This is a genomic window from Parafannyhessea sp. LCP19S3_B1 (assembly GCF_052121955.1).
Lineage (GTDB): Bacteria > Actinomycetota > Coriobacteriia > Coriobacteriales > Atopobiaceae > Parafannyhessea.
In genome coordinates this window covers 1-115,343 of sequence record NZ_JBQKDH010000006.1, presented here as the reverse complement: position 1 = coordinate 115,343, position 115,343 = coordinate 1, and the positions used below count along the sequence as shown (strand labels likewise).

The following is a 115,343-nucleotide window of genomic DNA, read 5'->3' as shown; positions in this document are numbered from 1 at the left end:
CACAACGACTTGGGCATGGCGACGGCGCTGGCGCTCGCCGGCGTGAAGAACGGTGCGACGCAGATCGAGTGCACGATTAACGGTCTTGGCGAGCGCGCAGGCAACACCGCCCTCGAAGAGGTCGTCATGGCCATAAAGATGCACGGCGACGAGCTCGACGCGCACACCGGCATCGTCACGCAGGAGCTCACGAGGGCGAGCCACCTCGTAAGCCGCATCACCGGCATGAACGTGCAGGCAAACAAGGCCATCGTCGGCTCCAACGCCTTCGCGCACTCCTCCGGGATCCATCAGGATGGCGTGCTGAAGGCGCGCGACACCTACGAGATTCTCGACCCCGCGGACGTTGGCGCGGCCGGTTCGGAAATCATCCTGAGCGCGCGCAGCGGTCACGCGGCATTGAAGCACCGTCTGGCGGAGCTGGGCTACACGTTCCCGGACGACGAGTTCGACGAGATCTATCAGCGCTTCCTGGAGATTGCGGACCAGAAGAAGGAAGTGTACGACGAGGACCTCGAGTCCATGGTGCAGGAGCGTCAGCGTGACGCATCCGCCATCTACACCCTCGATGCGCTCCAGGTCTCCTGCGGTGACCCGCTGGTCCCGACGGCAACGGCGACCATCAGCGACGAGTCGGGCGAGAAGCACGTGGTGTGCGCGACCGGCACCGGTCCCGTGGATGCCGCATACAAGGCGGTCGACCAGGTTGTCAGCGTCCACGGTGACCTGCAGGAGTTCTCTGTCAAGGCCGTCACGCGCGGCATCGACGCGCTGGGGGAGGTGACCGTACGCATCCAGGCCGAAGACGGTCGAGTATTCACCGGGCGAGGCTCTGACAACGACATCGTCGTATCTTCCGCGAAGGCATACGTTAACGCAATCAACCGCATGATTCAGACGCAGCGCTCGAACGAAGGAAAGTAGTATGAGGCGAATCTCTGGCGCACAGGGCATTGTCGAGACCCTCGTCTCCGAGGGCGTCGACACCGTGTTTGGCTATCCGGGCGGGACCGTGCTCGAGCTCTTCGACGCTCTCTACGACGCCACGGACAAGATCAGGGTCATCGAGCCGACGCACGAGCAGCATGGCTGTCATTCGGCGGACGGCTACGCTCGCGCGACCGGAAAGACGGGCGTCGTGATCGCAACCTCTGGTCCGGGTGCAACAAACCTCGTGACGGGCATCGCCACGGCGTACCTGGACTCCGTACCGCTGGTGGCCATCACGGGCAATGTCTCGAACCAGATGATCGGGACGGACGCGTTCCAGGAGCTCGACATCACGGGCGTCACGCTGCCTATCACGAAGCACAACTACTTCGTGCGCGATGCGAGCCGCCTGCAGGAGGTGCTGCGCGAGGCGTTCCGGCTTGCGAACTCCGGCAGGCGGGGACCCGTCCTCGTGGACATTCCCGCCGACGTCCAGCGCACGATGATTGACTGGCAGGATGCGGAGCCGCTTCCCGCCGTAGAGCCTCCCCGTGCGTCCAGAGATGAGCTTGAGGCTGCTGCCACAGCTATAAACAGGTCTCGCAGACCGTTCGTGTACTTTGGCGGCGGAGCCGTCTGGAGCGGCGTGTCGCAAGAGATCGTCGACTTCGCAAAGAAGATCGGAGCTCCCATAGGGTGCTCGCTCATGGGCGTCTCGGGTGTCCCGACGGACGCACCCGGCTTCCTGGGCATGGAGGGCATGCACGGGCACTTTGCCAGTACGAGGGCGATGTACGAGTGCGACTGCCTGATCGCTCTGGGGGCCCGCTTCAACGACAGGTCTACGGGCGACCGTACGAAGTTCGCTCCGAGTGGCAAGGTCGTGCACGTGGACGTCGACTCGTCCGAGTTCTCGAAGAGCCTGGAGGACCAGGTAGAGGTCAAGAGCGACGTGCGTGCCTTCCTGGAGGACGTGGCCGAGCTCATAGAGCCCAATACCCACGAGGAGTGGGTGCGTCACGTGCGAGAGCTTCGTGCACAGGAGCGCGGCTACGCGGACTACCGAGAAGGGCTGACCCCAAAGAACGTGATGGAGGCCATAGATGCGGCGCGTTCCGAGGACATGGCGGTCGTGACCGACGTTGGTCAGCACCAGATGTGGGCGGCGCAGTATCTGCGCTTCGCGAAGCCGAGGACGTTCATCACCTCTGGCGGTCTGGGCACCATGGGCTTTGGCCTCGGGGCGGCGAACGGGGTTGCGCTTGCGACTGGTAGGCCCTCCATCCTGGTGACTGGCGACGGGTCCTTCGCCATGGACATGGCGGAGATGATCACAGCGGCGGACAACCACATACCCGTGTGCATCGTGCTATTGAATAACGGTGTGCTCGGCATGGTCCGTCAGATGCAGTCGCTCTTCAAGGAGCAGCGCTATTCCATGACCACCTTGAGGCATGGCGGCGCCGACTTCTGCGCCATTGCGCGTGGGATGGGGGCCGAGGCGACGAGGGTCCAGACGATCGAGGAGCTCTCCGAGGCCCTGGATCGGGCACTTCTCGCCCAGGGCGACCCGACGACGGCAGGGCCGAAGCTCATTGAGGTGCCGATAGACAAGGACGAGTTCGTTACGCCCGTTTTGCGGATTGGGGCGTCCATGGACGAGCTGATCGTGAACATGGACGACGTTCGCGCCAGGATGGGGAGGTAGGCGGATGACCACGTACAACATCGCCATCATGGTCAGGAACGAGTACGGCGTCCTCAATCGCGTTACCAGCATGTTCAGGCGCAGGCAGTTCAACATCCTGAGCCTGACGGTCTCCGAGACCGAGACGGAGCGGCTGAGCCGCATTACGGTGCAGTACGAGGGCGAGGAGCGCTCGAAGCGCCAACTGGTGGCACAGCTTGCCAAGCTGCCCGACGTCATCTCGTGGAAGGAGTTCGACCCGGAGGACTCCATCAGCTGCGAGCTGCTGCTCATCAAGATGGCGAACCGCAACGAGACGAGATCGCAGGTGCTTGACGCTGCGGATGCGTTCAGGGCGAAGATCGTGGACTACACCCGCGACTCCATCGTCTTCAGGATTGCCGGGGGAAGCAGGCGCATCGACAACTTCATCGACCTGATGCGCGACTTCGAGATTCTCGAGGTGTGTCGCACGGGGGTCGTGAGCCTGGAGCGCGGCCCGAGCGTGATGAGGGACGTGGCAAACGTCTAGGCGCGATTTGAAGGAAATGTGCCGCACATCGCGAGCGTGTTAACAAAGGGAGACCCAGACTCCCCATGGGAGCCTCTGTCACATAGAGTTTCCGTACCGTCCATCAAGCGAAAGGAAAGAACAGATGGCATTCAGGATGTTCCACGAGCAGGACTGCGACGTCAGCAAGCTCGACGGCAAGAAGGTCGCAATCATTGGCTACGGCTCTCAGGGTCACGCGCACGCGCTGAACCTGAAGGATTCCGGCGTGGACGTGAAGGTTGGTCTGCGCCCCGGTTCCAAGTCCAAGGCGAAGGCCGAGAAGCAGGGCCTCGAGGTCGTCTCCAACGCCGAGGCCGCCAAGTGGGCCGACATCATCATGATCCTGATCAACGACGAGTATCAGGCCAAGATGTACAAGGAGGACATCGAGCCGAACCTCGCACCGGGCAAGACCATCGCCTTCGCGCACGGCTTCAACATCCACTACGGCTGCATCACCGTCCGCCCGGACTGCAACGTGATCATGGTCGCTCCCAAGGCTCCCGGTCACACCGTCCGCTCCACCTATCTCGAGGGCAAGGGCACCCCGTGCCTGGTCTGCGCCCACCAGGACGCCACCGGCGACGCGTTCGACCTCGCCCTGGCCTACGGTGCCGCCATCGGCGGAGCCCGCGCTGCGCTTCTCGAGACCGATTTCAGGACCGAGACCGAGACTGACCTCTTTGGCGAGCAGAACGTCCTCTGCGGCGGCGTGACCGACCTGATGGAGGCTGGCTTCAACACGCTGGTCGAGGCGGGCTACGATCCTCGCAACGCCTACTTCGAGTGCATCCACGAGATGAAGCTGATCGTCGACCTCATCTACGAGAGCGGCTTCGCCGGCATGCGCTCCTCCATCTCCAACACCGCTGAGTACGGCGACTACACCGCCGGCCCGCACGTGATCACCGAGGCCGCCAAGGAGGGCATGCGCTACAACCTGAAGCGCATCCAGAACGGCGAGTTCGCCAAGGAGTTCCTGCTTGACATGTCCGAGGAGAGCCACCAGGTCCACTTCAAGGCGATGCGTCGTCAGCAGGCCGAGACCCTGATGGAGGAGACCGGCAAGAAGATTCGCGCACTGTATGCGTGGAACGACGAGGACAAGCTCCTGAACAACTAGGGATTTCCCGACGGTCGGATCGACTGCGAGAAAAGCGTGGGGACGCGGCTTGGGCATCTGTCCTGGGCCGCGTCTTTTTAGGCATCTACCTGCCGAAATGCTACCTGCTTGATTGCAATGCAACCACTTTGTTACGAGCGCACGGCATCTATGGAGTAGCGTGCCGTGGTGTGCAAATATAGGGACTCACGGTTCGTAACGATTCAGACGTTTGGAGGAGGATGTCCGATGACAGAGGCAAGATCTAACGCTCGCGGACGCATGAACTTCTCCGCTGAAATCCTAGCTATTATTTAGTTGCAGCCTCTTTTACAAAGGGGTTGCAACGCATGTGGGTCTTCGCCAGGGGCGGGGACTCTTTTTTTAGACATCAGACAAGGCTCGAGGAAGCGATACGACAGGACGAAAAGGGAAGGGGACCGATGGAACTGCAGCTGACAGGGGCTCAGATTCTGCTGGAATGCCTCAAGGAGCAGGGAGTGGACACCGTCTTTGGGTATCCTGGCGGCACGATCCTGGACGTGTACGACGCTCTGTACCAGACGAGCGGCATCAACCACTATCTTGTGAGCCACGAGCAGGGCGCCGCTCACGCCGCGGACGGCTACGCGCGCTCCACGGGGCGCGTTGGCGTGTGCTTTGCGACGTCCGGCCCTGGCGCCACGAACCTGACGACCGGCATCGCGACCGCAATGGCGGACAGCTCTCCTGTGGTTGCCATCAGCTGCAACGTCACCTCCCAGCTTCTGGGCAAGAACTCGTTCCAGGAGGTCGACAGCACCGCGGTCATGAAGCCGATCACGAAATGGACGCACCAGGTGTCCGACGTGAGCGAGCTCGCCTCCGTCGTGCGCGCGGCGTTCTTGGTGGCGCGTTCCGGCAGGCCGGGTCCCGTTTTCCTGGACATCACGAAGGACGTCACCCAGACGTTTACCTCGTACGCGCCCGTCCACCTCTCCGAGCACCTCTCGCACCTTGCCCCCGGTCTTCTGCCCGACGAGCTTCGCGCCTCGCTCGAGCCACCCGCGGTCGACGCGGCGGACGTAGACGAGGTCGTTCAGATGGTGCTGGAGTCGAAGCGCCCGATGATCATCTGCGGCGGCGGTGTGGTGCGCAGCAGGGCCAACGGCGAACTCAACCGCTTTGCGAACCAGATCGATGCGCCCGTTGCCATCACGGTCATGGGCGGTGGCGGCTTCAGGGGACGCGATCCCCTGACCACGGGCATGATCGGCATGCATGGCTCCCAGGCCTCGAACATGGCCGTCGACAACTGCGACCTGCTGCTGGCGCTTGGCTGCAGGTTCTCGGATCGCATCGCCCTCAAGCCTGACACGTTTGCCTCGAAGGCGAAGATCGTCCAGATCGACATCGACCCGTCCGAGATCGGCAAGAACGTCCACTGCGAGAAGGGCATCCAGGGCGACGTGCGCCAGGTGCTCCAGCTGCTGCTCAAGCGACTCGAGTCCGCGGGGCAGCTCGACCACTCCGAGTGGAAGGAGTTCGTGTTCTCGTACCCCACCGAGACGGTGTACGACGAGGAGGAGGGCCACCTCACCCCGAAGCAGGTGGACGACGTAGTCGCGCGCCTGTGCCCGCAGGACACCATCGTCACGACGGATGTCGGCCAGCACCAGATGTGGGCGATCCAGCACTTCCACTACGACTATCCGGGCCAGCTGCTCACGTCGGGCGGCTTTGGCACCATGGGCTTTGGCCTGGGCGCCGCCATCGGCGCGCAGGTGGGCAACCCCACGAAGCGCGTCATCCACGTCACGGGCGACGGCTCGTTCCGCATGAACTGCATCGAGCTCGCGACCGAGGAGCACTACAAGCTGCCCATCATCACCATCATCTACGACAACGAGGTCCTGGGCATGGTGCATCAGTGGCAGACGCTCATCTACAACGGCCACTACTCCCAGACGAACCTTGACAGGCCGCCCTCGTGGCCGGACCTGGCACGCGCCTACGGCCTGGACGGCAGGCGCGTCTCGACCGTCGCGGACTTCGAGGCGGCGCTGCGCGAGGCGCTCGACTGCGGTCACGGCTACGTGATCGACGTGGTGCTCGACCGCGACGAGATGGTGCGCCCCATGGTCCCCGGCGGACAGCACATCACGAACTTCCTCGCGGTCTAGCAGGCTGCGACGCGCAGGAAATCCAAAGTTCAAACCCAAGAAAGGAACCTCAGGATGCTCTCACTGGACAAGGTGTACAACGCCGCATACGCGCTACGCGGGGTCGCGCGAAAGACCGACCTCATCGCGGCACCCAACCTGGTCGAAGGGATGGACCTGCACCTGAAGACGGAGAACCTGCAGGTCACCGGTTCGTTCAAGATTCGCGGTGCGTACTACAAGATCAATCGCCTCAGCAAGGACGAGCTGTCCCGCGGCATCATCGCGTGCAGCGCGGGCAACCATGCGCAAGGCGTCGCGCTTGCGGCGACGCGCCTGGGTGTCAAGAGCGTCGTGTGCATGCCGGACGGCGCCCCCATCATGAAGGTGGAGAACACGCGCAGGCTTGGGGCGGAGGTGCGCCTGGTCAAGGGCACGTACGACGACGCCCACGACGAGGCCGTCCGCCTGCAGGAGGAGACGGGAGCCACGTTCATCCACCCGTACGACGACGAGGACGTGATCGCGGGCCAGGGCACCATCGGACTCGAGATCCTTGACCAGCTCGATGGCGTGGACGCCGTCGTCGTTCCCGTCGGTGGCGGCGGACTCATCTCCGGCGTCGCGCTCGCCATCAAGAGCCTACGCCCGCAGTGCAAGGTCTACGGCGTCCAGGCAGAGGGTGCCTCCGCGTTCGCGGATGCGTTCCACCAGGACAAGTGGGCCGCCTCCGACTCCGCCGTCACGTTCGCCGATGGCATCCAGGTCAAGGTTCCCGGCACCCTGAACTTCGAGATGGTCGAGAAGTACGTCGACGACATCGTGACCGTCTCGGACGACGAGATCGCCGCCGCGATCCTTGCGCTCATGGAGCGCCAGAAGCTCGTCGCGGAGGGCGCGGGGGCCACGCCGGTCGCGGCCTGCATGTTCGGCCACCTGCCCGTCGAGGGCAAGCGCGTCGTCTGCGTTATAAGCGGCGGCAACATCGACGTGAACATCCTGTCCCGCGTCATCAACCGCGGCCTTGCCATGAGCGGCCGCAAGGTCACGCTCTCGCTGAAGCTCACGGACAAGCCGGGCCAGCTTGAGCAGGTCAGCCACATCATCGCGGAGCTCGGCGCGAACGTCGTCTCCGTCGACTACGACCTGACCGACCCCGACCTGCCCATCTCGAGCTGCATCCTGCGCGTGGGCATGGAGACCCGTGACAACGACCAGATAGAGGAGATCCGTCAGCATCTGCAGGACGCGGGCTTCTCGCTTGCGAACTAGTTCAAATAGAAATGACACGCGCCCTCGGTGGGCGAGAAGAACGAGGAGGAACCAATGGAGGGAACCCCGGATCGCAAGCACTTTGCGAGCGACGAGATCAAGTTTGGCGCGCGTAACGCAGCACATCGCTCGCTGTTCCACGCGCTTGGCTGGACCGAGGAGGAGATGCACCGTCCCATCGTGGGCATCGTGAGCTCCCAGAACGAGATCGTCCCCGGCCACATGAACATCGACAAGATCGTCGAGGCCGTCAAGATGGGCGTCGCCATGGCCGGCGGCATGCCCGTCGTGTTCCCCGCGATCGCCGTGTGCGATGGCATCGCCATGGGCCACACCGGCATGAAGTACAGCCTCGTCACGCGCGACCTCATCGCGGACTCCACGGAGTGCATGGCGCTCGCGCACGGCTTCGACGCGCTCGTGATGGTCCCGAACTGCGACAAGAACGTCCCCGGCCTGCTGATGGCCGCGGCTCGCGTGAACGTGCCCACCGTGTTCGCGTCTGGTGGCCCCATGCTCGCCGGCCACGTCCATGGCTGCAAGACGAGCCTGTCGTCTATGTTCGAGGCGCAGGGCAGCTACTCCGCCGGCAAGATGAGCGAGGAGGACCTGGAGGACTACGCGCGCAAGGTGTGTCCGACGTGCGGCTCGTGCTCCGGCATGTACACCGCGAACTCCATGAACTGCCTGACGGAGGTCATCGGCATGGGTCTCTCCGGCAACGGCACCATCCCCGCCGTGTACTCCGCGCGCCTGGAGCTCGCGAAGCACGCGGGCATGGCCGTCATGGAGATGCTGCGTCGCGACATCCGCCCGCGCGACATCATGACGAGGGAGGCGTTCGCGAACGCACTCACCGTCGACATGGCGCTCGGCTGCTCCACCAACACGATGCTCCACCTGCCCGCCATCGCGCACGAGTGCGGCATCGAGCTCAACCTCGACAACGCGAACGAGATGTCGGCCCGCACGCCGAACATCTGCCACCTCGCACCCGCAGGTCGCACGTACATGGAGGACCTGAACGAGGCGGGCGGCATCTACGCCGTCATGAACGAGCTCTCCAAGAAGGGCCTGCTCAACCTCGACTGCATGACGGTCACCGGCAAGACCGTGGGCGAGAACATCGCGAACCACCCCGTGCTCGACCACGACGTCATTCGTCCGGTGGACGACCCGTACTCCGCAACCGGTGGCATCGCGGTCCTGCGTGGAAACCTCGCGCCGGACGGATCGGTCGTCAAGCGTGCGGCCGTCGCGCCGAACATGCTCGTCCATGAGGGCCCGGCCCGCGTGTTCGAGAGCGAGGAGGCGGCGCAGCAGGCCATCGACGAGGGCAAGATCGTCGCGGGCGACGTCGTGGTCATCCGCTACGAGGGCCCGAAGGGCGGTCCCGGCATGCGCGAGATGCTGAACCCCACCTCTGCGATCATGGGACGCGGCCTCGGCGAGTCCGTCGCGCTCATCACGGACGGCCGCTTCTCCGGTGCGACGCGAGGCGCCTGCGTGGGCCATGTCTCCCCGGAGGCGGCAAGCGGTGGCCCGATCGGCATCGTCGAGGAGGGCGATACCATCCTGATCGACATCCCGAACAACCGCATCGAGCTGAAGATCGACGACGCGGAGTACGAGCGTCGCATGGCGGCGTTTGTGCCCAAGTCGAAGGAGCTCCACGGCTACCTCAAGCGCTATGCCGCGCTCGTGGGCTCTGGCGCAAACGGCGCCGTCCTCTCGGCGGGGGAGTAGCATGGCCGCTTGGGACGAGGAGGCGACGTTCAGGAGGCTCCGCCTAGGCCTGCTTTCGCTTGCGGTCTTCCGGGGCGTGCTCGAGGATGACGTGACGGCCGCGCTCGCGCGCTGCATCGAGCTGGGCGACCGGCTCGAGGAGGACCCCGCGCGCCCGGGTCTGGAGCACGAGTACGCCGACGCGTACGCACGGCTTGTGGCGGCGCTGCTCGAGGCGGGCGACGCCGACCTCGCCACGCACGTGCGCACCGTGGTCCTCGACGACGAGAACGCCTACCTCAGGCGCCTTGGCGCTGGCGGAGGCGTCGCGCCTGAGCTCGAGGACGCCGCCGCGAGCGAGCTCAAGACGCTTGGCATGATGGCGAACCTCACGTCGGATGTCCTTCTCGCCCCGGTGGGCGAGAAGGACCTTCGCGCGCTGCTGCCGCGCTTTGCCAACTCCAGGATCGACCTTCCCGCGGCCTACGCGGAGAGGGCGGCGAGCATCGGTCGCACGGGCTGGGGCATGTACGCCCGCTACCACGTGTTTCGCGTGGACGGGGGCCAGATCGTTCCCGTGCGCTACCCAGACCCGCAGCGCCTGGAGGACCTCGTGGACTACGAGCGCCAGCGCAACGCCATCCTGGAGAACACCCGCGCGCTGCTGCGCGGGCTTCCCGCCGCTAACATCCTGCTCACGGGGGATGCCGGTACGGGCAAGAGCTCCACGGTCAAGGCCGTGGCGAACGCACTCGCGCCGGAGGGGCTGCGCATCCTGGAGGTCCGCAAGGAGCAGCTGCGCGACATCCCCGCGATTCTGGACCAGCTCACGCAGAACCCGCTGAAGTTCGTCATCTTCATCGACGACCTGTCGTTCTCGGCGGACGACGACAACTTCGCGGCCCTTAAGGCGATTCTTGAGGGCTCCGTGTCCGCGAAGTCCGACAACGTTGTGATCTATGCGACGAGCAACCGACGTCACCTGGTGCGCGAGCGCTTCAGCGACCGCGACGGCGACGACGTGCACCAGCGCGACACGATCCAGGAGATCGTCTCGCTATCCGACCGCTTTGGCATCCACCTTACGTTCTACAAGCCCGACAAGGGCGTCTACCTCGACATCGTCCACAAGCTCGCCGCGGACAGGGGCATCTCCATGGACGAGGGCAAGCTCGACCTCGCCGCGGAGCGCTTCGCCACCAGGCGCGGCGGCCGCTCCGCCCGCGGCGCGCGGCAGTTCGTGGACTCGCTTCTTGCGACGCCCGACACGCTCAACTAGGAAGGAGCAACCATGGCACGTCCCATGACGATGGCAGAGAAGATCCTCGCCGACCACGCAGGCCTCGACGAGGTCGTCCCCGGCCAGCTCATCGAGTGCGACCTCGACGGCGTGCTCGCGAACGACATCACGGCCCCGATCGCCATCAAGACGGTGCGCGAGATTGGCGCAGGCGTCTTCGACCCGACGAAGATCTTCCTCGTACCCGACCACTACAGCCCTAACAAGGACATCAAGAGTGCGGAGCAGACGAAGGTCACGCGCGACTTCGCCCACGAGATGGGCATCACCCACTACTTCGAGCAGGGCTGCATGGGCATAGAGCACGCGCTTCTCCCCGAGAAGGGCATCGTCGGACCCGGCGACCTCATCATCGGCGCGGACTCCCACACCTGCACGTACGGTGGCATCGGTGCGTTCAGCACGGGCGTGGGCTCCACGGACGCCGGCGTCGGCATGGCAACCGGCCGCGCGTGGTTCAAGGTGCCCGAGACCATCCGCATCCAGGTGGACGGCGAGCTGCCGGCAGGCGCCTCCGCGAAGGACATCATCCTGTACGTGATCGGCAAGATCGGCGTGGACGGCGCTCTGTACTGCGCCATGGAGTTTGCCGGATCCACCATCAGGAACCTCTCCGTCGAGGGTCGCCTCACCATCGCGAACATGGCGATCGAGGCCGGCGGCAAGGCGGGTCTCTTCGAGGTGGATGACGTCGCGCGTGCCTGGCTGGATGGCCGCTGCGAGCGCCCGTACAAGGAGTACCACTCTGACCCCGACTGCACGTACAAGCAGGTCGTGAAGATCGACGCCGCAGACGTCGTCCCCCAGGTCTCCTGGCCGCACCTGCCCAGCAACACGCACCCGGTCGCGGAGAGCTGCGACATCAAGATCGACCAGGCCGTCATCGGCAGCTGCACCAACGGCCGCATCGAGGACATGCGCGCTGCCGCCGACGTCCTGCGCGGGCGCACCGTGGACCCGAACGTGCGCTGCATCGTGATTCCGGCGACGCAGGGCGTCTGGCTGCAGTGCGTGCACGAGGGCCTCATGGACGTGTTCATCGACGCGCACTGCGTCGTGTCCACCCCTACGTGCGGCCCGTGCCTTGGCGGCTACATGGGCATCCTCGCCGCGGGCGAGCGCTGCGTGAGCTCGACGAACCGCAACTTCGTCGGCCGCATGGGCGACCCCACGTCCGAGGTGTACCTGGCAAGCCCCGCCGTGTGCGCCGCGTCCGCCGTCGCCGGGCACATCGCGCTGCCGTCCGACCTCGACCAAGCCTAAGGGAGATAGCATCATGAAGTTCAAGGGAACCGCATTTCGCTACGGGCGCGACGTCGACACGGACGTGATCATCCCCGCCCGCTACCTCAACACCTCCGACCCCGCTGAGCTCGCGAAGCACTGCCTGGAGGACCTCGACCCAACGTTCGTGAACAGGGTCAAGAAGGGCGACATCATAGTCGCGGACGAGAACTTTGGCTGTGGCTCTTCTCGCGAGCACGCGCCCGTGGCCATCAAGGCGGCCGGCGTGAGCGTGGTCATCGCGAAGAGCTTCGCGCGCATCTTCTATCGCAACGCCATCAACATCGGCCTGCCCATCATGGAGTGTCCGGAGGCCGCGGACGCGATCTCTGACGGCGACGTGGTGTACGTGGACGCGGACACCGGCGTCGTGAGGGACGAGACCACGGGCGCCACGTTCCAGGCGCAGCCGTTCCCGCCGTTCATCCAGGAGATCATCAACGAGGGCGGCCTGGTGGCGCGCACGAAGCGCCAGATGGCCGAGAAGAACGCGTAGACGGGGCGGGTTGGCCCCTCGGGAAGTAATCGACGGCGTGCCGCACGAGCGCGCCGAAGGAGGTTGTCATGGCGTCGAAGACGTACAGGATATGCACGCTCCCGGGCGACGGGATCGGCCCGGAGATCATCGCGGAGGCGGAGCGGCTGCTCGAGGCGGTCGGCACCGCCTACGACGTGGAGTTTGCGTGCGAGGACCAGCTCATAGGCGGCGCCGCGATCGATGCGACCCGCGAGGCCGGCGAGGACGTAAGCGCGCTTCCGCCCGCGACGCTCGCCGCGGCACAGGCAGCGGACGCGGTGCTGCTTGCGGCCGTCGGCGGCCCGAAGTGGAACGACACCCGTCCCGGCGCCGTCCGTCCGGAGCAGGGCCTGCTTGCCATCCGCAAGAACCTTGGCCTGTACCTCAACCTGCGCCCCGTTCGCGTGTACGAGGCGCTGCGTGACGCGTCGCCGCTGCGCGAGGACAGGCTCGACGGCGTCGACCTGCTCATCGTGCGCGAGCTGACGGGCGGCCTGTACTTTGGCGAGCACCGTCGCGAGCACGGCGTCGAGGGCGCGGGCGTCGCCGGTGCGGCCGGCGACAAGGCCGTCGACACCATGGAGTACTCCGAGTACGAGATAGAGCGCGTCATCCGCTGGGCGTACGAGGCGGCCGGCCGCCGTGACGGCATCGTGACCTCCGTGGACAAGGCGAACGTGCTCGAGACCTCCCGCCTGTGGCGCGAGGTGAACCACCGCCTGAACGAGGAGTACCCGGACGTCGAGGGCGAGGACATGCTCGTGGACAACTGCGCCATGCAGCTGGTCGCGAACCCGTCCCAGTTCGACGTACTCGTGACGGAGAACACGTTTGGCGACATCCTCTCGGACGAGGCGTCCATGCTGACGGGCTCGCTCGGCATGCTCGCGTCCGCCTCGCTCGGCACGGGCACCGCCCTGTACGAGCCGAGTCACGGCTCCGCGCCCGACATCGCGGGCAAGGGCATCGCGAACCCCATCGCGCAGATTCTCTCCGTCGAGCTGATGCTGCGCTACAGCTTCCAGATGGACGACGCGGCGGACGACGTCGCCGGTGCGGTGGAGGACGTGCTGGACGCCGGCTGGCGCACGGCCGACCTTGCGGACGACGACACTCCGGAGGACAAGCGCCTGAACACCTCGCAGATGGGCGACAAGATCATCGCGGCGTTCCAGGCACGGGCCCAGGCAAGGGCATAGCGCGACGTAGCAGACACCCACATACAGAAGGACGCGCCCGCACCCAAGCCGACCGGCAGGGTGCGGGCACGTCTGCCTAGCGCGACGAGCGGGCGAGGCGCAGGACCGACTTGGCGCCGCGCCTAGGCTGCGAGCCCCATGATGACGGACGCGAACGCGATGACCACGCCCACGATGGACTCGCCGCCAAGCACGCCGGACGCGACGACGAGGCCGTTCTGCTCATGCTCCGCAGAGAGTCGCTCGAGCTCCGCATCGTCTGCCCCCGTGGTGGTCGCGGCGTTCTTGCGGCGCCAGGCGGCATCGTAGGCGAGCTTCGCGAGCGCGCCCAGAAACGCGGTGAGGGACATGTAGAACGGCAGGTAAACGCCGAGTCCCACCATCATGGCGGGCAGCTTTGCCCAATAGAGCGCGATGCCGGCCGCAAGCCCTATCACGAAGGCGGGCACGCTGGGAATGCCAGATATCATGGTTGCGACGACGGACGCCTGCGCCGCGATGAACGCCTTGCCCGGGCCGAACGCACCCGGTCCGTACGCCGCCACGAGCGCGCACATGACGGCGGCCGCCACGACGGCGCCCACGATGCCGCCGAGGGCCTGGCCAAGCCACTGCGCGCGCGGGTCGGTCCCCAGAAGGTGGCCGGCGCGGAAGTCGTTCATCACGTCCCCGGCGAGTCCGCATGCCACGGCGACCATGCCCGCGACGAAGAACAGCCTGACCTGGCTGTGCTCGCCAAGAGCCGCCACGGCCAGAAGTACGATGAGGCCGAAGATCTCCATGGGGTCGATGCCGGTCTGGCCGCACGACTGAGCGCTCATGATGGTGGTGACGAAGGTGAGCACCACCACGACGACGGAAGCCAGGGGAGAAAGGCCAAGCCCCAGGCACGCGAGGACGGCCACGGCCGCGGTGGCCACGCCGAAGATCCCGGCGTCCGTGCGGAGGTTGCCCGACACCAGCGACTGGGGGTCGTTCTTCTCGCCCGGCGCGTCTTGGCGGGCCTGGCGCACGAACGTGCCCACCTGCGGCAGGATGTCCTTGACGACGGTGGCGATGCCCGAGCCCATCATGAGGCCCATGCCGAGGCTGCTCACGATGCCCTGGGCGCTCGTCACGTTCCACAGGCCAAGGGCGCTGCCCGCGCCTATCAGTCCGAAGTTGGCGAACACGGCACCGCCGAACCAGAACGCCAGCGGCACGAAGCCCACGAGGAAGCCCACGGATAGCATCATGGGCGAGTTGTAGATGCCGAAGCTGACGCCGGGGATGGGCAGCTGGGCCAGCATGGTGGGGACCACGCCCAGGGCGTCGCGCAGCACGCTGTACGCGCCGGCGAGCCCCATGGACCAGAACAGCCTGGCGCCGGTGCTGCCGCCGGCCTCCGTCGCGCGCAGCGTCTCGGCCGCGGCGGTGCCAGTGGGGAACTCGAGCTCGTCCTCCACGATGAAGTGACGGTGTATGAGCGCGGTGCACACGAGTCCCAGCACGGTGCCGCACAGCGCCACCAGAAACATCTGCACCCAGCCCATCTGGTTGGCAAGGCCCAGCATCCATGCGCCGGGCAGCGTGAACGCGAGGCCGCCCGCGACCATGGCGCCGGCGGACATGATGGTGTGGGTGACGTTGGCCTCGTTCAGGCTGGCGTTGCCCAGAAGCCTGAGGAAGAAGAGCGAGATGACCGCCGCGAACACGATGGGCCAGGGCAGTGCCCCCAGCTTGAGGGCCGTGTACGCGGACGACGCCGTGATGATGACGCAGCCTATGGTGCCAATGATCGCTCCGCGCGGCGTGAGCTGCCCGCGCCACGGGGCGCGGCCGTTACCGTTGTCCATATGTGAGCTCCTTTGCGTATATCCGCTTCCCCTTGACGTGGAATGCGTCGGGAAGTCGGGTTACCGGACCGTCTGCCGTGCCGGACATGCAGGGCAAACGGTTAGAGTATACAGGTGGCGGGCGTGATGCGAAACCCTCGGGGACGCATGCCGCTCCCGCGCGGTCGGCTCGCTGCGTCCGCGCAAGACAGGTGCGAGCATGCGGAAGGCGGGGCGATGCAGGTGGGCGAGAAGGACGGGCCGTGCGGGTCGCTTGCGGTGGACGTGGGCAACACCAGCACGCGGCTGGGGCTGTTTGCGCCCGACGCCGCGCGCGACGCGGAGCCCGTGGGCACGTTCGAGGTCACGACCCCGGAGCGCCTGACCGCGGACGAGGCGCGCCTGCTGGCGGAGCGCGCGCTCGAGGTGCTGGGGCGCGACGCCGGTGCGGCTGCCGCGGCCACGGGGCGCGTGGGCGCCATACTCTCGTGCGTGGTGCCCTCGCTCACGGAGCCGTGGACGCGCGGCCTTGCCGTCGCGTGCGGCGCACGGCCGCTCGTGGTCGGGCCGGGACTCAAGACGGGCATCCGCATGGACTACCACGACCCGTCCGAGGTGGGGCCGGACCGCATCGCGGACGCCATCGCGGCGCGCGAGTCGCTGGGCAGCCCTGCCATCGCGGTCGACCTGGGGACCACGGTCAACCTGGAGGTGGTGGACGCCAGCGGCGCGTTTGTCGGCGGCGTCATCGCGCCGGGACTGGCGCTTGGCATGCGTGCGCTTGCGGGCGCGGCGGCGCGACTGCCCCAGATAGAGCTGAAGGTCCCCACCCGCGTGATCGGCAAGTCCACGCGCGAGGCCATGCTTTCCGGCGTGGTGCTGGGCGAGGCCATCCGCATAGACGGGCTCGTCCGCGGCATCGAGCGTGAGCTCGGCAGCGAGGCGCCCGTCGTGATGTGCGGCGACGGCGCTCAGGTGATCGCGGGGCTGCTCCAGCATCCCGCGACCGTGGACCCCACGCTCACGCTGCGGGGCCTGCACCTGCTCTACCTCGCAAACGCGCGCCAGCAGAAGACGGGCCCCAGGGCCACCAAGACACGACGCTAGGGGAGAAGAGCCATATGTCAGAGTGGAAGATCGACCAGAACATCAAGGCTGCGTTCTTCGACGCGGACGGGACCATGATCTCGTTCGCGACGCATCGCGTGCCGGAGTCCACCCTCGTGGCGCTGCGGGAGCTGCGCCAGAACGGCGTGAAGTGCTTCCTGTGCACCGGGCGCGCCCCGTACACCGTCGAGGAGGTGCCGCTTGACAGCCTCGAGGCGTTCATCCTGTTCAACGGGCAGTTCATCCTCAACCGCGACGGCATCCTGTACCAGGAGACGATGGACAAGGCGGACATCGCCACGATCGTGGGGCAGGTGCAGGACGGCATGTACCAGTGCCTGTTCATGACGGCAGAGCGCATGTTCGTGAGCGGCCACGACGACCTGGTGCGCAGCATCGAGGCGAAGGTGGGCCTCACCTACGAGGAGGACGACCCGGCCCTTGCGCTGGACGCGGACATCTACCAGCTGAACGTCTTTCTTGAGCCCGGTCAGACCGACGTGGTGAAGCGGGCGTGCAACTCCATCAAGATGACCCGGTGGACCCGCGAGTTCGTGGACGTGTTCCCGCGCGGCGGCGGAAAGGACCGTGCCGTGCGCAAGGTGCTCGAGCTCTACGGCATCGCTCCGGAGGAGGCCATCGCCTTTGGCGACGGCGGAAACGACCTCGGCATGTTCGGCGTGTGCGGCACCTCCGTCGCCATGGGCAACGGCAACCCCGAGGTGAGGGAGCAAGCGGACTTCGTTACCGACGACGTCGACCGCGACGGCATCTACAACGCGTGCGTGCGGCTGGGCCTTATCGGCTGCTAGCCGGACGGCTCGCGGCGGAGCCCTCCACGGCGTGCCCGCTCGCAAGCTCGAAGTGGCACTCCGCGATGCCCAGGTCGACCTTGCTGAAGAAGCCGCCCGTCGACTGCGCACTCACGCGGGTGCGGTCGCGGTTCAGCGTGAAGATGAAGTGCTGCTGGTTCAGGGCCGTGGGTGCGAGCGCCGCCGCCTGCATGCCATGCTGGAACCAGTCCGGCATCACGAGGCCGTGGGTGTTGCTGAGCTCGCCTATGCCCTTCGACCTGCGGGGACGTCCGTCGTCCACGCCAATGCCCAGCGCGACCACCAGCACGAGCCGCTCTCCCGCGCCAACGTCGCAGCGGGTCCTCTTGCGGCTGAACGTGCCGCCCACCCAGCAGCTGCCAAGGCCAAGTCGCCGCGCAAGGAGCACGATCTTCTCGCCAAAGTAGCCGCACAGCTCGTCCAGGTCCGGACCCTTTGGCCCCACCAGCGCAAGGTAGTTGCAGGCGTTCTGGAACTTGCCGTAGTGGGCGAGCATGGTCGCAAAGGCCTCGGGCTCGTCCCAGGCCAGCTGCATGTGCAGGCCGGAGGCAGCGTTTGCCGAGGCGACGGCCTGCTCGAGCGTGGCTCGGGCGTCCGTAGGCACCGCCTCGCCCGTGAAGCGCCTGACGGAGTGGCGGTGCTCGATTGCCCAGATGTCGTCCCGTGCCTGGTCCATGTGCTCCCTATCCCTCTTCTGGCGGCGTGGTCGCGCCGCTATGACACCGTGATCTCAGAGATGGTGGTGTCCTCGTACTTCGATCCCGGCGTCGCCGCCTCTATCGTGAACGTAATGGAGTTGCCGTCGACGGGCTCGGGCAGCTCGAAGCGGGTGATTGAGCCAAACTCGTTGTCGGGGAGGTCGGCGTCCATGACCTTCTTGCCGTCCACGGAGACGCCCAGCTTGGTGGCGCGCGGGTTCTTGTAGTACAGACTCTCGGACTTCTGGTAGCCGTTCGCGATGGAGAACGCCGAGAAGGTCTGGCGCCCGTTGCCGGAAAGCGTCACCGACTCCCCGATGCCAAGGCCGCTCGCACCCTCCGCCCAGCCGGTCGTGACGTTGCCGTCAATCAGATTCTGGGCACCGTAGTCCGCGTACTGGTCCGTCGGCAGCGTCGAGGACGCGCTGGCACGGGTGATGCCCTTGAAGCCCGCGTGCTCCTCGCTGGAGCTGGAGTCTGCGTCGTCCTCGTCGGAGCCGCCCAGCGCGATCTTCTTCGTGTCGCCGGAGTTCGACGAGTCGTCGGTCCTCACGATGGAGGGCTCCCTGTGGTTTGCGCTGAGCATCGGCATCACGCCCAGAATCACGCCCGTCACGGCCACCGCGCAGAGCGCGAGCACGCCAAGCGCGATGAGGGCGACCTTGCGTCCGCCGCGCTCCGGGTCCGGGCGAAGCGAGCCCGCCTTCGGGCGAGCCGGCGTCTGCGGCACCTCCCTGGGCGCGACGGCTCCGCCGGCCATTGCCTGCCCAGGCTCCGCCCGTCGCTCGCCCTGGGCGGCCTGGGTGGGATCAGCGCTCGCAGCCTGCCTTGGCTCCCAGGAGGCGTGCGCGGGAGGCATGGGCTGCGTCAGGTCCTGCGCCTTGTCCGGGGACTCGCCGGCGACCAGCCCCTTCGGGTCCGCCATGGCACAGAGGTCTGCTCCGCACTGCGGGCAGAAGCGCGTTCCCGGCTTGATTTTGGCGCCGCAGTTAGTGCAGAACATCTTGCCTCCTCGTCTTGGCCTGGTTCAAATGTAGCGCAAGACAGGTGCAGGCAACGGCCAGAATGCTACATGACGTGCGTCGAGAACACGGGGTCGTCCACCCAATCCACCACGTCGTTCGCACCACAGAGCGTTTCGTCCGCGTGTGCCCTCAGCGTTGCGGGCACGTCGATCAGGCGCTGGTTGGATGAGCCGCGGAAGCGCAGGGAGATGTCGTACAGACCCTGCACGAACGGACCGTCTACCAGCACGTCTAGGCACGCAAGCACGCGGTCCATGTCCGGCGAGGCGTGGTCTCCGTCTCCCGTCAGCTGCTCCCAGACGCGCCCGGAGTACATCCAGATGTCCTTTTCGGGCAGCTCCTTCCGCACGCGTTCGAGGAAGGGCGCAAGCGCGGCGACGTTCTCCGGCTCCGTGGGCTCGCCGCCCAGCACGGAGAGGCCATTCACGTACGAGGGACGCAGGCTCTCCAGCACCTTGTCCTCCACCTCGCGGTCAAAGGGCTTTCCAGCCGAGAAGGACCAGGCCTCCGCGTTGAAGCAGCCCTTGCAGTGTAGGCGGCAGCCGGACACGAAGACCGTGGTGCGCACTCCGATGCCGTTGGCGATGTCGCAGTACTTGATGTTGGCGTAGTTCATCGGGTGGATCCTTTGGAAGTGGTTTTAGTGAACTGAGCGTTGTGGAATGAGACCGTGAATATACACCGTATCGGTTTCCCGGTCATAGGAGTAGACCAAATAGAATGGCTCGATATTGCAGACACGCGCTTCATCGCCATATTTGCTTGCAAGAAATTTGGATTTTATGCGTATGCCGCTATCGGGAAAGGATTCTATCATGGATAGAACTGACTCCAGGCGCTTTTTGAGGCGGTGGGAATAGACCGTCTCGGCGTCATCGAGGAACGCGTGGGAAAACAGCACCCTAGCCATGGGCAGCCATTCGTTCGTCGAGGGCTTTGAGGAAGGCGTCGGTACCCTCGATGTAATCTCCCCGGTCGAAACAATCATCCGAAGCCCTTATGCAGGCTCGCATACGCTCCGAAAGAGCGGCCTCTTCGGCGGCCTCGCGCAGGCGTTCCTCAAAGAGGTCTTCGCTCATGAACACGAAGGCGGCGTTTCCGTTTTCCGTGATGTGGACGACGTTTTTGCGGGCGATATCCTTTATTTCGCGCTGGCGTGTTTTGAGGGCGGCAGACGAGTAAATTGCAGCCATGGAGACTCCTTTGCCAGAAAAATTAGGTACTATATATAGTACCTAATTAAGTACATGATATTAAGCACGAATCTCTCTGCATGAGGATTCGTCCGCTTGTATCTGGCTTATCAAGAAGGGTCCACCTCCTCGTGGATGGCGGTTCGCGAAGCGAGCGAGCGCAACGCGCGAGCGCCGAACATGTCCACGAGGGGGTGGACCCCATTTCATCGCTTACAGGTGAAGCACGCGGTCCCTGATCTCCTGTGTGCGGCCCTGGTTCCAGTACTGGGTGCCGATGTAGCCGCAGGTGCGACGTGCGACGTTCATCTTGGACTGGTCGCGGTTGCCGCAGTTGGGGCACTCCCACACGAGCTTGCCGTCGTCTTCCACGATTCTGATCTCGCCGTCGTAGCCGCAGACCTGGCAGTAGTCGCTCTTGGTGTTGAGCTCGGCGTACATGATGTTGTCGTAGATGAACTGCATGACCTTCACGACCGCCTCGAGGTTGTCCTGCATGTTCGGGACCTCGACGTAGCTGATGGCGCCGCCGGGGGAGAGACGCTGGAACTTGGACTCGAAGGCGAGCTTGCTGAAGGCGTCGATGTGCTCGGTCACGTGCACGTGGTAGGAGTTCGTGATGTAGCCCTTGTCCGTGATGCCGGGGATGACGCCGAAGCGGCGCTGGAGGCACTTCGCGAACTTGTAGGTGGTGGACTCGAGGGGCGTGCCGTACAGGGAGTAGTCGATGTTCTCGGCGGCCTTCCACTCCGCGCACCTGTCGTTCATGTGCTGCATGATGGCAAGGCCGAGCTCCTCGCCCTCGGGGTCGGTGTGGCTGTGGCCCGTGAGCGCCTTCACGCACTCGTACAGCCCGGCGTAGCCAAGGCTGATGGTGGAGTAGCCGCCGTAGAGCAGGGAGTCGATCTTCTCGCCCTTATCGAGGCGCGCGAGCGCGCCGTACTGCCACAGGATCGGCGCGGCGTCGGAAAGCGTGCCGCACAGGCGGTCGTGGCGGCAGCGCAGGGCCTTGTGGCACAGGTCGAGCCGCTCGTCGAAGATCTTCCAGAACTTGTCGACGTCACGGTCGGCGGACAGCGCGACGTCCGGCAGGTTGATGGTGACGACGCCCTGGTTGAAGCGGCCGTAGTACTTCGGCTTGCCCGGCTCGTAGTTCTTGGCGCGGGCCACGTTGTCGTAGCCGTTGCCAGAGCGGTCCGGGGTGAGGAAGGAGCGGCAGCCCATGCAGGTGTACACGTCGCCGTTGCCCTCGGTCTCGCCCTTGGACAGCTTGTACTCGCGCATCTTCTTCTCGGAGATGTAGTCGGGCACCATGCGCTTTGCCGTGCACTTCGCCGCGAGCTTCGTGAGGTAGAAGTACTCGTCGCCCTCGTGGACGTTGTCCTCCTCCAGCACGTAGATGAGCTTGGGGAACGCAGGGGTGATCCAGACGCCGGCCTCGTTCTTCACGCCCTGGTAGCGCTGCTTCAGCATCTCCTCGATGCAGAGGGCGAGGTCGTGCTTCTCCTGCGGGTTCTGGGCCTCGTTGAGGTACATGAACACGGTGATGAACGGCGCCTGGCCGTTGGTGGTCATGAGGGTGACGACCTGGTACTGGATGGTCTGGACGCCGCGTGCGATCTCGTCGTGCAGGCGCTTCTCGACGATCTGGTCGATCTTTTCGGTGCCGGGGTGCGCGTCGATGGCCTCCATCTCGGCGTAGACCTGGCGACGGATCTTCTTGCGCGACACGTCGACGAACTTGGCGAGGTGGTAGAGCGAGATGGACTGGCCACCGTACTGGCAGGACGCCACCTGGGCGATGATCTGCGTCGCGATGTTGCACGCGGTGCTGAAGCTGTGGGGCTTCTCGATCATGGTGCCGGAGATGACGGTGCCGTTCTGCAGCATGTCGTCGAGGTTCACGAGGTCGCAGTTGTGCATGTGCTGCGCGAAGTAGTCCGCGTCGTGGAAGTGGATGATGCCCTCCTCGTGGGCCTTCACCACGTCCTCGGGGAGCAGCTCGCGCATCGCGAGGTCCTTGGAAACCTCGCCGGCCATATAGTCGCGCTGGACGGACACGACGGTGGGGTTCTTGTTGGAGTTCTCCTGCTTGACCTCCTCGTTGTTCGCCTCGATGAGGCTGAGGATCTTGTCGTCCGTCGTGTTCTTCTGGCGCTTCTGGTTCTGCACGTAGCGGTAGATGATGTACTTGCGGGCGACGGTGAAGCGGTCGAGGGCCATGAGCTGGTCCTCGACGAGGTCCTGGACCTCCTCGACGGTCACGGTGTGGCCTGCGTCCGCGCACTCGTCCTGCACGTTGTAGGACGCGAACTTGACCTCGCGGTCCGAGAGCTGCTCGTCGGCAGGGGCCTCGGCGTTCGCGGCCTTGATGGCGTTCACGATCTTCTGAACGTCAAACTCGACCTCGGAACCGTTCCTCTTGATGATCTTCATGCCGTCGCCTCTCGATCTTGTGTGTTCAACGGTGCGCCCATGCGCACCTTATTGTTGTAAACGGGCAGCTTGGAGCCAAAAAATGCGCGCCACACGACGCGCCGTCCACTGGCCGTTGCTGCTGCGTTTGGTGTGCAGAACTACTATGCCACAATTGGTGGTGGTGCGTTTGTGTTGAAAACACCAGATATGGTTTCCTATTGTGTCAATCATGCCGAAAGTCATGATGAAAACCCAAGTCGCTGCAGGTCAAAAAATTGCGCGATTCAACACGCATTGCGAAACTGCTTAAAAGAAATTTGTTTGATTCATTTTGCGGAACGCGGACAATCTCCACTTGACACGGATTTCCGGCCGTCGGCGGGGCCCATTTGGGGCAATTGTCATCACAATACAACTATATATGGTGTAGTGATTTCCACAAGGTAATAGATGATGTGTTGCAGACGTTTCGGCGCGTGCAAGACGCGCGTGCCTGACGCGTGCTAGGCTGGCCGTATCCTACCCGGGCGCGGCGCCCGGGCGTCGCATGCGAGAGGACGTGAACGCTATGGCACAGGCGGAGGGCACCTACGACGAGGCGCTGGTTCGCGCGGAGTACGCGGACCTCACGCGCGAGCTCATCGCGCGCGGGCTTGAGGTGAGCACGATGGAGAGCGCCACGAGCGGCCAGATAGCGTCGCTCATAACGGATACGGAGGGCGCGTCGGCCGTGCTGAGGGGCGCGTACGTCACGTACTGCAACGACGCGAAGGTCAAGTGCGGCGTGCCGGCCGAGGTCATCCGCGAGCACACCGTCTACTCCACCCAGACGGCCGAGGCCATGGCGCAGGCGTGCCGCAGGTCGTACGCCGCGAACATCGGCATCGGCGTGACGGGCACCATGGGAAACGTCGACCCCGCGAACCCTGCGGCCTCGACCCCCGGCGAGGTCTACTTCGCCATCTGCCTGGGCACGGGCAAGGACGCCCAGGGCGAGAGGAACCACAGCTACCACGTGCACCTCGCTCCGCAGCCGTCGCGGCTCATGTACAAGCTCGCGGTTGCGAAGGAGGTCCGGGACAGGCTGGTGGTCCTTCTCGCCGAGGCGGGGGTGTAGCCGCCGGGGGCTTAGTCCAGCTCGCGCTTGCCGGTGCAGAGCTGCCAGTACTCGCCGCGCTGGGCCAGCAACTCCTCGTGCGTGCCGCGCTCCACGATGCGGCCGTGCTCCAGCACCATGATGGCGTTCGCGTTGCGTACGGTGGAGAGCCGGTGCGCGATTACGAACACGGTGCGCCCGCGCATGAGGGCATCCATGCCGCGCTCGATGAGGGCTTCGGTGCGCGTGTCGATGGAGGACGTCGCCTCGTCCAGAATGAGGACGGGCGGGTCTGATACCGCGGCGCGCGCGATGGCTATGAGCTGGCGCTGTCCCTGCGAGAGGTTGGCGCCGTCGGACGTGATCCTGGTGTCGTAGCCGTTGGGGAGCCTCTGTATGAACGAGTCCGCGTTTGCGATGCGCGCGGCGTGGCGCACCTCGTCGTCCGTGGCGTCGAGCTTGCCGAAGCGGATGTTGTCCGCGACGGTGCCGCTGAACAGGTGCGTGTCCTGCAGCACGATGCCCAGGGTGGAGCGCAGGTCGTCCTTGCGGATGTCCCTCACGTCGATGCCGTCGTAGGTGATGGAGCCGGAGCGCACGTCGTAGAAGCGGTTTATGAGGTTGGTGATCGTGGTCTTGCCCGCGCCCGTGGACCCCACGAACGCGATCTTCTGGCCGGGCTTCGCGTAGAGCGAAAGGTGCGAGAGCACCGTCTGACCGTCCTCGTAGCCAAAGGTGACGTCGTCCAGGCGCACGTCGCCCGCAAGGGGCACGGCCCCGCCGCCCGGGAGCACCCAGCGCCATCCGGCCGCGCCGGCCGCCATGCGACGGGGGAGGTCCTTCTCGCCCGGCGCGCCCTTGTCAGCGAGTTCCGCGTCGTGTGCGTGCTGCACCACGACCTTGCCCCCGTCCACCTCGGGCGGAAGCCCCATCACGGCAAACACGCGCTCCGCGCCGGCAAGCGCCGTGAGCACGAAGTTGCCGAGCTGCGTGAGCTGGTTGAGGGGCATGGTGGCCTGGCGCACGAACACCAGGTACGAGGCGAGGCTGCCCACGTCGGTCTGGCCGGCGATCGCCATCATCGCGCCGAGCACGGCGACGGCGGCGTAGTTGACGTAGCCGATCACGACGGTGCTGGGCACCATGGTGAGGGCGTAGGCCTGCGCGCTGGTCCCCGTTCGGCGCAGGTCCTGGTTGAGGCGGCGGAAGCCGGCGAGGTTCGCGCCCTCGTGGTTGAAGACCTTCACGACCTTCTGGCCGGACATCATCTCTTCCACGTAGCCGTCAAGCGCGCCGAGCGTGGTCTGCTGCGCGGCGAAGTAGCGCTTGGAGCGCCTGCCCGAGAAGCGCGTGTACAGCACCACGACCGCGTCGCACGCGAGCGTCACGAGGGTGAGCCGCCAGTTGAGCACCAGCAGCAGCACCAGGGTGCCCACCGTCTGCACCGCCGCCTGCATCATGTTGGCGAAGCTGTTGTTGAGCGCCTCGCTTATGGTGTCGACGTCGTTGGTGAAGTAGCTCATCACGTCGCCGTTGCGCGTGCGGTCGAAGAACGACACCGGCAGGCGCATGATGTGGCCAAACAGGTCGCGGCGGATGTCGAACACGATGTGCTGCGCCGCGTGCACCATGACCTGCGTGTACGCGAGCGCCGCCGCCACGGCCACCGTGTAGATGGCCGCCGTCGCCGCGACGTCCGCCGTGAAGCCCGCCACGTCGCCGGCGGCGATGCGGTTCACGACCGGCTTGATCATGTACGTTCCCGCGAGGTTGCCCGCGCCCGCGACCGTCACCAGCACGGCCACGGCGAGCATGTGGAACTTCGCATGTCCCATGTAGCCCACGAACGTCCTCATGGTGCGGCGCATGTCCTTGGGCCGCGCGCCGCCCGATGCCTTACTCTGCGCCATCGCCATCATCCCCCGTGGTGTTCTGCGAGTAATAGAGTTCCTGGTAGATGGGGTCGCTCGCAAGCAGCTGCGCATGCGTCCCCGTTGCGTGCACGCGGCCGTCGTCCAGGATCACGATCTGGTCCGCGTCCATGACGGAGCTCACGCGCTGCGCGATGATCACCTTCGTCACGCCGTGCAGGCGTGCGAGCCCCGCGCGTATGCGGGCGTCCGTCGCGGTATCCACGGCGCTGGTGGAGTCGTCGAACACCATCACCTTGGGGTGCGCCAGCAGCGTGCGTGCGATGCACAGGCGCTGCTTCTGCCCGCCAGATACGTTGCCGCCGCCGTGACCAAGGTCGGCGTCGAGCCCGCCTATGCGGTCCAGGAACTCGTCCACGCACGCGACGTGGCATGCCTGAAGTATCTCCTGGTCAGACGCCTTGGGGTTGCCCCAGCGCAGGTTGTCGCGTACGGTGCCCGAGAAGAGCACGTTCTTCTGGAGCACCATCCCCACGCCCGCGCGCAGGGCGTGCACGTCGTAGTCGCGCACGTCGCGCCCGCCCACGTAGACGGCGCCCTCCGTCGCGTCGTACAGGCGCGGCAGCAGCTGTACCAGCGACGACTTTCCCGATCCCGTGCCGCCGAGGATGCCGACGGTGGAGCCTGGCTCGAAGCGAAGCGACACGTGCTCCAGCACGTTCCTGCGCGCGGAGGCGCTGTACTTGAACGAGACGTCGCGCAGCTCCACGGAGCCGTCCGCCACCTCCTTCGCGCCCGTGGGGTTTGGGTCCATGGCCGGCTTTTCCCGCAGAACCTCGCACACGCGCCCCACGCTCGTGATCGCACGCGCAAGCAGCAGGAACACGCTCGATATCATGTTGAGCGAGTTCATGATCAGCAGCACGTAGCTCATGAAGCCGGTCAGGGTGCCCACGCCGATCTCGCCAGATGCGACCATCTGTCCGCCAAACCACAGCAGGCCCACGTTCGCCACGGCCATGGCCGCCTGGAACACGGGCATGTTCAGGACGGCGCCGCCAAACGTGTGCGTCGCGGTGTCCGCGAGCGATGCGTTCACGTCCTCGAAGCGCTCCGCCACGTGGCCCTCGCGCACGTACGCCTTGATGGCGCGTATGGCCACCAGGTCCTCCTGCAGCGTCTCGTTCAGGCGGTCCATCACGCCCTGCAGCACCGCGTACTGCGGCGCCACGTGGTGCACGATGAGCCCCAGCGCAACCGCAAGAAACGGCAGTATCACGAAGAACACCACCGCGAGCCGCGCGCTCATGGCGCATGCCAGCAGCAGGCCGGCCACCAGCATCACGGGGCTGCGCAGAAGCGGCCTCACGCCCATCACGAACGCGTTCTGGATGACGGTGATGTCGGTGGTCAGGCGCGTTACCAGCGAGGAAGACTCGAACTCGTCCAGGTTCGAGAACGCGTACCCCTGCAGGTGGGCGTACTCCGCCTCGCGCAGGTTGGCGCCAAAGCCCATGGCGGCCTTGGCCGAGAAGTGCGAGTACCCAAGGCCGCAGACGCCTGCCAGAAGCGCCACCGCCACCATCCGACGGCCCGTCGCAAGCACGAGCGCCAGGCTGCCCGACGCGATCCCCACGTCCACGATGCGCGCCATCAGGAAGGGGATCGCGAGCTCCGCGATGGTCTCGCCCACGATCAGGAGCGTCGCTGCCAGCATGTCAAGCCGGTATCCGTGCAGGTAGCGCGCCACATAGCGAAGGTCCTCCATCACAGCGCCTCCTTGTCGGGGGCGGTGCCGCAGTTCGCGCGCCGCAGGTTCGCGTGGATGCGGCCTAGGTAGTCCTGCAACCGGGCCACCTCCTCGGGCGAGAAGCCCGCGAGCATGGTCGCGCCCTCCTCGTCGCAGCACCGGTCCCACTCGGCCAGGGCAGCCCTGCCCTCCCCGGTGACCTCCGCAAGCCTGGTGCGACGGTCTTCTCCCCGCGTCATGCGCACGAAGCCGCTCTGGCTGAGCGAGGCGAGCATGCGGCTGACGGCCGCGGGGTCAAGCTCGAAGTACTCCGCGAGCGCCCGCTGGCTGCACGGGCCGTTCACGCGCAGGTATCCCAGGATCTTGGGCTGGCCCGGCCCCAGGCCGATCTTGGCCATTCGCGGCCGCAGGTAGTTTGTCTGCGCGTGTAGCGCGCGATAGAGCATCATGTGCGTGTCGCTGAGGGAGCGTCCCTCTGACGGCGCGTCGGTCTGTTGCTGCATAGTGCGTCTCCTTGACATGTCAACCTTTAGTCGGCAGCTAGCCTACTCTCATCGGTTGACGTGTCAAGGTTGATATGTCAAATAAATGCGAGCTCCATGTGCGGGCGCCGTGGAAGGTGGGGACGGCACTCCCGCGCGCCGCGCTCCGCTACTGCGCCACGGGCGGAAACATGGCCGCAAACAGCGCGAGCCCGGTCCTCGTGCCAAAGAACGGAGCCGGTCCCGTGGGCGCGGGCCTGCCGTCGCGCACGGCCTCGGACGTGTTCACCAGCCAGTCCGCCTCCAGGATCACCTGGTGCACCGCGCCGTCCACCGGCTCGTACGTGTGGTGGTGCGACACGACCCACGCAATGCACTCCACGGTCTCCTGGGGCTCGTCCGTTCCTGCGAAGAACTCCCTCACGAGCGGCGCGGATTCCTTCTCTTGCAGCTTGCCGGGCGCAGAACCGTACTTCTTGCGGCACAGTGGGCACGCGATGTCGTGCACCACGGCCGTCAGCTCTATCACGTGCAAGGTCCCCGCGTCGAGCCCCTCGCCCTCCGCGATGGCCTTTGCCAGGCCAAACACGTGCAGCAGGTGGTCAACGTCGTGCAGGTTTCCCGCCGAGAAGTCCACCATCTTGGCTATTGCCTCTCCCGTGAGCATGCGTCCTCCTTGCTTGTGGCGTCCGGTCGCGCCTTTGTGCGCCGGCCCGACGCGCCTTGCGTCCTTTCCCGCCAGTATGATGGCTTCGCCGCGCGCCCGCACGCGCGCGTAACCGTTGCGACACCTCGCCATTGCGCCGCGGTCGGCACCGCGGTGCTACCATGTCCTGCGCAGACGCACCCGCGCAAGAGGGAGGTTCGCCATGGCCCGGGGTTCGGAACACGCGCACACGCTGCTTGGGGTGACGGGGGAGCATGGGCCCTCCGCCCGGCTGTTCGTGCACGACGAGGCACCGGCACGGCCGGAAGGCCTTCCCCTGGTGCTGGTGCACGGCGCGGGTGTCGATTCCAGCTTTTACGACGGTCTCGCCACGTGCATGCCGGCGCGGCGCACCGTCCGCTATGACCGCCGCGGCTGTGGCCAAAGCACGGACGCGCTGGACGGCGACTGGTCGCTCGACGCGCAGGCGCGCGACCTGGCATCCGTGATCCGCGCGGCGGGCGGCAGGGCAGACGTCGTCGCGCACAGCCTCGGCGCCGTTGTGGCGCTCCGGCTCCTCGAGCGCGAGCTGCGGCTCTTCCGCAGACTGGTGGCCCTGGAGCCTCCCATCTTCAGCGGCCTGGACCCAGACGACGAGGTCTTCGGCAACATCGGTCGCGCCCGCAAGGCACTTGCAAGGCATCGCTCCAGCACGGCGCTCTACCTCACCACCCAGCGGGAGTCCATCGGCGAGGCCGTCGTGCCGTACTCCGCGCGCGAGCTCGAGCATCGCGAGCGCAACCTGCAGACGAGCTTCTCCCGCGAGACCTGGGCGTTCGACTACGTGCCGGATTGCGATGCCATCCGCGGCTCCGGCGTGCCCGTCCTCTTGTGCATCGGCCGCCAGAGCGATGGCACCTACCACGCGCGCAACCTGGACTTCCTGTGCCAGGGCCTTGGCGCGACGCCCGCCGTCATGCCCGGCGGCCACAACGGAGTGCGCGACTACCCCGGCGAGGTTGCCGCCGCGATTCAGGACTGGCTTCGATAGCCGCCACGCGTCCCGCATCGCCGAATGCGCCACCGCGCGCCGGGCGAGAAGAGCGCGCATGCCTTGGCCGTTTGCCATCCGCTCTCAGTTTTTATTTGCACGCTGGAGGCTCGTGCGCGATCCTGGTGCAGATTGGCGCAAGGGATGGGGGCAGAATGCTAGAGCCGGGCCTTTACGAGCAAACTATCAGCAGGGAACTGAAAGAGGAGCTCGAGTCAGAGAAGGACGAGCTCGTCTCCGACCTTCGCAAGATCGACGAGGCGGAAGCGCCAAAAATTCTTGCCGAGTACGTGGCCGAGGTCGCCGAGGCTGCCCTTGCAAGGATCAGCGAGTCTGGTAAGGATTCTCTCGAGAACCAGATTCAACTTGCAAACAAGATGATCGGCGCCTTGGATTCGTCAGGCGATCTCGTGGGCGATTCCCATCAGCTGCTCTCCCTTGTCCCAAAGGCGGTGCATGAGATTCGCGGGAGGAGCGAACGCGACATTCTTCGGCCGGAGACTCCAATGGCGCAGAGCTCCCTCTTCACCGGGGCTAGGCACGAGCCATCGATGGGATCCGAGCTCAAGAAGGAGATCGTCTCTGCGGATCGGATCGATATGCTGGTCTCGTTCATCAAGTGGCCGGGACTTCGCATCATTCTGCCAGAGCTGAGGCTGTTCTCCGAAAAAGGCGGCAAGCTCAGGGTCATCACGACGTCATATATAGGTGCGACCGATGTGAAGGCTATCGACGAGCTTAGCGAGCTGCCCGATGCTGAGGTGAAGGTCTCATACGATACTAGGGGCACTCGCCTACACGCGAAGGCATATGTGTTCTATCGCAAGACGGGCTTTACGACTGCTTACGTGGGTTCGTCCAATCTTTCTAACCCAGCCATTACGAGCGGGCTCGAGTGGAACGTGAAGGTCGCACAGCGAGAGCTGCCTGACACGATGGCGAAGATACGTGCGACGTTCGAGTCATATTGGGAGTCAAACGATTTCGAGTCTTACGATAGGAGTCAGCACGATCGCTTCGTAGAGGCCGTAAAGCGAGAGCGTGGGGAGAAAACCTCTAGTGACCTTGTGTACTTCTTCGATCTGAGGCCGTATCCGTTCCAGCGCGAGATCCTCGATCGGCTTCGTGCAGAGCGCGAGGTTGGTGACCACTGGCGAAACCTTGTTATCGCCGCGACTGGCACGGGAAAGACGGTAATATCGGCGTTTGACTATAGGGGGTTCTGCGCTCGCTACAACGACGGCAAACGGGCGCGCATGCTGTTCGTGGCTCATCGCGAGGAGATCCTCAAGCAGGCTCTCGCGACCTACCGAAGTGTTCTTCGTGACGCGAACTTCGGGGACCTCCTTGTTGGATCCTACGTACCGGGGAACCTAGACCATCTTTTCGCATCGGTGCAGTCTATTAACTCAAGGGGGCTAACGGGGTCGCTTGATCCGTCCTACTACGATTACATTGTGGTGGACGAGTTTCATCATGCTCCCGCGCCATCGTACCAGCGTCTACTGGAGCACTTCTCGCCAATGGTGCTGCTGGGCCTCACGGGCACCCCAGAGCGAATGGACGGCAAGAGCGTTCTGCCGTGGTTTGACAACAGGATTGCCGCCGAGATCAGGTTGCCAGAGGCCATCGATCGGAAGTTGCTCTGCCCGTTCCAGTACTTTGGCGTTACGGACGAGGTCGACCTGAGTCGACTGAAGTGGTCGCGCGGCGGCTACGAGACCTCTCAGCTCGAGGACGTGTATGTGTACCAGGAGCATCAGGCGAAGCAACGTGCTGAGCATATAATCCGGTCGCTGGATAGGTATGTGACAGACATCGAGTCCGTGCGAGGCATCGGATTCTGCGTCTCGGTCAAGCACGCCGACTTCATGGCAAGTCAGTTCAACGACCATGGGATAAAGTCCGTCTCTGTAACGGGGCAGACGCCAGAGGACAGGCGTAACGCGGCGAAGCGGCAACTCGCGGCAGGTGATATCAAGTTTGTCTTCACGGTGGACGTCTACAACGAGGGAGTTGATATCCCCGAGGTCAATACGGTGCTGTTCCTCCGCCCGACGGAATCTCTCACGGTTTTCCTGCAGCAACTCGGGCGAGGCCTCAGACTCTCTGAGGGCAAGGATTGCCTTACGGTCTTGGACTTCATTGGACAGCAGAACAAGCACTACGATTTCGAGTCCAAGTTCTCCGCCCTGCTTTCGAATACGCACAAGCCGATGAGTAGGGAGATCAAAGAGGGCTTCTCGTCTGTGCCAAAGGGATGCTACATACATCTTGAGAAGGTTGCGGCGGAGTACGTCCTGAAGCACGTAAGCCAATCCTATGGTGTGAAGTCTGGCCTTGTGAGCCGAATCTCTACCTTCACTGAGGATACGGGGCTCGATCTCACGCTTTCCAGCTTTCTTGCGTCAACGGGCGTCGACCCCAAGATGCTATTCGGCAAGTACTGCTTCTCACGCCTGTGTGTGGAGGCGGGCGTGAGAGATGACTTTCGCGATCCGGACGAGGAGCTGTTAACAAAGGCCTTGGCGCGCATCTGCTCCATCGACTCTCGTCGTTGGATTGCATTCCTGCTGCGAGCGCTGCCGCTGATTGCCGATGGAAAGAGCAACTTTAACGATCTGGAGATGAGCTGGCTGAGAATGCTCCAGGTCACGCTTCTGCCGAATGCGACCGAGTCCGAGCTCCGAGATGAGACGATTGGGCATCTGAGGGGACTCCTGAGAAACGAGACCATGTTTGCGGAGATCACCGAGCTCCTGCGCTTCAACCTCGATCACATCGATTTCATCGACGAGCCGGTGAACCCTGGCTTTGACTGTCCCCTTGATCTCCACTGCCAATACTCACGCGACCAGATATTCGTCGGCTTTGATTATCTGAACCCGGGCGTCGTGAGGCAGGGTGTCAAATGGTTGCCCGAAAAACGCTGCGACGTCCTTATCAATACGTTGAACAAAGCGGAGAGGGATTACTCTCCGTCGACCATGTACGAGGACTATTCGATCAGCGAGAGTCTCTTCCACTGGCAGAGCCAAAGCACGACGAGTGATTCAAGCAAGACGGGACAGCGCTATATACATCATGGGGAGTGTGGATCGAAGGTCCTTCTCTTCGTGAGGGAGTATAAGAAGGATGCTGCGGGTACGGCACCGTTCACGTTCCTAGGGATGGTTGACTACGTCTCGCACGAAGGCTCGAAGCCGATGAACATCGTCTGGCATCTCGAGAGGCCCATGCCAACGAAGTTCCTGAGGAAGACGAACAGGCTCGCAAGTTAGGCGTATTTGCTAGGAGACCAGGCGTTCGGCGACTTTGAAGTGTCTGAAGTGCATGTCGAGGAGCTCGTCATCCGGTGCTGCTTTGCCAGTGGGCATTATAAGCCGCATGTCTGCAAGGTCTTGGTACGGGGAACGGCGCAGGCGATCGGAGATTCGGAGGATATGGGTCTCTGGTTCGATGGATAGGAGGTTGTCGTCGTAGAGGCGGTGTATGTTGGCACGTAGAAGAATGCCATTGTTCACGACCTGTGAACGCGGGCCTCGGTATCGATCGATATGTGCCGCCTGCAGTGCCTCTGGCACATCTACGTGCGTGACAGGGCAGACTCCGCGATAAGCCTCGAACAACTGCTTGCGGAACCTCTCTTGCTGTTGTCTCGCCACCGTGTTGACAATCTTCCGAACGCGCTCGTCTCTCTCGGCGGATATCTGCGCCTTGAGGTCCTTAAGCTCCTCCTTCTCCTTGGGGCTCAGATCGGCTTCCGTGATGAGATAGAACGTATGGGCGGCTTCCGTCTGAGCATTCACGGGTCCATGTATCGTAAACGAGTCGGTCTCGGCATTGAACTGCTCGACGAAGGCGAGTCCCAACACGTTGTATCCAGAGTCACTGCGGACCATGACGCCAACGGGTACGCCGTCTTCCAAATTGTTCATGAGGAATTTCGTCGACTGGTCCGTCTCCCTTTTGCCAGGAGCGGCGCGGTGGGCTTTGTAGTCCAGAATCCATGTCCCATCAGGGCGAGCAATGACATTTTTATCGTCGTAATACGCTTGACCTTCTGAGTGGACCGACAGCGCGTACTTACGCTTACCTGCCCCGCCAGATGGCAGGGAGTCGTAGTTGGGAGAGTGAATGCCTCGCTGTGATGCAAGCTTTATATCGAGGCCACGTGCCATTTCCTCGCTCCCGCGCGGAAGACGAGGGATCTGGCGCCCCTCGTAATCGATGAACCTCCGGTAAGCCAGAAGGAACTCTGGAGGGACGAGACCTCTCGCACGTTCGAGCGAAAGGGCGTTCACGTCGCAGTCATATATGAGGGGCTCATCTATCATGCGAACAGAGTACTACACCTGCGACCAAGGGGGCGGGCTCTTCTCGCCCGGGCGAGGCGCTTGGGATGCGGTGATGAGGGCATAATCTTTCCTGGACGGCGCGGGTGCGCCGGGCTGGGAGGCTTGTGCTATGTCGGACGTGCGATTTGGGACTGAGGCTGCGGGCGGCTTTGGCGGGGCAGGCGACCTTGGCGGGGCGGACGGCTCTGCCAGGGCGGTTGACGCAATCGAGGCGATACTGGCGAGGCCTCGCGACGAGGTGCTCGCGCAGTGTCGGCGCTATGTGGTGGGGCAGGAGGACGTGCTCCGCGAGGTGGTCGGGCTGACGTACTCGTGCCTGCAGCGCATGGAGATGCGCGCCCGCGGCGTGGACGACCTGGACCTGCCCCGCGCGTGCGCGTTCATGCTTTCGGGCAGCACGGCGAGCGGCAAGAGCTTCGTGATGAAGGTGGTCGCGAAGGTCATGGGGCTTGAGCTGGTGAGCATAGACTGCTCTGGCATCACGGGCGCCGGATGGGTTGGCGACTCCGTGAGCAGCGAGCTGAGGCGCGTGGCCGGCGTGATGGAGAAGGACGACGGCCGCCCGGTGCTCGCGTTCTGGGACGAGGCCGACAAGCTGGTTCGCAAGACGCGCGAGGGCGGCCGGAGCTTTGACAGCCAGGGGAACTTCCTGAAGCTTTTGGACGGCGGGACGCTGGAGCTGGCGCCGGAGGCCCAGGGCCAGCGCGAGGTGACCCTGGACGCGGGGCGCGTGCTGAACGTGTTTGCCGGCGCGTTCATGGGGATCGAGGGCATCGTGCGGAAGCGCCTGCTGAGCGGCGGGCTCGAGCTTGCGGGCGCGGGCTCTGTGGCGCCGGGGCTTCTGACCACGGACCAGCTGCGGGCGCGCATGAACCTGCAGGACCTGGTGAGCTGGGGGTTCATGCCGGAGTTTGTGGGACGCTTTGGCGCGGTGGTGTGCGTGCCGGCGCTGACGTGCGCAAACCTGCGGCAGATCGTGAAGGGTTCCGAGCGGAGCCTGGAGCGTCGCGTGAGCAACCTGCTGGGCGCCGGCCGCGCGTTCAGGATCTCTGACGCGGCTGCGGACGCAATCGCCCGCGAGGCGCACGAGAGCGGCTTGGGCGCGCGCAGGATCGACCAGGTGGCAAACCACTTTGAGGCGGAGGCGACCGTGCGCCTGCACGCGGACGAATCCGTGAACGTGGCGACGCTGGACGTGGACGCGGACGGCGGCCTGCGCCTTGCGTTTGGCTTTGACGAGGACGTGGCGGAGGGCGCGGACGGCACGCTGGGCGCGGGCGATGCCGCCGGCACGGCGGGTGCGGGCGAGAAGGGCAACCCCGTGGACGGCGACGTGGCCGTGGAGGCCGGCGCAAGCAGGTTCGAGCCGAACGAGCGGCTGATTGCGGCCGTGGACGGCGCGATGGCCGGCGCGCGCTGGGCGGACGCGGCCGCGACGGCGGAGGGGCGCGAGCTTCTGGCCAGGCGCCTGGCGCACTACCAGCGCTGGCGCGTGCGCGACGCAAGGTCCGTGGACGCGGCGGAGCTGCTGCTAGAGGCGGTGAGCGGCTACCTTGCCGTGAACCGCGACCCGGACATGAGGCAGACGCTGGGCTACGTGTGCGCACTGCTGCGCTTTGCGGACATTGGCATGCGCGACGGCTGGACGTACCTGGACACGCTGTTCTTTGGGCGCGTGGAGGTATGCGGGCTGCGCGGCCTTGAGGAGCGTGCGAGCTTTGACCCCGCGTACTGCAGCTGCGACGCGGTGCGTGCGCTGAGCTGCTACAGGCGCTACCTTGCGTTTCCGGATGCGGTGCGCAGGGAGGCCGTGGGCCTGGCGCAGGCGCGCGCCACGGACGCCGCGACGTCTGCGCGGGAGGCGGCGTGGCTGCGCGCGGACGTGAACGGCGTGGCGGACGCTGTGGACAAGGAAGCCCCCGCGGGCATGACGCTCATGTTCTAGCCGGGGCGCGCGGCTGTGCCGTTGACGTGGGGGTTTGCTGCCAAGGCGGTACGTCCTTCTCGCCCGTGCGTATGCTATACAGAGATTGGATATCGCGGACGGGAGGCATGCGGTGAACCTGAGGCAGCTGGAGTACTTTGTGGCCGTGGCGGAGGAGCGCAAGATCACCACGGCGGCGAAGCGCCTGAACATCACGCAGCCCCCGCTGAGCTACGAGGTGTCCGCGCTGGAGAAGGAGCTGGGCGTCAAGCTGTTTGTGCGCAGGCCGCGCGGCGTGGACCTGACGGACGCGGGGCGCGTGCTGTACGCCCGCGCGACCACGATCCTGGGGCTGACGGAATCCGCGGCGCGCGAGGTGGCGGACGTGGGCCTGGGGCGCGAGGGGACGCTCGCCATAGGGATCATCAGCTCTTCGGGCGGGCAGGTGCCGAACTCCCAGATGCGGGCCCTGGCGGACGACTACCCGCGCGTGAGCCTGGTGCTGAACGAGGGCAACACGTATGAGGTGCTCGAGATGCTGCGCCGTCGCGTGGTTGAGCTGGGCGTGGTGCGCACGCCATTTGCGGAGCAGGGGCTGGAGTGCCGCTACGCCGACCCCGAGCCGATGGTGGCCGTGATCCCGCGCGGGATGTCGTGCGGCGAGCGCGCGGACGTGGTGGACCTGGAGGAGCTCTCCGCCGCTCCGCTCGTGATCTATCGCAGGTTCGAGAAGATCCTGGAGCGCCTGTTTGCGCAGGCGGGGCTGCCGGAGTTCGTGGCGTGCGTGAACGACGACGCCCGCACCACGTGCGCGTGGGCGTGCAAGGGGCTGGGCGTGGGCCTGGTGCCGGAGTCGTTTCTGGAGCTGATGAACCTTGAGGGCGCCACGGTGAAGCGCGTGGACGAGGACTCTTTGGTGACACGGATGGCCGTGGTGTGGCCTAAGGGAAGGGGCCTGTCGCCCTTGGCGGAGCGCTTCGTGGGCATGTTCGAGGCGGCGTACGCGCCGGCGGCCGACGCCGCGGGCGATGCCGCCGAGGCCGACGCGGGCGCAGCGGCCGACGGCAGCGCCGTGGATGGGTAACGCATGGGCCCGGCCTCGCGGATGCGAGAGCCGGGCCCGGTAAGAGGGGGACCGCCCAACCCGGAGTCGTAGGGGGTCGAGCGGGTGGTGCCTGATGTTGGGGGGAGCTAGTCTAACTTGGCGCCGCAGTGCGAGCAGAACGCCGCGTCGGCGTCGACCTCGGCGCCGCAGCTCGGGCAGGCCTTGGTATGCGCGGAAGTGGCCTGGTTTTCCGAGGAGGCCTCCGAGACCTCGCTCCTGACCTTCTCGGCCGCCGCCGCGTCGCCCTCCTCCATGCCCTCGCGCACGCTCTTGACCGTCTGGCCAAGGGCGGAGCCGAGCTTCGGCAGGTTCTTGGGCCCAAAGATGACGAGCGTTACAAGCAGGATGACAAGAAGCTCGGGTGCGCCCATTCCAAGGATCATGATGTGCCTCCCATGTTTGGGTAACTGTTGTGCGAACTCCACTGTAGGCGCCCGAAGCCATAAGTAAAAATACAGGTATTCTTGCGAGTCATACAACAAATGTATGGATGGCTGTGCGACATTCGCGTCGCGGCGCCTTGCTATAGTGGTCGCATGTAGGCACAACCGCGACGGCAGGGTGGTTACATGGCAGACGACTTCTTCGACGACCAGGACCCGTTCTTCCTGGCAAGCGACCGACTCGACGCGGGGGAGAGCCCCCGGAGCGTGTATCTGTGGGCGAAGGCCAGCCGCGCGAAGGTGCGCGACAAGGTGGCTCGCGAGCAGTGGGACGAGGTGCTCCGCTACATCGCGGAGGAATACCCCGATGCCAACCTGCGATAGCGGCCATGCGTGCGCGGCCGCGCACGAGCTCCCGCGGCTGTTCGACGTTCACCAGCACGTGCTGCCCCCGGCGTACCTGGAGGCACTCGCCCGCGCGGGCATCGATCCCGCGCGCGAGGACGGCTTTCCCACGCCTTCGTGGGACGAGAAGGACGCGCGCGCCTTCGCTGCGGGCGCAAACATTGGCTTCTCGCTCTTCTCGATATCGTCGCCCCACGTCAACTGGGGTGACGATGCCGCTTCCGCAGGGCTTTGCCGCGCCCTGAACGACTACATGTCCGGTCTGTGCGCGGACCACGCCGCATGCCGCGGCTTTGCGGCGGTGCTGCCACTGCCCGATGTCGCGGCGTCCATCCGGGAGGCGCGCCGCGCGCTTGCACTGCCTGGCGCGCTTGGCGTGAAGGTTCCCACAAACGCATGCGGCACCTACCTTGGGGATCCCGCCCTCGACCCGCTCATGGCGTACCTGGACTCGCTGCATGCCGTCGTGACGATCCATCCCACCAAGCCCGCGGCCGTGCCGGCGGGGCAGTTCGCGGCACGCCATGCGCCCCTGTTCGAGTTTCTGGCGGACACCACGCGCGCCGTGCTCAACCTGGTGACCGAGGGCACGCTCGACCGCTATCCCAACGTGCGGTGGGTCGTTCCGCACTGTGGCGCGTTTGTGCCAGAGGTGGCGCATCGCATGGACGGCATCTCGCGCGTGCTCGTGCCGGCGGGCATGATGTCCAACGTGGACGTCCTTGGCGCCGTGCGCAGCCTGTACTTCGACCTTGCGGGCGATGCGGAACCCGTCATGCTCGACGCGCTGCTCAAGGTGGCGGACCCCACCCACCTGCTGTACGGGAGCGACTGGCCGTACACTCCGGCGCCACTTGCGCTGCGCAAGGCGGAGGCACTGTTCTGTGGTCCGCACGCAAGGTCCATCGAGGGTGCGGCGTGGCAGAACGCGGCAAGCCTTTACGGGTTTACGCAGGTATCGCTTTAAACTAGGTGTTCAATTTATCGTTTGGCGACAAAAACCAACCGTTTGCCCGTTTCTGCATTGCATACATTTCGTTAACCGCATGTTACCGCTTGAAATATCTGGCCACCTACCGGCTTCCAGAGGGCCATCATGGGCGCCGTACCGCAAGGGAGGTGCGCATACGGCGCACCCGGTATAGGAGATTCGAACATGGGCGTCAGCACGCTAGCAGAGGTAATCATTATTATCTAGCCGCGAGTCGGTGTAGCCGACCCGCGGTCATGCGGGCGGCTGGCGTCTTTCTGCGGGGCCGCTTGGAAACCACCAAGTGGCCCCGCTTTTTGTTTGAACCTCGGAGGGAGCTTCACATGAACGGAATGCTGGTAATACTGGTTGCAGCCGTGGCGCTCGTCTGCGGCTACGTCGTCTACGGTCGATGGCTGGCCAAGAGCTGGGGCGTCGATCCCCAGGCCATTACGCCCGCCCGCCGCATGGAGGATGGCCGGGACTTCTCGCCCGCCACGCGCTTCTCCGTGTTCGCGCACCAGTTCAGCTCGATCTGCGGCGCGGGCCCCGTCACGGGCACCATCGTCGCGATGATGTTCGGCTGGCTGCCGGTCCTGCTGTGGGTCCTCGTCGGCGGCATCTTCTTTGGTGCCGTGCATGACTTCGGCGCGCTGTACGCCTCCGTCAAGAACAACGGCAAGTCGCTGGGCCAGCTCATCGAGAAGTACATCGGCAAGACGGGTCGCCGCCTCTTCCTGCTGTTCAGCTGGCTGTTCTGCACCATCGTGATCGCCGCGTTCACCTCCATGGTCGCGGGCACCTTCAAGTTCACCCCCGCCGCCTCCGGCGCTGTCGACTTCACCAAGTCCTACGCCTCCGGCTGCGCCGGCACCATCTCCATCCTGTTCACCTTCGTCGCCATCGCCTTCGGCTGGCTGCGCAAGCGCTTCGACCTCAAGGGCTGGCAGGAGTTCGCCGTTGCCGTCGCGTCCATCGTCATCATGTTCGCCGTCGGCATGCAGTTCCCCCTGTACCTTGACATCAACGGCTGGATCGCCATCGTGATGGTCTACCTCGTCTTTGCGAGCGCCATGCCCATCCAGACCCTCAAGCAGCCGCGTGACTACCTCACTACCATCATGATGGTCACCATGATCGTCTGCGCCGTGTTCGGCATCTTCGCGCTGGCCGTCCAGGGCAAGGCAACCATGACCGCCCCCATGGTCGCGAGCAGCGCCACCATGGCAAAGCTCGCCGCCGGCGGCAGCTACCTGTTCCCGCTCATGTTCGTCTCCGTCGCCTGCGGCGCCCTCTCCGGCTTCCACAGCCTCGTCTCCTCCGGCACCTCCTCCAAGCAGGTCTCCAACGAGACCGACATGCTTCCCGTCGGCTTCGGCGCCATGGTGCTCGAGTCCTTCGTCGGCGTCATCGCCATCGTCACCGCCGGCATCATGTTCGGTGACATGAACACCGCCGGCACCGGTGCCCTCAACGGCGGCGTCGCCTCCACCCCGTTCCAGATCTTCGCGGCCGGCATCGCCCGCGGCATGGAGACCATCGGCGTCAACAACACCGTCGCGACCGTCTTCATGACCATGAACGTCTCCGCCCTCGCCCTCACCTCGCTCGACGCGGTCGCCCGCATCGCCCGCAGCAGCTTCCAGGAGTTCTTCTTCAACTCCAACGACGCCGCCGCCCAGACCACCGAGAAGGTCACCGGCGTCCGCAAGGTCATGACGAACGTCTGGTTCTCCACCGCCATCTCCCTGCTCGTCGGTCTTGTCCTCTGCTTCGGCGGCTACCTCAACATCTGGCCGCTCTTCGGCGCGTCCAACCAGCTGCTCGGCGGCATGACCATGATCACCCTCGCCGTGTTCTGCAAGGTCACCGGCCGCAAGGGCTGGATGCTGTACGTCCCCGTCGCCTTCCTGCTCTGCTGCACCTTCACCTCCCTTGCCATGAGCATCGCCAGCTGCTGGACCGCCGTGGCCACCTACGGCCTGTTCGGCACCATCCCCGCGACCGCGACCACCGCTGCCGCCCCCGTGCTCCTCACCAAAGGCCTGCAGCTCGTCGTCGCCGTCCTGCTCGTGGTCCTCGGCGTCATCGTCGCCTACAACTGCCTGAAGGAGTTCTTCACCGTCAAGGCCGGCTCCATGGCAGACGAGGAGCCCGAGTGGTCCGAGCTCGGCCGCAAGAACGTCGCGGCTGCCGAGTCCGAGGCCGCTGCCTCCGACGCGAAGGTCGCCCAGGCCCAGGCGTAGCCCACATGCCACGCATCGTGCGCCCATCCCCGCGCGCACATATATATACGTAAGACGAGAAGAGCCGACATCCAACCGGATGCCGGCTCTTCTCCTTTAGGTAACTCGTTGTCGCGGCACCTGCGCGGGCGTGCCCGCCGGGCGCCTGCGGGCCGCGGGCGCTACTCGCCCTCCAGGAAGCCGCCGGTCTGGCGGTCCCACAGGCGCTCGTACTCGCCGCCGGCGCGGCTGAGCTCCGCGTGCGTGCCGTCCTCCACGATCCTGCCGTTGGACAGCACCACGATGCGGTCGAGCGACGCCACGGTCGAGAGCCTGTGCGCCACGACGATGGACGTGCGTCCGTGCATCAGGCGCTCCAGGGCCTGCTGCACCAGCGCCTCGGACTCGGAGTCCAGCGCGGACGTCGCCTCGTCCAGCACCAGGATCGGCGCGTCCGTCAGGATGGCGCGCGCGATCGCGATGCGCTGGCGCTGCCCGCCAGAGAGCTTCACGCCGCGCTCGCCCACCATGGTGTCCATGCCCTGCGGCAGCCGGTCGATGAACTCCAGCGCGTTTGCCTGGCGCGCGGCCTCGCGAATCTGCTCCTCCGTGGCGTCCGGGCGCCCGTAGGCGATGTTCTCGCGGATGCTGCGGTGGAACAGCAGCGCCTCCTGCGGCACGTACGCGATCTGCCGGCGCAGGCTCTGCTGGGTGCAGCGGCTTATGTCCTGCCCGTCCACCAGCACGCGGCCGTCCTGCACGTCGTCCAGGCGCAGCAGGAGCTTCGTCAGCGTGGTCTTGCCCGATCCGGAGCGGCCTACCAGGCCAACGCGCTGTCCGGCGGGAATGTGCAGCGTCAGGTCGTCAAACACGCGGTCGTCCGCCGCGGCGTCGTGGTAGCGGAACCCCAGGTGCTCGAAGTCGATGGCGCCGTGCGTCACGGAAAGCTCGGTCGCGTCCGGCGCGTCCTCCACCAGGCGCGGCTCGTCCAGGACCTGCGTCATCTGGGCCGCGTCGCCCAGCGCGCGGTTGATGCGCTGCATCATCGAGCTGGTGTAGTTAAGGCGCATCGTCAGGTTGTACGTGTAGGTGAACATCATGATGAGCGTGCTTGCGCTGATGCCAAACCACGCGTGCCCGCCCACCATGAACACGGACACCACGGCCATGATGAGCACGATGATGCCGGAGCTCGCGAAGTTGCGACGCATGGTGGCGCGCATGCTCACGGTCTCGGCGCTGCGGGCGTCGCGGTCCGCCGCGTCAAACAGCTCGCGCTCGAAGTCCTCGCGCCCGCACGTCTTCACGGCCAGGATGTTGGTGACTGCATCTGAAAGCACGCCGGAAAGGCGGTTCTGCGCCTGCGACGTACGCTCGGAAAGCGGCAGGATCCTCTTGTACATCACCCACACGAACGCGATGTACACCACCATCATCACCACGAGGATGAGCACGAACGTTGGCACCTGCCACGCCAGCGACAGGATGGTGGCCGCGATGGACGTGACCATGGGAATGAGCGAGAAGACCACCACGTCCACAAGCTGGCTGTACCCGCTCGTGAAGCGGCTGGTCTGGCTCACGAGCGCGCCGCCGAAGTTGCTGGTGTGGAACGTCATCGACTGGTTGGCCAGCGTGTCGAAGCACAGGCGCGACAGGTGGTAGTTGCCGTTGATCTCCAGCTTGTACACGGTGTAGTCCTGCAGCTTCGACAGCACCTGGCCCACGAGGTTCACGAGCACGAGCGCGAGCACGTACGGGCCGAACACGGAAAACACGCGGTCGGCGGGCACGGGGGAGGCCTGCACGCGGTCGACCACGAGGCCCATCACGTAGGTGTTCGCGAAGGTGAGCAGGAGCACGTAGCCGGCGCTCGCTATGACGGAGAGCGCCGCGATCCCGGGCTGCATGCGCGTGACTGCCCAGAACCTAGAGAGGGTCCGGCGCATCGTCGAGCGCTCGAGGCGGGCGGTGTTTCGTTGAGACAAGGTGGTTCCTTTCCGTTTGTTGCGCATTCTTCCCTGACTCCGCCGCATGAGGGGGGGTGGCGAGAAACGCGTTTGATTATGGGGGCATGACTCGGTGCGCTAGGCTTCTCGACGCGTCTGCAGGTACTCTGCAAGGTGGGGCATGGAGATGCGCACGTAACCCCTCCCTGCGGGCTCGATGAGGTTCGAGGCGATGAGGCTGGCGCGATACTTGCCTGCCCAGCTCATGGACTTGCGGCACCGTTCTGCGATGTGCGCCACCTGGGAGGGCTCGGGCAGATCCGGCACCATCGCAAGTATGAACTCGCGTTGGGCGACAGTAAGGGAGCGAACTGCCGGAGCGCACACGGAGTCTTGGAATGCGTTCGCCGCATCGGTGGCGCCGATGGAAACATGCTCTGCCGTGATGGCATCCGATCCGTTGACGTCGGCGGACTGCCACATGTAATACCCCACAAGCTGGATCATGAAGGGGAAGCCCGAAGAGGCCTCTGCTGCGGTTTGCGCGTCCTTCTCGGAAATCATCTTGCCAGAGTCGTTCACCGTGCTTATGTAGGCGTTCTTTACATCGGGGATCCTTACCTCGCCGAGGTCGTAGCGGACGCATCGCCGTAGGAAGGTGAGGACGTCGTCGTTCACGAGGTCGTCAATGGCTATGGGCAGGCCTGCGAACGCCAGCGCAATGCCATGCTTCTGCGTATCGGGTAAGTCGGTCATGTCCTCGTCGCGAATGACGTGTTGTACCGCAGTCGAAATGGCCACGAGGTCGTCCCTCGAGGCAGACTGCACCTCATCGATCGTGATTAGCACGCCCTTGCCCTTGGGAAGCCTGGCCAGCCTGTCCTCGATTGCCGCGCGGATCGTGAGGGGTGCCTCCGGGCGAGACAGCTCGACCGATCCGAGCGAGAGGGAGGTGCCCCCCAAGGACGCACTTGGCCCGATGCTTGCCCTCGTGACTCTTGGTGAGGTGCCACGAAGACTCTCGACAATCCTTTGCACCATTCCGCCCGAGGCGGTCTCGGAGATTACGTCCCAACCATCCTTTTTGGCCATGCGCCCAAGCTCGGTGAGGAGAACCGTCTTACCAGATCCGCGCTGACCCGTGATGAGCATGAGCCTCTCTGGCGCACCTGCCCCATTGGCAAGCCCCCTGTCGAAGGCGTCAATCACGCTTTCGCGTCCGATGAGGATGGGAGGCATCTTTCCCGCCGTAGGTTTGAAGGGGTTTGGTCCCATGCATATCACTCCTGCTCGCCATGTTGGCACTGCGTCTCATCCGTACGTGTTGGTCTTATACCCTTTTACACGAACATATACTCTTTTATACCTTTCTACACGCTTCTACACGTTCTTGCACTCTTTTACACTCTCTTACACCGTTGCATGCGCTTGGGGTACGGCCTTTGGCGACTCCGGCGGTCGCGGCAGCGGGTGGGCTCTAGCGTTCACCGTCGCTCGAGAGCGAGTCGAGCAACTTCAGCAGCAGCCGCTTGAGCTCCATGGCCTCGTCCAGGGGCATGTTCACGCAGCTGCCCATGCAGTGCGGCACGTCGTGCGCGCGTTCGTGCAGCTCGCGTCCGGCGGGGGTCAGCGTCACGATCACGGCGCGCTCGTCCTTGGCGGACCGCGTGCGCGTGATGTAGCCGTGCGCCTCGAGGCGCTTCAGCAGCGGCGTCAGCGTGGCGGAGTTAAGGTACAGCCGGCTTCCCAGCTCCGTCACGGTTATGCCGTCCTTCTCCCACAGGACCATCATGGTCACGTACTGCGTGTACGTTAGCCCCAGCGGGTCAAGAAACGGCTTGTACCGGCGGGTCAGCTCCTTGGAGGCCGCATACAGCGGAAAGCAGAGCTGGTTTTCCAGCGCAAGCGGGTCCGGGTTCGCGGGCGACTGCGAGGGCATCGCCTGGCGTGCGGGCAAGGTGTTCTGTTGCATGTAGCCTCCTTGCGACCCGGCGACTGGTGAATCTGCGGCGGGTCAGCTTGATGCGCTATAGACAAGCGCAATATTATATAGCGTACGATTAATATCGATGGTACCCGATTGCGCGCAAGAAAAATCGCCACATCGTGGTGCGGGGCGGAGCGCCACCCGTCGTGCGACGCTATAGTCTTGCCGATGTTACGAGTGCCTTGCGAAGGGAGAAGAGCATGGAACTGAGGACCAAGAGGCTCCTGCTGCGCCCATGGGCGCCTTCGGACGCGGAGGCGCTCTACCAGCTTGCACGCGATCCTGAGGTGGGGCCGGCCGCCGGTTGGCCGCCGCACGCGGACGTGGCGGAAAGCCTTCGTACCATCGAGGACGTGCTTTCGGCGCCAGAGACGTATGCCGTTGTTCGGCCGTGCGACGGCGCGCTTGTGGGGTGCGTCGCGCTCAGGTTTGGCGAGGACTCGTGCTCTGGTCTGGACGCGGAGCCCGAGCTTGGCTTTTGGGTGGGACGTCCGTACTGGGGTTGCGGCTATGCCACGGAGGCGGCCTCGTGCCTGGTCGCTCGCGCGTTTGCGGACCTTGGCTGCGACGCCGTGTGGTGCTGCCACTACGATGGCAACGCGCGATCGGCACGCGTCCAGCAGAAGCTGGGCTTCGACTTCGTGCGGCTTGACCCCAACGGTGACACGCGCCTGGGCTACACGCTTCCGGAGGTCGAAAACGTGCTGCGTCGCGAACGGTGGGGGCGCATGCGCGCATGATATCGGCCCGCGGGTGCGGGCACGATGGCGCGCCGCAGGGGCACGGGGAGCTACCGTCCACGCATGCGCCCGCGGGGAAAGGGCCTTGTTCTTCTCGCCCGCCGTATACTTCTAGGTGCGGTTTCTTGACGGCTTGGCAAGGCGGGCCGGCGGGGCGGCGTCGCGCGGACGCGCTTTCGGCCCGACGACTGACCTGGAGGTCACATGGGCGCATTCTTTGGCGCGGTCTCGCGCCGCGACGTCATCCTGGACGTGTTCTTTGGGGTCGACTACCACTCCCACCTGGGCACGCGTCGCGCGGGCATGGTGTCGTGCCTGCCGGAGGGCGGCTTCAAGAAGGAGATCCACTCCATCGAGAACACGCCGTTCCGCACGCGCTTCGACCACGACCTGCCGGGATTTCGCGGCACCTGCGCCATGGGCTGCATCAGCGACATGGACCCGCAGCCGTTGCTTGTGCGCTCGCACCTGGGCGTGTATGCAATATCCGTGGTGGGCAACATCACGAACTTCGACGCGCTGGTAGATGAGCTCACGGGCGCCGGTGCGCAGTTCATGGCCATGAGCTCTGGAAACGTCAACATGTGCGAGCTTGTGGCCGCGCTCGTGAACTCGCAGGACAACCTGGTCGATGGCATCCGCTATGCGCAAGAGAAGATCGAGGGCTCGCTCACGCTGCTCATAATGACCGAGGACGGCCACCTTGTTGCCGCGCGCGACCGCATGGGGCGCCTGCCCGTGCTGGTGGGGAAGGACGACGACGGCTACTGCGTCTCGTTCGAGAGCTTCGCTTACGGCAAGCTGGGCTATGCGGACGAGCACGAGCTTGGTCCCGGCGAGATCGTGCGCATTGGGCCGGACGGCTACGAGGTGCTGGCCAAGCCGTGCGACCGCATGCGGATCTGCGCGTTCCTGTGGGTGTACTACGGATACCCCAACTCAAACTACGAGGGCGTGAACGTCGAGGTCATGCGCTATCGCAACGGCCGCATCATGGCGCGTCGCGAGGAGGTTGAGGGCACGCTGCCCGAGGTGGACTACGTGGCGGGCGTGCCGGACTCCGGCCTGCCGCACGCCCTGGGCTTCGCCATGCAGACGGGCCAGACGTTCGCGCGCCCGTTCGTGAAGTACACGCCAACGTGGCCGCGCTCGTTCATGACCACCAACCAGGCCATTCGCAACCGCGTCGCGAAGATGAAGCAGATTCCCGTGCCGGAGCTAATCGACGGCAAGCGCCTGCTTCTGGTGGACGACTCCATCGTACGCGGCACGCAGCTGCGCGAGACCGTCGACTTCCTGTACGACACGGGCGCCCGCGAGGTGCACATGCGCTCCGCGTGCCCGCCCATCATGTATGGTTGCAAGTACCTTTCGTTCTCGCGCTCGAACTCCGACTACGAGCTCATCGCGCGCCGCAAGATAAGGGAGCTCGAGCCCGACGGCGGCGAGGAACACATCGCGGAGTACGCGGACGACGCCACGGAGCGCGGCCGCTGCCTGCTGAAATCCATCTGCGAGGAGATGGGCTTCGACTCGCTGCGCTACCAGTCGCTCGACGGCCTGCTCGAGGCGATCGGCCTCGACCGCGACAAGGTCTGCACGTACTGCTGGGACGGTCGCGAGTAGGCTCACGCCGGGTGGCCGCCGCCTGACGTGGCGTGTGCGATGGCGGTCTGTCGATTTTGGTTGACTACCGATTGTTGGTCCACTTTGTGGAGAAGAGCGTTACGATAGAGCCGCAACAATAACAAACTGGAAAGCAGGTTTCGGACAGAAAGGGCTAGCCATGAAGTTCTTCATCGATACCGCGGACCTCGACGAGATTAAGCAGGCCTCCGACTGGGGCATCCTCGCCGGCGTCACCACCAACCCGTCGCTCTACGCGAAGACCGGCGGAAAGCTTGCCGACTTCGAGGACCACATGGTCAAGATCTGCAAGATCGTGGGCGAGGGCGTGCCGGTGTCTGCCGAGTCCACGGCCGAGACGACCGAGGGCATGATCGCCGAGGGCGAACACCTCGCGTCGCTCGCGCCAAACATCGTGGTCAAGCTGCCGATCTGCGAGGAGTCGCTGCCCGCGACCCACAAGCTCGCGGCCGAGGGGATTCGCGTCAACATGACGCTCGTCTTCTCCGCACCGCAGGCTCTTCTCGCCGCCCGCGCCGGCGCACGCTACATCAGCCCGTTCGTCGGTCGCTTCGACGACATTGGTGATGACGGCATCGAGCAGCTCTCCACGGTAGTCGAGTGCGTGAAGAACTACGACTACGGCTACTGGGACGAGGAGGGCGGCCCGGAGATCATCACCGCCTCCGTCCGCACGCCCAACCACGTGACGCAGGCGGCGCTTCTGGGCGCGGACATCGCGACCGTGCCGTTTGGCGCGCTGAAGAAGTGCGTGCACCATCCGCTGACGACCGAGGGCCTCGCGAAGTTCGCGGCCGACTGGGCGAAGGTCACGGGAGAGGCCAAGTAGCCAGGACCTGGGCTCCGCGAACGACGCCGAAAACTATGGACCCGCCTCGGAGTGCTTTCCGTGGCGGGTCTCTTTGTACTTGGTGAGCTATGACAGAACCGCATGAGTATAAGACAAGTGTTGATTGCCAATAGTTACTAGTAGGAACCTACAGTACTATAAAGTGCCTACTACCATTAGTAGTCCTACCTCCGTATAGTTCTTGCTGTCAGACGAAAGACGTTGGCGCGGCTCCTTGCCGCGGCTGAGCTAGAAGGAGAGAGACATGACCGACACCAGGAAGATCGCCGTCGTCGCATCCAACGGCCGCAACGGCCGGCTCATCGTTAGGGAGGCCGTCGCCCGCGGCTTTGACGTGACCGGCTTCGCCCGCAGCGAGAACAAGTCCGAGGCACAGCGCTTCGTGCAGAAGGGCATCATGGACATCACGGCCGACGACCTCGCGGGCTTCGAGGCGGTGGTCGACGCCTTTGGCGCGTGGACGCCCGAGACCCTGCCCCTGCACACCACCACCTCTCAGCACCTTGCGGACGTGCTCTCTGGTACGCAGACCCGCCTACTTGTAGTTGGCGGTGCGGGTTCGCTCTACGTAGACCCCGAGCACAAGACGCAGCTGTACAAGACGCCGGACTTCCCCAAGGAGTATGTCCCGACGGCCTCTGCCCAGGCAGACGAGCTCGCCGAGCTTCGCAAGCGCGATGACGTGAAGTGGACGTTCGTCTCTCCTGCGGGCGACTTCCAGGCGGACGGCGAGCGCACCGGCTCATACATTCTCGCGGGGGAGGAGCTCACCTTGAACGAGCGTGGCGAGTCCGTCATCAGCTACGCCGACTTTGCGATTGCCATGGTGGACGAGGTCGAGAGCGGAAACCACGTGAGGCAGCGCATCTCCGTGGTCCGCAGGTAGCAAGATCCTGAACGCACAGGCCTGGGGCGCCCCGCGACGTTTGCCGCGAGGCGCCCATTTTGGGTCGTGCGCTTGCGTGGCGGGTGCGAACGTAGAACATTTTTCCTACACATTTCGCCCAACTGGGAAAACGCGACCCAAACGTCAACCTTGGAATCAATGTTCTACGTTCGTGCAGCCGCCCATGGCTGGAGATGTCGTGACTCAATTATATAAATCGATTCCATCCGACGAGTCTAGCAAAACCCTAAGGAAGTCGCTCTTGCTGCTGAGGATGCGATCCACATACAGACGAGTTCGACCAACCCTAAAAAACGCCATATAGCCACGGGCGCTGACGAATCGCCAGCTCGAGTGTATCTGGCAAACCGTGTCCAGTGGAGGGGCAGAGTTCGGGAAGGTTGCGACGTCGTCGATACGGTCAAGTATTGCGTCAATCGTACTTGAGGCTGAGGCAGGTTCCTCGTTCTCGACGGCAATCCATTCCCATATCTTGTCGAGGTCGGCTAGCGCGTCAGGGGAGTAAACGACCTCATGCCCCATTGCCGTGTCTATTCTCGAAGTGAGATCGAACATCTTCAGATGTTATCCAGCCATGGTTCTCACCCGACATCCTGCCATGTTCAAGTTCAGAGAAGAGTGATTGCGCGGCTATAAGACGGTCGTAGTCTGCCATATCGAGAATCGCGTAACGACCATGGCCATTTTTCGTAAGAAACACAGGTGAGCCAGGGCAGACCCCATCAAGCACCTCGCTGTAATTCCTCAGATTGGAAATGGGTTTAATCGTTGGCATGAGTTGAGTCCAATCATACGTAAAATAATACGTAGTATATTACAGCAATCCAGGTCGACAAGGATGATTTGCTTGTCGTGCGCCGATATAGCGTTGGGACAGATGTACATATAAATGCGGGCTAACTGAGCAATCTGTCCAACTCCCTGGCATCACACGTGTGTCGGTATGGTGTGGATTGCTTTGCGCTCACGTATCATATGCGCGTGACTTCTTGCCGCGAGACGCGGCCCGAATGGACGGGAGAGCAAATGCAGCGCAAGTACCCCAACCTCTGCAAGCCCATCACCCTTGGGAGGACCACGTTCAGGAACCGCATGTTCAGCGCGCCCATGGGTGGCACGGACATCACTAACGATGGCTGCATCGGTCCCAAGTCGACGGCGTTCTACGAGCTGAGGGGCAAGGGCGGCGCCGGCGCGGTCACCGTGTCCGAGTGCATGGTGCACCCGCAGACGGACGGCAGCCACGCCTACCACCTGGACGAGTCCATCCTCAACTCCCTGGCGTGCGCCACGTACACCGCGGACGCCATCCGCCGCCACGGCGCCATCCCGTCGCTGGAGCTTTCGCACTCCGGAATGTTCGCCGGCACGTACATGACGGACAAGACCCGCCAGCACGGGCTCAACCAGTGGGGCCCCTCGGATACCGTCCGCGCAGACGGCGTTGCCGTGCGCGCCCTGTCGCAGGAGCAGATCGCGGACATCGTCCGCGCCTACGGCCACGTGGCGGGGCTCGCAAAGCGCGCGGGCTTCGAGATGCTCATGATCCACGGCGGCCACGGATGGCTCATCAACCAATTCCTCTCGCCCCTGTTCAACCACAGGACGGACGAGTACGGCGGCTCGCTCCAGAACCGCTGCCGCCTTGCCGTCGAGGTGCTCAAGTCCGTGCGCGAGGCCGTGGGACCCTTCTTCCCGATCGAGTTCCGCATGAGCGGCGCGGAGTTCTGCGAGGGAGGCTACGACCTGGAGGAGGGCGTGCGCATAGCCCAGGCCATCGAGCCCTACGTCGACCTCATCCACGTCTCGGCCGGCACGTACCAGAAGACGTTCGGCATCACCCACCCCTCCATGTTCGAGGCGCACGGTCGCAACGTCTACCTTGCCGCAGAGGTCAAGCGCCACGTGAGCAAGCCCGTCGCGACCATTGGCGGCCTGAACGACCCGGAGCAGATGGAGAAGATCGTGGCCTCGGGGCAGGCGGACGTCGTGTACATGGCGCGCGCCCTTCTCGCCGACCCCTTCCTTCCGCGCAAGGTGACCGAGGGGCGCGACGACGAGATCGTGCGCTGCCTGCGCTGCTTCACGTGCATGGCGGAGCGCGCGGCGACGTCCACGCGCCGCTGCACCGTGAACCCGCTCATCGGGCGCGAGTCCGAGGGCGACGAGGTCGTGCCCGTGCCGGAGTCCCGCCGCAAGAGGGTGCTTGTGGCGGGCGGCGGCCCCGGCGGCCTGTACGCGGCGTACACCGCGGCGCGCCGCGGCCACGACGTGCTGCTGTGCGAGAAGGAGGGCGAGCTTGGGGGAATCCTCAAGAGCGAGCGCGCCCTGCCGTTCAAGTACGAGATGTACGAGCTCACGGGCACCTACGAGCGGCTGGCGCGCAGGGCCGGCGTGCAGATCCGCCTGAACTGCGAGGTCACGCCCGAGCTGGTCGAGGCGGAGGGCGCGGACGCGCTCATCGTTGCGGTTGGCTCCTCGCCGCTCGTGCCGCCCATCCCCGGGCTCGACGGCGACAACGTTGTCGTGGTGAACGACTACTACAAGAACGTCGACCGCGTGAGCGACGACGTCGTGGTGTTTGGCGGCGGCCTCGCGGGATGCGAGTGCGCCATTCACCTGGGGCAGGAGGGCAAGCGGGTCCACCTTGTCGAGATGCGCGACGAGCTGGCGCCGGACGCGAACGTGCGGCACCGCCCGCTACTGCTTCGCGAGGTCGAGAAGTACGTGACCGTCCACACCGGCTACAAGGGTCTGCGCGTGACCGCCGACGGCGTCGTGTGCGCGGACGCGAGCGGCGCCGAGCACCTGGTGCCGGGCACGACGGTCATCTGCGCGCTTGGCCAGCGCTCCAGGACGGGCGTGGCCGATGCCCTGCGGGACAGCGCTCCCTTCGTTCGCGTGATTGGCGACGCGGCGCGCGTGTCGACCATCACGAACGCCGTGTACTGGGGCTACCACGCGGCGCTCGACATCTAGGCGTCACGTGCCGCGCCCGGCCGGGCGAGGGCGGTCGCGCGCGTCGGCGTCGGGCCCGGTCCGCGCCCGGCTGCTAGCTGTGGTCGCCCTGCCGGTACGCCTCGACGTAGCCGCGCAGAAGCTCCAGGTAGCGGCTTGCGATGGGCGAGGGCGGCCGGTCGTGCCGCCGCACGTAGCCCAGCTCCATGCGCTCGTCGCTCTCGAGCGGCACGGCCACGATCTGGCTGCCGTTCAGCGCCTCGGAGAGGATGCCGGAGGATATGGTGTAGCCGCCCAGCCCTATGAGCAGGTTGAACAGCGTGGCGCGGTCGGTCACGACGATGCTCTTCTCGGCAGGCTCCGTGATGTGGAGCTCCTCCGCAAAGTACGGCGAGTTGTGGATGCCCTGGTCGTAGCTCAGGCGCGGGTAGGGGCGCAGGTCGGCGAGCGTGACGGACGCGCGGTCCGCCAGGGGGTTGTCGCGGCTCACGAAGACGTGCGGCGTCGCCGTGAACAGCGGCTCAAACGCGAGCCCGGCCGCGCGCACCGCGTTAGATATCACGTCGCGGTTGAAGTGGCTGCGGTACAGGATCCCCAGCTCGCTGCGCTGCACGCGCACGTCGTCCAGGATGCCGGCCGTCGTGGACTCGCGCAGCGAGAACTCGTAGCTGCTGGCGCCGTGCTCGCGCACCAGCCGCACGAACGCGTTCACCACGAACGCGTAGTGCTGCGCGGACACGCCAAACACGCGGCGCATGCGGGTGCCGCCCTTGTACTCCGCCTCCAAGAGGTCCGCCTGCTCAACCACCTGTCGCGCGTACGAGAGGAAGCGCGTGCCCTCCTCCGTCAGCTCAACTCCCGTGCGCGACCGCGTGAAGATCGTGACGCCCATCTCGCGCTCCAGCTCCGCGACGGCCTTCGACAGGCTGGGCTGCGCAACGAACAGCCGCTCGGCCGCCGCCGTGAGCGAGCCCGACTCCGCTACCTGGATCACGTATCGCAGTTGCTGCAGCTTCATGCGCCACCTCCGTCCGCTCCATTCTGACACAACCGTCTGCCGCTCCGTCGGCCCCACGACCGCCACAAAGGCGGAACATGGTGGGAGGCATGCCGCGCCCACGCGCCGCGGACGTGCCACAAGACAAGACACCCGTGCCGCACCCGCGCACGCGGCCGACGCCAGAAGGGACCATCCATATGAGAAGAGCAACCACCGCGCTCGCGAGGACCGCCGCGGTCGCATGCGCAGGCGCCGTCGCGACCGCCGCCCTGGTGTCGCCGCGCAAGAACGACTCGTACGTGGACGCCCGCTGGGGCAAGATCCGCCAGCACCGCTTTGCCCACCGCGGCCTGCACGACCGCGACCTCGGCATCCCAGAAAACTCGCTCTCGGCGTTCCGGCGCGCCCGCGACCTGGGCTTTGGCGTGGAGCTCGACGTCCACCTCACCGCGGACGGCCAGCTTGCGGTCATTCACGACGCCAGCACGCGGCGCATGTGCGGACGCGCCCTCACGGTCGAGAAGAGCACCCTGCAGGACCTGCGCGAGCTTTGCCTGGACGGCACGGACGAGCGCATCCCCACCTTCGACGAGGCGCTTTCCGTGTTCGACGCGGACTGCGAGGGCGACGCGGACCCGCTGCCGCTCATCGTGGAGGTGAAGACCGAAGGCGCCGCGTGGCCGCGCGTGGCCGAGCTCTGCCACAAGACCATGGACGAGCTCGATTGCCACTGCGTAAGCTACTGCGTGGAGAGTTTTGACCCGCGCGTGCTGGTGTGGCTGCGCCGCCACCGCCCAGAGGTCGTCCGCGGCCAGCTGAGCAAGGACTACCTCGCAGCAACGTCCGCAAAGTCCGCGGCGTCCGCCCGCACGGGCGAGAAGAGCGTGCCCGCGCACCGGCAGGCCCTGGCCTCCGTCTGCACCGCCGCGCGCGACGCGGCTGCGACGTCCATGGTCGCAAACTCCCTTGCGCGGCCGGATTTCGTTGCGTACAAGTTCGCGGACCGCGCGACACCCGCGTTCAGGCTGGTTCAGGCCCTGGGCGCGAAGCCCGTGTTCTGGACCATAAAGAACCCGCAGGACCTTGCCGCCGCCGAGACTGAGGGTGGCGTCGCCATATTCGAGGGCTTCGTGCCGGATTCCACCCACGCCCAGGTGTAGGGCCCGCCCCCAGCAGCCGGCCCGCACCCAGCACCCGCCTACAGGAAGTAGCGCTCGATCGTCTCGGCCACGCCGTCGTGGTCGCAGTCGGTCGTGGTGCAGACGTCCGCGGCCGCGAGCGCCTGCGGCGTGGCGTTTGCCATCGCGACGCCCAGGCCGGCGCTGCGCAGCATGTCCAGGTCGTTGTCGCCGTCGCCCACGGCCACGACCTGCGACATCGTAATGCCTAGCTCGTCGCACAGGTGGGCGATGCCGCTGTCCTTGCGCACGCCGGGCGCCGTTATCTCCACCGATGCGCCCTCCGCAAACGCGACCTGCACGTCCGCGCCCGCAAGCTGAGCGCGCGTGCGCTCGCGCGCCTCCTGCGTAAAGTGGTACAGGTTGATCTTGACGGCCTTGTTGGGGTGAGTGCGCAGGAACTCGATGGGGTCGTCCATCTGCTCGTTCACCTGCGCCCACAGGCCCTTGTACTGGCCAAGCCCCAGCTCGTCCGCGCGCTCGACGTCCGCAAGGTTCAGGTATGCGCCGGTCTGCGTCAGCACGTTCACCAGACAGCCGTTTGCAAGGCCCGCGCGCACCGCCTGGATCGCGCCGTGGTTGGGGATGGTGGTCACGCTCACGCTGCGGTGTTCCCACAGGTCCATCACCACGGCGCCGTTTGCGCACACGGCATAGCGCACGGGCGCAAGGTCGTGCCTGAGCGGCTCGAGCTCGCGGTACGCGCGGCCCGTGGCGATGGTCGCGCACGCGCCGGAGTCGGTAAGCCTACGCAGCGCCGCAGACGTAGCGGGCGACACCCTCTTGCCCGTGGTCAGGAGGGTGCCGTCCATGTCAAGCGCTATCAGGCGGTATGTGCCGGCCACCTACGCAAGCTCCTTCTGAAGGCGGTCCGCGATCGCGAGGATGAACTCCTCCGTGTCAAGCTGCTGCGGGTTCGGCAGCGTGGTGATGCGCGCCAGGTCGCCCGTCATCTTGCCGTCCTCGATGGTGCCGATGGTCGCCCTCTCGAGCGCGTCGGCAAAGCGCACCAGGTCGGGCGTGCCGTCCAGCTCGCCGCGCTTGCGCAGGGCGCCGGACCACGCGAAGATGGTCGCGACGGAGTTCGTCGAGGTCCTCTCGCCCCTCAGGTACTTGTAGTAGTGGCGCTGCACCGTGCCGTGCGCCGCCTCGTACTCCCAGTAGCCGTGGGGGCTCACCAGCACGGACGTCATCATGGCCAGGCTGCCGAACGCGGTCGATACCATGTCGCTCATCACGTCGCCGTCGTAGTTCTTGCACGCCCAGATGAAGCCGCCCTCTGAGCGCATCACGCGTGCCACGGCGTCGTCTATCAGGGTATAGAAGTACTCGATGCCCGCAGCCTCGAACTTCTCCCTGTACTCCGTCTCGTACAGGTCCGCGAACACGTCCTTGAAGCGGTGGTCATACGTCTTGCTGATGGTGTCCTTCGTGGCAAACCACAGGTCCTGCCTGGTCTCGAGCGCATAGCTAAAGCACGCGTGCGCGAAGCCGGTTATGGACTCGTCCAGGTTGTGCATGCCCTCCACCACGCCGGGGCCCGCGAACTCGTGCACGCAGACGGACTGCGGCTCGCCGCCGTCGGCCGGCGTGTACGTCAGGTCGACCCTTCCGGGGCCGGGAACGCGCATCTCCACGTCGCGGTACACGTCGCCGTACGCGTGACGCGCGATGGTGATGGGCGCCTTCCACGTGCGCACGTACGGCTCAATGCCCTTCACCAGGATGGGCGCGCGAAACACGGTGCCGTCCAGCATGGCGCGGATGGTGCCGTTGGGGCTCTTCCACATCTTCTTGAGGTCGTACTCCTCCATGCGGGCCGCGTTCGGCGTGATGGTGGCGCACTTCACGGCCACGCCCAGGCGCTTCGTGGCGTTGGCGGAGTCGATCGTCACCTGGTCGTCGGTGGCGTTGCGGTTCTCGAGCCCCAGGTCGAAGTACTCGGTCCTCAGGTCGACGAACGGGACGATGAGGTCGTCCTTGATCATCTTCCACATGATGCGCGTCATCTCGTCCCCGTCCATCTCGACGAGGGGAGTCTTCATCACAATCTTGGCCATCGAAACCTCCGAACGAGCGTCCGGGCGCCCCGGGCCGTCGGCCGCGGGCGCCAACCAGCGTTGAGCCTCACATCCGTGCGCGCGGCAGCCGCGGGCGCGCGTACTTCTCGCCCACATGCCGCATGCGCCCCTAGTCTAGCGGCTTTCTTGCGCCCGACTGGGCGAGAAGTGCCGCGCCACGTCGTTTTGTAGCGCAATTTAAACGTTTGCCTTCCGCTGGGGCGCGCCGCGGGAACGTGTCGGCGGCGCTTGCCCTACCATGAGGGGGGCGCGGCGCGGTGCCGCGCGGGAGGGGAGGACGCATGGCAGGCTCGCGCGTGACGGTGAGGGAGGTGGCCCGTGCCGCGGGCGTCTCCGTCGCGACGGTGTCGCGCGTGATCAACCACAACGGCCGGTTCTCCGCCCAGACGGAGGCGCGCGTGCGCGAGGCGATCGAGCGCCTGCACTACCAGCCCAACCAGCTGGCGCGCGGCCTGCGCCAGCAGCGCGCGGACGCCGTGGGCGTGATCGTGCCCAACATAAGCAACGAGTTCTTCTCGCGCATGATCGTGACGCTGCAGGCGGGGCTGTTTGCGGCGGGGCTCTCCATCGTGATCTACAACACCAACCACGACCCTGACATGGAACGCCAGTGCCACGCGTCGCTTGCGGCGCAGCGCGTGTCGGGCATCGTGAGCGCAAACAGCCTGGAGGACGTGCGCGCGGCCGTGCGCCGCGACGTGCCCACGCTCTACATCGACCGCGAGGTGCCCAAGGGCGGCCTTGGCCCCAACGTCAGCTCCGTGATGAGCGACAACGTGGCCAGCGGGCGGCTTGCCGCGCAGGAGCTTGCGCGCTGCGGCTGCACGCGCCCGATGGTGCTGACGGCGACGGCCGGCTTTCCCGTGACGGAGGTGCGTACGCGCAGCTTTGCGCAGGAGCTTGCGCGCCTGGGCGTGCCCCTGGACGGAAGGCGCGTGATCCACCCGCCCGCGACGGACTTTCCCTCTGGCCACGACGCCGTGGCGGCGGCCCTGGACGCGGGGCTCGAGTTCGACGGCGTGTTTGCCCAGACGGACCGTCTGGCCATGGGTGCGCTGGAGGCGCTGCGCGAGCGCGGCGTGCGCGTGCCGCAGGACGTTGCCGTGGTGGGCCACGACGACATCCTGCTGGCGCGGTTTGGCCGCCCGCCGCTGACGACCATCGCGCAGGACCCGGAGCGCATAGGCAGCCTGGCCGCGCAGATCATGCTGCAGATGATAGCGGGGGAGCTTGGGCAGGGCCGCCACGAGCTGGTGCCCGTGCGCCTGGTGCGACGCGAGTCCACCATGCGCGGACAGGGCGTGGCATAGCGCCGGCGCAGGTGCTGCCGCGGACAAGTGCGGCGCGCTGGGCGAGAAGTGCGCTGGGCGATAAGTGCGCGACCTTTGGGCCGGCGATGTTGACATGGGATGAGTAAGCGTTTACGCTGTCAAGCGACACAGGTGAGTAAACGATTACCCACAGGAGCGAACGCGACGGAAGGGAAGCGCAGGATGGAGCTCAACCAGTACATGGACCACACGCTGCTGAAGCAGAACGCCACGCAGGAGCAGCTGGGAAAGCTGTGCGACGAGGCACGCGAGTACCACTTCAAGACCGTGTCCATCAACGGCACGTGGACGGCATTTGCGGCGGAGCGACTGAAGGGCTCCGGCGTGGGCATCACCACGTGCATCAGCTTTCCGCTGGGCGCATGCAGCACCGCCGGAAAGGTGGCGGAGGCCAGGCAGGCTGTGGAGGACGGCACCACGGAGATTGATATGGTGCTGAACGTGGGCAGGTTGCTGAGCGGCGACGACGAGTACTGCACGAAGGACATCGCCGCCGTGGTGGAGGCGGCGCAGGGACACCCCGTGAAGGTGATCCTGGAGTGCTGCCTGCTGGACGACGACCAGATCGTGCGCGCGTGCAAGTGCGCCGAGGCCGCCGGGGCGGCGTTCGTGAAGACCTCGACCGGCTTCAGCACCGGTGGTGCCACCGTGCACGACGTGGAGCTCATGAAGCGCACGGTGGGAGACCGCCTGAAGATTAAGGCCGCGGGCGGCATCCACACGCGCGAGGACGCCCTTGCCATGATCGCCGCCGGCGCGGACCGCATTGGCGCGAGCGCGTCCGTCGCGATCTGCACGGAGTAGTCGGGCATCACAAAGCCAAAAGGCAGGGGGCCGTCCATCGCGGGCGGCCCCCTGCGTCTGTCTTGTCCGACGCCTCTTGTGGGCGTCGCGTGCTACTGTTGCGCGGCGGTGCGTCCAAGCCATGCCGGCTGCTCCGCGCTGATGACGCGGGCGCACACGCGGGCGCGGTCCAGGCTCATGATGGTGATGCCCTGGTAGTTGCCAGAGGGCTGCGGCGCAAGCACGAGCGCGCAGTCCGCCTGCGAGTCGCTCACCAGGCACAGCGGCAGCAGCAGCCTGATGGAGTCCGTCGTGGGGTCGTACGCGGGCGCCGCGATCCGATAGCTCGCGCGAACGCGGCACAGCGTGAGGGCGAGCGCCTCGTCCAGCGCGCGGCCGAGCCTGCGATACAGGCCAGGATCGGACTTGATGGCGCGCGCAAGTAGGGCCAGGTCCTTCTCGCCCGCGGGGGTGCCCTCCTGCGCCATGGCCTTTGCCAGCAGGTCGCGCGCCGTTGGCGACGCCTGCAGCTCGTCCTCCAGGAACGCGCGGGGCAGCACGCCCAGACGGTGCGTGAGGATGGCGTCCGTGTCCAGCACGGCCAGGCGGCTGGTATCCGGCGTAACGTCGCCCAGGTCGCGCAGGTAGCTTACGGGTCGGGGCAGGGGGTCGAGCTTCGCCACGAGCTCGCCGCCCAGCTCGCCGGAGCCCGCGACGCAGAACCCGGCGGACTTCCAGCGGATGTCGCCCCTGTTGGGCGCGAAGCACGCGTAGATGTCCTGGCCGAACGGGGTGAAGAGCCCGGTGTCGAACGCGGCGAGCGAGCCGTCGGCCGCCTGTGCCACCAGGCCCTGCGCCATGGCGCGGTGGAACGTGACGCACAGGTACTCGCGCAGGATGCCGTAGCGGCTGGGCCTGCCGACGCCCTCGCCGGGGAAGTCCCAGTGCTCCGGCGCCGCCATGGTAGCGAGCGCGCCGAGGTAGGACTCCCACGAGCCCACCATCGCAAAGCGCGCGAGCTCGCGGATGGGGCTCGTGGCGGTGGTGCCGCGCGCCGGGCCGGAAAGCTCGCTCCACGCGCCCTCGTCCACCGTGGGCAGGCCCTCGATTCCCACGGGCTCGTGCATGGCGCCCGTGCCGTCGTCGCCGTCGATGCAGCTGATGCTCCAGCGCTTGCCGGCGCTGGCCTTGGCGGAACGCTTCAGCGTGATGGTGACGGGCGTGCCGTCGTCCTCGTGCAGGTAGCGCAGGGGGAAGGTCACGCGGCTGCGCGTGCCGGTCAGAAGCGCCGTCGAGCGGGCGACGCTCCAGTCCTCGTCCAGCACGCCCATGACGTCCACGTCAAGCGGCAGCATCTGGTACAGCGCGCGCAGGAACTCGTCCTTGCAATGGACGTCGAGCGATATGGTCTGCGGCAGGTCTGACTGGGCGCTGAGGGCGGGGCCCTCCGGCTGCGTCGCGACGTCGCGCGCCTGCGGTACGGGGCGCGCGGGCACGGCGGAATGCTGGTCCTCGAACGAGAAGCTTCCCTCCGCGGGCAGCGACCCCTCGGGCACGGGCTCCTCGTCCTGCGTCGGGTCGTAGGTGATGGTGAGCGAGATGGACGGGGCGTCCTCGACCACGGGCGCGGCCTTGGGCTCAGGCGCGGCCTCGGCCGCGGCGTCCGGGCTCTTCTCGCCCGCGGGCGGCTGCGCGGCGGGGGCGGGCTGCGGCTCGGGCTCCGCCTGCGGCGCGGCTTTCGGCTTGGGCTCTGGCATGGGCTCCGCCTGCGGCGCGGCTTCCGGCTTGGGCTCTGGCATGGGCTCCGCCTGCGGCGTTGCAGCGGCTGCGTCCGTCTTGGTCGTGGGGTCGTACGTGATCGTGAGCCTGATGCCCTCGTGGTCCGACGCGGCGGTCGCGGGCGTCGCGTCGGAGGACGTCGCCTCCGTCGGGGAGGCCTCTGCGGACGTCGCCTCGCCCTCGGCAGCGGGTGCGTGCTGCGGCAGCGGCGCCTCGTCCTTCTCGCCCGTCGGGCTTGCCGGCTCCTCCGCGTGCTGCGCGGCAGCCTTCGCCACGGGCTCCGGCTCTGCCTTTGGCGCCTGCCTCGGCTTCTTGTGGCGGGGCTTTGCGGGCTTTGCCACCTTTGCCGACTTCTTGCGCTTCCAGGACTTGCCGTTCTGCACGGCCTTCTTCTGCGCGGAGGGGGCCTCGGCCGCGGCAAGCGCGGCGTCCAGCTCCGGGCTCGCCAGCAGCGTCGCGTACGTGCGGCCCTTCTTGAACACGGTCAGCTTCATCATGTCGTCCAGGGCGCCCAGCAGCTCCGTCACGTCCTTGCAGTCAAGGTCGTCCGGGGCTATGTCGTCTGCTGCCAGCACCTCCTCGAAGCGCTGTATGCGCTCCTGCCTTCCGGTCCCGATCTGGTTCTTGAAGAGGCGGTACAGGTACAGGCGGTTGCCTGCGGTGATTCTGGACATGGTGGCGGACCTTCCTATGGTTTTCGCGGGGGGAGCGGGTCCCGGCGCGGTTGGTGTGTTTGAGCGGTGCGGTGGTTCGTTTGTGCTGGGGCGTCGCATGCGGGCGCGTGCGGCCGGCGGGCGGCCACGGCGCCGTGCGCGCCATCCCGTGCCGCACGAAACCGCGTCGCCCGTGCGAGCGACGGCCGCGTGCGGCATTGTGCGGGCCGGCACGTCGCGTGCCGGCCCCGGTGCCTAGTTCACCTTGCGCAGGACGCACTCCGCAATGCGCCTGCGGGCCTTGCGTGCCTCCGGTATGGGCAGCAGCGGCCAGTCGTGGTTCATGCCCTGGCCGATCACCATGTCGGACCGCACGCCCGCGGTGATCAGCTTCTGGGCGAGCTCCGCGCAGTCGGGATAGTAGATCTCGCGCGTGCCGGCAAGCAGCAGCACGTTGCGCAGGGCGCTCACGTCGCCGTTTATGGGGCTCAGGCGGAAGTTCTCTATCTCGTCCCCGTCGGCCCACAGGTCGCCCATCTGGGCCATGCCCCACGGGGCAAGCACCGGGTCCGCGTCAAAGTAGTCGCGGATCTTGGGGTTGCGCATCGACAGGTCGAGCTCCGGGCTAATGAGCACCAGGTTCGCGGGCTGCTCAAGGTTGTACTGCGGCAGGCTCTCCGCCAGGCCCAGCGCAAGGCCGCCGCCGGCGGAGTCGCCCATCAGCGTGATGGCGTCCGCGCCGTAGCGCTTGCACAGGTTCTTGTACACGGTGGTGAGCTGGGTGTACGACTCGTCGTAGTCGTGCTCCGGCGCCAGCGGGTAGATCGGCACCACGATCTCCGCGCCCGTCTCCTGGCACAGCTTGTCCACAAAGTGCCAGTGCGCGGGCGTGATCTGGCTCACGTACCCGCCGCCGTGCAGGTACAGGACGGCGTGCTCGTTCTTGCCGGTCGTCCCCACGTGGTAGACCTTCATGCCGTGGGACGTCTCGTCAAACACCAGCGACCTCAGGTGCAGCCACGACGGAATGTGGTACTCCTGCTCGTTGGCAATGCGGCTCTTCTCGATGAAGTCGTCGTAGCGTCCAAGGTCCTGGCCAAGCACGACGTTGCGAAAGCCCGTGGCGCGCAGCGCGCCCTCCATCGCGGTCGCGACGCCCGAGCGCCCAAACTTCGAGCGGGACCACAGCTCGAAGCCGCCCGCTGCGGCAGCGGCACCCGCGATGGCCCCGGTGACGGAGAGTATGGTCTTGGTGGTCTTCTTCATGCGGGCTCCAATCTTCTATACATGTCCTCTAGTCTACCCCACGCGCCGCGGCCGCAGTCGGCGCATCCGGCGGCCAGCGCGCCAGCGCGCGTGCGCCTAGCTGCGCATTGCCAACACGCCCTTGCGTCTGCCGTGCTAACGTGGTGTGTCGGCAAATTCCGCAAGCGGTCGGGGGGAGAAGCACATGGCGTCACGTCAGGATCCGCCTCCCAAGTTCGACGCGCCCACCATGGCGGACGCGGAGGCGGCGCTCGCGCGCCACTTTGGCTACGCCAGCTTCAGGCCGGGCCAGGCCGAGGTCATCCGCGCCGTGCTCGCGGGAAGGGACGCGCTCGCCGTCATGCCCACGGGCGCGGGCAAGAGCGTCTGCTACCAGGTGCCGGCCGCACTCATGCGCGGGCTCACCATCGTGGTGTCCCCGCTCATCTCGCTCATGGGAGACCAGGTCCGCGGCCTGCGCGAGGCGGGCATCCGCGGCAGCTACCTCAACTCAAGCCTCACGCCGCGCCAGCAGGCCGTCGTCATGGCCCGCGCGCTCGACGGCTGGTACGACCTCATGTACGTCGCGCCGGAGCGCCTGGCAGACCCTTCGTTCCGTGCGTTTGCCGCACGCGTGCGCGTGCCGCTCCTCGCCGTGGACGAGGCCCACTGCGTCAGCCAGTGGGGGCAGGACTTCCGCCCCGCATACACCGGCATCGCGGACTTCGTGGCGGGCCTCCCCGCGCGCCCGCCCGTCGTGGCGCTCACCGCAACGGCGACGGAGCGCGTGCGTCGCGACGTGGTGTCGCTCATCGGCCTCGAAGACCCGCAGGTCACGGTCACCGGCTTCGACCGACCCAACCTCAGCTTCGCAAGCTTCGAGCTCAAGCCAAAGGAGCGCGTGCGCTGGGTGTGCGCCTACGCCGCCGCGCATCCGGACGAGTCCGGCATCGTGTACGCCACCACGCGCAAGAGGGTGGACGAGCTCGCCCAGGCGCTGCGCGAATCCGGCGTGGCCGCCGTGTCCTACCACGCCGGCTACGAGGCGGACGCCCGCGAGGAGGCCCAGCGCCGCTTCGTGATGGACGACGCGCGCGTGATGGTCGCCACGAACGCCTTCGGCATGGGGATCGACAAGTCCAACGTGCGCTTCGTCGTGAACTGCGGCCTGCCGCTCTCGCTGGAGGAGTACTACCAGGAGGCGGGTCGCGCCGGCCGCGACGGCGAGCCCGCGGAGTGCTACCTGCTGTGGAGCCGTGGCGACATCCGCACGTGCCGCTTCCTCATCGACCGCGACGACCTCCCGGATTCCACGCCCGCCGCAGAGCGGCAGCGCCTCGAGCGCTCGCGCCGCGCCCTTCTCAACCACATGATCGACTACGCCCAGAGCACCACGTGCCTGCGCCGGCGCATCCTCTCGTACTTTGGGCAGGACGTGTCCGCGCTGCCGCAAAGCTGCGGCTCGTGCTCCGTCTGCACGGGCGCCTCGCCGGATCGCTACCTCGCGCCCGCCGCGACGTCGCACGCGTTTGGCCACGCCGCCTACGACGGCGACGGCGGCGCCCTCGACGGCGCGCGCACCCGCTCCCGTCACCGCGCCTCCGCGCGCGAGGAGGCGCTCGACTACGTTGCCGCGGACGGCGACGAGGAGCTGTTCCAGCGCCTGCGCGCCCTGCGCAAGCGCCTTGCGGGCGAGAGGGGCGTGCCCCCGTACCTGATATTCAACGACGCGACGTTGAGGGCCATGGTCCGGCGGAAGCCCCGCGACCGGGAGGCGCTGCTCCAGGTGCCGGGTGTCGGCACCACGAAGCTCGAGCGCTACGGCGATGCGTTCCTGGAGGAGATCGCCCGCTCCTAGCGCGCGGCTGCCCCGGTCAACCCCGCGGCGCCCGCGCTACAGATGTCGGTCGAAGTGCCCCTTGCGGGCAAGGTTTCTCAGGTTGATGACGGTGCCCTGCATGCCATGGGGAATGTAGTCCATGTGCTCCAGGTCGTCCGGAAGGTAGTCCACAAGGCTCAGCGGCATGGTCTGGCGCACGTGGCCGTCCGCGTCCAGGTCGGGCTCGCGCACGGGGTCCGGCGTCGCCTCTATGGCCAGGACCTTCGCCCCCTGCGCACTCAGCCGGCACTCGTACCAGCTCATGGGGTCGTCGGGCCGCTCAAGGCGCGCGTCCGTGGATTCCCACAGCGTGCGGAAGCCGGCAAGCGCCAGCTGCCCGCGCGTGAACTCCCACAGCGGGGAGCTGTCCGTCTTCAGCGTCACCACGCCGCCCGGGGCCAGCAGGCGCCGGTAGCGCACCAGGTTGTCCGCGTGCGTCAGGCGCTGCCACGCCTCCTTCTTGCGCGGGAACGGCGTGGGGAAGTTCAGGATCACCTGGCTCAGCTCGCCGGGCGAGAAGTACTGCTCCAGCTTGCTGGCCACGCCGGGCGCAAACACCGCGTTCGCCGCCCCGGCCTCCTGCGCCCGCTGAGCCGCGTACGCAATGCAGATCGGCTCCAGGTCCACGCCCACGAACAGCGTGCCCGGCTCGCGCTTGGCCGCCTCCACGGTCGAGGCTCCCTTGCCGCAGCCCATGTCCAGCACCACGCGGTCGTAGCGCGCGTGCGGCGACGCCGCGTTTAGCGGGTGGCAGGCCTCCGCCCAGCGTCCCGCGTAGGTGGCGGGGCTCGCCTCTATGGAGTCCGCGTAGCGCTCGAGCCGCTCCTCGAGCACGAAGTTCTTCGGTAGCCTTGCGTGAAGGGCGTGCATGGGGTTGCCTTCCTGTCGTTTTGTCAGTCCTGCGCGTGCCCGTCGCCAAACTGCATGCGATAGTAGCGGGCGTACGTCCCGCCGCGTGCCAGCAGCTCGTCGTGCGTGCCCTTCTCGGCCACGCGACCGTGGTCGATGGTCACGATCTCGTCCGCGCCCTTGATGGTCGAGAGCCTGTGCGCGATCACGATGGTCGTGCGTCCGTGCGAGAGCCGTGCCAGCGAGCGCTGCACCGCCCGCTCGCTCTCGTTGTCAAGCGCGGAGGTCGCCTCGTCCAGAATGAGCACCTGCGGGTCCTTCAGGAACACGCGCGCGATGGCGATGCGCTGCTTCTGCCCGCCGGAAAGGCGCGCGCCGCGCTCGCCCACCATGGTCTCGAACCCGTCGGGAAGCGACTCCACGAACTCCTCGATGTTCGCCTTGCGCGCCGCCTCGCGGATCTCGCCCGCGGTGGCGTCCGGCCGGCCGTACGCGATGTTCTCCGCGATCGTGCCGTCAAACAGGTACACGTCCTGCTGCACGATGCCTATGGCCTGGCGCAGGCTGCGCACGGTGACGTCGCGCACGTCCTGCCCGTCGATCAAGACGGACCCCGCCTGCACGTCATAGAAGCGGGGGAGAAGGGCGCAGATGGTGGACTTGCCGCCGCCGGACGGGCCCACGAGCGCCACCGTGCTCCCGGGCCTTACGGTGAGGTCGAGCCCGTGCAGTACCTCGGGGCCCTCGTCGTACGAGAAGTGCACGCCCCGGTAGCTGATGGCGCCACGGGTGACGGCAAGCGGCCGTGCTCCCGGCGCGTCCTTGACGTCCGGCTCCGCCACCAGCATCTCCTCGAAGCGGCGGAATCCCGCGATGGCCTTCTGGAACGTCTCCGTGAAGTTCAGGATGTTGTCGATCGGGGTGGTGAACAGCGTGATGTACAGCGCAAACGTCGCAAGGTCCTGCGGCTGCATCTGGCCCCTTGCGATGAGCCAGCCGCCCAGGCACACGATCACGGTGTACAGCGCGCCCATGAGCGCGGCGATGCCGGCCTGGTACGTGCCCATGGCGCGGTACATCCGCACCTTGGAGTCCAGGTACGCGTCGTTGCTGGTGCGGAACTTGTCCTTCTCAACGTCCTCCGCGGCAAAGCCCTTCACCACGCGGATGCCGGCGAGGCTGTCCTCCACGCGCGAGTTCACGCCGGATATGCGCACGCGGTTCTCGCGGAAGATCGCCTTCATGCGCAGGTTCGCGCGGAGGTTGTACGCGGTCAGCACCGCGAGCACCGCCGCGAGCACCAGCGTGAGCGGCACGTTCACGAACCCCAGGATCACGAACGAGCCCACGATCTCAACCGCGCCGATGAGCAGGAACTCCGGGCCGTGGTGGGCGGTCTCGCTGATGTCAAACAGGTCGCTCACCAGGCGGCTCATGAGGTCGCCGGACTTGTTGCGGTCGAAGAACGAGAAGCTCATGCGCTGGTAGGCGTCAAACAGGTCCTCGCGCATGCGGCTCTCCATGCGGGCGCCCATCACGTGTCCCCAGTACGCCACGAAGTAGCGGCACGCAAAGCGCACGGCGTACAGCGCCACGAGGCCGGCCGCCAGGTACCCCAGCGCGCCGAGGATGGCGCTCGCCCCCTGGGTGAACAGGCCGCCCGTGAGCGTGCGCAGGATCTGCGGGAACGCGAGGTCGATGCCCGCGACCACGACGGCGCACGCGATGTCGCCCACGAACAGGTGCATCTGCCCCTGGTAGTAGCCCAAAAAGCGCCTCATGAGGGCGGCGGTGGAGAGCCTGGCCGCGCCCTTCCGCTCTTGTGCGTCTTGTCTGGCCGTGCGGGTGTCCTGCATGCTTCCTCCAAGCCACGGTGCGTGGCCGCCTAGGTGTGACGGGTGTGGGGCCGCCAGGCGGCGGCCGGTGAACCATCATAGCCCACGCCCGCGGAGTCGCAGGTACGCATACGAATAACCCATCAGGGCGCAAGGGCGCGGCGCACGGGAGGGCGCGGCGCAAAAGGGACCCGGCGTCCGCAGCATCTGCGGGCGCCGGGTGCGTGAAATTGGTGCATGGTGGAGGGGACGGTGCGGCCAACGCCGCCAGCCTCGCCCGCGGGCGAGAAGGACGCGCGGACCTTAGTCGTCGAGCGTGACGGTGAAGCCCTTCTCGTCCTCCTCCTCGAGGATCTTGCCCTTCTGGTCGACGGGCATCATGGAGATGTCGTCCTCGTAGACCTTCTTGCCGGTGGGGTGCTCCTCCAGCCAGATCCTGTCGCCCACGGGCGCCCAGGCCTTCGCGTACTCCGCGGTGCGGGCGCACAGGTGGTCGACGCTCTCCGGCGTGACGTACTCCGTGGACTTCGCGTTCGCGGCGTGGACCATCTTCGGCAGCACTTCGGGGTTCTCGAGCATGGGGCACGGGCGCAGCATGTTGTCGTTCCACGGCCAGTTGGCGCGGTACTGCTGGAACAGCGGCTGCTTCAGGCACTCCAGCAGGCTCTGCTCCTTGATGTTCGCGTTGGAGTAGTGGATGAAGACGCACGGCTCCACGTCGCCGCGGGCCGTGATGTGGCAGAACACGCGGCCGCCGGCGATGCAGCCGCCCACGAACTCGCCGTCGTTCTGGAAGTCCATCACCATGATGGGCTTGCCGCCGTCGTAGGCGCGCACGTCGCGGATGCGCTTGATCATGTACTGGCGCTGCTCCAGCGTGGGCATGAGGTCGGCGTTCGCGCCCTCGCCCACGGGCATGTAGTGGAAGTACCAGGCCCAGAGCGCGCCCTTCTCGATGAGCATGTCGTAGTACTCGTCAGAGGTGACGGCCTCGACGTTGGCGCGGGTGTACGCCGTGGAGACGCCAAACGGGATGCCGTTGGCCTTCATGAGGTCGAACGCGGCCATGACCTTGTCGTAGTCGCCCTCGCCGCGGCGGCCGTCGTTCGCCTCCTTCGAGCCCTCGAGCGACACGGAGAACAGCACGTTGCCCAGGCGCTTGCAGTCGTCGCAGACCTGCTGGTTGATGAGGGTGCCGTTGGTGTAGAGGCTGAAGAGCGAGTCGTTGTGCTTCTCGGCCAGCTTCACGATGTCCTTCCAACGCACCATGGGCTCGCCGCCGGTCATGAAGAACCAGTGGCAGCCAAGGTCGTTGGCCTGCTTCACGAGGGAGTCCATCTCGTCGTACGTGAGGTTGAGCGACTTCGAGTAGTCGGCGGCCCAGCAGCCCACGCAGTGCATGTTGCACGCGCTCGTGGGGTCGAAGATGATGATCCAGGGCACGTTGCACTGGTTCTTCTGGGCAGAGATCGTGGTCTCGCGCAGGCCGCGGAACGCCGCCTCGTACGCGCCGTTCAGAAGCGCCGTGTGCAGGATGTTGGGGTCGATCCTGCGCGCCATGTCGATGACCATGTTCTCCCACTTGGAGCCGGGGTAGAACGCCTCGCGCAGCGACTTCGCCATGTCGGGCGCGGTGCCAGAGAGCATCTTCTGTCCCATGTCCAGGAACTTCTCGATCGCCTCCTCGGGATGGTCGCCGCGGACGGCGTCGATCGCCTTGTCCAGCACGACGGAGAACGCCTTGCGCTCCGCCGCATGCGCCAGCTTGTTCTGCATGAGAATCCACCAACCTCTCTGGCCGTGGCGCGGGCGAGATTGCATGTACGTCGTCCTGGCGTCGCGGCTGCCTCGAGCGGGGCGCGTATGCGCCCCAATCTTCCCATTGGTGGGATTCTAGCCTTTTGGGGAAGGTAGTCCCATTCTTTTTTAAAACGGGGTCAAAATTGAACTGAAGCGGTCACATTCGTTCAAAACAAGACAGATTCGAGCTAATCTGTACAATAACGCACGAATTGGCTCGCACCCGCTTGGTGGCCCTTCTCGCCCGAGGCGCCTATAGCAGCTCGTCGAGGGTCTTGCCAAAAGGCGGAAGGAACTGCTCCACGAAGTCCGCCACCTCGGGATGGTCCGCAGCCATGGCGTCTACCGTCGCCTGCGTCGTCGCCTGCGCGCTCCTGAACTCGGCGTTGCCCGCATGGGTCTCGTCCAGGCACTTTATCAGGGCGGACAGCTTGTCTGCCGCCTTCACGAGACCGCGCAGGTACGCCTCGTCCCCGTCTGCGGCGTCGCTGGCCGCGGGGCAGAGGATCTGACGGTACGCGGGGGCGAGGTCCTGTGGCAGCTCGTCCAGAAGGCGTTGCTCCGCGTTGGCCTCCACGTCCTTGTACGCGTCGCGAATCTGTCCGTTCGCGTACTTAACGGGCGTGGGCATGTCGCCGGTGATGATCTCCGACGCGTCGTGGAACATCCCCATGAGAGCCGCCCTACCCGCGTCGAGCGAACGCCCGTAGCGCACGTTCGCGATGGTCGCGAGCGCGTGGGCGATCACCGCGACCTCGAGCGAGTGCTCCGAGAGGTTCTCCGGGCGGGTGCTCCTCATGAGTGCCCAGCGCTCTATGTACTTCATCCTCGATACGAGTGCGAAGAAGCTCGACTCCTCGAGCGTGGCGTCGCCTGCCTCCATGTGACCTCCCGCGAGTCGTGTCCGACGAACTTGCACAAGTCTAGCGCGGGTCATGGACACAAAGAGCCGGCCGGACGGTCGATCAGACCTATCCGGCCGGCTGGGTGCGTGGCCATGCGATGCGTTGCGTCTCCCTTGCAGGGCCGCGCTGCCTTTGTCTGGCCTGCGCTGGCGGGCGCTACTCGTCTTCCTCGTCCATGTCCTGGAGCGTCGTCATCAGGGGTGGGATGACCTGCTTCTTGCGGCTCACGACGCCGGGCAGCGTCGCGATGCCGTCGACCGGGGTCACGCCAAACGTGCGCGCAACGATCTGGTCGGTGTTGGCGCCCCAGTACAGCATCTCGGTCGTCTGGGTCTTCACGTCCGTGAACATGTAGAACACCATCGGGATGTCGTTCGCCGCTGCGCCCTCCTTCAGGTACGGGCCCACGAGCGCCTCGGCCGCCTTGCGGCTGGACTCCGTCATGAAGCTGCCCTGGCCCACGCCAAAGCGTGCGTGCCCGCGCGAGAAGACCTTGAAGTCAGAGTTGAAGACCTCCTCGGCGGTGCGGCCCGTCAGGTCCGCGCCGGCGTCAAACATCGCGTCCGCGTACTCGTCGATGTCCACGCCTGCGATCTTCGCGAGCTCGCGGCCGGCGTACTTGTCGCGCTCCGTGCAGGTGGGGGAGCGGAACGCCAGCGTGTCAGACAGGATGGCGGAAAGCATGAGGCCCGCGATGTTCTGCGGGATCTCGACGCCCTTCTCCTGGAAGATGCTGAAGAGGATGGTGTTGGTGCAGCCAACGGGCTCGTTGCGGAAGTACGCGGGGGAGCTCGTCTCGATCGTGCCGATGCGGTGGTGGTCGATGATCTCCATGATCTCGGCGCGCTCCAGGCCGCTCACCGCCTGGCTGCGCTCGTTGTGGTCCACCAGGATCACGTGCTTCTTGTTCACGTTGATCATGTTGGGCGAGCTCACGACGCCCACGTACTGGCCGTCCTCGTCCATCACGGGGAAGAAGCGGTGCTGCGAGTTCGCCATGACCTTCAGGGCGTCGTCCACGGACGTGTTGACCGAGAAGCGCAGGACCTTGTCCTCGGGAAGCATCTCGGCGGAGACCGGCGTCGCCATCGGGATGAGGCGCGCGGCGGAGTACGTGTCGTACGGGGTGGTGAGCACGGTGCAGCCGTTTGCCTTCGCGGCCTCGATCACCACTTCGGACACGGAGGCGCCGTTGCAGACCACCAGGCAGCTCGCGCCGGCCTCGACCGCGTAGCGCTGGGTCTCGTAGCGGTTGGTCACCAGGACGATGTCGCCCTTCTCGATGTTGCCCTCCATCATCTCGGGCGTGGTGCCGATGCGGATGTTGCCCTGGCAGATGCGGTCTGCGGGGTCGCCCAGCACCATGGTGCCCTTCAGCGTGTCGAGCACGTTGGAGTACAGCGTCTTGGCGTTGGACAGCATGGCGGTGTCGAAGATGTCCATGTTGGCGCTCGCGATGTCCTTCACCGCGATCAGGCCAAGGAGGTCGTTCTTCTCGTCCGTGATGCACAGGGTGCTGGTCTTGAGGTCGCGCATGAGGTTCCACGCCGAGAAGAGCGAGGTGTCCGCCTCGATGCTGCGCTGCTTGGAGATCTGCGTGTCCTTGATTTGCGGGGCGACGCTCGTGATGAGCTCGGGCTCCTCGAAGCCGAAGGTCTTGAGCGCGAACGCGGTCTCGCGGTTGATGGCGCCGGCGCGACGGGGCTCGTACTCGATGTCGCTGATCTGGTTCTTGAGGTACGCATACGCGATGGCAGAGCAGATGCTGTCTGTGTCGGGATGCAGGTGACCGATGACGTTGACCTTGCGGATGGCCTCGGGCATTGTTTGACTCCTTAACGTCAAATGAACATCAAACCGTGTTCATTTCCTACTGCGTGACTCATCATCATGGCACAAGTTCCCTGCGTGGGCGGGAAGATCGGCCACGGGACACCAACTGCATATAGACGGCACCGTGCGCGGGGCCGGCGGCGCGGGCGGGACGCTACGGCTCCGCGCGGTCGTGGTTCACGGGCCGCACGAAGAGCTCGCGCACCCGGTCCGGGTCCTTGGACTGGCCCAGCGCCCACATGGTCTTGGCGACGAGCGCCTCCGTGGACATGTCCGCCCCCTTCAGGATGCCGGGGTGGTTGGAGTACGCGCGGCCCACCTCGTACACGCCCAGGTCGAGCCCCTCTTCCGGCACCTGCGTCGTCAGCACTAGCGTGCGGCCGGAGTCCACCCAGTCGAAGATCGCGCGCCGGAACGCCCCGTCGTCGTAGTCCGGGATGCCGCCGATGCCGAAGGTCTCCAGGATGATGGCGTCGTAGTCGTCTTTCAGGAGCGAGAAGATCTGCGGCCTGAACTCCGGGGTCAGCCTCAGCACGATGACGCGGTCGTCCATGGCCCGGAAGCGACGCCATGGGACGTTCTTCTCCCTTGGCGGGCGACCGCCGCTCCAGAGCACGCGGTCGCCCCTGACGTAGGCCAGGGTGGGGAAGTTCATGCTCACGAACGCGTTGTAGCTCATGGTGCGCTGCTTGTGGGCGCGCGTGCCCGCGATGACCTTGCCGCCGAACACGACGCACACGTCGCACGCGGCATCGTCGGTGGCGACGAGCAGGCTCTGGTACAGGTTGAGCCTCGCGTCCGTGAACGGCGCGGCCATGGGCTGCTGGGAGCCCGTGAGCACGATGGGCTTGGAGCCTCCCTGCAGCAGGTAGCTGAGAGCGGCCGCCGTGTACGCCATGGTGTCCGTGCCGTGGAGCACCACGAAGCCGTCGTAGTCGTCGTAGCGTTCGGCAAGGCCGTCCGCGATGCGCATCCAGTCGCGCGGGCGCATGTTGGTGCTGTCTATGTTCATGGGTTGCACCACGTCGATGTGACAGAGCTGGTCTATGAGCGGCACGCGCTCCACCAGCTCCTCGCCCGTGAGGCCGGGAGCGAGGCCGTCTTCCTGGGGCAGCGACGCGATGGTGCCTCCCGTGGCCATGACAAGTATGTTCTTCAAGGGCGTCCCGCCTTTCGTCCGTTGGCCGTGCGAGGCCGTGCGACAACCCATGATGGTACACTGATTCGACCCGTTGGCGACGCTCTTGGAGGGGGTGTCTGGCAGTGCAGGTGCACAACAGGCTGCTTGTGGTGGAGGACGACCCCAAGCTGAGGGAGGAGCTCGTGGCGCTTTTGGGCAACAACGGCTACCAGCCACGCGCCGTCGAGGCGTTCGACGACGTGGTGGGGCAGGTGCTTGCCGCCGGGGCCGACCTGGTGCTTCTGGACCTGAACCTGCCGGGCGTGGACGGGCAGTACGTGTGCCGCGAGGTGCGCCGCGAGTCCGACGTGCCCATCATCGTGGTCACGAGCCGCGACGGGCAGATGGACGAGCTGCTGAGCATGAGCTTTGGCGCGGACGACTTCGTGGCGAAGCCGTACAACGCGCCCGTGCTGCTTGCGCGCATAGCGCGGCTGCTGCAGCGCACGTACGGGAGCGCCGACCGTTCTGCCGTGCTGGAGCGCGACGGCGTGCGCCTTGACTGCGACCGCTGCGTGGCGGAGAGGGACGGGCGCTCCGTGGAGCTCACGAAGAACGAGCTCAGGATCCTCTCGCTCTTGATGCGCAACGCCGGCAAGGTGGTGAGCCGCCAGCGAATCCAGGAGGAGCTGTGGCAGACCGACGAGTTCGTGGACGACAACACGCTGACCGTGAACGTGAGCCACCTGCGCCAGACGCTTGGCTCCATAGGCGCGCGCGACTTTGTGCAGACGCGCCGAGGGCTGGGCTACCTCGTCTTGTAGCGCCGGCGCGAGGCGCGACCGCGAGCTGCGGGCGCGGGACGTTTGGCGTGGGCAGTGGACGTGGCAAGGAGGGGGCGCAAGACGCATGAGCTTCTGGTCGTATCTTGTCGACAGGTTCGCGATAGTGCTGTGCCTGGCGGCCGGGGTGCTGCTATCGGGGCTGGCCCTTCTCGCCCACGGCGTGGACGTGCGGGCGTTTGGCGAGGTAGCGTGCATAGTGGGCGCGTGCGCCCTCGTGGGGCTGCTGCTTGACTGGCTGCGGCGCCGGGAGTTTTTCTGCCGGCTGCGCGAGGCGCTGGACGCGCTTGACAGCAAGTACCTGGCCAGCGAGCTGGTGGGAAGGCCGACCACCCTGGAGGGGCGGCTTATGTACGACGCGCTCGCACGCGAGTCGAAGGCGATGACGGACGAGGTGGAGGCCGCGCGCCTGGCGCAGCGCGAGTACCGCGACTACGTGGAGACGTGGATTCACGAGGTGAAGACCCCCATAGCGGCGGCGCGCCTTGTGGCGCAGAACCATCCCGACGACGCGACGGCCGCCATGGACCGCGAGCTTGTGCGCATAGAGGGATATGCGGAGCAGGCGCTGTATTATGCGCGGAGCACCTCGGTCGACCGCGACTTCGCCATCCGCAGAGTGGACCTGGGCGAGCTGGTGCGCGGCGCCCTGAGGGCGAACGCTCGGACGCTGATTGACGCGCACATGGCCCCTGAGCTGGGAGACCTTGACTTTGAGGTCCGCTGCGACCCGAAGTGGCTGACGTTCGTGCTTGGGCAGGTCCTTGTGAACGCCGCGAAGTACCGCAAGCCCGCGGGGCCGGACGGCGTGCTCGAGCCGGCGCGTCTGCGCATTGTGGCGGAGCGTAGGCTGAGCGACGCGGACGCGCGCGTGACGGTGCTGAGCATTGCCGACGAGGGGATCGGCATCCCCGCGGAGGACGTGGACCGCGTGTTTGACAGGGGCTTTACCGGCCAGAACGGCCGCCGCTTTGCAAAGTCGACCGGCATAGGCCTCTACCTGGTGCGGAGCCTGTGTCAGAAGATGGGGCTTCGCGTGACGCTTGCGTCCCGGGTTGGCCGCGGCACCACCGTGAGCATCGAGTTTCCGGACTCGGGCAGGTAGCGCGGCGGCCGCACGCCGGCGGCGCTGGTGCGCGGCGCTGGCGGTGGCGGTGCGTGGTGCCGGCCGCCGGTACACGTGGGTCTCGAGTTGACACGCCCGTACACGTCGAGGCCGAGTTTCGCGGGTCCGCGCAAGCTCGCGTCAGACGTGTACCGGGCCGGGTACACTTCGCGGCCGAGTTTGCAGGGTCCCTGCAAGCTCGCGGCAGATGTGTACGGACTGGGTACACATGGGCGCACTTTTGACAGGAAGCCGCAAACTCGGGCCAGACGAGTAGCATCTAAAGTTGAACCATGTCAGGAACTGTCAGACGTGTACCGAGTAGTTCGTTAAGACTTTGATTGCGCAGCTAAACTACCTCGTGTTATGTGGGATTGGACTAATTCCTCATGGTACACGTCTGGCCCGAGTTTGCATTTTCCGGTACACGTCAGCGGGTTCTTGCCATGGTTAGAACATTTATGGCACACGTCGGCCGCGAGTTTGCGGGATCCCGTGCGTTTCTGCCCCACGTGTACCGGCGGGGCGTGCCCCCCGTACACATGAGGGGCGAGTTTGCAGGCCTCCCGCGAGCTGGGGGCAGGCGTGTACCGCCAAGGCGCCTCCTGGTACTCGTCTGCCCCGAGTTTCGTGCAGGCCTGCAAACTCGGGGCAGGAGTGTACCGGCACGCAGCGCCGCCCGTACTCGTGAGGGCCGAGTTTACGGACCCGCTGCAAACTCGCGGCAGACGTGTACCGGCGCCGGGCCTCGTGCGTACTCGTGGGACCCGAGTTTACGCCGCCCCCGCAAACTCGCGGCAGAAGTGTACCGGGGGTGTTCGACAAGGTTCGCGACGTTGCCAGCTCCCTCTCCACGGCACGCGAAGGCGCAGCTCGCCAGGCTCAAAGGCACGCGTGAACACTCGGGTCAGATGGTCCTGGCAAAGCCGCGGGAAGGTGCCCGGGAGCGCATCTTGGCCTGGGCACCGCTGCACGCGCCCGGCCTGACCTTGCTGGTCCACGCAAGCGAGGGGCGAGTGCATGGCCCCTAGCGGCCCGCCCAGACCCCTAGCGGCCCGCCCAGACCCCTAGCGGCCCGCCTACTCGCCGCCCGCCGCCTTCGCGCCGACACCTCCCGCGCGGCGGTCGCACACCGTGAGGCTCACGGTCATCACCACAAGCAGCACCGCGGCGACGACTGGCAGCAGAAGCGGGGACACCCTCTCCATCACCAGGCCCATGAGCGGTGGAAACGCCATCGAGCCCACGTACGCGCACGCCATCTGCATGCCCATGAGCGACTGCGTTCCGTCCGTGCCAAAGCGCACGGGCGTAAGCTGGATCATCTGCGGGTAGATCGGAGCGCAGCCCAGCCCCATCAGCGCGAGCCCCGCGCCCAACGCAAGCTCGCCTGGTGCAAGCAGCAGCGTCGCAAGGCCCAGCGCCATGACGACCTCGCCCAGCCTCAGCAGCTGCCTTCCGTCCAGCCTCAGCGTGAGCACGCCAGAAAGAAGCCTGCCCACCGTGATCCCCACATAGAAGAGCGAGGCGAGAAGGGCAGCGGTCTGGGCGGGAACCCCGTGCCCAAGCACGAGGAGCGTCGAGGCCCAGAGCCCGCACGACGACTCGAGCGCGCAGTAGCACAGGAAGCCCGCCATCGCCTGGGGCACGCCCGGACGTCGGAGCAGCTCCCGCCGCGCCGGCGTCACGCCGTCTCTGCCATGCCCCTCGTCGGCCGCGTCGGTGCCGGCCGCGCGGTCGCGCCACAGCGGCAGGCTCAGCGCGATCGCGGCCACAAGCGCCACCTGCACCACGCCCACCACGCGGTAGCCTCCCGGCCAGCCGGCGGGACCCGCCATCTGCCAGGACATCACCGTCGGTCCCATGGCCGCGCCGATGCCCCAGCAGCAGTGCAGCCAGTTCATGTGGCGCGCCGCGTAGTGCGTCGCCACAAACGCGTTCAGCGCCGCGTCGACGGCGCCGGCGCCCAGGCCGTACGGGATGGCCCACAGCACCAGCTGCCACAGCGCCGTGCACGTCGAGAACCCAAACAGCGCCACGGCCGTCATGGCCACGGACGCGGCGGTGAGCCTGCCCGTCCCCAGGCGCCGCACGAGCCTGTCGGTCATGAGGCTCGACACTATGGTCCCCAGGCAGATGACGACCGATATCGCGCCCGCAAGAGAAACGACGGCCCCCAGGTCGGAGTGCATGGCGGGCCAGGCGGCGCCCAGCAGGCCGTCGGGAAGCCCAAGGCTCACGAACGAAAGGTAGATTATGGCAAGCAGTGCAGGTGTCATGGGGTGTGGGCCTTTCTCTAACGTGATTTCTTCCGTAGCCATGGTAGGCGCGATACGGACAGCCATGTACAATGGATGCGCCAAGAACTATCGCAAATCGGACATTTAGGGCGCCATGATCTATACAAGGTGCAACCTCGTGCTTGGGAGCGACGACCACGAGGACGTGAAGGTCGCATCGCCGGACTTCCCGGCTGAGGGCTACGACGAGCTCTTGAGCCAGGACCCCGGCTGCGACGTCCCGTGGCACTGGCACGAGGAGCTCGAGGCCATCGTCGTGAGCGAGGGCTCCATGCGGCTCCTCGTCCCCGGCAGGTCGGTGGTGATTCCCGCGGGCAGCGGCGCGTTCGTCAACCGCAACGTGCTCCACTCCTGCGAGGGCGCGCCCACGTGCCGCATACGCTCGGTCACCTTCGCGGCGGACCTCGTGGGCGGTGGCCAGGCGCTCGCCATAACGCGCAGGTACCTTGCCCCGCTCGTGGGAAACGACGCCCATCCCGCCGTCGTCCTTCCCGTGGGGATGCCCGCCGGCCAGCGCGCGTGCGCCCGCATAGAGGAGGCGGTCGCCGCGTTCGAGGCGGGCGGCATCGGCTTCGAGATAGACGTGCGCTCCGCGCTCTCGCACCTCGTCCTCGACGTGCTGGAGCTTGCGGGGGAGGACGCCGCCGGCGGCCACGAGAGGGCTGCCGTCGCTCGCGTGCGCGAGATGTGTCGCTACATAGACGGGCACCTCGGCGAGGACATCGGCGTGACCGATATCGCGCGCGCGGCGAGCATCGGCGAGCGCGAGGCGCTCAGGTGCTTCAGGGAGGAGCTCTCCACCACGCCCTCCGCATATCTCATGGGGCAGCGCCTCGAGCATGCCGCGCGCATCCTCGCGGAAAGCCCGGACGAGCAGATTGCGCAAGTGGCTGGTCGCGTGGGCATGAGGTCCGCGTCGAACTTCTCCCTGCGCTTCCGCGGACGCTTTGGCTGCACCCCGCGTGAGTGGCGCCGGCGGGTGGCGTCCGCACACCCCGCTCCGCGGGCGTGACGCACGCCCCGGACAGCCCTGCCCGCAACCTTCGTCCCGGCCTTCGCCCAACCTTACAAGACCGTAAGGTTTCCGTCACCTTGGCCTATGGCTGCCCGGCGCGCGGCATGACACCATGAGCATGCAAACCGACGGCATGTCATGCCCAAAGACGCAACGCCGGACCCGTCCGGCAAAAGGAGAAGAACATGGAAACCGTCCTTCAGGTACACAACGTGCAGAAGTACTACGGCTCGAAGGGCCGCGGCATGGGGACCGCCATGACGAAGGCGCTCGACGGCGTGAGCTTCGACGTGCGCACCGGCGAGTTCATCGCGATCATGGGCACGTCCGGCTCCGGCAAGTCCACGCTGCTCAACTGCATCTCCACCATCGACCGCCCCACGTCCGGCCAGATCGTGGTCGACGGACGCGACGTCACCGGCATGAGGCAGAAGGACCTCTCGCGCTTCCGCCGCGAGCGCCTCGGCTTCGTGTTCCAGGACTCCAACCTGCTCGACACCCTCACGGGCGAGGAAAACATCGCCCTCGCGCTCACGATCAACCGCGTGAGCCCGAAGGAGATCCCCGGCCGCGTGGAGCAGGTCGCCGCGATGCTGGACGTGGCGGACGTGCTGAAGAAGTACCCGTACCAGATGTCCGGTGGCCAGCGCCAGCGCATCGCGTGCGCACGTGCCATCGTCACCAGGCCGGCCATCGTACTCGCGGACGAGCCCACCGGCGCGCTCGACTCCAAGAACTCGCGCCTCCTGCTCGGCAGCCTCGCGGACCTCAACCGCCAGGGCGCCACCATCCTCATGGTCACGCACGACTCGTACGCCGCCAGCTGGTCCGGCCGCGTGCTCTTCATAAAGGACGGCCGCATCTTCAACGAGCTCTCGCGCGGCGACGAGTCCCGCCAGCAGTTCTTCCAGAAGATCATGGACGTCGTGAGCTTCATGGGTGGGGAGGCGGCAGATGTACGCTAGGATCGCCCTCGGCAACGTCCGTCGCTCCATCAAGGACTTCGGCATCTACTTCCTCACGCTCGTGCTCGGCGTCGCCGTGTACTACGCGTTCAACTCCGTCACGCAGCAGAGCGCGGTGCTCAGCCTCTCGGGCAGCATGAGCACCATCGTGCGGGAGCTCGGCGCGATCATCAGGGCCGTCTCCGTCTTCGTGGCCGTGCTCCTTACGTTCCTCGTCCTGTTCGGCAACCGCTTCCTCATCCGTCGCCGCAAGCGCGAGTTCGCCATCTACCTCACGCTCGGCATGGACCGCCGCCACGTGTCCGGCATCGTCGCGATGGAGTCGCTCGTCGTCGGCGCGGGCGCGCTCGTCGTCGGCCTCGCCGTGGGCGTCCTGCTGTCACAGGCGCTGCTCTACGCCACGGCGCGCCTGTTCAACACCCACGTCACGGGCTTCGGCCTCATGTTCAGCAGCCAGGCCTGCGTCTACACCGTCGTGAGCTTCGCCATCATCTTCCTCGTCGTCGGCGTCCTCAACGTGCTCGAGGTCTCGCGCTTCAGGCTCATCGACCTCATGAACGCGGACCGCAAGGGCGAGAAGAGCCTCGTCCGCAACCTGCCGCTCTCCGTCGCGCTGTTCGTCGTCTCGCTCGTGCTCATCGGCGTCGCGTACCACGAGCTGCGCGTGAACGGAATGTACGTGATCGACTGGCGTTTCAACCTCGCGACCGCCCTCGTCACCGTGGGTACGTTTCTGCTGTTCTTTAGCGTCTCGGGCTTCCTGCTGCGCCTGGGGCAGTCCGCACGCGGCTTCTACCTGCACGGTCTCAACATGTTCACGCTGCGACAGCTCTCCAGCCGCGTCAATAGCGCCTGGGTCTCCATCTCCATCGTGTGCGCGGCGCTCTTCCTTGCCATCACGTCCACGTGTGGCGGCTTTGCCCTCGTCAGCTCCATCAACCAGAGTGTGAGCGCCATCACCCACTACGACGTGAGCGTCGCCATGTATCCCCAGGCCATCGATGACGCCTCCGCCTCGGTCGAGACAACCCAAGACGCCAGTGGCAGCGAGATGGAAAAGCTCCTCAAAGCATCCGTGCCAGACTGGGACTCCCTCGTCGCGGACTCCGCCCGCATCGACCTCTACATGGACTCCAGCATGCGCCTGAACCTGGCCGCGCTGCGCGGGGACACCGACGTCGAGGTTCCTGACAGCTTTGCCAAGTATACAAACTCCCTCGGCAAGGTCCCCATCCACGTCACCTCGCTCTCGCAGTACAACGCGATCCTCGCTCTGCGCGGAGAGAAGCCGGTCGTCCTCAAGGCCAACGAGGCCCTCGTGACCACGGACATGACCAACATGGTCGGCTTCTGGCAGCGCGTCGCCGTCAAGAGCGACGGCTTCGACTTCCTCGGCACCACCATGCGCCTGCGTGCGCGCCGCACCACGATGGAGTACTCGAACGCCGTCAACACCAGCGTCGGTACGATCGTTGTGCCAGACGGCGTCCTCGAGTCCAAGCGTGCCCAGCTCGAGCCTTTCTCCAATTACCTCAACGTGAAGGCCAGGGACTCCCGCGCAGAGGCCCGCCTGTACAAGGAGGTCGCGAGGGCGCACCAGCCGGGGCTGCTGTTCGAGGCACAGTCCAAGTCCTCCGCAAAGGAGGAAGCCGTCGGCCTCACCGCCATCATCGGCTACCTTGCGCTCTACATCGGCTTCGTCCTGTTCGTCAGCTGCGCGGCGATCCTCGCCATCCAGCAGCTCAGTGACGTGGCAGAAAGCGCGCCGCGCTACCGGGTGCTCTTCGACCTCGGTGCCGAGCGCGGCATGGTCAACCACGCCATCCTCATGCAGATCGCCACGTACTTCCTGTTCCCGCTCGTCGTGGCGCTCGCGCACTCCTACGTGGCGCTCGGCGTCCTCGGCAGCGTCATCAAGACCCTGGGCGTGCTCGACTTTTTGCGCCCCCTCGGCATCACCATGGCCATCGTCCTCGTGCTGTATGGAGGCTACTTCCTCCTCACGTACGGCATGGCGCGCGGCGTCCTGGGCGAGAAGGCCCGGCGCCGCGAGTAGCCGCCCTCCCATAGGCCCCGCGCATCCGCGGTCGGAGCGTCCCGTGCGCGCCGACCGCGGATTGCTGTAGCATTCCTTAGGAACATGCAATCTGGGAAAGGCGGTCGGCATGCCTGGTGGCAGGAGCTTCGTGTGGCAGGGCAAGCGTCTGATGGGCGAGGTCACGCGCCTGGACGACGACGGTACCGAGTACGTGGTCACGAGCGGCGGGCGCATCTTCACCGGCAACCCGCGGATAGGGTACGTGCCTATGGAGGAGGAAGAGGACCCGAAGTCCGTGGCGGAGGGCCTCGGCGACGTCGCGAACGGCATGACGGACCTCTCCGGCGTCCAGGACAACATGCGCCGCTTCGGCACCAAGGGCTACCTCATGCGCGTCGCCCTTGTCCTTCTCGTCATCATGGTCGTGCTTTTCGTGCTGCGCCTCGTCATGGGATAGCGCCCGCGCGGCAACGGAAAGAAGAATTGGTGGTCGCGCCGCGGTGCCGTGGCGCGGCCCCTTTCTTGTGCGCGGGGCGTATGGGATACTGGCAGGACTCACCCCGCAGGCGCTCTCGCGCCAGATAGGAGCAAGACAGATGGCAGAGTTCATCTACCAGATGGAGAAGGTCCGCAAGGCGTTCGACGGCAAGGTCATCCTGGACGACGTGACCATGGGCTTCTTCCCCGGCGCGAAGATCGGCGTCGTGGGCCCCAACGGCATGGGCAAGTCCACGCTGCTCAAGATCATGGCCGGCATCGAGGACATCAGCAACGGCGAGGCGCGCCTCTCGCCCGGCTACTCCGTGGGCATCCTCCTGCAGGAGCCGCCGCTGGACAACTCGAAGACCGTAAAGCAGAACATCGAGATGGCGTTTGGCGACATCCTCGCGAAGGTGGACCGCTTCAACAAGATCGGCGAGGAGATGGGCGACCCCAACGCGGACTTCGACGCGCTCATGGCCGAGATGGGCGAGCTCCAGAACGAGATCGACGCCGCCAACGGCTGGGACATCGACAGCCAGCTGTCGCAGGCGATGGACGCGCTGCAGTGCCCCGACGGCAACGAGCCCGTGGAGCACCTCTCCGGCGGCGAGCGCCGCCGCGTCGCGCTCTGCAAGCTGCTGCTGGAGGCGCCGGACCTGCTGCTTCTGGATGAGCCCACCAACCACCTGGACGCGGAGTCCGTGCTGTGGCTCGAGCAATTCCTGAAGAACTACCAGGGCGCCGTCCTGGCCGTCACGCATGACCGCTACTTCCTGGACAACGTGGCGGAGTGGATCTGCGAGGTCGACCGCGGCACGCTGTACCCGTACAAGGGCAACTACTCCACGTACCTGGAGACGAAGTCCGCCCGCCTGGAGATGGAGTCCAAGCAAAACGCGAAGCGCGCGAAGAAGATGCGCGACGAGCTCGCGTGGGTGCGCAGCTCGCAGAAGGCCCGCCAGGCGAAGAGCAAGGCCCGCCTCGCGGCGTACGAGGAGATGGAGGCCGCGGCGGCGCGCGCCGAGAAGGTCGACTACACCGACATCCACCTTCCCGTGGGCCCGCGCCTGGGCAACAAGGTGCTCGAGGCGAGCCACCTGCACAAGGCGTTTGGCGACCGCGTGCTGATTGACGACCTGAGCTTCAGCCTGCCGCGCAACGGCATCGTGGGCGTCATCGGCCCAAACGGCGTGGGCAAGTCGACCCTGTTCAAGATGATCGTGGGCCAGGAGCCCGTCACCTCTGGCTCGCTGGAGCTGGGCGAGACGGTGAAGCTCTCGTACGTGGACCAGAACCGCGAGGGCCTCGACCCGCAGAAGACGGTGTGGGAGGTCGTGAGCGGCGGCAACGACTACATCACCGTTGGCAGGCAGGAGATCCCGAGCCGCGCGTACGTGAGCGCGTTCGGCTTCAAGGGCACGGACCAGCAGAAGCGTGCCGGCGTGCTTTCTGGCGGCGAGAGGAACAGGCTGAACCTGGCCCTGACCCTGCGCCAGGGCGGAAACCTCGTGCTTCTGGACGAGCCCACGAACGACCTCGACACCGAGACCCTGGAGAGCCTGGAGGAGGCGCTCCTGGAGTTCCCGGGCTGCTGCGTGATCACGAGCCATGACCGCTGGTTCATGGACCGCATCTGCACGCACATCCTTGCGTGGGAGGGGACGGACGAGAACCCCGGCGCGTGGCACTGGTTCGAGGGCAACTTCGAGGACTACCAGAAGGACCGTGTGAAGCGCTTGGGACCAGACCTCTCCAAGCCGCACCGCCTGCACCGCAAGCTGACGCGCGACTAGGTTCGACCGGCGCCGCGCACGCCAGAAACATTGGATAGGGCTCTCGTTTTAGACCTGCCTCGCAAGCATGCGGGGCAGGTCCTTCTCGTTAGAATTTGTATGTTTCCGCTTACCGTCTGCATTGCGTCGCACGCGTTTAAGGCGCTTTACAGGGAACTTGGGGCGTGGGATGATTCATGCGTTGGTTATAACGTCTGGTGCGGTCGGTGCCGCGCCAAAAGGAATCGGGGAGGCTTTATGAGAAAGACCCATCCAAGGGCGCTTGGTCGCTTCAGGCGCTTCGGGCGTGCGATGACGGTGGCCGCCGCCATCGTGATGGCGATGCCCACGGGCGCGCTCGCGTGCACCCAGATCTACATGGGCAAGGGCGTCACGGACACCGGCGACACGTACGTCGGCCGCTCGGAGGACTACGCGAGCCGCCATCCCAAGGCGTTCGGCATCCAGGAGAGCGTTACGAATCCCAAGTTCAGCTCGGACGAGTCCAACTTCGAGTGGACGTTTGACGGCACGACGTATCGCCACACGTATGTGCGCGACCTCCCCTCTGGCTGGGACGGACGCGACGACGCGTACTCCGAGGCCGGCACCAACGAGAAGGGCGTGAGCGTCTCTGCCACGCTGACCACCGGCTACAACGGCAAGGTCAAGGCCGTCGACCCCTGCGGCTCCGAGGACAGCAACGACCCCTCCGGCATCGGCGAGTACACGATTCCCGACGTCGTGCTGGGCTGCGCCGCTACCGCCCGTGACGGCGTGAAGCTGCTGGGCGAGATTATCGACAAGAATGGCAGCTACGACTGCAACCAGATCATCATCGCGGACAGCGCAGAGACCTGGGTCTTCATGCAGCTCTCCGGTCACCAGTGGTGCGCGGTAAACCTGACGGCCATCGCGCCGGACAAGGTCTCCGTGAACCCGAACATGAGCAACCTGAAGTTTGACGTGGACCTTGGGGACAGCCTCGTCTGCCTGCACTCCGCCAACCTGGAGAAGGTCGCAAAGGACGCCGGTACCGCCACGTACTTCGACGACGGTCAGCTGGACGTCGCCACGTCCTATGGCAAGGACGAGGGCATCGCGCAGGACACCCGCTACGCACAGGGTCGCGCGTACTTTGGCAACCCACTTGCGGACGGCACGTACACGAAGGACTTTACCGCCTCCGGCTGGCAGGGCGTGACCTCGATCTCTGACCCGGAGCTGCTCTTTGCCCCGTCCGGCAAGGTTGACCTGTTCCAGGCGCTGCGCTCCTACGCCGCCCGCGGCGAGCAGACGAGCGACCTGAACGCGAACACGAACTCCAAGCTGTATGCCATCGGCAACAACCGCACGGTCGAGACCCACATGTTCCAGATCCGGAGCGGCCTCACCTCTGACATCGCGACCGTCCAGTGGGAGGCGCTGTCACGCGCCGAGTTCAGCGTGGCCGTGCCCGTGTACTCCGCGCTGCTGACCGAGGTGGACAAGACCATCTATCCCGACATCCACAGCTTCAGCGAGGACCACACCGGCGACGCCTACGAGAGGGACAACGTCAAGGCAGCCCTCGACGCTTCGACCGACAACGGCTCGCTCGACTACGTGCTGATGGACATCAACACCCTCGCATACAACTACCGCGACAAGCTCGCAGTCCCCACCCGCGCCTACCTGGACGCCCTGCAGAATGAGCTCATCTCGCAGCAGAATGCCGCGGATGCCGAAATGCAGAAGACCCCGTCCGATAAGCGCACCGAACTTGCGAACAAGCTCTTCGAGCAGGCGAGCAAGGAGACCTACGCCAAGTCGAAGGCGCTGCTGGACGAGATGCGCACCTATGTGAACGGCGGTATGAATGGAGACTTCGTGCCGAGCGACCTCGACGCCGCGAAGGGCGACCTGAAGGCCCCGATTCGCTATGCAACCGCGGCCGTTGCTCCGCAGATTACCGAGCAGCCGCAGAGTGCCACGTACGAGAAGGGTGACAAGGCTGCTGACCTCAAGGTGACGGCCACAATTCCCGACGGCGTCGCCGGCTCCGACCAGTACCTGACCTACAAGTGGACGGTCAAGGATGTTTCCGCCAACACCGCCGCCTCGCAGTCAGACGCCCGCGCGGCAAAGAAGAGCACGGTCGCTCTGCTGAAGGCCGCGCCTGCCACTAAGGCTACGGCTGCCGCCGCGAAGCCGATGGCGCGCGCTGCTGCCCCCGGCATTGCAAGCCAGAGCTCCACGTGCTCCGTGGACACCTCTAAGGTGGGAACGTTCGAGTACCAGTGCACCGTCACGAACAGCCAGAACGGCGAGTCCGTCACTTCCGAGGCTGCGACGATCACGGTGAACGAGAAGAAACCGGAACCGAAGCCCGACGACAAGCCGAGCTCGGACAACACCGGCAACGCCAACACCAACGCCGGCAACGGCAACGCTAGCGCTAGCAACAACAACGCAAACGGCAGCACCGCACCGAGCAAGAAGAGCCCGGCCAAGGCCGCATCCGGCAGGCTCGTCTCGACCGGCGACACCAACAACGCGATGGTTCCCGTCGCGATCGCCATCGCCGGCGTCGCGATCGTTGCAATCGCCCTCGTGGTGCGCAAGCGCAACCGCGAGTAGCGGTTCCAGACGGAGGAATGGCCTCCTGACATGGTAAGACGGCGGCCCCGGAGTTCACGCTCTGGGGCCGCTTTTGTGTGCGTCTGCAGTTGGGTCTTGGCCAAGGGGCCGCGTTCTTCTCGCCCGTGGGCGCCCGGGGCGGGGGCTAGTCCAGCGCGTCCAGGCAGGTCTCGATGGGGATGCCGCGCGACTTGTCCTCCTGGTACTGGTTGCGCACGATGAGCTTGCGCACCGCCTCCATCGCGCGCGACGTGGCCTGGGCCAGCGGCATGCCGTGCAGCACGTGGCCGATCATGACGGACGAGAATATGTCGCCCGTGCCGGGGAAGTACACGTCCACCATCTGGATGGGCAGGGCGAAGCGCTCGCCAAGCAGGTGGTCGTAGCCAAGCACCATGGGGCGGCCCTCCACGAGGGCACTCGTGATCACGACGGAGCGCGCGCCGATCTTGCGGATGCCGTCCACGAGGCGCTCCGCCTCTGGGCGAGAAACGCCGCGTTCCAGGTCGACGGGGGTGTCCGTGAGCAGGCACGCCTCGGTGTAGTTGGGCACGGTGTAGTCCGCGAGCGAGACGAGCCTGCGCATGAGGCCGATGGTGGTCTTGGGGATGCCGGCGTACAGGCGGCCGTGGTCCGCCATGATGGGGTCCACGAAGATGCTCGTGCCCTTGGCGGCGTGGCGCTCGCAGAAGTCCGCGATGATGCGGGACTCCTCCTCGCTCTGGATGAAGCCGGTGGAGATCGCGTCGAACGTGAAGCCGAGCTCGTCCCAGATGGGGAGCGTGTTGCGGACGTACTCCGTGCAGTCCTGGATGTAGAACTTGGGGTAGTTGAGCGTGTCCGAAACCAGCGCCGTCGGCAGGTTGTGGATGCGGTACCCCATGTGGGTGAGCACGGGCAGCATAGCGGCGAGCGCCACCTTGCCGTAGCCGCACATGTCGTTTATGAGCAGGATCTGGTCTTCCACGACCGGCCTTCCTTCGCAGGTTGCAATCGTGCACAAGCATACGGCAAGTTGCGCCACCGCGCGAAACGTTCGCAGAACGGGCAGGCTGGTGTTGGGTATGGGCCGCGGGCGGTACCAACGTCCTTCTCGCGGCACGAAGACGTGCGATCGCTTGTGTTGTCGCTGAGACGTTTGCCGTACGAGGCACCCGTGCGCACCCGTTTGTGCAAGCATGGCAGGCGTCGTGCGGCTGCGTTCGCGACCGCATCGACAGGTGCCTGAACCAACCAAGACAAGCGAGGTGCATATGAGCTTCAGGAACTCGAAGGTCGTAATCGTCGGCGCGGGCAACGTGGGATCCACCACCGCGTTCAGCATCGTGAGCCAGGGGCTCTGCGAGGACGTCTGCCTCATCGACATCAACAAGGAGGTCGCCGTAGGCCAGGCGCTGGACATGCAGGACGCCGTCTACTTCATGAACCGCAACATGAGGGTGCATGCGGGCGGATACGAGGAGTGCTCCGACGCCGACATCGTGGTGATCACGGCCGCCGCGCCCATGCCGAAGGACTCGAACGACCGCCTAGAGATGCTGAAGCCCAGCCTGCACGTGGTGCGTGAGGTGGTTCAGAGTGTGATGGCCTCCGGCTTCAACGGCATCTTCATCGTGGTTTCGAACCCGGTGGACATCATGACCTACTACACGTGGCGCGTGAGCGGACTTCCCGCGGAGCGCGTGATAGGCTCTGGCACCAACCTGGACACGGCGCGCCTGTGCCGCGCGCTGTCGCAGATGTACGACCTGGCACCCGCGAGCGTGGAGGCGTTCGTGCTGGGCGAGCACGGCGACTCCGAGATCGTGAGCTGGAACAGCGCGACCATCGGCGGCAAGCGCGTGGACGACGTCCTGCGCGACAACGCGCCGCGCACGCGCGGCACCACCCGCGAGGACCTGCGCAAGCGCACGGTGCAGGCCGGCTGGGACGTGTTCAGCCGCAAGGGCAACACCTGCTACGGCATCGGCGCGAGCGTGACGGCCATAGCGAAGTCCATCCTTCTGGACGAGAAGAGCATCATGCCGGTGTCCGTGCGCGTGGACGGCATGTACGGGCTTAGCGGCACGTACCTATCCGTCCCGGCGATCCTGGACCACACCGGCGTGAAGGAGATCGTGGAGATCGACCTGCAGAAGGACGAGCTGGAGGCTCTGCACAAGTCCGCGGAGCTGCTGACCTCGTTCTACGGGAAGCTCGACGCGTAGGACGGCGCGTGAGGGGCGCCCGGGCGGGGCGGCCGCGCGCCGGGGCCGTGTAGGTGACGTGTAGGCGCCGGTGACGTGTAGGCGCCGCGCGGCGCGGCGCCGCGCGGCTAGTGACCGGCCGAGCGCTCGATTGCCCGCACGAGGAACTCCGTCGCGCCGGGCGCCCAGGCGTCGTAGTAGGCGCGGAAGCGGTCGTCTGCCAGGTACATCTGGGCAAGGCCGGCGTGCGCCTGGGGGCTGAACGTGCCCTCGGGCCAGAAGAGGCGCAGCCATGCCGCGTGCGCGGACGCCGCGGCCGCGCCGTGGGACCCGTCGGCATCGCCGTCCGCGAGGCCCGCGAGCACCTCGCTGCGGACGTCGCCCTCCAGCTTCTGGGCGCGCTCGAAGTCCGCGCGGCTGAGGCCCATCAGGCGTTGGTTCGACGCGTCCACGGCCTCGTCGCCCCAGCGCCCGCGGACCTCCTGCCCGTACTCTCGCTCGTTTGCGTCGACGAGCTCCTGCTTGAATGCCTCGAACTTCTCGTCCGCGCTCATGGTGTTTCCTCCGTCTAACTCTGCGAGCGTCGCCTCGACGCTCGCGATTATTCTGTCCAGGCGATCCCGCTGGCGCCTGAGCTGCTCAAGGTGGTGCCGGAGCGTCTGGCGCCGCTGTGCCGGCGGCACGTCCAGGTTCCGCGCGATGTCCGAGAGCCCCATGCCAAGCTCGCGCAGGATGAGGATCTGCTGCATGCGGTCAACGTCGGCGCGGCCGTATTGCCGGTAGCCGTTTGGCAGGCGACGCGGGTGCAGGAGCCCGAGGCTCTCGTAGTGGTAGAGCGTCCGCACCGTCACGCCCGTGAGCGAGGCGAACTCTCCCACGGAGTACGTGCGCTCGGGCGCCCCCGCGCGCTTGCCGTTCCTGCCCCTGCTTTCCATGCGCTGCGCTCCCATGTTGTCCCGCCGTCACAATGCGATGGTAAACCCCTACGTTACGTTGGGTGCAAGCGCGAATTTTGCGGGGGGCGGGGGAGGAAAGAGGCGCGGGGAAGGAAAGGGTGCGATGCGCCCGTCTGCGAGCAACGAGATTTAGGTGGCGTCGCCACGTGGCCCCCGGCGCGTGCGCGGCGTTGGCACATGGGCGGCGCTGGTGACGGTCGCCGGTGCACGTGAGCCCCGAGTCGACGCGCCCGTACACGTCGCGGCCGAGTTTCACGGGTCCGTGCAAGCTCGCGGCAGACGTGTACCGGCACGCAGCGCCGACCGCACTCGTGGGGCCCGAGTTTACGGACCCCCTGCAAACTCGGCGCGGGTGTGTGCCCGGGGCCCGGCTGCGCCTGCACGCACCCGGACCGACATTGCGGAATCGTGCAAGCTCGGGCCGGGTGTGTTGCGCCCCGGGGGCAACCGTGGCAGGAACCCCCCGGTGTGTGACCCCACGATGGTTAAACGAGTTATGTCTCGGCCAACCTACCTGCGATTATGTGGAATCGAACCAAGCGCGCGCGTAGCACACCCGGGGGATTCTCGCATTTCGCGAAGCACACCCGCGACTTCGTGGCACGGGACCCCTCTTTGCGCAACGCACCGGGGGCGACCTTGCGGGGTCGCGCAAACTGGGGCCGGGTGTGTGCGGCGGCGGGTACGCACCCGCCACGACCTTGCGGAATCCCGCGAACTGGGGCCGGGCGTGTACCCGCGTCCCAGCCGCCCCTGCACGCACCAGGGGCGACCTTGCAGGATCTTGCGAACTGGGGCCGGGTGTGTACCCACGCTCCCGGCGCCCCCGCACACACCGGTGGCGACCTTGCAGGATCCCGTAAACTGGGACCGGGTGCGTATCCGCGGCGCCGGCGCCCCCGCCCGCTACTCGTTAACGTGCACGTGGGGCCGGCCGGCGTACCCGTGGAAGTCGCCCATGTACACAAAGTAGTCCGCCAGCTCGTCCGCAAGCGACTGGTCATGCGTCGCCACCACCAGCGTCTTGCCGGCGCGCTTCAGCTGCTTCAGAAATCCCAGCAGCCACTCCTGCGTGCGGGCGTCCAGCGCGGCCATCGGCTCGTCCAGGCACAGCACCTCGGGGTTCATGGCCAGAACGCTCGCGATGGCCACCTTCTTCTTCTCCCCGCCAGAGAGGTTGTACGGCGCGCGCCCGCGCAGGTGGGCGATTCCCAAAAGCCCCAGGCAGTCGTCCACGCGCCCGGCGACCTCCTTCGCGGAGAGCCCCATCTGGGACGGCCCAAACGCCACCTCGTCCTCCACGCTCGCCGTGAAGAGCATGCTGTCGCTGTCCTGGAAGATGAACCCCACGCGCTGGTGCAGCCGGCGGCTGAACCCCGGGTCGCGCATGGATGTGGCGTCCACCAGCTGACCGTCAAAGCGGTACGTCCCCACCTGCGGGTGGATCAGCCCGCTCATCGCGCGCAGCAGCGTGGACTTCCCCGACCCGTTGTCGCCCATCAGCACCACGGAGTCGCCCGCGTCGATCTCAAGGTCGATGTGGCGCAGCACGGGCACGTCGTCGTAGGCAAAGCAGAAGTCGTCAAAGCGCATAAGCGACGGCCGCGCGTCCGTGGCGTGCGGATGGTGGAGGCTCTGTGGGTGAACGTCAGGATGCATCTAGACCAGTCCCTGCAGATAGAAGAAGAGGGCGAGAAGAGCGGCCGCTCCCAGCAGCCACGCGCAGTCAACCGCGCGCTGGTGCGGGCGGGGGCGCTCGGGCGTCACGTCATAGGAGCCGTCGAAGCCGCGGCAGGCCATCGCGTCCGCCGTCTCGGCCGCGGACCTGCCGGCCTTCAGCAGGAGCACGCCGCCCACGCCGCCTATGGAAGACCTCTTGTCGTGGTCGCGCCCCACGCTCCTCAGGCGAAGCGCGCACAGCACCTCGGTCGCCACGCGGCCCAGGTCCACTATGCTGCGCAGCGCAAGGTCGAGCGTCAGCACGGCCGTGGCCGGCACGCGCAGCGTGCGCAGGGCGCGAGTGAGCTCGCCCGCGGCCGTGGTGAGCGTCACCTCCATGGCGACGGTGGTCGTCACCAGCACCTTCGTGCCCAGCAGCACCGCGGAGTGCGCCTGCCCCAAAAGCGTCGCGGGCAGCATCACCGCAAACGTGAGCGCGGACGCGACCCCGGCGACGGCGGCCGTGCGCCTCAGCGCCCGCGCGGGCAACAGCGCGGCGCGCGCAAGGGCGAGCGCCAGCACCACCAGCACGAAGGCGTAGTTGCGGCAGAGAGAGGTCAGCAGGATCGTCGCAAGGCCCAGCAGAAGCTTCAGCGGGGCGGAGGGGCTCAGCGGCCCGTCGCGCCCGTCGTCCAGGCGCATGCGCGCGAGCACCCCCGTCATGCCCAGCAGGCTCTTCGTCACGAAGCTTCCCCGCTCGCGCGGGGGCTCGTACGCCTCGTCGCGCATGAGCCACGCGGGGAGACCCGCGCGCTCCGCTCCGCGCCCGTCGCCCTCGCTAGCCATCGCGGCGCGGCCCAAAGTCCACGTGGGAGGGGGCCTGTGCCCCAAGCAGCCTGAACGCAACGAGCAGCGCGGCCACGCCGACCGCGGCGCTCAGCACATAGCCCAGCCACGCCGGCAGCGCGCCCAGCGAGTAGTCCGGCATGAGCGACGCCCACTCCCAGCCGTGCGCCATGCCGGCGGGGGTGTACCCCACCCGCGCGGCAAGGTCGCCCACGGACCACTCGCCCCAGGCGTCGCCCGTCGCCAGAAGCCCAAGCGGCGTCAGCACGGCAAGCGCCGCCACCAGGGCGAGCACGGGACGCGCCGCGCGCGCCGGGGCAACCCGCGCGTCGTCGCCCGCAAGGCTCCCCAGGCCAAAGTCCGGGGCCACCCTCCGCACGAACGCCAGGATGCCGACGGTGAACACCACCTCCGCTGCGCCCCACACGGTCAGGTGCCCCGCGAGCATGGCCGGAACAGAGACCCACAGCGGGTACGGGCAGTACAGGGCGCGTCCCGCCGCGTCCGAAAACAGCAGCGGCTGCACGCCAAACTCGATGGCCGCGCACAGGGCGGCGGCGTTGATGCCCACGTAGGAGCCCACGCCGGCCGCGACGAGCTCGCGCCCAAGGCCCGTGCCCGCGGCGTCGCTGTGCCGTTCCTCTCGCCCGCGCAGCAGGCCGTACACGGCATACCCGCACATCGGCAGCACAAACGCCATGTTGAAGCAGTTCGCCGGCAGCGCCAGGATGCCCCCGTCGCCAAACATGACCGCCTGTATCGCCAGCGCCATGCTTATGGCCAAGGTCGCCGTCCACGGCCCAAACAGGATTGCCACCAGCGTCCCCGCAACGGCGTGGCCGGTGGTGCCGCCGGGTAGCGGGATGTTGAACATCATCGCCAGAAAGCAGAACGCCGCGGCCACCCCCACGAGCGGCATCTTCTGCCGCGGCACCTCCTCGCGCACGTGGCGTGCGGCGCGCATCCACAGGGGCACCATGGCAACGGCAAACACGCCGCAGGTGGACGGGCTCAGGTAGTTCTCCGGAATGTGCATGACGCTCCTTCGGGGCGGGCGGTTGCAAAGGGCTGCTGGTGTCGCGCGGTGCGCGTTAGGCCATTCTAGCGCGAGTGACGGCCGCGCGGGTATCATGGGGTGCGAGTGCCGTCCCCGTCCGGCCCGCCCCAAAAGGAAGTCCGCATGGCCCCAAACGTCGCGCCGGCGCTACCTCAGCGCGCGCGTCGCGTTCAGCACGCACAGCACCATGACGCCCACGTCGCCAAAGACCGCAAGCCACATGGGGGCCAGGCCCACGGCGGCCAGCGCCAGTATCGCGACCTTCACTGCCACCGCGAACACGATGTTCTGGCGGGCAATCCGCAGCGTGCGCCGGGCGATGCGCATGGCGACGGCCACGTTCGACGGCTTGTCGTCCATCAGCACCACGTCCGCGGCCTCGATGGCGGCGTCAGACCCCATGGCGCCCATGGCAATGCCCACGTCCGCGCGGGCAAGCACGGGGGCGTCGTTTATGCCGTCGCCCACAAACGCAAGGGTCGCGTCCTCCTCGCGGGAGTCCATCAGGCCCTCCACCTGGTCGAGCTTGTCCTCGGGCAGAAGCTCGGCGTGGAACTCGTCGATGCCAAGCTCGCGCGCCACCATCTCTGCCGTCACCTCGCGGTCGCCCGTCAGCATGACGGTGCGGCGCACGCCCAGCTCCCTCAGCGCGCGGATGGCCTCCGCCGCGTCCGGCTTCACCTCGTCCGCAACGTGCACGTGCCCGGCGTACGCGCCGTCCACGGCAACGTGCACCACCGATCCGCCCAGCGTGTGGCAGGTCTCCGGCGTGGCACCTACCTCGCGCATCAGGGCGGCGTTGCCCACGGCCACGCGATGCCCGTTCACCGTCGCAACCACGCCGTGGCCGGCCTCCTCCGTCACGTCGCTCACGACGCAGTCGTCATCGTCCAGCGGAAACGCCAGCCTGAGCGCCGCCGCGATCGGGTGGGTGGAGTTCGCCTCCACGTGCGCGGCCAGGTGCAAAAGCTCCTCGTCCGCCATGTTTGACGGGTGCACCTGCGTCACCTTGAACGTCCCCTTCGTGAGCGTGCCCGTCTTGTCGAACACCACGGTCTGCGCCTTCGCGAGCGCCTCCAGGTAGTTGGAGCCCTTCACCAGGATGCCGCGGCGCGACGCCCCGCCGATCCCGCCAAAGAACGTCAGCGGTACCGAAAGCACCAGCGCGCACGGGCAGCTCACCACCAAAAACGTGAGTGCGCGCAGCACCCACGTGGGAAGCGCCGCCGCAAAGTCGGGCGAGAAGATCGGCGGCACCAGCGCGACGGCCATGGCCAGGTACACCACGACCGGGGTGTACACCCGCGCAAAGCGCTTGATGAAGTTCTCGGAGCGCGACTTGCTGCGGCTCGCGTTCTGCACCAGGTCGATGATCCTGCTTGCCGTGGACTCGCCAAAGCCCCTCGTCACGCGCACGCGCAGAAGCCCCGTCAGGTTCACGCAGCCGGACGCCACGTCGTCTCCCACGCCGGCGTCGCGCGGCACGCTCTCGCCGGTCAGGGCCACGGTGTCAAGGCTCGTCTGGCCCTCGATCACAACGCCGTCCAGCGCGATCTTCTCGCCCGGGCGCACCACCATCACGTCACCCACCGCAACGTCGTTGGGGTCTGCGGCCACGACCTCGCCGTCGCGCTCCACGTACGCCACGTCGGGGCGAATCTGCATCAGCTCGCGGATGGAGCGGCGCGAGCTTTCCTGTGCCATGCCCTCGAACAGCTCTCCCACCTGGAAGAAGAGCATCACGAACACCGCTTCCGCAAACTGTGGCTCGCCGCCCGGCACAAAGCCAATGAGCAGCGCGCCCAGCGTCGCGACGGACATGAGGAAGTCCTCGTCAAACGGGCGGCGCTTCGCGATGGACTCCGCGGCCTCGCGCAGCACGCCCCAGCCCGCCACCAGGTAGGCGGGCAGGTAGGTGACGAGCTGGGCCCACAGCGGCAGCGCGGCCGCGCGGTTTACGACGACGGCCACCACCAGAAGCACCGCGGACGCGCAGATCTTCTTCCGCAGGACGGAGGGGTCATCGTCGTCATCGTCGTCATCGCTGTCGACGTCGGCATCGCCCGAGCAGCAGCCGCACGACGCGTCGCGCTCGGCCTCGTCTTCGTCGCGGTGGCGGCAGGAATCGTCCTTTGTGGAAGAGCAGCACTTGCAGGACATGGCACATCCTTCCTCGCAGTGCGCGCGGGTGTCGCGCACAAGACTTGAACACATGAGCAGACATTCATAACTACTGGTGAAAGTGTTGCATCTACCCGTTCGGTTGTCAAGTTCGGCAAGGTGAGAAGCACCGTATGACGGCGTGCGGCACCGCGGGCGCTACAGGGGGAGGGAGCCGTCCTTCTCGGCCCCGAGCTCCTCCAGAAAGTCGCGCACCACGAAGTCCAGCGCCTCGCGGCACCGCCCGCAGCCCGTGCCCGCGCCCGTGGCGGCCGACACCTCTTCCGCCGTGGTGGCGCCGGCGCGCATGGCCGCCATGATGTCCGCGTACGTCACGTCGCGGCAGTTGCAGAACGTCTTCGTCATCTTCATGCGGGCTCCCGTCCGTCGCGTGCCTGGCGCGCCGGGCCCCTGCGGCTGGCGCGTGGTTGGGGACATGATAGCGAACGCAGCCGCGGACGGGCGGCGGCAAATCGTGCGGAGGTATTCCGCAGGGTGGGATTCGTGTCGCCCGGCTGCGTTAGACTCATTCAGGACAAACAAGAGGCTGGAGGAGAAGTACATGCCCCAAGACGTGCAACAATCGCTCTTTTCGCTGATGGGAGGCCCTGCGGGCCAGGGCTCGCCCGCGCCTGCGCCGGAGGAGGTGCCGCTCGACGCTTACGGCGACGTGACCGCGCAGGACGGCGTGTCAGACGGCGCCGCCTGGGCACCCGCGGACTACGTTCCCGCCGACGGTCCCGCGCCCGTACCCCAGGCGCCCGCGCGCCCGAGCGTCGACCTGGACGGCCTCAACCCCGCGCAGCGCAGGGCGGCGGAGTGCACGCGCGGCCCGCTTCTGGTGCTTGCCGGCGCGGGCTCTGGTAAGACGCGCGTGCTCACGTACCGCATCGCCCACATGATCGCGGACGAGGGCGTGCGCCCGTGGCAGGTGCTGGCCATCACGTTCACCAACAAGGCCGCGGCCGAGATGCGCGAGCGCCTGGGCAAGGTGCTGCCCGGCGGCACGCGCGGCATGTGGATCTGCACGTTCCACGCCATGTGCGTGCGCATGCTGCGCGAGGACGCCGACCTTCTGGGCTATAAGCCAAACTTCACGATCTACGACGACGACGACTCGAAGCGCCTGGTCAAGAGCATCATGAGCGACCTCGACCTCGACTCGAAGCAGTGCCCGCTGCCGGCGGTGCGCTCCAAGATAAGCCAGGCGAAGAACGCCCTCGTGTCTGCGGAGGAGATGTCCTCGCAGGCGCAGTCGCCCGTGGAGCGCGCGGCGGCCCGCGTGTACGCGGAGCTCGACCGGCGCCTGGCCCGCGCGAACGCGATGGACTTCGACGACCTGCTGGTAAAGACGTTCGAGCTCCTGAGCAAGGAGCCGGAGGTGCTCGACCGCTACCAGGAGCGCTTCCGCCAGATCAGCGTGGACGAGTACCAGGACACGAACGCCGTGCAGTACGCGATCACGAACCTGCTTGCGAAGAAGTACCGCAACCTCATGGTCGTGGGCGACGACGACCAGTCCATCTATAGCTGGCGTGGCGCGGACATCAAGAACATCCTGAGCTTCCGCAAGGACTACCCGGACGCCGAGGTGGTGAAGCTTGAGCAGAACTACCGCTCGACCGGCCACATCCTGAACGCCGCGAACGCCGTGGTGCGCAACAACTCGCGCCGCGAGCAGAAGCGCCTGTTCACGGACCGCGGCGACGGCGAGAAGATCGAGGTGTTCCAGGCCGCGGACGAGCGCGACGAGGGGCGCTGGATCGGCAGCGAGATAGAGAAGCTGCACGACCGCGGCACGAGCTACGACGACGTCGCCGTGTTCTATCGCACGAACGCGCAGTCGCGCACGCTCGAGGACATGTTCCTGCGCGCGGGCGTGCCGTACAAGATCGTGGGCGGCACGCGCTTCTTCGACCGCGCGGAGATCCGCGACGTTATGGCCTACCTCAAGCTGGTCGTGAACCCGGACGACGACGTCAGCGCGCTGCGCGTCATCAACACGCCGCGCCGCGGGCTGGGGACGACGTCCGTCAACCGCATCCGCGCCTATGCCGCCGAGCGGGGGATATCGTTCTTCTCGGCCGCGGAGGCGTGCGTCACGGAGCCGGGCGTCCTGAGCGCGAAGGCCAGGAACGCGCTCGCCGGCTTCACGAACGCGATCGAGGCGGCGCGCCACTTTGACGGCGACCTGGCGGACGTGGTGCAGATGATCATCGACCGCACCGGGCTGATCCAGGCACTCGAGGCGGAGCAGACCATGGAGGCCGACGGCAGGGTAGAGAACATCAAGGAGTTCTTTGGCGTCGCGCAGGAGTTCGACGAGACGCACGAGGACGCGGCGGCGACGCTCGAGAGCCTGGAGCAGCTGCGCGAGGCCGGCGCGCTCGACGGTGGCGCGGCCGCTGCGCCGGCGGCGGGGGCAGCGGCGCAGGGCGCGGGCGTTCAGGGCGCGGGCGGACTTCCGCCGGTGGCGGCCGAGAAGCTCCCCGCGTTCATGGAGTGGCTGGCCCTGAGGAGTGACCTCGACTCGCTTGCGGGGCAGTCGAGCGCCATCACGATGATGACGATCCACTCCGCCAAGGGCCTGGAGTTTCCCGTGGTGTTCGTGGCCGGCATGGAGGAGGGCATCTTCCCGCACCGCGCGCACGAGGGCGACGCGGAGTCCATCGAGGAGGAGCGCCGCCTTGCGTACGTGGCCATCACGCGCGCGGAGAAGCGGCTGTACCTGACGTACGCCGTGACGCGCCGCATGTTTGGCTCCGTGCAGACGAACCCGCGCAGCCGCTTCCTGAACGAGATCCCGCCCGAGGACGTGAACGCCATCGGCGTGGGGTCGTCCGGCTTCAGCGGCGTGGGATGGGAGAAGCGCGGCGACCGCCACGGCACGTACGGATCGGGTCGCGGCTCCGAGGTGTACGGCGGCCACGTGTTCGGCAGCCACACGCGCTCGACCGGCGGCGCGCGTCCGAGCGGCACCGCGGCCCCCAGCTGGCCGGGTCGCCCGATTGGCGGTGCGTCCGCGGGCATGGGGGCAGGCTCTTCTCGCCCGGCGGCGGCAGCGCCCGTGCGCGACCGCAAGAAGGCGGAGGAGACGTTTGCTCCCGGTGACCAGGTGTCGCACAAGACGTTTGGGCCCGGCATCGTGAAGGAGGCCTCCGGCGACACCATCACCGTGTACTTCACGAGGACCGGCAAGACGAAGAAGCTTATGAAGGGCTTCGCGCCCATCGTGAAGATAGGCTAGCGGGAGGTTGCGATGGGTTGGGCAACGGTTGTGTGGAAGGTCGTGTACCTGGCCGTGGCCGCCGTGGTGACGCTTGTGGTTGACCGCGGCGTCACCCGCGTGGCCAGGCGCGTGCTGGACGCGTCCTCCATACCGTCCGCGTCGATCTTCGTGAACATCATCCGCGGCGTAATCTGGGCGTTTGGGCTGCTGAGTGTGCTGGAGCCCGTGTTTGGCATCAAGGCGACGGCGTTCGTGGCCGCCTTGGGCGTCACGTCCGTCGTGCTGTCGTTTGGCCTGCAGGACACGGTATCGAACGTGTTCAGCGGGCTGGGGCTCATGCTGGGCAAGGTGGTGCAGCCGGGCGACTACGTGTCCGTTGGCGGGTTCGAGGGCTTCGTGACGGACGTGAACTGGCGCAGCACCATCGTGCGCGACCGTCTGGGAAACGACCAGGTCATCCCCAACAGCGTGCTGAACAAGACCGCGTTCACGCGCAAGGGGGCCTCGTCGCTGGGCTGCTGTGGCGTGGACGTGCTGGTGCGCCCCGACGCGGACCTTACGAGCGTGAGCGAGGAGGTCAGGCGCCTGGCGACGGAGGCCTTGGGCGAGCTTGCGGACGACGCGTTCGAGGTTGGCGTGACGTTTTCCGGCTTCGACGCGTACGGCACCCGCGGCACGGTGTGGCTGCACGTGAGGCCGGACGTGGCGTTTGGCACGGCTCAGGACCGCGTCACGCGCGTGCTGCAGGGAAGGCCGTGGCTGGCGGACGCGGCAGGCGCGCGGGAGTAAAAAGCGAGGGCCGCGGGGCGCGCTTCGCGGCAGATGGGGAGAGAACATGAAACTTGGAATCATTGGCGCCATGGACGTCGAGGTGGAGCACCTGCGTGGCAAGGTGGTCGACCCCACGCGCGTGAAGGTGGCCGGCATGGCGTTTGACGACGGCACGATTGGCGGCACGCCGGTGACCGTGGTGAAGTGCGGCGTGGGCAAGGTGGACGCCGCGGTATGCGCCCAGGTGCTCATCGAGCGCTTTGGCGCGGAAGCCATCATCAACACCGGCGTCGCGGGATCGCTGGACGCGCGCCTGAACATAGGCGACGTGCTGGTGTCCACGGACGCCGTGCACCATGACGTGGACGCGACGAACTTTGGCTACGCGCCCGGCGAGGTGCCGAGCCTGGGCATCACGTACTTTCCTGCGGACGAGCGCCTGCGCAAGGCCGCCGAGGACGCCGTGCGCGCCGTGGCACCGGACGTGGCGTGCGTGGAGGGACGCGTGGCGTCCGGCGACCAGTTTGTGCGCACGCAGGGCGAGAAGGACCGCATCCGCACGACGTTTGGCGCGAGCTGCGTCGAGATGGAGGGTGCGAGCATCGCCCAGACCGCGTGGCTGAACGACGTGCCGTACGTGATCGTGCGCGCCATAAGCGACAAGGCGGACGGGACCGCCGAGGTGGAGTACCCCGTGTTCGAGGCGCAGGCGGCCGAGCACTGCGCGAAGATCGTGAGCCACATGGTGGCGCACCTGTCGTAGGCGCGCCGGTCGGCCCCGTGCCTTGGGGTGAGACGCTACGCGTAGTTGAGCGCGGTCTCCAGCGAGGCCTCCATCATGTTGGTGAAGCTCTTCTCGCGCTCGTCCGCGCTCAGCGACTCGCCCGTGAAGAACGTGTCCGACACGGACAGGATGGACACGGCCTTCTTGTGGCTGGTCTGGGCCTCGATGTAGAGGCCCGCCGTCTCCATCTCGACGCAGAGCAGGCCGAGGTCGCGGTAGCGAACGGGCGCGTCCTCGCGCGGGTTGTAGAACACGTCGGAGCTCACGACCTGGCCCACCTGGTAGCCGAAGCCCAGGCGCTCGCACGCCGCGACGGCGTCGCGCAGCATGTCCCAGCTCGAGGTGGGGGCCAGCTTGACGGGGGAGTCGTACAGGCTCGCGATGGAGGAGTTTGTGGCCGCGCTCTGCGCGATCACGATGTCGCCGGCATGGAGGTCGTCCTGCAGGCCGCCCGTGGTGCCCACGCGGATGATGGCGTCCACGCCGACCTGCGTGTACAGCTCGTGCGCGTACAGGCACATGCTGGGGATGCCCATGCCAGAGCCCATGACGCTCACGCGCTTGCCCTTGTACGTGCCCGTGTAGCCCAGCATGTTGCGGACGTCGTTGAACAGGACGGGCGACTCGAGGTAGTGCTCCGCGATGAACTTGGCGCGCAGCGGGTCGCCGGGCATGAGGACGACCTTCGCGACGTCTTCCTTGTTGCAGCGGATGCAGGCTGATGCGGTCTCGAACATGGGGATTCCCTTCGCTTGTGGATGATGGTTGCGTGCTGGCCGGGCGGTCGCTACTCAAAGAGCGCCGCGAGGCTCTGGGTGTACGGGGGACGGCAGATGCCCTTCTCGGTCACGATGGCCGTGATGAGGTCGTGGTCCGTCACGTCGAACGCGGGGTTGTAGCACTTGACCTCGGGCAGCGCCTTCGGCTCCGCGTAGAACATGGTCTTGATCTCTTCGGGGTCGCGCTGCTCTATCTTGATGTCGTCGCCGGTGGGGCAGCCGCGGTCGATGGTGGACGTGGGTCCCAGCACGTAGAACGGGATGCCGTAGTGCCTTGCCAGTATCGCGACGCCCGAGGTGCCGATCTTGTTCGCGGCGTCGCCGTTCATGGCGACGCGGTCGCAGCCGACCATGCACGCCTGCACCCAGCCGTTCTTCATCACGATGGACGCCATGTTGTCGCAGATGAGCGTGACGTCGATCCCGGCGCGGTAAAGCTCGTAGCTCGTGAGACGCGCGCCCTGCAGCAGCGGCCGCGTCTCGTCTGCGAACACGTGCACGCGCTTGCCGTGGTCGTGCGCGTAGTACAGCGGCCCCTGGCCCGTGCCGTAGCCCAGGCACGCGAGCGGACCGGCGTTGCAGTGCGTGAGCACGCCGTCCCCGTCCTTGAGCAGGCTCGCGCCCAGGCGGCTGATCTCCTCTGACATCGCGAGGTCCTCGCGGTGGATGGCGACGGCCTCCTTGCGGAGAAGCGCCACGATGCCGCTTGGGTCCTCGCCCCTGTGCGCGAGCGTCACGCCGTGCATGCGGCCCAGCGCCCACGAGAGGTTCACCGCCGTGGGGCGCGAGGAGTTGAGGTAGGCGCGCTGGCGCTCCATGGCAGAGGCGAACTCGTCGTAGCCCACGCCGCGCGCGGCCTCCTGTCGGGCGAGCACGTAGTAGCAGTAGCCGGCGCACACGCCGATGGCCGGCGCGCCGCGCACCTTCAGCTGGAAGATGGCGTCGTACATGTCCTTCGCGTCCGCGAGCTCCAGGTACTCCAGCCTGTTGGGCAGAAGCGTCTGGTCGATTATCACGACCGCGCCCCCGTCCGCCCTCAGCTCCACCGCGTCCACGTTGGTGACGCCGCTCGTGGCGGCCTGCGTCGCGGCCGCCTCCGGCGTCTCCGGTTCTGGATCTTCCCCTGCCATGGTTGTCACACCCTTCTCGTCTGGTTCCGTCCTGTCCGGTCTGAATTGCTATGCGTTCGCGTCCGTGGCGCCTTCGCCTGCGTCGCCCGCTGCCGCGTCGTCGCGACGTGCCGCGCGGCGGCGATAGAATGCGCGCAGCCGCTCCAGGTGCGCGACGTCCTCCGGCGCAAGCGGCACGCCGCCGCCAAGGTCGTGCACGGCCTTGTAGATCTTCGCGCTGTGCTCGATCGTCTCCATGAGGTCGAACGCCGCCCAGACGTCGCCGCCCCAGGCGACCGCGCCGTGGTTGGCAAGCAGCACGCCGTTGTAATCGTGGACGAACGGCATGAGGCTGCGCGGCACCTCGTCGGTGGAGAGCATCGCGAAGTCGGTCACGGGTATCTTGCCGAAGTTGAGCACGAGCTCGGGCAGGTAGGGCTCCGCGAGCTCGTGGCGGCAGATGGCGAACGCCGTGGCGAAGACCGGGTGCGCGTGGACGACGGCGCGCACGTCCGGGCGGGCGCGGTACACGGCAAGGTGCATCTTGACCTCGGACGAGGGGAAGCGTCCGGACGCGTCGTCCGGAAGCACGTTGCCGTCCAGGTCGCAGCGCACGAGCATGCCCGGCTCCATGCGCCCCTTGCTCACGCCCGATGGCGTGACGATGACCTCGTTCTCGCCGACGCGCACGGAGATGTTGCCGTCGTTGGACGCGACGTAGCCGCGGTCGTACAGGAGCCTTCCAACCTCGCAGATGTCTGCACGCACGTCCTTGCCCATAGAGCCTCCCGGGATCTGTCGAGAAAAACGAGCGTGCCGGCGTGTGGGGGCGTCGGCACGCGTCAGCTTAGAAGTCGAGCTCGGCGTTCTGCACGCCCATGCCGGCCATCTCTGGGCCGGTGTGCACCAAGAGGTCTGCGGAGAGGTCGTGCCTCTGGACGCTCTCCACGTTGGGGACGGCCGCGCGCAGCTTTTGCTCGAGAGCGTCGTACAGGTCGCGCGTGGTGGAGGAGCAGCACACGGCGAGGCGGGCCCGCTTGTACTGGCGTGCCTTCTCCGCGACGAGCGAGACCATGGTGTCGAGCGCGCGGTCCCAGCCGCGGGCCTTCTTGGCGATGGTGTAGTAGCCCTCGTCGTCGCAGGTGAGGATCGGCTTGATGTTAAGCACGGAGCCGATGCGGTAGATGTGGCCGTTGATGCGGCCGCCCTTGTACAGGAAGTCGAGCGACTTGACCGCGAAGAACACGTTGGACTGCTGCGCGACGGAGTCGAGCCTGCTCTGGAGCTGCTCGAACGGCACGCCCGCCTCGACCATCTGCACGGCGCGCTCGACGACCATGCCCGCGACCATGCCGATGGAGCGCGTGTCCACCACGATGGTGGGGAAGTCCTCCATCTGGCCCGCAACCATGTGGGCGGTCTGGTTCGTGGCGGAGAGGGCACTCGCGATGGTGACGATGACTGCCTTCTGGTAGCCGTCGGCGCGTGCCTGCTCGAGCGTCGTCTGGATCTGGTGGGGGGAGGGGAGCGACGTCTTGGGGACCTCCGTCGCGAGGCGCCGAGTGACCTCGTCCGCCGTGATGTCTACGCCGCTCTGGAACGTGGTGCCGTCCGCGTAGTTGATGTGCAGCGGCATGACCCTCACGTCGTGCTCGCGGCAGAACTCAGCCGGGGTGTCCGTGCCAGAGTCGGTGATGACTGCGATGCGCTGGTCGTTCATGGTTTCCTCCGACATCCGGCGCAACCGCGCCTCCGTTTGGCCCCCTCGCGCGGGCCCCCTGCGCGCACCGCGCCGCGGCCTTCCGACGTGCGGCGTGCATGCACCTACTATAGTTCCCGTTTGCGCCCGCGCGCAAACAACGTCCCGGGAACCGCCATGGGGCCACGCTCTTCTCGCCCGGCGCACCTGCGTGCACGTGCGCGTTTGCGCCCGCGCCGGCCTCATGGGGCACGCCGCTTGCGGAAAGCCTTGGAGGAGCTTTGTTATCGGTGGCTGACCGGCGAGGGGGCAGCTGCGGGTAACGTATCTTTATGTATGTGGCCCGCGAGGCGCGGGTCGCGACCGTTGGCGTCGACCTCGAAGAGAAAGCGAACATGGTGCAGAGCAGAGCATCCAGGCCCGACAAGAAGACGAGCGATGCTAAGGGGAGGAGGCACGTGGTCCGCAAGAGCGTGATCATACGCGAGCCCGCGGTCGTGCGACGGCGCGACCAGAGGAACGCGCTCGAGAAGGTCACGTCGAACGGCACGATCGCCGCCGCCGTCATGGTCGGCGCGGCGCTGCTTGCCGTGATCGTCGCGAACTCCGGGGCGTACGAGGCGGTGCACCACTTCCTCGAGACGCCGCTCGAGCTCAGGATCGGCCCCGTCGTCGCGGGGATATCGTTCGAGGGGTTCGTGAACGACTTCCTGATGGCGCTGTTCTTCCTGCTCGTGGGCATCGAGCTGAAGTACGAGATGACCGTGGGGCAGCTGCGCAGGCCCCGCCAGGCGATGCTTCCCATGCTGGCCGCGGTGGGTGGCGTCGCGTTTCCCGCCATCATCTACCTGGCGTTCAACCATGCCGGCGCCCCGCATGGGTGGGCGATCCCAATTGCGACGGACATCGCGTTCGCGCTGGGCGTGATGTCGCTTCTGGGCGATCGCGTCGCCCCGGAGACGAAGGTGTTCTTCCAGACGCTCGCCATCGCGGACGACATCCTCGCGATCGTGGTGCTCGCGCTGTTCTACGGGCAGACGCCGGACATCGCGTGGATCGCCGCCTCGCTCATCGCGGTGCTGCTGCTGGCGGCGCTGTCCCGCGCCCGCGTGTACTCGGTCAAGCCGTATATGGTGGTGGGGCTGCTGCTGTGGGTGTGCATGTACAACAGCGGCATCCACGCCACGCTCGCCGGCGTCATACTGGCGTTCTTCCTGCCCGCGAAGTCCGACATCCGTCTGTCGAACCTTGGCGACTGGCTGCAGGAGAAGGCCGCGATGCTGGACGACGACTACGACGACGGCACGCACATCCTGGGTCAGCACGACTTCACGGCGTCCGCGAACCGCGTCGAGCGCATCATCCACAACGTCACCCCGCCGCTGCAGCGCGTGGAGCGCAACCTCTCCACCACGGTGAACTTCCTGATTCTGCCGCTGTTCGCGTTTACGAACGCGCAGGTGAGGCTCGTGGGCGTCGACCTTGGCAGCATCGTGCTCGACCCCGTGACCCAGGGCGTCTTCCTGGGTGCCGTGCTCGGAAAGCCGCTTGGCATCATCCTGGTGACGCTCCTGCTCGTGAAGATCGGCTTCGCGAGGCTTCCGCACAACGTGACGTGGGACCAGATAATCGCCGTCGGCATCATGGGCGGCATGGGGTTCACCATGTCTATCCTCATCGCGGGACTCGCGTTCCCGCAGGCGCATGAGATCCTTGCGGCCAAGTGCGCGATTCTTGCCGGTTCCGTCACGTCCGGCGTGCTGGGCATCGTCTTCGTGAGGGTGCACGACGCCATCGCCAACGGGTCGCTGCTGGGCTCGGACGACGAGGACGACGTCGAGGGCGAGATGCGGGACCAGGTGGAGGACATCGACTAACCGCTTCGATGGGCTCGGTGCTCGGATTGCGCCCTAACATATGCGATCGCGATTGCAGCAGAGGGGCTCCATTGCGTCGCCCTGGGTTCGCGTGCACCGCTACGCACGCACCCGGGGCGACGCAATGCACTAGCGGGGCCTACGACACGGTGCCGTGGGTGTATCCCCATCCATGCGCGGTGAGTATGGAGTTCAGCTGGTTGCAGAGTGCGTGGCGGCCATACCTGCCGCCGGGAAGGAGGTCTATCACCTCGAGCAGGTCCCCGCTCAGGTCGTCTATCTGCGCGCGCTCGATGGCGTCGAGCTTGCCCACCATGCGAGCGGGCTCGTCCTCGAAGAGCTCGTCGACCAGTCTCTGCAAGTCCCCGAACTCGGGTGCCTGGGCGCCGCCGAGCCACGTCTGTTCGCTCTTCTCCAAGGTCTCCGCCTCCGGTTGTCGGTGTCCTTCGCGACGCCCATAGGGTGAATGTGTCTTGCCATATTATTACTGTATATGACCGCGCACGCGCACGGGGATATACTCTCCTGTTAGTTACACACCTGAACCTAGGAGCCACCATGGCAAACATCTACCAGCAGATGGAATCAGAAGAGCTAGACAGCGCTATCGCGGAGCTCGAGCGCGAGGCGGCAGACCTCAAGGCACAGAACCTGGCGCTTGACATGGCGCGTGGCAAGCCCTCGCCGGAGCAGACGGCGCTCTCCCGCCCGATGCTGGACGTGCTCGACTCGTCCACGCTGCTCGTCGACGGCGCGGCAGCCGTGGACAACTACGGCACGCCGGAGGGCCTGCCCTCCGCCCGTCGCCTTGCCGCAGAGATCCTCGGCGTCGATGCGGAGAACGTCGTCGTCAGCGGGTCGTCGAGCCTGAACCTCATGCACGACCTCGTGACGCACGGCTTCACGAACGGCGTCGCAGGCAACAAGCCCTTCTACCAGCAGGGTGAGGTCAAGTGGCTCTGCCCGGCGCCCGGCTACGACCGCCACTTCAGCGTCACCGCGCACCTCGGCATCAAGAACGTGCCCATCCCCATGCTCGAGGACGGGCCTGACATGGACATGGTCCAGCGCCTCGTGGAGGGCGACCCCTCCGTCAAGGGCATCTGGTGCGTCCCGAAGTACGCAAACCCCACGGGCATCACGTACTCCGACGAGGTCGTCCGCCGCTTCGCGCAGCTCCAGCCCGCCGCGCCGGACTTCCGCATCTACTGGGACAACGCGTACTGCGTGCACGCCTTTGGCGAGAAGGACGACAACCTCCTCAACATCTTCGACGCGCTCGAGGAGGCCGGCAACACCGACCTCGTCTACGAGTTCGGCTCGACCGCGAAGGTCACCTTCCCCAGCTCGGGCATCGCGTTCGTCACGGCCAGCAAGGCCGACATCACGGAGGTCCGCAAGGCGTTCGCGGTCGAGCGCGTGAGCTCCGAGAAGTTCTCCCAGCTGGCGCACGTGCTCTTCCTGAAGGACCTCGACGGCGTCAAGGCGCACATGCGCAAGCACGCCGCGATCGTCGGCCCCCGCTTCGCGCTTGTGGAGCAGAAGCTGACGGACGGCCTCGGCCAGACCGGCGTCGCCACGTGGACCCATCCGCACGGCGGCTACTTCGTCTCGTTCGACGGCCCCAAGGGCTCGGCGCGCAAGATCGTCGCCCTCATGGCCGAGCTCGGCGTCAAGCTCACGCCGGCTGGTGCCACCTGGCCGTACGGGGACGACCCGAACGACTCCAACATCCGCATCGCGCCGACCTACCCCTCGCTCGAGGATCTCGGCAAGGCGCTGGACGTCTTCGTGGTCGCGGTGAGGCTCGTGTCCGCGAGGCTTGCGCGCGAGTCGCGTGCCTAGCGGCGCAACTCGCTTCTCTCGCACACAGAACGGCCATTAGTTTCTGTAGAATGGGCAATTGCGTCCGCCCACGGGCGTCGGTCTGTCTCGCCCGCGCCGCGAGGCGTGGTTGTCGAAAGGGTTCGTTCGATGTCTAGCTCGGGAAAGCACAACAGCAAGCGTCTCGCACGCGCAAAGGTCAAGCCTACGGAGGATTCCGTCACGGGCGAGAAGGACCCCCGTCCCTCCTCCAAGAAGAAGACCCCGGCGCAGGCCAGGGCCGATCGCAAGAAGCGCGTCACGACCATCGCGATCGTCGTCTTCGCCGTCATCATGGCCATCTCCATGATGATGCCGTCCTGCTCGGCGATCGTCGGCAACAACCAGGCGGGCGAGAGCGCCAAGGAGGAGAGCTCCTCGTCTGCCAAGGACGACTCCTCAAGCTCTTCCGCAAAGGACGACTCCAGCTCCTCGAGCACGAAGGCGACCTCGACGTCGGACTCCCTCAAGAAGCTCGACTCCTCGTACGAGGAGTCGCTCGCGTCCCTCCAGAAGCGCCTCAAGAAGAACCCCAAGGACCTCGCCGCCCTGCTGAACCTTGGCAACGGCTACATGTCCTGGGGCTACCAGGCCGCGTCGCTTTCCACGACCGACGCCGAGAAGGCACATGTGAAAGACATCCTCGGCAAGGCGATCGACTACTTCGACCAGTACCTTCAGCTGAACGACTCCGACACGGTGAAGGTGAACCGCGCGCTCTGCCAGTTCTACCAGGGCGACACCGACGCCGCGCTCCAGGCGCTGCAGAAGGTGACGGAGGACTCGCCCAAGTTCCCGCTCGGCTGGGCGAACCTTGGCATGGTGTACGAGTCCAAGGGCCAGACGGGCAACGCGCAGGCTGCGTACAAGAAGGCCGAGAAGACGGACCCGAAGGACAGCTACGGTGCCAAGTCGTTCGCGGAGCAGCGGCTCTCTGCCATCGAGTCCGCGGCGAGCTCCTCTGCAAGCGGATCGAGCTCCACGACGAACACCACGTCCGGCACCTCGGGTCAGGGACTCTCCGGTGCCCTCGGCGGCCTGGGGCTTTCCGGCTCGGGCAACTAAGAGAAGGAAACGAATCACATGGAAATCTTGACTACCAAGGCCGAAAACGGCCGCAAGGTGCAGGTTGCGGGCGAGGTGGACGTTTCGAACGCCTCCAAGCTCCGCGACGCCATCGACGAGCTCCTCGCCGAGGGGGTGCCGTCCGTCGACGTAGACCTCTCCCAGGTCAGCTACATCGACTCGACCGGCATCGGCGTCCTCGTGGGTGCGGTGCACCGCGCCCACGACGCGGGCCTCTCGCTCGTCGTCTCGAACCCGCAGCGCAACGTTGCCCGCGTGCTCGACATGCTGGGCGTCAGCGGCGAGCTCGGGATAGAGGCCTAGTTCTTCTCGTCCGCGACGACGCACTTGGAGGTGTGCTTGCGTGTTTGGTATTGGTGAGACGGAGCTCGCCCTGATCTTGATCTTCGCGTTCCTGATCTTTGGGCCCGACAAGCTCCCTGGCATGGGCAGGACCATCGGTCGCATGCTCAGGCAGTTCCGCGAGGCCCAGGAGGGATTTACCGAGGTCGTCCAGACCGAGGTCATGGACCCGCTCAACAACGCGATGAACGAGCCCCAGACGGAGGACGAGAAGAAGCGCAGCTCCGCGCGGGCTGCCGCGATGGACGAGGACGCGGACATCGAGTCCGGCGCGGACGGGGCGGCCCCCAGGCGCGAGACGTTCGCCGAGCGCCGCGAGAGGCTGGCGCGCGAGCGTGCCGCCGCGGAGCAGGAGGCGGCGACGGACGCGGACTCCGCGGGCGAGAAGGGCGCGGACTCCGATTCCGACGTCGACTCCGACTCGGACGTCGACGCACCCCAGGCAGCCGCGGGCGAGAAGGGCGAGGAGCCTTCCTCCGAGTCCGCCGCCCCCGCCAGGAGCGTTGCGTCGCTGTACGCCATGAAGGGCACGCGCAAGGCGAGGCCCGTCGCAAGACCGGCGGACGAGGATGACGGCTCCGATGCCGATAGCGATGCCGACGCGAGCGTCGACTCCGATGCCGACGTCGACGCGGACTCTGACGCCGACGCGACGCCCGTCGCGAAGGGAGGGGAGGACTAATGCCCATCGGACCAGCGCGCATGCCGCTCATGGATCACCTGGGAGAGCTCAGGCGCCGACTCACCATCATCGTCGTCTCGCTCGCGATCACGGCGGTCGTGCTCTACAACGCGACGCCCGTCCTCATCGAGTTCATCATGAACCCCATCCGCGCGGCGCTTCCGCACGGTGCCAAGCTCACGGTTCTCACCGTGCTGGGCGGCTTCACGATCCGCTTCAAGGTCGCGGTCTTCTTTGGCGCCATCGTATGCTCGCCCATCATCATCTGGGAGGTCATGGCGTTCTTCCTTCCCGCGCTCAAGAAGAACGAGCGCAAGTGGGTCATCCCGACGGTCGCGGCCATGGTCATCCTGTTCTACCTGGGCATGGCCTTCTGCTACCTCATCATCCAGAACGCTGCCGTCGGCTGGATGATCGACCAGTCGCGCGACTTCGCCAACGTCATGGCCAACGCGGAGGACTACATCAACATCATGATGCTGCTGGAGATCGGCTTCGGCATCGCGTTCCAGCTGCCGCTCGTGATCTTCTACCTCTCCGTGCTGCACCTCGTGCCGTACAAGACGTTCCGGTCGCAGTGGCGCTACATCTACGTGGGCCTCATGGTCCTGTCGGCCGTCGTCACGCCCGACGCCTCGCCCGTCACCATGATCCTCATGTTCGCCGCGCTCATCGGGCTGTACGAGGTCGCGCTCGCCATCGCCCGCTACGTGCTCGTCGCCCGCGACGGCAAGGAGTCCCTCAAGTGGACGCGCGAGGAGTACCAGGAGCACAAGTACGAGGAAGAGATGTCGAAGCTCTAGCGCGTCGCGCGCAACGGGGAGCCAGACGCTGATAATCTAGTGTTTTGCCACTACTGACCGACCGATGGGCGCCGCAAGGCGCCTTTCGGGTATAACGGCAAGACGCGTGCACGCAAAATCGTCCGTGCGCGCCGCAAGCAAGGAACTCGAAACCGGGGGATAGATTGAAGCTCGTTGTTACCGAGAAGAACGATGCCGCCCAGCAGATAGCCCGCCTCCTCTCCACGGCTGGCAAGCCGGAGGCCGGCAAGGTGTACGACACTCCCGTCTACCGCTTCAAGCACGACGGGGAGGAGTGGGTCACCATAGGCCTGCGCGGTCACATCATGGCGCCCGACTTCGCCCACGAGCTGCACTACAGCAAGAAGGAGGGCTGGTGGGCCGTCACGGCCGAGGGCGAGGTCATCCCCGCACACATCCCGGACGACCTTCCGCGCCCGCCGTACGATACCAAGCGCAAGCCGTTCCTAAAGGACGGGATCGACATCAAGGGCTGGAAGGTGCCGAGCCTGCCGTACCTCGTGTGGGCCCCCATCGAGAAGGTCCCCGCCGAGAAGGGCATCATCCGCTCGCTCAAGAACCTCGCCGCAAAGGCGGACTCCATCGTGATCGGCACGGACTTCGACCGCGAGGGCGAGCTCATAGGCTCCGACGCGCTGCGCCAGATGCGCGAGGTCGCGCCGGACACGCCCGTGTCGCGCGCCCGCTACTCCGCGTTCACGAAGGCCGAGATCGACCATGCGTTCGCGAACCTGGTCGACCTCGACCAGGACCTCGCGGACGCCGGCGAGTCGCGCCAGTACATCGACCTCATCTGGGGCGCCGTGCTCACGCGCTATCTCACGATGGCGCGCTTCAGCGGGCTGGGACACGTGCGCTCCGCCGGCCGCGTCCAGACGCCCACGCTCGCCCTCGTGGTGCAGAAGGAGCGCGAGCGCCAGGCGTTCGTGCCGGAGGACTACTGGGTGATCTCGGGCAGGATGGCGCCTGCGGGCGACGCGGACGACGCCCACTCGTTCAAGGCGACCCACGCCACGGCGCGCTTCAAGGAGAAGGCCGCGGCGGACCTTGCCTGGAGCCACGTCCGGGACGCCACCACGGCCACGGTCACGAACGTGGAGCGCAAGAGCCGCACCACGAGGCCGCCCGCGCCGTTCAACACCACGTCGCTCCAGACCGCCGCGGCGGCGGAGGGCATCAGCCCGGCGCGCGCCATGCGCCTCGCGGAGTCGCTGTACATGGACGGCCTCATCTCGTACCCGCGCGTCGACAACACGGTGTATCCCAAGTCGCTCGACCTGCGCGATTGCGTGCGGACGCTCGCCCAGGTGCCAAACTACCGCCCGGTATGCAACGACCTTCTCGCCCTTCCCAAGCTCACGGCGACGCGCGGCAAGCAGGAGACCACGGACCACCCGCCCATCTATCCCACGGCGGCCGCCGACCCCGACCGCCTGGACGGTGCCGCGTGGAAGCTGTACAACCTCATCGCGCGGCGCTTCCTGGCGACGCTCATGGAGCCGTCCGTGAGCGAGAGCACCAAGTTCAGCTTCGACGTGAACGGCGAGCCGTTTGTCGCGTCCGGCACGGTGCTGGTGAAGCCGGGCTTCCGCCGCGCCTACCCGTTTGGCCTGCGCAAGGACGAGCAGCTGCCGCAGCTTGCCGTGGGCGACTCGTGCGACGTGAGCGACATGGCGCTCGAGGCGAAGCAGACGGAGCCGCCGGCGCGCTACAGCCAGGGCCGTCTGATCCAGGAGATGGAGAAGTGCAACCTGGGCACCAAGTCCACGCGCGCGAGCATCATCCAGCGCCTGTACGACGTGAAGTACCTGAAGAACGACCCCGTGGAGCCCAGCCAGCTTGGCATTGCCGTCATCGAGGCGCTCACGGAGTACGCGCCGCACATCACGAGCCCGGACATGACGGCCGAGCTCGAGAGCGACATGACGGAGGTCGCGCGCGGCGAGGAGACCCAGACCGAGGTCGTGGACCACTCGCGCGCGCTTCTGGCGAGCATGGTGGGGCCGCTCATCGAGCACAAGGACGACCTGGGCGAGGCTATCGCGGACGCGGTCACGGCTGACGCGAAGGTGGGCGTCTGCCCCAAGTGCGGCAAGGACCTGGTCATGAAGACCTCCGCGAAGAACCACTCCAGCTTCATAGGCTGCATGGGCTGGCCGGACTGCGACGTGACGTACCCGGTGCCCAAGGGCCGCGTGCAGGCCATAGAGGGCGAGAAGGGCGTGTGCCCCGTGTGCCACGCCCCGCGCGTGAAGGTGCAGCCGTTCCGTCAGCGCGCGTACGAGATCTGCGTGAACCCGGCGTGCCCCACGAACCGCGAACCGGACGTGGTGGTGGGCGAGTGCGCGGCGTGCGCCGCGGCCGGCCGCCACGGCGACCTGGTGGCCCACAAGAGCGAGCGCACGGGCAAGCGCTTCATACGCTGCACGAACTACGACGAGTGCGGCACGAGCTACCCGCTGCCCCAGCGCGGCGAGCTGCACGCGACGGGCGAGGTGTGCCCGGAGTGCGGCGCGCCCATCGTGGAGGTGGTGACGCAGCGCGGCCCGTGGCGCATCTGCGTGAACATGGACTGCCCCGGCAGGAAGAAGAAGGAGGACGCGAAGGCCGCGCGCGGAACGAAGCGCTCCGCCACGAAGAAGTCTGCCACGAAGAAGGCGCCTGCGAAGAAGACGGCCGCCGCGGACTTTGAGGGCTAGGGGTGCAAGGCATGGCTGACGCCCAGACCAACGCCACGCCCACGACCCGGCGCGGCACGTTCGTCTCGCTCGAGGGAATCGACGGCTGCGGAAAGTCCACGCAGGCGGCGCTTCTGGCCGACCGCCTGGAGGCGGCCGGCCACGAGGTGGTGCGCCTGCGCGAGCCGGGAGGCACCGCCATAAGCGAGAAGATCAGAAAGATCCTGCTCGACCCTGCGAACGGGGCGATGGCGGACGAGTGCGAGCTGCTGCTGTACGAGGCCAGCCGCGCACAGCTGGTGCGCGAGGTGATCGCGCCGGCGCTCGCGCGCGGGGCCGTCGTGGTGTGCGACCGCTACCTGGACTCCACGTACGCCTACCAGGCGGGTGGGCGCGGGCTCGACGCGGCGCTCGTCACGCGTTGCAACGAGCTTGGCTCGTGCGGCGTTGTGCCGGACCGCACGCTGGTGCTGGACCTCTGCTGCGAGGACGCCCTGGCGCGCGCGACGGCCGGCGGGGCTGACCGCCTGGAGCAGGAGGGCATGCGCTTTCAGGAGCGCGTGCGGGCGGCGTACCTGCGGCTTGCGAAGGCGGAGCCCGAGCGCGTGCGCGTGGTGGACGCCGCCGGCCCGGTCGAGGACGTGGCGGCGCGCGTGGACGCGGCGCTTCGGGGCGTGGTCGCGACGCCGCTCGGGCGCGGGGACGCGGGGGCGGTCCATGAGTAGCGGTTCCGCGAGGCCGGGCGCGCCGGCCGTTCCGAAGGTGCTGGCGGGACTTGCCCAGCAGCCGAGGGTGCAGGAGTTTCTCGCCGCGGCGATAGACGAGGGCAGGCTGAGCCACGCGTACCTGTTTGTGGGCGCGCCGGGCTCGGGCATGCTCGAGGCTGCGTACGCCGTGGCCCAGGCGCGCGTCTGCCCGAACGGGGGCGACGGCACGTGCGACGAGTGCATTCGCGTGGCGCACCGCACGCACCCGGACGTGCACTACCTGAGCCCGCAGAGCGTGACGGGCTACCTCGTGGGGCAGATCCGCGAGCTCATCGCGGACGTGGCGCTGGCGCCCATCCGCGCGGCCGGCAAGGTCTACATTCTGGACAATGCTGGGCTTCTGCGCGGCGCCGCGGCAAACGCGCTGCTCAAGACCCTCGAGGAGCCGCCCGAGGGCGTCATGTTCATCCTGATCGCGCGCTCGGCGGCGTCCGTGCTGCCAACCATCGTTTCGCGCTGCCAGCAGATCCCGTTCCAGATCGTGAGCCCGGGGGCGGCGGAGCACGCCGTGGAGCTCATGAGCGGCATCGGCGGGGCGGAGGCGCGCATCGCGCTGGCCGTGACCCACACGCCGGAGGCGGCGGCGCAGTTCTTGGCGTCGTCGGGCCGGCGCGAGGCGCGGCGCCTGGTGGTGCGCACGCTGGGCGAGCTCGCGCGCGACGACTCGTGGGACGTGCTGACATCCGCCCGACGCATCGTGGAGGCGGCCCGCGCGCCTCTTGCGGACGTGAAGAGCGAGCAGGAGGCGGCGCTTGGCGAGAGCGCGGACTACCTTGGCAAGGCGGCCATGCGCCAGGTGGAGGACTCCAACAAGCGCGAGCTCACCGCGCGCGAGCGTTCGGGTATGATGGAGACGATCGCCGCGGCGGACTCCCTCCTGAGGGACGTGCTGCTGCGCTGCGAGGGCGTCGGCGAGCCCATCGTGAACGAGGACGCCGCCGACATCGTGGACCGGCTTGCCGCCGGCACCACCACCGAGGGGGTCGTGCGCGCGCTTTCGGCAACCAGCCGTGCCGCGGACGACATATCCCATAACGTGACACCCCAGCTGGCCATCGAGGTCATGCTGCTTGGCGTGAAGGAGGCACTCTCATGCCCACCGTACTAGCGGTGAAGTTCAAATATGCGGCCCACGACCTGTGGTTCGACCCGGGAAGGACCGGCGCCCAGGAGGGCGACCACGTCATCTGCACCACGGAGCGCGGCCAGGAGATCGGCCTTGCGACCATGGACGCGCAGGAGGTCACCCCGGAGCGCCTGCGCGAGGTGATAGGCGAGGCCGGCAGGCTCCAGCCCGTGGTGCGCGTCGCGACCGACCAGGACCTCGCGCGCGCGGACATGCTGGCGCAGCGCGGGGACGAGGCGTTCCCCACGTTCAGCAGGCTCGCGCACGAGTCCGGGCTCGACATGAAGCCCGTGGGCGTCGAGTACCTGTTTGGCGGCGGCAAGGTCGTGTGCTACTTCTCGGCGGAGGACCGCGTGGACTTCCGTCAGCTGGTGCGCGACCTCTCGCGCGAGCTGCACGAGCGCGTGGACATGCGCCAGATCGGCGTGCGCGAGGAGGCCGCCATCGTGGGCGGCTTCGGCCACTGCGGCCAGGAGCTGTGCTGCACGCGCTTTGGCAGGCGCTTCGAGCCGGTATCGATCCGCATGGCGAAGGAGCAGGACCTGCCCCTCAACTCGTCCAAGATCTCCGGCGCGTGCGGTCGCCTCATGTGCTGCCTGCGCTACGAGTTCGAGGCGTACCGCGACTTCAAGAGCCGCGCGCCCAAGCGCAACGCCGTGATCGACACACCCCTGGGCAAGGCGAAGATCGTTGAGTACGACACCCCGAAGGAGCAGCTCTGCCTGCGCCTCGAGAACGGCAAGCAGGTCCGCGTCGCCCTCGCGGACATGGAGGCGTCGCCGGCCGCGCACAAGAAGAGCGAGGAGCTGGGCTGCGCCTGCCGCCCCGACACCGTGACCCGCTCCGCGCTCGAGAAGCTGCAGTCCCCCGAGGTGCAGATGGCCCTGGCGGAGCTCGACCGCAAGAACGGCGTCGCCCCCGCGGAGACGTACGACGACTCCGACATCTTCGTCGAGGCGCGGCCGCGCCGTCGCCGCCGCTCCGGAGGACAGGCGCAGGGCCCCGCCGCCGATGCCGCCCAGCACTCGCGTCCCAAGCACGCGAAGCCCGCGTCGGAGGCGCCCGCGGACGCGGCCGCCGAGAAGCCGTCGCGCCGTCGCCGCCGCAAGAAGGCGGCGGAGGGCGAGGCGCGGTCCCAGGACGGCGCTCCACGGGGCGAGCGTCGCCAGGGCGAGAAGGACGCGGCCTCCCAGGCCCCGACCCGCTCGGGCGGCATGCACCGCCGCCGTCACCACCACGCGGCCGAGGGCGACGCCCCGTCCCAGGACGGAAGGGGCCAGTCCCGCGCGGACGGCCAGGCTCGTCCCCAGAGGCAGCGGGGAGGGGCGCCAAAGGCAGAGGGCGGCAAGCG

At 66.5% G+C, this 115,343-nt stretch carries 93 protein-coding genes (1 of these 93 running past the window's edge); 52 read left to right on the top strand and 41 right to left on the bottom strand.

Going from position 1 to position 115,343, the window contains the following annotated elements:
- From ACTQWE_RS04410 to leuB, 11 genes are all read left to right on the top strand, one after another.
- Positions 1-924, top strand: the 3' portion of a protein-coding gene (locus ACTQWE_RS04410; protein ID WP_170103066.1) for a 2-isopropylmalate synthase. Its footprint begins 612 nt before the window's first position; the window shows 924 of its 1,536 coding nt (coding positions 613-1,536); its start codon lies beyond the left edge, outside the window; its stop codon occupies positions 922-924.
- A gap of 1 nt (position 925) precedes the next feature.
- Positions 926-2,638, top strand: coding sequence for a biosynthetic-type acetolactate synthase large subunit (gene ilvB, locus ACTQWE_RS04405; RefSeq protein ID WP_441855923.1), 1,713 nt, complete (start codon positions 926-928; stop codon positions 2,636-2,638).
- 4 nt (positions 2,639-2,642) lie between these two features.
- Positions 2,643-3,149 (top strand): acetolactate synthase small subunit, encoded by a 507-nt coding sequence (ilvN, locus tag ACTQWE_RS04400; RefSeq protein WP_441855921.1) that lies wholly within the window; start codon positions 2,643-2,645, stop codon positions 3,147-3,149.
- A 124-nt stretch (positions 3,150-3,273) separates the two neighbouring features.
- Positions 3,274-4,293 carry a ketol-acid reductoisomerase gene (gene ilvC, locus ACTQWE_RS04395; RefSeq protein ID WP_441855919.1) on the top strand — a complete coding sequence of 340 codons (1,020 nt, stop codon included), beginning with the start codon at positions 3,274-3,276 and terminating at the stop codon, positions 4,291-4,293.
- A gap of 422 nt (positions 4,294-4,715) precedes the next feature.
- Positions 4,716-6,434 (top strand): biosynthetic-type acetolactate synthase large subunit, encoded by a 1,719-nt coding sequence (gene ilvB / locus ACTQWE_RS04390; RefSeq protein ID WP_441855917.1) that lies wholly within the window; start codon positions 4,716-4,718, stop codon positions 6,432-6,434.
- 54 nt (positions 6,435-6,488) lie between these two features.
- On the top strand, positions 6,489-7,685 hold the full coding sequence (gene ilvA, locus ACTQWE_RS04385; protein WP_170103069.1) for a threonine ammonia-lyase: 1,197 nt from the start codon (positions 6,489-6,491) through the stop codon (positions 7,683-7,685).
- A gap of 54 nt (positions 7,686-7,739) precedes the next feature.
- On the top strand, positions 7,740-9,431 hold the full coding sequence (gene ilvD / locus ACTQWE_RS04380) for a dihydroxy-acid dehydratase (RefSeq protein ID WP_441855914.1): 1,692 nt from the start codon (positions 7,740-7,742) through the stop codon (positions 9,429-9,431).
- Between the two features lies 1 nt (position 9,432).
- Positions 9,433-10,689, top strand: a complete 1,257-nt coding sequence (locus ACTQWE_RS04375; RefSeq protein WP_441855912.1) for a DUF815 domain-containing protein — start codon at positions 9,433-9,435, stop codon at positions 10,687-10,689.
- Between the two features lie 12 nt (positions 10,690-10,701).
- Entirely contained in the window at positions 10,702-11,973 is a 1,272-nt protein-coding gene (leuC, locus tag ACTQWE_RS04370; protein WP_441855911.1) for a 3-isopropylmalate dehydratase large subunit, read from the top strand.
- A gap of 13 nt (positions 11,974-11,986) precedes the next feature.
- Entirely contained in the window at positions 11,987-12,490 is a 504-nt protein-coding gene (gene leuD / locus ACTQWE_RS04365; protein ID WP_441855909.1) for a 3-isopropylmalate dehydratase small subunit, read from the top strand.
- 68 nt (positions 12,491-12,558) lie between these two features.
- Positions 12,559-13,710, top strand: coding sequence for a 3-isopropylmalate dehydrogenase (gene leuB, locus ACTQWE_RS04360; protein ID WP_441855907.1), 1,152 nt, complete (start codon positions 12,559-12,561; stop codon positions 13,708-13,710).
- A gap of 122 nt (positions 13,711-13,832) precedes the next feature.
- Here the strand turns inward: leuB and ACTQWE_RS04355 are convergent, their stop codons facing one another.
- The gene (locus tag ACTQWE_RS04355) at positions 13,833-15,545 is read right to left on the bottom strand and encodes an OPT/YSL family transporter (protein ID WP_441855905.1); all 1,713 of its coding nucleotides are present in this window, start codon (positions 15,543-15,545) and stop codon (positions 13,833-13,835) included.
- A 216-nt stretch (positions 15,546-15,761) separates the two neighbouring features.
- On the opposite strand from ACTQWE_RS04355, the gene ACTQWE_RS04350 reads away from it, so the two are divergent.
- Positions 15,762-16,631 (top strand): type III pantothenate kinase, encoded by an 870-nt coding sequence (locus ACTQWE_RS04350; protein WP_441855903.1) that lies wholly within the window; start codon positions 15,762-15,764, stop codon positions 16,629-16,631.
- Between the two features lie 14 nt (positions 16,632-16,645).
- Positions 16,646-17,443: a Cof-type HAD-IIB family hydrolase gene (locus ACTQWE_RS04345; protein ID WP_441855901.1), complete on the top strand. Its 798-nt coding sequence runs from the start codon at positions 16,646-16,648 to the stop codon at positions 17,441-17,443.
- Here the strand turns inward: ACTQWE_RS04345 and ACTQWE_RS04340 are convergent.
- From ACTQWE_RS04340 to nrdD, 6 genes are all read right to left on the bottom strand, one after another.
- Positions 17,430-18,140, bottom strand: a complete 711-nt coding sequence (locus tag ACTQWE_RS04340) for a nitroreductase family protein (protein WP_441855899.1) — start codon at positions 18,138-18,140, stop codon at positions 17,430-17,432. The two genes, ACTQWE_RS04345 and ACTQWE_RS04340, sit on opposite strands and share 14 nt — an antisense overlap.
- A 38-nt stretch (positions 18,141-18,178) precedes the next feature.
- Positions 18,179-19,165 carry an NADase-type glycan-binding domain-containing protein gene (locus ACTQWE_RS04335; RefSeq protein ID WP_441855897.1) on the bottom strand — a complete coding sequence of 329 codons (987 nt, stop codon included), beginning with the start codon at positions 19,163-19,165 and terminating at the stop codon, positions 18,179-18,181.
- A gap of 65 nt (positions 19,166-19,230) precedes the next feature.
- Positions 19,231-19,803 carry an anaerobic ribonucleoside-triphosphate reductase activating protein gene (nrdG, locus tag ACTQWE_RS04330; RefSeq protein WP_441855896.1) on the bottom strand — a complete coding sequence of 191 codons (573 nt, stop codon included), beginning with the start codon at positions 19,801-19,803 and terminating at the stop codon, positions 19,231-19,233.
- A 24-nt stretch (positions 19,804-19,827) separates the two neighbouring features.
- Positions 19,828-20,097, bottom strand: a complete 270-nt coding sequence (locus ACTQWE_RS04325) for a type II toxin-antitoxin system RelE/ParE family toxin (protein WP_441855894.1) — start codon at positions 20,095-20,097, stop codon at positions 19,828-19,830.
- Complete coding sequence (locus tag ACTQWE_RS04320) at positions 20,090-20,380, bottom strand: hypothetical protein (RefSeq protein ID WP_441855893.1); 291 nt, start codon at positions 20,378-20,380, stop codon at positions 20,090-20,092. Before ACTQWE_RS04320 ends, ACTQWE_RS04325 begins: the two co-directional genes overlap by 8 nt.
- 213 nt (positions 20,381-20,593) lie before the next feature.
- On the bottom strand, positions 20,594-22,816 hold the full coding sequence (nrdD, locus tag ACTQWE_RS04315) for an anaerobic ribonucleoside-triphosphate reductase (RefSeq protein WP_441855891.1): 2,223 nt from the start codon (positions 22,814-22,816) through the stop codon (positions 20,594-20,596).
- Between the two features lie 550 nt (positions 22,817-23,366).
- Here nrdD and ACTQWE_RS04310 point away from each other — a divergent pair.
- Positions 23,367-23,915 carry a CinA family protein gene (locus ACTQWE_RS04310; RefSeq protein ID WP_441855889.1) on the top strand — a complete coding sequence of 183 codons (549 nt, stop codon included), beginning with the start codon at positions 23,367-23,369 and terminating at the stop codon, positions 23,913-23,915.
- 11 nt (positions 23,916-23,926) lie between these two features.
- On the opposite strand, the gene ACTQWE_RS04305 is transcribed toward ACTQWE_RS04310, so the two are convergent.
- The 4 genes from ACTQWE_RS04305 to ACTQWE_RS04290 form a co-directional block, all read right to left on the bottom strand.
- Positions 23,927-25,804 (bottom strand): ABC transporter ATP-binding protein, encoded by a 1,878-nt coding sequence (locus tag ACTQWE_RS04305; protein WP_441855887.1) that lies wholly within the window; start codon positions 25,802-25,804, stop codon positions 23,927-23,929.
- Positions 25,791-27,533 (bottom strand): ABC transporter ATP-binding protein, encoded by a 1,743-nt coding sequence (locus tag ACTQWE_RS04300; RefSeq protein WP_441855885.1) that lies wholly within the window; start codon positions 27,531-27,533, stop codon positions 25,791-25,793. The genes ACTQWE_RS04305 and ACTQWE_RS04300 overlap by 14 nt, the downstream gene beginning before the upstream one ends.
- Positions 27,533-28,018 (bottom strand): MarR family winged helix-turn-helix transcriptional regulator, encoded by a 486-nt coding sequence (locus ACTQWE_RS04295; protein WP_441855883.1) that lies wholly within the window; start codon positions 28,016-28,018, stop codon positions 27,533-27,535. The genes ACTQWE_RS04300 and ACTQWE_RS04295 overlap by 1 nt, the downstream gene beginning before the upstream one ends.
- A gap of 148 nt (positions 28,019-28,166) precedes the next feature.
- Positions 28,167-28,664: an HD domain-containing protein gene (locus ACTQWE_RS04290; RefSeq protein ID WP_441855881.1), complete on the bottom strand. Its 498-nt coding sequence runs from the start codon at positions 28,662-28,664 to the stop codon at positions 28,167-28,169.
- 202 nt (positions 28,665-28,866) lie between these two features.
- Here ACTQWE_RS04290 and ACTQWE_RS04285 point away from each other — a divergent pair, with 202 nt between their 5' ends.
- Both ACTQWE_RS04285 and ACTQWE_RS04280 read left to right on the top strand, forming a co-directional pair.
- The gene (locus ACTQWE_RS04285; RefSeq protein WP_441855878.1) at positions 28,867-29,694 is read left to right on the top strand and encodes an alpha/beta fold hydrolase; all 828 of its coding nucleotides are present in this window, start codon (positions 28,867-28,869) and stop codon (positions 29,692-29,694) included.
- A gap of 155 nt (positions 29,695-29,849) precedes the next feature.
- Positions 29,850-32,975, top strand: a complete 3,126-nt coding sequence (locus ACTQWE_RS04280) for a DUF3427 domain-containing protein (protein WP_441855876.1) — start codon at positions 29,850-29,852, stop codon at positions 32,973-32,975.
- Between the two features lie 9 nt (positions 32,976-32,984).
- Here the strand turns inward: ACTQWE_RS04280 and ACTQWE_RS04275 are convergent, their stop codons facing one another.
- Positions 32,985-34,031, bottom strand: coding sequence for an HNH endonuclease (locus tag ACTQWE_RS04275; protein ID WP_441855874.1), 1,047 nt, complete (start codon positions 34,029-34,031; stop codon positions 32,985-32,987).
- A gap of 130 nt (positions 34,032-34,161) precedes the next feature.
- Here ACTQWE_RS04275 and ACTQWE_RS04270 point away from each other — a divergent pair, with 130 nt between their 5' ends.
- Both ACTQWE_RS04270 and ACTQWE_RS04265 read left to right on the top strand, forming a co-directional pair.
- Positions 34,162-35,997 carry an AAA family ATPase gene (locus ACTQWE_RS04270; protein ID WP_441855873.1) on the top strand — a complete coding sequence of 612 codons (1,836 nt, stop codon included), beginning with the start codon at positions 34,162-34,164 and terminating at the stop codon, positions 35,995-35,997.
- Positions 35,998-36,109: 112 nt separating this feature from the next.
- Entirely contained in the window at positions 36,110-37,060 is a 951-nt protein-coding gene (locus ACTQWE_RS04265; protein ID WP_441855871.1) for a LysR family transcriptional regulator, read from the top strand.
- A gap of 107 nt (positions 37,061-37,167) precedes the next feature.
- Here the strand turns inward: ACTQWE_RS04265 and ACTQWE_RS04260 are convergent, their stop codons facing one another.
- Positions 37,168-37,464: a twin-arginine translocase TatA/TatE family subunit gene (locus tag ACTQWE_RS04260; RefSeq protein ID WP_441855869.1), complete on the bottom strand. Its 297-nt coding sequence runs from the start codon at positions 37,462-37,464 to the stop codon at positions 37,168-37,170.
- 186 nt (positions 37,465-37,650) lie between these two features.
- Between ACTQWE_RS04260 and ACTQWE_RS04255 the strand changes: the two genes are divergently transcribed.
- The 3 genes from ACTQWE_RS04255 (at position 37,651) to ACTQWE_RS04245 (ending at position 41,085) form a co-directional block, all read left to right on the top strand.
- Positions 37,651-37,848, top strand: coding sequence for a hypothetical protein (locus ACTQWE_RS04255; protein WP_170103092.1), 198 nt, complete (start codon positions 37,651-37,653; stop codon positions 37,846-37,848).
- Positions 37,832-38,836 (top strand): amidohydrolase family protein, encoded by a 1,005-nt coding sequence (locus tag ACTQWE_RS04250; RefSeq protein WP_441855867.1) that lies wholly within the window; start codon positions 37,832-37,834, stop codon positions 38,834-38,836. Before ACTQWE_RS04255 ends, ACTQWE_RS04250 begins: the two co-directional genes overlap by 17 nt.
- 347 nt (positions 38,837-39,183) lie before the next feature.
- Positions 39,184-41,085 carry a carbon starvation CstA family protein gene (locus tag ACTQWE_RS04245; RefSeq protein ID WP_441855865.1) on the top strand — a complete coding sequence of 634 codons (1,902 nt, stop codon included), beginning with the start codon at positions 39,184-39,186 and terminating at the stop codon, positions 41,083-41,085.
- A 161-nt stretch (positions 41,086-41,246) separates the two neighbouring features.
- Here ACTQWE_RS04245 and ACTQWE_RS04240 read toward each other — a convergent pair whose 3' ends face one another.
- The 3 genes from ACTQWE_RS04240 to ACTQWE_RS04230 all read right to left on the bottom strand — a co-directional run bounded on the left by ACTQWE_RS04240 (position 41,247) and on the right by ACTQWE_RS04230 (position 44,985).
- Positions 41,247-43,079 (bottom strand): ABC transporter ATP-binding protein, encoded by a 1,833-nt coding sequence (locus tag ACTQWE_RS04240; RefSeq protein ID WP_441855863.1) that lies wholly within the window; start codon positions 43,077-43,079, stop codon positions 41,247-41,249.
- Positions 43,080-43,151: 72 nt separating this feature from the next.
- The gene (locus ACTQWE_RS04235) at positions 43,152-44,252 is read right to left on the bottom strand and encodes an ATP-binding protein (RefSeq protein WP_441855976.1); all 1,101 of its coding nucleotides are present in this window, start codon (positions 44,250-44,252) and stop codon (positions 43,152-43,154) included.
- Between the two features lie 238 nt (positions 44,253-44,490).
- Positions 44,491-44,985: a MarR family winged helix-turn-helix transcriptional regulator gene (locus tag ACTQWE_RS04230; RefSeq protein ID WP_441855861.1), complete on the bottom strand. Its 495-nt coding sequence runs from the start codon at positions 44,983-44,985 to the stop codon at positions 44,491-44,493.
- A 215-nt stretch (positions 44,986-45,200) separates the two neighbouring features.
- Between ACTQWE_RS04230 and ACTQWE_RS04225 the strand changes: the two genes are divergently transcribed.
- The 4 genes from ACTQWE_RS04225 to ACTQWE_RS04210 all read left to right on the top strand — a co-directional run bounded on the left by ACTQWE_RS04225 (position 45,201) and on the right by ACTQWE_RS04210 (position 49,123).
- Complete coding sequence (locus ACTQWE_RS04225; RefSeq protein WP_441855859.1) at positions 45,201-45,740, top strand: GNAT family N-acetyltransferase; 540 nt, start codon at positions 45,201-45,203, stop codon at positions 45,738-45,740.
- Between the two features lie 204 nt (positions 45,741-45,944).
- Complete coding sequence (locus ACTQWE_RS04220; RefSeq protein WP_441855857.1) at positions 45,945-47,366, top strand: amidophosphoribosyltransferase; 1,422 nt, start codon at positions 45,945-45,947, stop codon at positions 47,364-47,366.
- A gap of 160 nt (positions 47,367-47,526) precedes the next feature.
- On the top strand, positions 47,527-48,216 hold the full coding sequence (locus ACTQWE_RS04215) for a transaldolase family protein (RefSeq protein ID WP_170103099.1): 690 nt from the start codon (positions 47,527-47,529) through the stop codon (positions 48,214-48,216).
- Between the two features lie 265 nt (positions 48,217-48,481).
- Entirely contained in the window at positions 48,482-49,123 is a 642-nt protein-coding gene (locus ACTQWE_RS04210; RefSeq protein ID WP_441855856.1) for an NAD(P)-dependent oxidoreductase, read from the top strand.
- 204 nt (positions 49,124-49,327) lie between these two features.
- Here the strand turns inward: ACTQWE_RS04210 and ACTQWE_RS04205 are convergent, their stop codons facing one another.
- On the bottom strand, positions 49,328-49,666 hold the full coding sequence (locus tag ACTQWE_RS04205; protein ID WP_441855974.1) for a type II toxin-antitoxin system RelE/ParE family toxin: 339 nt from the start codon (positions 49,664-49,666) through the stop codon (positions 49,328-49,330).
- Between the two features lie 504 nt (positions 49,667-50,170).
- On the opposite strand from ACTQWE_RS04205, the gene ACTQWE_RS04200 reads away from it, so the two are divergent.
- On the top strand, positions 50,171-52,123 hold the full coding sequence (locus ACTQWE_RS04200; protein ID WP_441855854.1) for an oxidoreductase: 1,953 nt from the start codon (positions 50,171-50,173) through the stop codon (positions 52,121-52,123).
- 73 nt (positions 52,124-52,196) lie between these two features.
- Here ACTQWE_RS04200 and ACTQWE_RS04195 read toward each other — a convergent pair whose 3' ends face one another.
- On the bottom strand, positions 52,197-53,120 hold the full coding sequence (locus ACTQWE_RS04195; protein ID WP_441855852.1) for a LysR family transcriptional regulator: 924 nt from the start codon (positions 53,118-53,120) through the stop codon (positions 52,197-52,199).
- A 179-nt stretch (positions 53,121-53,299) separates the two neighbouring features.
- Here ACTQWE_RS04195 and ACTQWE_RS04190 point away from each other — a divergent pair, with 179 nt between their 5' ends.
- Positions 53,300-54,262, top strand: coding sequence for a glycerophosphodiester phosphodiesterase family protein (locus ACTQWE_RS04190; protein WP_441855851.1), 963 nt, complete (start codon positions 53,300-53,302; stop codon positions 54,260-54,262).
- A 38-nt stretch (positions 54,263-54,300) separates the two neighbouring features.
- On the opposite strand, the gene ACTQWE_RS04185 is transcribed toward ACTQWE_RS04190, so the two are convergent.
- On the bottom strand, positions 54,301-55,125 hold the full coding sequence (locus tag ACTQWE_RS04185) for a Cof-type HAD-IIB family hydrolase (RefSeq protein WP_441855849.1): 825 nt from the start codon (positions 55,123-55,125) through the stop codon (positions 54,301-54,303).
- Positions 55,126-56,340: an NADP-dependent isocitrate dehydrogenase gene (locus tag ACTQWE_RS04180; RefSeq protein WP_441855847.1), complete on the bottom strand. Its 1,215-nt coding sequence runs from the start codon at positions 56,338-56,340 to the stop codon at positions 55,126-55,128.
- 302 nt (positions 56,341-56,642) lie between these two features.
- Here ACTQWE_RS04180 and ACTQWE_RS04175 point away from each other — a divergent pair, with 302 nt between their 5' ends.
- Complete coding sequence (locus ACTQWE_RS04175; protein ID WP_441855845.1) at positions 56,643-57,671, top strand: LacI family DNA-binding transcriptional regulator; 1,029 nt, start codon at positions 56,643-56,645, stop codon at positions 57,669-57,671.
- A 183-nt stretch (positions 57,672-57,854) separates the two neighbouring features.
- Positions 57,855-58,496: a deoxyribose-phosphate aldolase gene (deoC, locus tag ACTQWE_RS04170; protein ID WP_170103109.1), complete on the top strand. Its 642-nt coding sequence runs from the start codon at positions 57,855-57,857 to the stop codon at positions 58,494-58,496.
- A gap of 92 nt (positions 58,497-58,588) precedes the next feature.
- On the opposite strand, the gene ACTQWE_RS04165 is transcribed toward deoC, so the two are convergent.
- Together ACTQWE_RS04165 and ACTQWE_RS04160 are read right to left on the bottom strand one after the other, a co-directional pair.
- On the bottom strand, positions 58,589-60,928 hold the full coding sequence (locus ACTQWE_RS04165) for a DUF3825 domain-containing protein (RefSeq protein ID WP_441855843.1): 2,340 nt from the start codon (positions 60,926-60,928) through the stop codon (positions 58,589-58,591).
- Between the two features lie 234 nt (positions 60,929-61,162).
- Positions 61,163-62,173: an alpha/beta hydrolase gene (locus ACTQWE_RS04160; RefSeq protein ID WP_441855841.1), complete on the bottom strand. Its 1,011-nt coding sequence runs from the start codon at positions 62,171-62,173 to the stop codon at positions 61,163-61,165.
- A 184-nt stretch (positions 62,174-62,357) separates the two neighbouring features.
- Between ACTQWE_RS04160 and ACTQWE_RS04155 the strand changes: the two genes are divergently transcribed.
- Positions 62,358-64,010, top strand: a complete 1,653-nt coding sequence (locus ACTQWE_RS04155) for a RecQ family ATP-dependent DNA helicase (protein ID WP_441855839.1) — start codon at positions 62,358-62,360, stop codon at positions 64,008-64,010.
- Positions 64,011-64,046: 36 nt separating this feature from the next.
- On the opposite strand, the gene trmB is transcribed toward ACTQWE_RS04155, so the two are convergent.
- The 6 genes from trmB to ACTQWE_RS04125 form a co-directional block, all read right to left on the bottom strand.
- Entirely contained in the window at positions 64,047-64,901 is an 855-nt protein-coding gene (gene trmB, locus ACTQWE_RS04150; RefSeq protein ID WP_441855837.1) for a tRNA (guanine(46)-N(7))-methyltransferase TrmB, read from the bottom strand.
- Positions 64,902-64,924: 23 nt separating this feature from the next.
- Entirely contained in the window at positions 64,925-66,736 is a 1,812-nt protein-coding gene (locus ACTQWE_RS04145; RefSeq protein WP_170103113.1) for an ABC transporter ATP-binding protein, read from the bottom strand.
- Between the two features lie 282 nt (positions 66,737-67,018).
- On the bottom strand, positions 67,019-68,491 hold the full coding sequence (locus tag ACTQWE_RS04140) for a radical SAM protein (RefSeq protein WP_170103114.1): 1,473 nt from the start codon (positions 68,489-68,491) through the stop codon (positions 67,019-67,021).
- Between the two features lie 277 nt (positions 68,492-68,768).
- Complete coding sequence (gene yfbR, locus ACTQWE_RS04135) at positions 68,769-69,398, bottom strand: 5'-deoxynucleotidase (protein ID WP_441855834.1); 630 nt, start codon at positions 69,396-69,398, stop codon at positions 68,769-68,771.
- Between the two features lie 178 nt (positions 69,399-69,576).
- Positions 69,577-71,244 carry a putative manganese-dependent inorganic diphosphatase gene (locus tag ACTQWE_RS04130; RefSeq protein ID WP_170103116.1) on the bottom strand — a complete coding sequence of 556 codons (1,668 nt, stop codon included), beginning with the start codon at positions 71,242-71,244 and terminating at the stop codon, positions 69,577-69,579.
- Positions 71,245-71,407: 163 nt separating this feature from the next.
- Entirely contained in the window at positions 71,408-72,412 is a 1,005-nt protein-coding gene (locus tag ACTQWE_RS04125; protein ID WP_441855832.1) for an asparaginase, read from the bottom strand.
- Between the two features lie 104 nt (positions 72,413-72,516).
- Between ACTQWE_RS04125 and ACTQWE_RS04120 the strand changes: the two genes are divergently transcribed.
- Complete coding sequence (locus ACTQWE_RS04120; RefSeq protein ID WP_328804297.1) at positions 72,517-73,197, top strand: response regulator transcription factor; 681 nt, start codon at positions 72,517-72,519, stop codon at positions 73,195-73,197.
- A gap of 85 nt (positions 73,198-73,282) precedes the next feature.
- On the top strand, positions 73,283-74,320 hold the full coding sequence (locus ACTQWE_RS04115; protein WP_441855830.1) for a sensor histidine kinase: 1,038 nt from the start codon (positions 73,283-73,285) through the stop codon (positions 74,318-74,320).
- A gap of 1,079 nt (positions 74,321-75,399) precedes the next feature.
- Here the strand turns inward: ACTQWE_RS04115 and ACTQWE_RS04110 are convergent.
- Positions 75,400-76,599: an MFS transporter gene (locus ACTQWE_RS04110; protein ID WP_441855828.1), complete on the bottom strand. Its 1,200-nt coding sequence runs from the start codon at positions 76,597-76,599 to the stop codon at positions 75,400-75,402.
- Between the two features lie 115 nt (positions 76,600-76,714).
- Between ACTQWE_RS04110 and ACTQWE_RS04105 the strand changes: the two genes are divergently transcribed.
- The 6 genes from ACTQWE_RS04105 to ACTQWE_RS04080 all read left to right on the top strand — a co-directional run bounded on the left by ACTQWE_RS04105 (position 76,715) and on the right by ACTQWE_RS04080 (position 85,512).
- The gene (locus ACTQWE_RS04105; RefSeq protein ID WP_441855826.1) at positions 76,715-77,632 is read left to right on the top strand and encodes a helix-turn-helix domain-containing protein; all 918 of its coding nucleotides are present in this window, start codon (positions 76,715-76,717) and stop codon (positions 77,630-77,632) included.
- 188 nt (positions 77,633-77,820) lie between these two features.
- Positions 77,821-78,600 (top strand): ABC transporter ATP-binding protein, encoded by a 780-nt coding sequence (locus ACTQWE_RS04100; protein WP_170103121.1) that lies wholly within the window; start codon positions 77,821-77,823, stop codon positions 78,598-78,600.
- Positions 78,590-80,656, top strand: coding sequence for an FtsX-like permease family protein (locus ACTQWE_RS04095; protein ID WP_441855824.1), 2,067 nt, complete (start codon positions 78,590-78,592; stop codon positions 80,654-80,656). The genes ACTQWE_RS04100 and ACTQWE_RS04095 overlap by 11 nt, the downstream gene beginning before the upstream one ends.
- A gap of 109 nt (positions 80,657-80,765) precedes the next feature.
- Positions 80,766-81,095, top strand: a complete 330-nt coding sequence (locus tag ACTQWE_RS04090; protein ID WP_441855822.1) for a hypothetical protein — start codon at positions 80,766-80,768, stop codon at positions 81,093-81,095.
- A gap of 139 nt (positions 81,096-81,234) precedes the next feature.
- Positions 81,235-82,914, top strand: a complete 1,680-nt coding sequence (gene ettA / locus ACTQWE_RS04085) for an energy-dependent translational throttle protein EttA (RefSeq protein WP_441855820.1) — start codon at positions 81,235-81,237, stop codon at positions 82,912-82,914.
- Between the two features lie 237 nt (positions 82,915-83,151).
- A complete protein-coding gene (locus ACTQWE_RS04080; protein ID WP_441855818.1) occupies positions 83,152-85,512 on the top strand; it encodes a dipeptidase in 2,361 nt (786 codons plus the stop codon).
- 145 nt (positions 85,513-85,657) lie between these two features.
- On the opposite strand, the gene ACTQWE_RS04075 is transcribed toward ACTQWE_RS04080, so the two are convergent.
- Positions 85,658-86,479, bottom strand: a complete 822-nt coding sequence (locus ACTQWE_RS04075; RefSeq protein WP_441855816.1) for a bifunctional hydroxymethylpyrimidine kinase/phosphomethylpyrimidine kinase — start codon at positions 86,477-86,479, stop codon at positions 85,658-85,660.
- A gap of 286 nt (positions 86,480-86,765) precedes the next feature.
- On the opposite strand from ACTQWE_RS04075, the gene ACTQWE_RS04070 reads away from it, so the two are divergent.
- Positions 86,766-87,719 (top strand): L-lactate dehydrogenase, encoded by a 954-nt coding sequence (locus tag ACTQWE_RS04070; protein WP_170103126.1) that lies wholly within the window; start codon positions 86,766-86,768, stop codon positions 87,717-87,719.
- A gap of 107 nt (positions 87,720-87,826) precedes the next feature.
- On the opposite strand, the gene ACTQWE_RS04065 is transcribed toward ACTQWE_RS04070, so the two are convergent.
- From ACTQWE_RS04065 to ACTQWE_RS04040, 6 genes are all read right to left on the bottom strand, one after another.
- Positions 87,827-88,633 carry a MerR family transcriptional regulator gene (locus ACTQWE_RS04065; RefSeq protein WP_441855814.1) on the bottom strand — a complete coding sequence of 269 codons (807 nt, stop codon included), beginning with the start codon at positions 88,631-88,633 and terminating at the stop codon, positions 87,827-87,829.
- Between the two features lie 927 nt (positions 88,634-89,560).
- A complete protein-coding gene (locus ACTQWE_RS04060) occupies positions 89,561-90,313 on the bottom strand; it encodes an energy-coupling factor ABC transporter ATP-binding protein (protein WP_441855812.1) in 753 nt (250 codons plus the stop codon).
- Positions 90,314-91,159, bottom strand: a complete 846-nt coding sequence (locus ACTQWE_RS04055; protein WP_441855810.1) for an energy-coupling factor transporter transmembrane component T — start codon at positions 91,157-91,159, stop codon at positions 90,314-90,316.
- Positions 91,152-92,195 (bottom strand): cobalt transporter CbiM, encoded by a 1,044-nt coding sequence (gene cbiM / locus ACTQWE_RS04050; protein ID WP_441855808.1) that lies wholly within the window; start codon positions 92,193-92,195, stop codon positions 91,152-91,154. Before cbiM ends, ACTQWE_RS04055 begins: the two co-directional genes overlap by 8 nt.
- A 168-nt stretch (positions 92,196-92,363) precedes the next feature.
- Positions 92,364-94,376, bottom strand: a complete 2,013-nt coding sequence (locus ACTQWE_RS04045) for a heavy metal translocating P-type ATPase (protein ID WP_441855806.1) — start codon at positions 94,374-94,376, stop codon at positions 92,364-92,366.
- A gap of 159 nt (positions 94,377-94,535) precedes the next feature.
- On the bottom strand, positions 94,536-94,748 hold the full coding sequence (locus tag ACTQWE_RS04040) for a (2Fe-2S)-binding protein (RefSeq protein WP_157692194.1): 213 nt from the start codon (positions 94,746-94,748) through the stop codon (positions 94,536-94,538).
- Between the two features lie 190 nt (positions 94,749-94,938).
- Here ACTQWE_RS04040 and ACTQWE_RS04035 point away from each other — a divergent pair, with 190 nt between their 5' ends.
- Genes ACTQWE_RS04035 through ACTQWE_RS04025 form a run of 3 tightly spaced genes read left to right on the top strand, consistent with a single transcriptional unit; the run spans position 94,939 to position 99,139 of the window.
- Positions 94,939-97,623: an ATP-dependent helicase gene (locus ACTQWE_RS04035; protein WP_441855804.1), complete on the top strand. Its 2,685-nt coding sequence runs from the start codon at positions 94,939-94,941 to the stop codon at positions 97,621-97,623.
- 12 nt (positions 97,624-97,635) lie between these two features.
- Positions 97,636-98,394, top strand: a complete 759-nt coding sequence (locus tag ACTQWE_RS04030; protein ID WP_304137563.1) for a mechanosensitive ion channel family protein — start codon at positions 97,636-97,638, stop codon at positions 98,392-98,394.
- 46 nt (positions 98,395-98,440) lie between these two features.
- A complete protein-coding gene (locus ACTQWE_RS04025) occupies positions 98,441-99,139 on the top strand; it encodes a 5'-methylthioadenosine/adenosylhomocysteine nucleosidase (RefSeq protein WP_090846384.1) in 699 nt (232 codons plus the stop codon).
- Between the two features lie 35 nt (positions 99,140-99,174).
- On the opposite strand, the gene deoD is transcribed toward ACTQWE_RS04025, so the two are convergent.
- The 4 genes from deoD to ACTQWE_RS04005 all read right to left on the bottom strand — a co-directional run bounded on the left by deoD (position 99,175) and on the right by ACTQWE_RS04005 (position 102,768).
- On the bottom strand, positions 99,175-99,897 hold the full coding sequence (gene deoD / locus ACTQWE_RS04020) for a purine-nucleoside phosphorylase (RefSeq protein ID WP_441855801.1): 723 nt from the start codon (positions 99,895-99,897) through the stop codon (positions 99,175-99,177).
- Positions 99,898-99,947: 50 nt separating this feature from the next.
- Positions 99,948-101,069, bottom strand: coding sequence for an S-methyl-5-thioribose-1-phosphate isomerase (gene mtnA / locus ACTQWE_RS04015; protein ID WP_441855800.1), 1,122 nt, complete (start codon positions 101,067-101,069; stop codon positions 99,948-99,950).
- Positions 101,070-101,117: 48 nt separating this feature from the next.
- Positions 101,118-101,828, bottom strand: coding sequence for a class II aldolase/adducin family protein (locus ACTQWE_RS04010; protein WP_170103136.1), 711 nt, complete (start codon positions 101,826-101,828; stop codon positions 101,118-101,120).
- 67 nt (positions 101,829-101,895) lie between these two features.
- Positions 101,896-102,768 carry a DegV family protein gene (locus ACTQWE_RS04005; RefSeq protein ID WP_441855798.1) on the bottom strand — a complete coding sequence of 291 codons (873 nt, stop codon included), beginning with the start codon at positions 102,766-102,768 and terminating at the stop codon, positions 101,896-101,898.
- Between the two features lie 374 nt (positions 102,769-103,142).
- Here ACTQWE_RS04005 and nhaA point away from each other — a divergent pair, with 374 nt between their 5' ends.
- On the top strand, positions 103,143-104,624 hold the full coding sequence (nhaA, locus tag ACTQWE_RS04000) for a Na+/H+ antiporter NhaA (protein ID WP_441855797.1): 1,482 nt from the start codon (positions 103,143-103,145) through the stop codon (positions 104,622-104,624).
- A gap of 139 nt (positions 104,625-104,763) precedes the next feature.
- Here nhaA and ACTQWE_RS03995 read toward each other — a convergent pair whose 3' ends face one another.
- Positions 104,764-105,042, bottom strand: a complete 279-nt coding sequence (locus ACTQWE_RS03995; RefSeq protein WP_441855795.1) for a hypothetical protein — start codon at positions 105,040-105,042, stop codon at positions 104,764-104,766.
- Positions 105,043-105,182: 140 nt separating this feature from the next.
- Here ACTQWE_RS03995 and ACTQWE_RS03990 point away from each other — a divergent pair, with 140 nt between their 5' ends.
- The 9 genes from ACTQWE_RS03990 to ACTQWE_RS03950 form a co-directional block, all read left to right on the top strand.
- Positions 105,183-106,469, top strand: coding sequence for an aminotransferase (locus tag ACTQWE_RS03990; protein ID WP_441855793.1), 1,287 nt, complete (start codon positions 105,183-105,185; stop codon positions 106,467-106,469).
- A gap of 129 nt (positions 106,470-106,598) precedes the next feature.
- A complete protein-coding gene (locus tag ACTQWE_RS03985) occupies positions 106,599-107,552 on the top strand; it encodes a tetratricopeptide repeat protein (RefSeq protein ID WP_441921273.1) in 954 nt (317 codons plus the stop codon).
- Between the two features lie 18 nt (positions 107,553-107,570).
- A complete protein-coding gene (locus ACTQWE_RS03980) occupies positions 107,571-107,876 on the top strand; it encodes an STAS domain-containing protein (RefSeq protein WP_441921271.1) in 306 nt (101 codons plus the stop codon).
- A 40-nt stretch (positions 107,877-107,916) separates the two neighbouring features.
- Complete coding sequence (locus ACTQWE_RS03975; RefSeq protein ID WP_441855788.1) at positions 107,917-108,597, top strand: Sec-independent protein translocase subunit TatA/TatB; 681 nt, start codon at positions 107,917-107,919, stop codon at positions 108,595-108,597.
- Positions 108,597-109,400: a twin-arginine translocase subunit TatC gene (gene tatC / locus ACTQWE_RS03970; RefSeq protein WP_441921269.1), complete on the top strand. Its 804-nt coding sequence runs from the start codon at positions 108,597-108,599 to the stop codon at positions 109,398-109,400. The genes ACTQWE_RS03975 and tatC overlap by 1 nt, the downstream gene beginning before the upstream one ends.
- Positions 109,401-109,564: 164 nt before the next feature.
- Positions 109,565-112,120, top strand: a complete 2,556-nt coding sequence (locus ACTQWE_RS03965; protein WP_441855784.1) for a DNA topoisomerase I — start codon at positions 109,565-109,567, stop codon at positions 112,118-112,120.
- A gap of 11 nt (positions 112,121-112,131) precedes the next feature.
- Positions 112,132-112,824 carry a dTMP kinase gene (tmk, locus tag ACTQWE_RS03960; protein ID WP_441921267.1) on the top strand — a complete coding sequence of 231 codons (693 nt, stop codon included), beginning with the start codon at positions 112,132-112,134 and terminating at the stop codon, positions 112,822-112,824.
- Positions 112,817-113,974, top strand: a complete 1,158-nt coding sequence (locus ACTQWE_RS03955; protein ID WP_441855780.1) for a DNA polymerase III subunit — start codon at positions 112,817-112,819, stop codon at positions 113,972-113,974. The genes tmk and ACTQWE_RS03955 overlap by 8 nt, the downstream gene beginning before the upstream one ends.
- On the top strand, positions 113,959-115,343 hold a 1,385-nt coding region (locus ACTQWE_RS03950; protein WP_441921265.1), incomplete at its 3' end, for a PSP1 domain-containing protein. The genes ACTQWE_RS03955 and ACTQWE_RS03950, both read left to right, overlap by 16 nt.

Bases quoted from the DNA above. Each gene is read 5' to 3' on its own strand.
- ACTQWE_RS03990 (WP_441855793.1), top strand. From the start codon at position 105,183: ATGGCAAACATCTACCAGCAGATGGAATCAGAAGAGCTAGACAGCGCT.
- ACTQWE_RS04350 (WP_441855903.1), top strand. From the start codon at position 15,762: ATGCAGGTGGGCGAGAAGGACGGGCCGTGCGGGTCGCTTGCGGTGGAC.
- ACTQWE_RS04230 (WP_441855861.1), bottom strand. From the start codon at position 44,985: ATGCAACAGAACACCTTGCCCGCACGCCAGGCGATGCCCTCGCAGTCG.
- ACTQWE_RS04095 (WP_441855824.1), top strand. From the start codon at position 78,590: ATGTACGCTAGGATCGCCCTCGGCAACGTCCGTCGCTCCATCAAGGAC.
- ACTQWE_RS03980 (WP_441921271.1), top strand. From the start codon at position 107,571: ATGGAAATCTTGACTACCAAGGCCGAAAACGGCCGCAAGGTGCAGGTT.
- ilvB (WP_441855917.1), top strand. From the start codon at position 4,716: ATGGAACTGCAGCTGACAGGGGCTCAGATTCTGCTGGAATGCCTCAAG.
- ACTQWE_RS04285 (WP_441855878.1), top strand. From the start codon at position 28,867: ATGGCCCGGGGTTCGGAACACGCGCACACGCTGCTTGGGGTGACGGGG.
- ilvN (WP_441855921.1), top strand. From the start codon at position 2,643: ATGACCACGTACAACATCGCCATCATGGTCAGGAACGAGTACGGCGTC.
- ACTQWE_RS04045 (WP_441855806.1), bottom strand. From the start codon at position 94,376: ATGTCCTGCAAGTGCTGCTCTTCCACAAAGGACGATTCCTGCCGCCAC.
- yfbR (WP_441855834.1), bottom strand. From the start codon at position 69,398: ATGGAGGCAGGCGACGCCACGCTCGAGGAGTCGAGCTTCTTCGCACTC.
- ACTQWE_RS04355 (WP_441855905.1), bottom strand. From the start codon at position 15,545: ATGGACAACGGTAACGGCCGCGCCCCGTGGCGCGGGCAGCTCACGCCG.
- ACTQWE_RS04165 (WP_441855843.1), bottom strand. From the start codon at position 60,928: ATGTCCAGAATCACCGCAGGCAACCGCCTGTACCTGTACCGCCTCTTC.
- ACTQWE_RS04245 (WP_441855865.1), top strand. From the start codon at position 39,184: ATGAACGGAATGCTGGTAATACTGGTTGCAGCCGTGGCGCTCGTCTGC.
- leuB (WP_441855907.1), top strand. From the start codon at position 12,559: ATGGCGTCGAAGACGTACAGGATATGCACGCTCCCGGGCGACGGGATC.
- ACTQWE_RS04110 (WP_441855828.1), bottom strand. From the start codon at position 76,599: ATGACACCTGCACTGCTTGCCATAATCTACCTTTCGTTCGTGAGCCTT.
- ACTQWE_RS04290 (WP_441855881.1), bottom strand. From the start codon at position 28,664: ATGCTCACGGGAGAGGCAATAGCCAAGATGGTGGACTTCTCGGCGGGA.
- ACTQWE_RS04175 (WP_441855845.1), top strand. From the start codon at position 56,643: ATGGCAGGCTCGCGCGTGACGGTGAGGGAGGTGGCCCGTGCCGCGGGC.
- ACTQWE_RS04275 (WP_441855874.1), bottom strand. From the start codon at position 34,031: ATGATAGATGAGCCCCTCATATATGACTGCGACGTGAACGCCCTTTCG.
- ACTQWE_RS04130 (WP_170103116.1), bottom strand. From the start codon at position 71,244: ATGCCCGAGGCCATCCGCAAGGTCAACGTCATCGGTCACCTGCATCCC.
- ACTQWE_RS04225 (WP_441855859.1), top strand. From the start codon at position 45,201: ATGGAACTGAGGACCAAGAGGCTCCTGCTGCGCCCATGGGCGCCTTCG.
- ACTQWE_RS04030 (WP_304137563.1), top strand. From the start codon at position 97,636: ATGGGTTGGGCAACGGTTGTGTGGAAGGTCGTGTACCTGGCCGTGGCC.
- deoC (WP_170103109.1), top strand. From the start codon at position 57,855: ATGGAGCTCAACCAGTACATGGACCACACGCTGCTGAAGCAGAACGCC.
- cbiM (WP_441855808.1), bottom strand. From the start codon at position 92,195: ATGCACATTCCGGAGAACTACCTGAGCCCGTCCACCTGCGGCGTGTTT.
- trmB (WP_441855837.1), bottom strand. From the start codon at position 64,901: ATGCACGCCCTTCACGCAAGGCTACCGAAGAACTTCGTGCTCGAGGAG.
- ACTQWE_RS04310 (WP_441855889.1), top strand. From the start codon at position 23,367: ATGGCACAGGCGGAGGGCACCTACGACGAGGCGCTGGTTCGCGCGGAG.
- nhaA (WP_441855797.1), top strand. From the start codon at position 103,143: ATGGTGCAGAGCAGAGCATCCAGGCCCGACAAGAAGACGAGCGATGCT.
- ACTQWE_RS04300 (WP_441855885.1), bottom strand. From the start codon at position 27,533: ATGGAGGACCTTCGCTATGTGGCGCGCTACCTGCACGGATACCGGCTT.
- ACTQWE_RS04080 (WP_441855818.1), top strand. From the start codon at position 83,152: ATGAGAAAGACCCATCCAAGGGCGCTTGGTCGCTTCAGGCGCTTCGGG.
- ACTQWE_RS04200 (WP_441855854.1), top strand. From the start codon at position 50,171: ATGCAGCGCAAGTACCCCAACCTCTGCAAGCCCATCACCCTTGGGAGG.
- ACTQWE_RS04025 (WP_090846384.1), top strand. From the start codon at position 98,441: ATGAAACTTGGAATCATTGGCGCCATGGACGTCGAGGTGGAGCACCTG.
- tatC (WP_441921269.1), top strand. From the start codon at position 108,597: ATGCCCATCGGACCAGCGCGCATGCCGCTCATGGATCACCTGGGAGAG.
- ACTQWE_RS04140 (WP_170103114.1), bottom strand. From the start codon at position 68,491: ATGCAGAACAAGCTGGCGCATGCGGCGGAGCGCAAGGCGTTCTCCGTC.
- ACTQWE_RS04035 (WP_441855804.1), top strand. From the start codon at position 94,939: ATGCCCCAAGACGTGCAACAATCGCTCTTTTCGCTGATGGGAGGCCCT.
- ACTQWE_RS04090 (WP_441855822.1), top strand. From the start codon at position 80,766: ATGCCTGGTGGCAGGAGCTTCGTGTGGCAGGGCAAGCGTCTGATGGGC.
- ACTQWE_RS04235 (WP_441855976.1), bottom strand. From the start codon at position 44,252: ATGCCTCCCATCCTCATCGGACGCGAAAGCGTGATTGACGCCTTCGAC.
- ACTQWE_RS04345 (WP_441855901.1), top strand. From the start codon at position 16,646: ATGTCAGAGTGGAAGATCGACCAGAACATCAAGGCTGCGTTCTTCGAC.
- ACTQWE_RS04105 (WP_441855826.1), top strand. From the start codon at position 76,715: ATGATCTATACAAGGTGCAACCTCGTGCTTGGGAGCGACGACCACGAG.
- ACTQWE_RS04060 (WP_441855812.1), bottom strand. From the start codon at position 90,313: ATGCATCCTGACGTTCACCCACAGAGCCTCCACCATCCGCACGCCACG.
- deoD (WP_441855801.1), bottom strand. From the start codon at position 99,897: ATGTTCGAGACCGCATCAGCCTGCATCCGCTGCAACAAGGAAGACGTC.
- ACTQWE_RS04215 (WP_170103099.1), top strand. From the start codon at position 47,527: ATGAAGTTCTTCATCGATACCGCGGACCTCGACGAGATTAAGCAGGCC.
- ilvC (WP_441855919.1), top strand. From the start codon at position 3,274: ATGGCATTCAGGATGTTCCACGAGCAGGACTGCGACGTCAGCAAGCTC.
- ilvD (WP_441855914.1), top strand. From the start codon at position 7,740: ATGGAGGGAACCCCGGATCGCAAGCACTTTGCGAGCGACGAGATCAAG.
- ACTQWE_RS04250 (WP_441855867.1), top strand. From the start codon at position 37,832: ATGCCAACCTGCGATAGCGGCCATGCGTGCGCGGCCGCGCACGAGCTC.
- ACTQWE_RS04055 (WP_441855810.1), bottom strand. From the start codon at position 91,159: ATGGCTAGCGAGGGCGACGGGCGCGGAGCGGAGCGCGCGGGTCTCCCC.
- ACTQWE_RS04295 (WP_441855883.1), bottom strand. From the start codon at position 28,018: ATGCAGCAACAGACCGACGCGCCGTCAGAGGGACGCTCCCTCAGCGAC.
- ACTQWE_RS04240 (WP_441855863.1), bottom strand. From the start codon at position 43,079: ATGCGCAACAAACGGAAAGGAACCACCTTGTCTCAACGAAACACCGCC.
- ACTQWE_RS04145 (WP_170103113.1), bottom strand. From the start codon at position 66,736: ATGCAGGACACCCGCACGGCCAGACAAGACGCACAAGAGCGGAAGGGC.
- ACTQWE_RS04160 (WP_441855841.1), bottom strand. From the start codon at position 62,173: ATGAAGAAGACCACCAAGACCATACTCTCCGTCACCGGGGCCATCGCG.
- ACTQWE_RS04205 (WP_441855974.1), bottom strand. From the start codon at position 49,666: ATGGGGCATGAGGTCGTTTACTCCCCTGACGCGCTAGCCGACCTCGAC.
- ilvB (WP_441855923.1), top strand. From the start codon at position 926: ATGAGGCGAATCTCTGGCGCACAGGGCATTGTCGAGACCCTCGTCTCC.
- ACTQWE_RS04040 (WP_157692194.1), bottom strand. From the start codon at position 94,748: ATGAAGATGACGAAGACGTTCTGCAACTGCCGCGACGTGACGTACGCG.
- ACTQWE_RS04210 (WP_441855856.1), top strand. From the start codon at position 48,482: ATGACCGACACCAGGAAGATCGCCGTCGTCGCATCCAACGGCCGCAAC.
- ACTQWE_RS04115 (WP_441855830.1), top strand. From the start codon at position 73,283: ATGAGCTTCTGGTCGTATCTTGTCGACAGGTTCGCGATAGTGCTGTGC.
- tmk (WP_441921267.1), top strand. From the start codon at position 112,132: ATGGCTGACGCCCAGACCAACGCCACGCCCACGACCCGGCGCGGCACG.
- ACTQWE_RS04195 (WP_441855852.1), bottom strand. From the start codon at position 53,120: ATGAAGCTGCAGCAACTGCGATACGTGATCCAGGTAGCGGAGTCGGGC.
- leuC (WP_441855911.1), top strand. From the start codon at position 10,702: ATGGCACGTCCCATGACGATGGCAGAGAAGATCCTCGCCGACCACGCA.
- ACTQWE_RS04340 (WP_441855899.1), bottom strand. From the start codon at position 18,140: ATGGACCAGGCACGGGACGACATCTGGGCAATCGAGCACCGCCACTCC.
- mtnA (WP_441855800.1), bottom strand. From the start codon at position 101,069: ATGGCAGGGGAAGATCCAGAACCGGAGACGCCGGAGGCGGCCGCGACG.
- ACTQWE_RS04065 (WP_441855814.1), bottom strand. From the start codon at position 88,633: ATGGAAAGCAGGGGCAGGAACGGCAAGCGCGCGGGGGCGCCCGAGCGC.
- ACTQWE_RS04375 (WP_441855912.1), top strand. From the start codon at position 9,433: ATGGCCGCTTGGGACGAGGAGGCGACGTTCAGGAGGCTCCGCCTAGGC.
- ACTQWE_RS04005 (WP_441855798.1), bottom strand. From the start codon at position 102,768: ATGAACGACCAGCGCATCGCAGTCATCACCGACTCTGGCACGGACACC.
- nrdG (WP_441855896.1), bottom strand. From the start codon at position 19,803: ATGAACTACGCCAACATCAAGTACTGCGACATCGCCAACGGCATCGGA.
- ACTQWE_RS04180 (WP_441855847.1), bottom strand. From the start codon at position 56,340: ATGGCCAAGATTGTGATGAAGACTCCCCTCGTCGAGATGGACGGGGAC.
- ACTQWE_RS04305 (WP_441855887.1), bottom strand. From the start codon at position 25,804: ATGGCGCAGAGTAAGGCATCGGGCGGCGCGCGGCCCAAGGACATGCGC.
- ACTQWE_RS04270 (WP_441855873.1), top strand. From the start codon at position 34,162: ATGTCGGACGTGCGATTTGGGACTGAGGCTGCGGGCGGCTTTGGCGGG.
- leuD (WP_441855909.1), top strand. From the start codon at position 11,987: ATGAAGTTCAAGGGAACCGCATTTCGCTACGGGCGCGACGTCGACACG.
- ACTQWE_RS04280 (WP_441855876.1), top strand. From the start codon at position 29,850: ATGCTAGAGCCGGGCCTTTACGAGCAAACTATCAGCAGGGAACTGAAA.
- ACTQWE_RS04010 (WP_170103136.1), bottom strand. From the start codon at position 101,828: ATGGGCAAGGACGTGCGTGCAGACATCTGCGAGGTTGGAAGGCTCCTG.
- ACTQWE_RS04220 (WP_441855857.1), top strand. From the start codon at position 45,945: ATGGGCGCATTCTTTGGCGCGGTCTCGCGCCGCGACGTCATCCTGGAC.
- ACTQWE_RS04320 (WP_441855893.1), bottom strand. From the start codon at position 20,380: ATGGCTGCAATTTACTCGTCTGCCGCCCTCAAAACACGCCAGCGCGAA.
- ACTQWE_RS04260 (WP_441855869.1), bottom strand. From the start codon at position 37,464: ATGATCCTTGGAATGGGCGCACCCGAGCTTCTTGTCATCCTGCTTGTA.
- ACTQWE_RS04155 (WP_441855839.1), top strand. From the start codon at position 62,358: ATGGCGTCACGTCAGGATCCGCCTCCCAAGTTCGACGCGCCCACCATG.
- ACTQWE_RS03985 (WP_441921273.1), top strand. From the start codon at position 106,599: ATGTCTAGCTCGGGAAAGCACAACAGCAAGCGTCTCGCACGCGCAAAG.
- nrdD (WP_441855891.1), bottom strand. From the start codon at position 22,816: ATGAAGATCATCAAGAGGAACGGTTCCGAGGTCGAGTTTGACGTTCAG.
- ilvA (WP_170103069.1), top strand. From the start codon at position 6,489: ATGCTCTCACTGGACAAGGTGTACAACGCCGCATACGCGCTACGCGGG.
- ACTQWE_RS04100 (WP_170103121.1), top strand. From the start codon at position 77,821: ATGGAAACCGTCCTTCAGGTACACAACGTGCAGAAGTACTACGGCTCG.
- ACTQWE_RS04335 (WP_441855897.1), bottom strand. From the start codon at position 19,165: ATGTTCTGCACTAACTGCGGCGCCAAAATCAAGCCGGGAACGCGCTTC.
- ACTQWE_RS04190 (WP_441855851.1), top strand. From the start codon at position 53,300: ATGAGAAGAGCAACCACCGCGCTCGCGAGGACCGCCGCGGTCGCATGC.
- ACTQWE_RS04070 (WP_170103126.1), top strand. From the start codon at position 86,766: ATGAGCTTCAGGAACTCGAAGGTCGTAATCGTCGGCGCGGGCAACGTG.
- ACTQWE_RS04255 (WP_170103092.1), top strand. From the start codon at position 37,651: ATGGCAGACGACTTCTTCGACGACCAGGACCCGTTCTTCCTGGCAAGC.
- ACTQWE_RS04325 (WP_441855894.1), bottom strand. From the start codon at position 20,097: ATGGCTAGGGTGCTGTTTTCCCACGCGTTCCTCGATGACGCCGAGACG.
- ettA (WP_441855820.1), top strand. From the start codon at position 81,235: ATGGCAGAGTTCATCTACCAGATGGAGAAGGTCCGCAAGGCGTTCGAC.
- ACTQWE_RS03955 (WP_441855780.1), top strand. From the start codon at position 112,817: ATGAGTAGCGGTTCCGCGAGGCCGGGCGCGCCGGCCGTTCCGAAGGTG.